Below are 115,343 nucleotides of genomic sequence, written 5' to 3' on the forward strand. Positions count from 1 at the left end.
TGGCTTTTTAGTATTTCCGCCGGGAACCATCAGGTGTCCAACAGAATAGTAAGTAGGTTGTCGATCCAGCACTTTCAGTTCTTTGATATTCCATTTTACCACTTCTGACGAAACAAAGAAAGAAGTATATGCATTGCCATTCGCATCAAATTCAGTATGTAAGGGCCCCAAACCGGGTTTTTCTACTTCTCCGTATAAAGCCGATTCATACTTAATAACCGGTATACCTGCATATCCCTCCTGTTCAAAAGATTTATCAGCAATCGCTTTCTGAATTTTATCATAGCTGAATACCGGTAGTAAAGCCGCCAGCTTGCCACTACCTACAATATATTCACCGCTGGGATCAACATCACAACCATGGGGCGACTTAGGGCAGGGAATAAAATATACGATATCCGGGAACTCTGTTATATCTAATACGATCACTTCTTTCTTCATTTCCGAGGTTGCCGTATGTGTCTCTTCATTATATTTATTATGCGCATAATTCACCGGCTGCTTCTTACCCTTGCCTGCCTTAACATACTCCTCGGCTTTCTTCCAGTTAACAGCCATTATAAAGTCTTTATCTTTTTGTGATGCATTTACTTCCAGTAAGGTGTTCGCCTGCTCAGAGTTATAGCAACTGAAGAAGAACCATCCGGCTGATTTTCCTTTACCAGCACGCGCCAGGTCGAAATTAATACCCGGTGTTTTCAATTGAAAAGCCAGGTTCATGTCACCGCTCGTTTTGTCAATGCTGACGAAACTGATATGTCCTTTAAAATTGTCTTTATAAGTATCAATAGGCACATCGCTATTGCTACCATCTTCCGGAACGCTGAAACGTGTACCGGCCACTATGTATTCTGAATTTTCGGTTCCGAAGGGAGAACTATGATTACCCGCACTATTAGGCAATTCGATTATCTCTGCGGTACGGAATGTTTTCAGGTCAATGCGTGCCAGTCTCGGAGTATTATTGCCGTTTACGAATACCCACTTTCCATCTGCCACCCCATCTGACATTGACATTTCCACATGATGTAAATCATCCCAGGGTACAAAACCATGAGAAGTATTCAACATAGGTTTTGTTTCCTCGCTATAGCCCCAGCCCTTTTCAGGATCGACGGAAAAAACCGGTATTACACGAAGCAGTCGTCCGCTGGGCAGTCCGTACACACTTAACTGCCCGCTAAAACCACCCGACACAAAATTATAGAACTCGTCGTATTTACCCGGAGCAACGTATGTTTTGACTGCGGCATCTCCACTCACCGCGTTACTGGTTCCTTTTGGTTTGCAGGAGGCGGCATATAGCGAAACCAATGCCAACAACGCAACCGATACTTTTTTGTAAAGCATAAACTATTAGTTAATTGTAATTAATTATGATCTCTTCAGTTGTTTCTTAAGCGAACACGAGCCGTCAGAGAGTCCGCTAACTGTTATTTGGCCCCATCGTTCTGACGCATATATTCCACAATTGCCCTTGCCTCTTCTTCTGCCAGGTTTTGATTAGGCATGCGAACCAGGCATAACTCCAGCTGTGCCTGCACTTCGGGATCTTTATCGATCATCGGATCCGGATTTGTAATAAAATTCATGATCCAATGGGGAGTTCTTCTTTCTGTTACACCCTTCCAACCCGGGCCTACCAATTTTTCGTTTGTAACTTTGTGACAGGAAAAGCATTTGGTTTCTGCAATAGTTTTTCCATTTGCAGCTTTAGCGGTATCCAAAGCGCCTACCGTTACATTGGTTTCGTCAAACTTACCCTCCCCCCGTTTAGGGTCGTACGATGCTGATTCTGTTGTGCCTGCCTGCTGCTCCGGAGCCGCTGTTGAAGGGGCTGATTGGTTACCATCGCCTCCACAGGAAGCAATAAACAAGGCCAACACCAGGCTACACATTGCTATAGTTTTCTTTTTCATTTTGTGATTTTGATTAACCAAAAGTACCTGGCTATTCTGCATCGCATTATGACTGGAATCATATCCCCTTTAAAATTCCAGGAATACCTTACGGCCTAAAATCAGGTAACATGCAAAGACATAGCAGTATAATTCCCCTTTCACGAGACCATCATACAGGTTTGCTTTGTTGCTGGAAATTAAGACAGGGCATCAGGAAAAGCATTAAAGCTGAACGGATGGCAGCCTACCTGCTTTATTTTTGGAACACGCACCTTGTAAAACATTTCAAGGAAGAGGAATCATTATTGTTTAATACCACAGATGACCCCTTATGTACTCAGGCTGTTCTCCAACATGAAGAATTTCAAACACTGGTCGGCAAGATTCAATCAACTGCGATCACTGAAGAGATAGCACAATTTGCCGACTTATTGGAACATCATATCCGGTTTGAAGAAAGAGTGGTATTTCCACACCTGGAAAAATCTTTTAACCAGGAAAAGCTAGCTAGTTTAGGTAAGCGAATAGAGGATTTACATGCCCAGCCAGTTCCCGACGATTTCCCGGATGAATTCTGGAAGTAGCTTATAAAAAGAGAGATCAACATTTGGATAACTGACCGGAGTTTATCCAAATGCTGAAACAATAAAAAAGACGCCGCGGAAGGATTCGAACCTCCGTAACAGGTTTTGCAGACCTTTGCCTACACCACTCGGCCACGCGGCTTTATAAAAGAAAGATCAGTATTGCGTAGCGACTTCCTGATGTACAGATGCCTCAGCCTTCCTGGGCTTGTATATATTTGCCGCGACTTTCTCTATCCATATTTTAGGTACGAACCGGGTTATATAGGCATTAACCTTATTCGAAAATCCCGGAACGATCTCCGACTTGCGCTTAAACAAACCCTTAACAGCAATAGCAGCTACTGCCTGTGGTGTCATATTAAACCGGTCGGCTGTTTTTAGTGTATGAGCCGCCATGCCCGCTCTGGTTACAAATGCTGTATCTGTGGCTCCGGGAATAAGGCAGCTTACCGAAACCGGTGTATCTTTTAACTCAAACCTGAGGCTCCTGGTGAATGACACTACAAAAGCTTTAGATGCTGCATATACCGATAAATAAGGTACCGACTGGTAACAGGTAGTGCTGCCTACATTCAACAGATACGATTGGGAAAATCTTTTCAGCACCGGTATAAACGCATGCGCTATTCTCAACTGCGCTTTGATATTAACATCAATAATGTTGAGCTGATCGTCTATCTTCAGTTCGATAAAAGGGGCATTCAATCCATAGCCTGCGTTATTGACTATAACGTTCAGGTAATTGTGATACCAACGAGTACGATCAAAGATAGTTTGGGCTGCTTCCGGTGTGCTCAGGTCCTGTACAATCGTAACAACATCTACATAGTAATTATCCCTGATGTACTGCGCAGCGTCCAGCAACTGCCGTTCATCTATATCTATGAGTATTAATCCTCTTTTCTGTTTCGCCAGTTCAACTGCAATAGCATTGCCTATACCTTTTGCAGCGCCGGTTATTAAAACATACGACATAATTAATTCTAATTTTTTCGCTTGATATAGCTTTTGATTAAAGTAAATAGTAAAAGGGGGATCATATGGTGGGTGTTAATTCGGGCGTAAAAGCAGGTGTAGCTTGCTTTTTGGGTTTAGCTAAAGCCAGCTTCGCCAGTTTGTGATAGAAAGGAGTGCCGCTCAACTCATGCTTGGGTTGGTAAGCACCGGTTACTACCGGGATGTACATTACGCGGCGGCGGCTTTGCGCTCCAATGAAAGGAGACTGCTGTACGCGGTGCCAGAGACGCCCGTCATGAACCGTCAGATCTCCCGCTTCAATATCAAGACCCACTTCTTTATCATCTGGTTTATGATCGATAAAATATCTTTTCCTGAAGAATAAGGTCAGCAAGCCCTTACTATGGGTGCCAGCCAATACTCTTAACCCGCCATTGCTTTGAGGGCAATCATCCAAATGCAACCCTACATTTAACATCGGTTTAATACGTGAACCTAAAAACAGATCGCGCGGGCTGTCGGTGTGCCAACCTAACCTTGTAAAACCACTGTGCTCGGTATTCAGATAATGATTTACCACCAGGCCATCTTTCTCGGTCTCACCAATACGACCATCGAATGGCGCTAACAGGTTTACCAACTGCTGTACCTTATGGCTTTTTAAAAACTCCTTCAGCACTTTACTATATTGCGACGCAAATGCGATGCGCTGTATCAACGGAGCGCCGTTAACGTCTGAACCAAATTTTAAGGGAATGCCGTTAACCGCAGTTGCTCCTTTATTCAATAAAAAGGTCTCAACCGATTTTACTTCAAATAGTAATTGCTTCACGGTGTGTGCCGAAACAAACTGTTTGAAATGCAAAATACCATGTGTTTTTAAATGTTGTGTGTGCAGGGAAGTTATTCCATCGTAATAGTGAAACTGCTGTGTAGCCTTACTCATAATAATAAAGCATTAAAGTGTTAAAGAAGAAGAAGAGAATAATAAAACCGGGTGATGCTACCCGTTAAATCAATTAGCAACAACAACAGCCGCAAAGTGTGGAAGCCAACATGCGTTCCCTGCGGTTATAAAAGCTATATGTTGCAGACAGTAACATTTATTATCAGATGAGAAAACAAATATAAGAAGAAAATATTAGTCTACCAAAAAAGTAGACTAATATTTTATAACTATTTTTCCCTTTTTGTTTTTATACTATCCCAGATAGTGACCGTTAAATTTTGTATTTTTCTGTTCTGATACCGAATGTGCGAAGGCCTGCTCCAGGTCATTGATCAGATCACCGGTTTCCTCCAAACCCACTGACAGCCTGATCAGGCTATCGCTTACTCCGGCTGCTCTTCGTTTCTCTACGGGAATACTTTTATGCGTCATAGCGGCAGGATGACATAAAAGACTTTTCACTCCACCCAGGCTTTCGGCCAACCTGAAATATGTTGTAGCAGTAACAAACTTTGTAGCGGCGTCTTCTGTATCTTCTTTCAAAGTGAATGAAACCACTCCCCCAAAACCGCTCGCCTGTTGCCTTGCTATAGCATAATTAGCATGCTGCTCCAGTCCCGGGTAAAAAACTTTTTCTACAGCCGGATGCTGTTCCAGGTACCTGGCAACCTCAAGCGCGTTGATACAATGCTGCTTAACCCTGAGATGTAATGTTTCAACTCCTCTTATGATCAGCCAGCATTCAAATGGTCCTAATACAGCGCCACTGGCATTTTGTATAAACTTTATTTTAGCGCCCAGTTCTTCTGTTTTTGTTACTACCACTCCTGCTATTAAATCGCAATGCCCACCCAGGTATTTGGTAGCAGAATGCACTACTATATCGGCGCCCAGTAATAAAGGTTGTTGCAATGCCGGAGAAGCAAAAGTATTATCAACACAAAGCAGGCAGTTGTTGGCTTTAGCGATCCTGGCAATGGTAGCTATGTCAGATATTTTCAGGGTAGGATTGGTAGGCGTTTCAATCCAGATCAGCTTGGTTTGAGGAGTAATAGCTTCAAAAACATTATTCGTATTCGTACTATCCACATATTTTACTTTGATGCCGAACTGCTCATATACATGAGTGAAAAGCCGGAAGGCCCCTCCGTAAATATCATCTACCGCTACAATCTCATCACCACTTTGCAGCAGCTTTACTACGGCGTCAATAGCAGCCAGCCCACTGGCAAAAGCAGCGCCGGTGTGGCCGCCTTCAAGGCCTGCTAGGATCTTCTCCAAAGTAGCTCTTGTTGGGTTATTCGTTCGTGAATAATCATAGCCGAGGTTTACACCAGGAGCCTCCTGCACAAAAGTGGAAGTTTGATAAATGGGAACAGCAATTGAACCTGTAAGCGGATCTACGGGTATACTGTGAATGGTTTGTGTTGCGTTGTTGCTCATGACTGATTTGTTTTTTTAAGATGAATAATTATATGATCATCAAACCTTATCAGGAAAAACATTCGGTAGCGGCTTATTGTAAAACAAAAAAGCTCACCCCGTAAATCAGGATGAGCTTTACTATTTTACTAAAAATAACATTTGTAAGCTGAACGCTGACTTATCTGCCCCCGGTATACCGGAGATGGATTTGGCACCTTTTTCACAGCAATGCTGTGAAGAGGTTGTCAAGGCTTCATTGGGCCATTACCCTCTGCCTTTCTTGATAAGAGATTGAAAAGAACTATTGCAAAAGTAAAGCTTATGATTTTTAAATTCCAAAACTTTACTGCAGTATTTTTTATAACAGTTTGATTAAGATCCTGGCACTCCACACAATCACCAGTACACCCAAGAGAATGAAAGCCGTTCTCCGAGGCAATCTTCCGGCCAGTTTCGCTGCAAATGGTGCTGCAATCAAACCACCGATAATAAGGCCAACAATAGTTTGCCAGTGGCTCACTCCCAACAAAATGAAAAAGGTAAAGGCGCTGGACAAGGTCACAAAAAATTCAGTGAGACTTACAGATCCGATCACATATTTAGGCGTACGTCCTTTTGTAATGAGCGTTGTAGTAACCAAGGGCCCCCATCCCCCGCCCCCGAAGGAATCTAAAAAGCCTCCGGCTCCTGCTAAAGCGCCATATCTTCGAAACTTTTTCCTTACTACTTTTTTCTTAAACGCATTGGACAATATTTTGACTCCCAGGAAAAGTGTATACACTGCCAGTATAGGTCTCACCCAATCACTGAACTTTTCTCCGAGATATACCAATAAAACAGCCCCGGCTATTGCGCCGACAACGCCCGGTAACAACAAGGTCTTGAACAATTTCTTATTAACGTTACCAAACTTATAATGGCTATATCCTGATGCACCACTGGCGAACATTTCTGCGGTATGTATACTGCCGCTAATGGCGGCCGGACTTACTCCTGCAGATAACAATATCGTGGTGCTGGCTACGCCATAACCCATACCCAGTGCACCATCAACCAGCTGTGCAACAAAGCCCGCGGCCAGCATAATCAAAAATGCCCGATCCAATGAACTATACAGGTTAACTGCATGTATCCTGATTTCCTGGAAAGGCCAATAAGAAAAGATCATATGTCCAATCAGCATAAAGCCAAACGCAGCCAATGCATAGGTGGCAATTCTCTTATTAGACAGTCCTTTTAAACCGCCCTTTGCAGTTGATAAGGCATTGCCATCCACATTTTCAGTATGCAGAGCAGATTGTCCTATACGTACGTTGGCCAAACCGTATTCAGCTGCGTCACTATTGATCTGGTTGATTAATGCAAAATCGCCGGTCGCTATAATGACTGCATCTGCATGTTGTATATCAAATGGATCGTAGGGCCGGTCTTCTACAACAACTTTTCCATGTGTATCAGCCCATCCTTTCAAATCTTCACTTAACTGTTCTGCTATAATACGCACTTCTGCTCCCGGTGCACTATTATCAATTTCTTTAAGATGCCGGATAGCCATGTTATCGCCGCCAATAACAAGCACCCGCAAGCCTTCCATGCGCAAAAGAAAAGGAAAAGAAGCTCCTGCTTCGTTTGCTTTCTTAATAACAGCTGCCTCATCATTCATAACCTGATACTCAATTTTCCCCGACTCCTGCTCAACACCTTAACAGGTGAAAACACATTAGTCTATAATTTTAGTGGACAAAAATAGGTGATTTTTTTATGTTTCCGATAAAAAAAAATTTCTTATTAATCAGGCACTGAAATTTTAGTTTTTTACAACATCCTATATTGAACAAAACAATACCTTTGAATAGTCTATATAAAAAGTAGACTAAAATCAGTCATCATGCATTTAAATTTCTTAGCGTTTGCTATTCCGCTGTTTCTTTTTTTTATAGCCTGCGAGTACCTGTATTCTAAAAGAAGCGGGAAGAATTTTTTCCAGTATGCAGAGTCGGTAGCGAATATCAATGTGGGTATAGCCGAACGCTTACTGGATCTTTTTACGACAGGTTTGTTCTTTTACTTCTTCACCTATGTATACAAAAATTTCGCCCTGTTCGATATTAAAGAAAACTTCCTGGTATGGGTCCTTCTCTTCCTGGTTACCGATTTTATCTGGTACTGGTACCACCGGTTGGCGCATGAGATCAATGCTTTTTGGGCAGCACATGTGGTGCACCATCAAAGCGAAGACTTCAATTATACGGTTTCCGCAAGGATTACTGTATTTCAGGCGGTCATACGCAGTTTATTCTGGGCCGTATTGCCCTTGTTAGGTTTTCCCCCGTTGATGATATCTATCTTACTACTGGTACATGGTATCTACCCATTTTTTATCCATACACAGGCGCTGGGCAAATGGGGATGGTTTGAGAAAATACTGGTAACGCCTACACATCATGGTATCCACCATGCATCCAATCCTGAATATCTTGATAAAAACTATGGAGATGTATTGATCATCTGGGACAAGCTTTTTGGCACTTTCGTTGAAGAAAATAAAAATATTAAAATAACATATGGCCTGACCAAACCATTGGAAAGCCATAGCTTTCTGTGGCAACACTTTCACTTTGTACTGGAAATATTGCTCAACTTTTACCATGCAAAAGGTTTCAAACAAAAATGGCGTACGCTGTTTGGAAAGCCAGATGACCTGGATTCGCGGTACCGGGACATCCTCGAAAGGAAGTTCTTACGCCATCGGCGTACAAAAGAAACACCCACAAAAGCTATGCGCTACTACGTAAGTATACAAACTGGCATATCATTGCTGGTGCTTTTTATTGTCTTATTATTCGAGCAGTATTTTTCGGCAAAGTCGCTCACCCTGTTCTCGCTTTTTATCATCATCAGCCTGATCAATTGCGGCGCTATACTTGATCAGCGCCGATGGATATCTTACCTGGAAATAGCCAGGGTATGCCTGGTGTTATTCATACTATACTATTATCAGCCTTCCAGCTATACCGCTACCTTATTTGTATCAACTATTATGATCGGCATTATATACTTCAGCGATATTCAACGATTTTATACGCGTATTTTATACAGCAGATCAGAAAGCTGACCGAAGGTTCAGTCTTTAGTTGTTCGACTTGAATGATACGACTGCGGTAACAATACCGCTCTGTTCCGGATGCATTCCTTCCTGAAATTTTATATCTTCAATGATCACTTCAGGATAGTCGCTGATACGCTGTTCTACCTGCACTTTTAAAGACCGGAATATGGGCAGATCAATCATTTTCTGATCTTTCTCCATAGCACTTAAATCTTTCTTTAAATCGGCTTTATTTAAGTCGATTGAAATAGGTTCGAGCATAGCTTTTATAATTGAGGGCTTCAAAATGGTTGGTCAACCTTATGGCTGCCAGGCTTACCAAAAATAAACAATCCTTACAGTATAGTTGCCAGAAGTTTTCAGAGACATATAGCTGCATTATGATTTTTTTTACATTTCTTTTGGTATTTCAAACATGAATATGCAACTTTGTTGCAGTTTTGAAACAATTGGCTACACATATCAGGCATCTGTTGAAGCAAGCCGGGGCACTGGGATGCTTCCTCCTGCTTTCCTTTGTGCTTTATATACAGGCCTTCCATCATCACCACGACTGCGCCGAAACAACCCATACCACACAGATAAAAAAGCTTACTGGCGGAAAGGAGCAGTGCTCTATCTGCGATCATATTACGACGCGTAATATCAGTGGAGCTCCGGAACAATTGAGCTATTCTTTAGATCCGCCACAACCCCTGTCTTACAATCCATATAGCTATTATATCACAATCGCCCGCGAGCTTTTTATACATGCCTATACCAATAAGGGCCCACCCTCTTCTAACCTATTTGTTGTCTAATCAACCTTAAAGGTTTCTTTCACTTTTTGCTATTAACTATAATGGCAACTCTTTATTGTTCTGTTTATAGCGCAATAACGGGTTCTATTACTATTGCAGTATTTATACTGTGGGGCTTTATCAGGGCTTACCCACTTGCATAAATACCGGTTTCAGTCGTCTTAATTATGAAGTTTTTCCTGATGCTTTGCTGTGTAGTAGTATGCATTACCGCCCACACGCAATCCCGTCGAATTATTGTAACAGTCTCTGATGATAACCATTTGCCCGTTACAGGCGCTTCTATTGAGCTTAAAAACGCTGCTGCAGGAGTCAGTGATTCGACAGGCCGATATATCTTCCGACAGGTAAGCCCCGGCCCTTACGAAGCAAAGGTTTCTATGCAGGGATATAAAACCGTTATCAAAACGGGCGTTCTAAAAAACACAGATGTATCGCTGATCATACGCCTGCATCCGGAAAGTCACACACTACAGGAGGTAGTGGTACAAAACAATTCCATCACTACAAGAAAAAAGGAAGCTATGCTCAACATGGACATTGTAAAAGCCGGTTTTATTCAACAACACCTGGGAGGCAGCCTGATGCAGAGCCTGCAGCGATTGCCAGGAGTAAAAACCATTGGAATTGGCTCAGGGCAGTCTAAGCCCTTGATCAGGGGGCTGGGTTTTAACCGGGTTGTAGTACTGGACAGGGGTATTAAACATGAGGGGCAACAATGGGGCGCCGACCATGGTTTGGAAATTGACCAGTTTGCCGTGCAGGAAGTAGAAATACTTAAAGGTCCCGCATCCTTTGCTTATGGATCGGATGCTATTGCCGGCGCCGTGAATATCAGGCGGCCGCCTTTACCTGCCCCACATAGCTTTGGGGGTGACGTTAATCTCATAGGAAAAACTAATAATGACCTGCTGGGCACTTCCGTTAACATGTATTACCGAACCAAAAAATGGATGACAGCCGCCCGCTTTACCATACAGGATTATGGAGATTATAAAGTGCCTGCGGACCGGCTGTATATCTATGATTTTGCTGTTGATCTTTACCAAAACTACCTGCGTAATACGGCCGGGAGAGAAACAGGTATACATTTCAGTACAGGATATACCGGCAACCGGTTGAAGTCGATCTTTTATTTAAGCAATATTTATTCTAAAACAGGCTTTTTTGCTAATGCACACGGGTTAGAGCCCAGGCAGGTTGATGCCCCGATGCATGATGCCGGCAGCAGGGATATACTTAGTCCTTACCAGCGGGTAAATCACCTTAAAATACTTAATCATACGACTTATACTTTAAATGATCATCAGCTGGAACTGGAAACGGGGTTTCAAAATAACCTCAGGCAGGAATATAACCATTATGTGAACCATGGCTATATGCCGGCCATCTATCCCGATTCTTTGAATATTCCCCGTAATCTCGAAAGGGCTTTCGATAAAAATGTTTACTCGCTAAACCTGCGCGACCACATTAAGATAGGTAACCACCAGCTGGAAACGGGCATCAACGGAGAGATCCAGAACAATACCATCAACGGCTGGAGCTTCCTGGTTCCTGCTTTTAACCAGCAAAACCTGGGCGCTTATGTGTATGACAAATGGAGGGTAAGTGAAAAGTTGCTTTTACATGGAGCGATGAGATATGACCATGTACATCTTGCGATGAAAAAATATACCGACTGGTTTCCATCTGCGAGCACCGTCAACGGAACCGCAGAAAAGGAATACCTGGTCAGGGCCGACAATATTAACCGCAGCTTCAATAGTGTCACCGGTTCACTCGGTATTAATTATAATACGAATCGCTGGGAGCTGAAAGGCAATATCGGCAAAAGTTTCAGGGTGCCCATCGCCAAAGAGCTGGGAGCTAATGGCGTCAACTATCACTATTTCAGTTACGAAAAGGGATATGCTCAACTGAAGCCTGAAGAGTCCTACCAGCTGGACCTGGGTACCGCTTACGACAATTCCATTGTACGTGTGCAGTTCAATCCCTTCTTTAACTATTTTCCCAATTATATTTATTTGAATCCTACTGCCGGCCACGATTATTTCTACGGTGCGGGTAACCAGATTTTTGAGTATGCTCAAGCGCGGGTTATGAGATATGGTGGCGAATTACAGGTTAAATATCAACCCTGGGAAAACCTGAGCGCAGAAGTATTAGGGGAATACATCTATGCAAAACAGCTATCGGGAGATAAAAAAGGTTATACGCTACCGTTTTCTCCTCCTGCTTCGGTGCTATTTAACGTCACTTACCAGCCAGTACATACCGGCATTCTTACCAACACCTACTTATCAGTTGACTATAGGATAACCGCCGCCCAAAATAACATAGTGCCCCCGGAAAAGAAAACGGAAGGATACAACCTGTTAAATATACAGGCAGGTACCAGCTTTCCGCTGCAGGGGCAAAAAATAGAGGTAAGTCTCCAGTTACAAAACGTGCTGGATGCGAAATACCTCAGTCATACCAGCTTTTACCGGTTGATTGGCCTACCCGAGCAGGGAAGAAACCTGGTGTTATCGTTAAGAATACCCTTCAGTTTTAAACCAGCTGTACATCCGTAATTATTAAATCTCCATAGCTATGAAACAAAAGCAATTATTTACCAGTTTATTAAGCTTCTTAATACTGCTCTCAGCCTGTTCAAAAAAAGACCAGGATTCCATTGACACTACTTATCCTGAAATTGATGTACTTACGGCCAATGCTTTTCCAAAGCAATGCAGCGAGGTGCAGCGCGGACAGTCCTTTACGGCTAAGATACATGTAAGTGATAATAAAGAGCTGGGATCCGTAAGCATCGATATCCATCACAATTTTGATCACCACTCGCATAGCACCGAAGTAACAGGTTGCGATATGGAAGCTATAAAAACACCGGTAAAACCCATGGTGCTGATACAAACGATTCCTGTACCAGCCGGGCAAACCAGCTATACAGCGGAACAGACCATTAATATCCCGGCGGACGTGGACCCGGGCGACTATCATTTCCTGATACGTGTAACTGATAAGGAAGGATGGCAAACGATAAAAGGGCTCAGTATCAAAATTAAATAGGCGGCCGGTTGAAGCCACAAAGCTGCACTGCGTGCGTCCATCCCTCATTTTAAAAAAAACAAATCATAATTATCATTCTTAAAAACTAAAAAAACAGTATGAAAAAATTTCTCAGTAGCTTAGGTGTTTTGTTGTTGCTTGTTGCGGCAGTAACCAGTTGTAACAAGAACGACGATGTTGTCGCCAAGCCCATAGTAACCGGCCTGGAAGTAGGTTCGGGTAATAATAAGACAGCTTATGCAGGATCGGATTTGCATATTGAAGCTGAAGTAAGCGCAACAGCAACCATCGAAAATGTTGTAATAGAGATCCATCCTGAAGCCGGATCCGGCTGGGAATTCAGCCAGGCTTTTACCGACGGATATACCGGCAATAAAAATGCGACCTTACATGAGCATATCGAAATACCAGCCAGCGCTGCAGCCGGAAATTATCATTTGCACATTAAAGTAGCCGACAGATCGGGTAATGTTACCGTAGCGGAATCGGACTTGAAGATAGAACGTAAAAACCCCAGCGCTGCACTTATTTTCACTGCTGTTACCGGCAACGGCGTAGAAGGCCATGGAGATCACTTTCATGGCCTGGGTGCAGCAGTAGAAGGTGCATCAGACACGATCCTGTTCGACGAAAAGGGGGCAGCCATATCTAACGGGCACTTGCATTTAGAGCCGGAAAGTATTTATAAAATAGCGTTGAAAACTTACGATGCAGGCGGGGCTGAAACACAAAATCAATACATAGCTAATGCCACAGCGGCAGCAAATTATAAAGCCTTTTTGATCGGGGGCAGCTTTGTTCTAAATCCCAATTCTCCGGCAGGCGAGGGCGCTATATTTCAAACTAGGGAACTACAGTATGCCGATGGGACTACGGTATCGGGGGCAACCAATACCACCGGTGTGACCTCGTACTTTATAGTAGGCCATGCCAACCAGGGAGAAAAAGACGTAACATTTGTAATGCGTAAATTGAATGCCGGTATAAAACCTGCCATTACCCGCGTGGACTGGAACCGAACCGACTATACTACCGCTTTTGCCGGTACCAATGAGCTGGAACTAGAGTTCGAAATTCATGCAGAAGACGGACATGACCATTAAAATACTATTGCATCTGTTGCAGTAAGTTCATATTTGCCTGACCCAGGCCTCATTATTTTAGTCTGGCTTTTTTAATCGGAGGTTTAAACAGAGAATCCGCGAAAGCAATTTCGTGGATTTCTCTTTGTATTAATGCCATTTCGTATCGCACCCCTCAGACCATTTCGCTCCTTCACAGTCCTTACAAATAGCCACAGGTCCCTGCTTTTTGTGTTCGGTATAGCCGCAGCAAACACAGGAGTACAAACCATCTGCCGGATAATGATCGGTATAAAACTTCTTCATTTTATCGGGTAAAATATGCAGGCCTGGTTTAACCTCTTCAGGGCCCTTTTTAAAAACGCTCACATCGCCGTTTACCTCAAGTATCGCATACTTTACCTGTCCCAGGTGTTCTATACCTGAGAGGCGCAGTTCCATAAAAAACTCGTCGAAGGAGATATTTTCGTTTTTCACTACCTCTTCCGTGTAACGTCCATCCCGGATAATAGTAACGGGTTGTCCTTCAATCAATCTTTCAAACTTATCTGATTTAATCAGCAGCCAGGTAACTAATTTGTAAAAAAGGATAATGCTGATGATGGTAAGAACCGCAGGCAGTACGCCCACGTCTTTATAGAATCCCATATCACCTGCGGCTGAGCCCAGCGTAAGAATAATAACCAGTTCAAAAACGGTAAGCTGCCTCACCCCTTTCTTGCCGGTTAACCGCAACGCGAATAAGACGATCACGAAGGATATAAAGCATCGTACAACGACCTCAAACAAAAAGACCCATTCATCCTGCCCCAGGAAGAATTCCCGGGCATTAATAACATTCAGGCTGCTTATGTTCATAACTATATTTTGTTAGTTATGAACTATATGCAAAAACGATGCTAATGCTATTTGCCTGCCTTTGCCCAGCTATCTTTTAAGGTAACGGTACGGTTAAACACTAAAAGATCTTTAGGACTTTCTTTATCCAATACAAAGTATCCCTTCCGTAAAAACTGGAACCGGTCTGAGACAAGCGCTTCTTTTAATGCAGGCTCTGCCAGTGCACCATTTAGTACCGTCAAGGAATTAGCATTGATATAAGACTGGAATTCACCTTCTTCATTTGCCGGATTTTCTACGGTAAACAGGCGATCGTATTCATTGATCCGGATCGCTATATGATCTTTAGCGTTTACCCAATGTAAAGTTCCTTTCACGTGGATACCGGAAGTATCAGCGCCGCTTTTACTTTCGGGGATATAAGTACAATTCAGTTGCATTACAGCACCTGCCTCATCTTTTACTACCTCATCGCATTGAATAATATAGGCGTGTTTTAAACGAACTTTCTGACCAGGCGCCAGGCGGAAATATTTTTTAGGAGGGTTTTCCATAAAGTCTTCCCGCTCAATATACAATTCATTACTGAAGCTTATTTCACGGTTGCCGGTGCTGGTATCCTCGGGATTATTTTCTGCCACTAAGAGTTCGCTCCCCTTCTCATAATTGGTGATCACCACTTTTACCGGGTCGAACACCACCATTCTTCGTAATGCGATCTTATTTAAATGTTCGCGTGCACAAAACTCCAGCAATCCAAGGTCAACCATATTGTCCCGTTTACCTACCCCTATACGATCACAAAAATCACGGATGCTTTCAGGCGTATAACCGCGACGGCGATAGCCGGCAATGGTTGGCATACGAGGATCGTCCCAACCCGATACATATTTTTCATTCACCAGTTGCAGCAGCTTTCTTTTACTGGTTACGGTATGGCTCAGATTTCTTCTTGCAAACTCATATTGTTTCGAAGGGAATATGGCCAGCTTTTCAATCAACCAGTCATATACTTCCCGGTGCGGCACAAACTCCATGGTACAGATCGAATGCGTGATATGCTCTATAGAATCGCTTTGTCCATGTGCAAAATCGTACATCGGGTAAATACACCAGGCATCTCCGGTACGGTGATGATGTGCATGCTTAATACGGTATAAAATAGGATCGCGCATCAACATATTCGGGGACTCCATGTCTATTTTAGCCCTCAACACCTTTTCACCATCTTTATACTTACCCGCACGCATATCTGCAAACAACTGCAGATTTTCTTCAACCGGTCTTCCGGCATATTGATTGCGATGTCCCGGCTGCGTAGGCGTGCCCTTTTGCTGCGCAATTTCTTCACTGGTGCTATCATCCACATAAGCCAGCCCATTATTGATCAACTTTATCGCATATTCGTATAAGGTCTCAAAATAATCTGAAGCATACAATTCATGCTTCCATTCAAAACCCAGCCACTTAATATCCTCCTTAATACTTTCCACATATTCCGTGTCCTCTGTAACGGGATTGGTATCGTCAAAACGAAGATTGGTACCGCCGCCGAACTTTTGTGTTAATCCAAAATTCAGGCAAATACTACTGGCATGGCCAATATGTAAATAGCCATTGGGCTCTGGCGGGAAACGGGTCATTATCGATTGATATTTCCCTGCCGACAGATCATTCTCCACTATTTCTTCCAAAAAATTGAGGCTTTTTTCCTCTTCTACATGCTTATCTGCGCTCATACTTGTTTTACTGGTGTGACGGCAAATTTAACTTTTTAAGCGGATTTTGCGATCATTCTTTATTTGGATTTTTTTAATACGAATTGTTGCGCTTCCGCTTGATTACCCGTTATATAGGTCATGAAACGATTATACCCGCCGGCCCTGTTTGCCGCTATCCTGTTTTTGTTCTCCTGTAAAAAAGACAGAATTGAAAACCCCGTAGTTGAAATACCGGTTAAAACCGTAGCCTTTGCTATAAAAGATATTGACCTGAAAGAAAGACAGGACTGGATATTGACAGGAGGTGGCCTTCCTTATTCCTTTAGCATATCAGCCGATACGTTGCGCGCAACTCCAACAGGAGCCCCTTATTTGCTCCGGTATGAGTCCTCGTCCTTTTCTTTCAATTATATAGGATTTGAACTTATTTCGCCTGATTATTATACATATCTTCAGGCATCTGCTAAAAGAGACGTTTATGCTACTTCTCCTATTACAGTAAGATTTCCCAACATTACAGACCAAAGCAATGAACTAAAATTTAAAGACGCCGATGCATTGACGGCGATAAATTTTGAAACACCATCCGGTAATATTACCGATGGACGGTTCATTCATCGCAATACACTGATAGATTTTGAAACGGTAAATGTTCCCAACGATGCTGTTATTACGGTACTGCAAAGCGCGGAAACCAAACCCTGGCATTACAAGCCTGGCTCTTATAAAGCCATAGTAGTAGCCGTGCCGGCGATATCGGTAAAAATAGGAACCGAAGTTTTTAAAGCACCGGTTATCGATCCCAAAGGCATGTCCGGCAATGCACATTATACTTTTAAAGTGGTATATGATGCTGGTAAAAAAACGATATCGATAACCGACCTGGCGTCAAAGAGCTGGTCGGTTATTCACTAATATCTATCCGGGAAATTTTTAGAGAAAGATTTGCCTGCTTAATTAGTTTTGCAGGTATGAAAATTTTGCGCCCGTTACATAATCTTTTATTGATTGTGTCGGCTTTGTTTTTCCTGGCCGCCTTTCTTACGTTGAAAAGAACGCTGGATATAAATTGGTATGATACCGTATATGTAGTTCCTTTCAGCCGGATCTTTATGATTTGTGCCGTTTTCCTATCCTTGCTTTGGTTATTGTATACTTTTACCTATCACCGTCTTTTTTCTAAGAAACTCTATAAAATCCATGTTATAGGTTCTGCCGTTTTGTTTCTCTTCATCATTGCGGGAAGCCTATGGAGCAATCAGTTAATTGAACTTTATACCGGGAGCAATCAGCTGAAAAAGATTCAACTGGCTACTGAAACAGGCAATGGTATTGCTATAGCATCCATATTATTAACATCCATTCAATTACTTTATCCATTAAATTTGGTCATTGGATTATTAAAAACTAAAAAACCTTAGACGATGTCATTACTCAATCAAAATAATAAGAAAGGAAAAAAAGACAACAAAAGCAAGGATAATAATAAGCAGGGTAACAACTCTAAGTTTATTCAAAAGCCTCAATCCGGCGCCTTTGTAAGTAAACAACAGAACACCGGTAGCCAAAGAGGCAGTTAAGCCAGGTATTACAGATGACAGTAATTAGTTGACAGTTGCAGAAAACACACTGTCAACTATCATCTTTCATCAGTAAACTAAATTTAATCAAATTTTTCCAGTATTCTGAAATGATGTTTGGCGGCACGAAGATATTTTTTTCCCCGCCGGTAAGACCAATAGGCATGTCCCTGACGGGCATTGTACCGGCTTATTTCGTACAATACTTTCCAATGCTGTAAAATTGTTTGATAAGCCTTGCCCAAACTCATACCACAATCATAAATATGATTGGGTTCTGCCCCAGCCCCGTTATACTCTAAAACGATAAATTGCTTCCCGTTTTTGAGATCTTCAATAGAATTGGTTTTAATATCATAACGACCATAATAAAACAGGGCATCTTTACTTAGTTTGTCGAACACCGCTACCAGCCCTGGATTAATTTCATGTTGCAAGTTGGTAAAACGCGCTCCCCGGTTGTGATTGCCTGCGAAAGAAAGATAAAAAACCTCCCCTGCTCCCAAAACTCTTTCAAAATCATGTCCATGCCTCAATTCCATTTCTTCGACCCGGTGTTTGGCTCTTTCATGCTGGTTGATCAGCTGTTTCAGACTACTGTTTCCGTCACCTGTAACCTGTAACAACTCTTTATAAATAAACCCCGAAACAACACCAGTCGACTGCCAGGGGTAGCGGTAGTAAAATACACTCACCTCTACCGGGTAGTCAATTTTCTCCTGTACAATATATTTAAAAGGAATATGCGCGTGATACTTTTGTAACTGGTCATCGTTTTCAATAACCCTGAAAAGAATGCCCTTCATACCCACATCGGGCTTAACCACAAAAGGATACCGGATGCCCGCAGCATTTACCCTGTTCTTTAATTCTGTGAAAGGGATGCCCGGTTTTACATATATGGTTTTCGGGGTTATTTCGGCAGGTAGTAACCGGTACATTTCCTTTTTGCCTTCTCCTTCAAAACCTCCAAACGTGATATTAGGGTTAGAAGGTGTAAAAAACCAGAGCGAGCGACTTTTAATACAATACCACAGCCAAACAGGTGCAATTGGTGCATATAAAATGTGAAAATTCCACAGTTCCCAGTTAAAAAGCCTTTCAAAAAATTTTCGTACGCGCATGAATTATCAGCAAATATACCAGCCGGTGAACTAAAATGAATTAATTTTATAAAGTACAACCGGGCAAGCTTTATTGCTATTTGTATGCCAAAAAATTTAACGATCTATGCACGTACCTACAGCAGCAGAAATTTTTGCCAATGGAGAAACTCCAGAGATACTTTTTTGGGTAGGCTGCGCCGGTAGCTTTGACCAACGCGCGCAAAAAATAACCAGAGCTTTTACCCAGATACTGGATGCCACTCAAATCAAATATGCCATACTGGGTAAGGAAGAAATGTGCACCGGCGACCCCGTAAGGCGTGCCGGTAACGAGTTTATGTTCCAAATGATGGCCTACCAAAACATACAGATACTGAACAATTATGGTATCAAAAAAATAGTGACGGCCTGCCCGCATTGTTTTAATACCATTAAAAATGAGTACCCTGAATTAGGGGGCAACTATGAGGTGATACACCACACTACTTTTTTGCAGCAGCTGATCAACGAGGGTAAAATAAAAATTAAAGAAGGGGGCGATTTTAAAGGCAGGAAAATCACCTACCATGACAGCTGTTACCTGGGCAGGGCCAATGATATTTACGAAGCTCCCAGGAAGGTTTTGGAAATGCTGGATGCAGAACTGGTGGAGATGAAACGCTGCCGCAGCAAGGGGCTTTGTTGCGGCGCCGGAGGTGCACAGATGTTTAAGGAAGAAGAAAAGGGAACGCAACGCATCAATATTGAGCGCACACAGGAGGCCCTTGAAACGAACCCGGCTTATATTGCGGCAGCATGTCCTTTTTGCAATACGATGCTTACTGATGGCGTGAAGAACGCTGAAAAAGAGGGCGATACAAAAGTTTTAGATATAGCTGAAATAGTAGCGGCGAGCATGGAGGTGAAGGGTAATTGATTGGTTGAAAAGTAAACTGGTTGGTAAGTTAATAAAGAATGAACTATTACGCCACAAGATTGTTATTAGCTTTGCGAATCTTTTTTCGATCCCGGATATTTTATAAAAATGAACTTAAACTATAAAGAATTATTACCTGCCGATTTTAATCCGGCATCACGCGTTTGGGTATACCAGACCAGCCGGTTATTAACGATGTCCGAAGCGCTGGATGCAGAAGAGCGGTTGAATAGTTTTGCTGAACAATGGCAGAGCCATGGCGCTGATGTAAAAGCCGCCGGTTTGTTATTCTTCGGTCAGTTTGTAATATTGATAGCAGATGAAACCTATGCCGGTGTAAGTGGCTGCAGCACCGATAGTTCTGTTCGTTTTATTAAGTCACTGGAAATCGCTTACGGCATTACCCTGTTTGATCGCACATCACTTGCATTTGTTATTAAAGACAAAATACAGGTATTACCTTACGCGCAGCTACAATATGCGCTGGATAATGGTTTTATAACGCCAGACACTTTATATTTCAACAACCTGGTAGCCAATAAAGCGGAGCTGGAAAATAAATGGATCGTTCCGCTGAAAGACAGCTGGCTAAAAGACAGATTACAGCTGCTTCAATCATAGTGCCTTACTTCTGAAAATCTATTTCATAAACAGATGGCCAGAATTTACCGGTGACCGCTACCCTGCCCGTAGTTGAATCGTAGGCGATTCCATTCATCTCCAATGAACCTGGTTTGCGCGCGGCAACTGCATTAACGATTGAAGTTAAATTGAGTTTAGCTACAACTTCGCCGCTACCTATATCAATTTTTACTATTTCGGGACGGTACCAGATATTCGCATAAAGAAACCCATTGATATACTCCAGTTCGTTTAAACTGTCCCTGATCATTCCATTTTCGGTTACTTTCAGGATTCTGGCAGGTTTATAGGTATCGGGATCAAGAAAGGTGAGATGCTCAGTCCCGTCGCTCATGATAACGCTATTCCCGTCCGTAGTCATCCCCCAACCTTCGGTATTGGCGTAGGTAAATTCGCCGATCTTTTTAAATGTTGTAGCGTCATACACAAACCCTTTCCGATTTTTGTAGGTAAGTTGATACAATTTATTATTGAGAAAGACGATCCCTTCACCAAAATATTTTGACCGGTCTATTTCAATTTCAGGTGTGAAACTGCCGGTAGCCAAATCACTTACACCGATTACCGAACGGGTGAAAGGGTGCTCAGGAGGTGCTCCCCCGCTTTCGTACAGCAAGCCATTGTGAAAAACCAGTCCCTCGGTAAAAAGGGTGGTATCGTGCGGATAAATTGCTGTTGTAATGTATGGGATCACCGGCACCACACTTTCAGGCGGTTGCCCATCACCCTGTTGCCTGTTTTTACAGCCTGCAAGCAGCATAAAAATACTCCATAACCCACTAACACAAATTACAACAGGAAGCCTTTCAAAGCTTCTGCATTTCATCCATTGAAACAATTTAGCAATGTGTGCTGTTATAATTAGCATAATTTAACTACCGGCAAAAGTACAAAAGGATCCTAAGGCAGGCAACCCCAACAACAACCGGCAGTTGATATGTAACGAACAGTTCCAAATTATTTAACTTTGCGAAAATTTTTATAGATGCTCGATTCAATTGAAAGTGCGATTGAAGCTATTAAACAGGGAAAACTGATCATAGCAGTGGATGATGAAGACCGTGAAAATGAAGGTGATTTTATTGCCGCCGCCGGCGCGATTACCCCTGAAATGGTGAATTTTATGGCAACACACGGGCGTGGCCTGATCTGCACACCCCTGCCGGAGGAACGTTGCGACGAACTGGGTTTGGAACTCATGGTAACCAACAATACGGCATTGCATGAAACCGCTTTTACAGTTTCGGTAGACCTCCTGGGGCATGGTTGCACTACAGGTATCTCTGCACACGACCGGTCCAAAACAATTGAAGCATTAAATAATCCTTTCACTAATCCGGCTGACCTTGGCCGCCCGGGGCATGTTTTTCCATTACGTTCTAAAAAAGGAGGTGTTTTACGTCGAGTAGGGCATACCGAAGCGGCTACAGACCTGGCACGGCTGGCGGGATTTCCTTACCCTTACGGAAGCGTATTGGTAGAGGTAATGAATGAGGATGGCAGTATGGCCCGTCTTCCGGATCTTTTAAAAGTGGCCGAGAAATTCGACCTTAGGATCATCTCTATAAAAGACCTGATCGAATATCGCTTAAAAAGCGACTCCCTCATTGAAGAGGTGGTTCGTGTCAACATGCCTACGCAATATGGCGATTTTAAACTGGTAGCTTTTAAAGATAAGAACAGCAACAGCGAACACCTGGCGCTGATCAAGGGTGAATGGGAAAAGGATGAGCCGGTTTTAACCCGTGTGCACTCCTCCTGCTTTACAGGGGACATTTTAGGCAGCCTGCGCTGCGATTGTGGCGATCAGCTTCACACTGCCATGCAAATGGTACAACAGGAAGGCAAGGGAATTATTTTGTACATGAACCAGGAAGGACGTGGCATTGGCCTGATGAATAAGCTAAAAGCCTATAAGCTGCAGGAAGAAGGCATGGACACCGTAGAGGCCAACCTGCACCTGGGCTTCCAGATGGATGAGCGTGACTATGGTGTAGGCGCGCAGATATTACGTCACCTCAATGCTACTAAACTTCGCCTGATGAGCAACAATCCACGTAAACGTGTCGGACTGGTGGGTTACGGGTTGGAAATAGTAGACAATGTACCTATCATTATTTCGCCGAACGAGCATAATGAAAGATACTTAAGTACTAAACGCGAGAAACTGGGGCACGATTTTTAAGTCGACAGCTGTATATATAATTTAAAGAACTCCCGGGATCAACAACCGGGAGTTTTTATTTAATGCAGACAGGGTAAATCCGTTACACTGCAAGATATGTTAACCGCCAAGAAAAGAGGACGCGAAGGATACGCAGAGGTATATATACACAATAATGTGAACTCAAACATAGCGTATGTCTCCAAACTACGCTGCGTTATCTCCGCCTTCCGCGATTAACTCCACCGGGAATATGGTAGCGTCGACTTATTCTTTACAGTAAAACTTGCCATAGGACAGGCCCCGGTTTGAACAATTATTGTACATTCGAAATACTAATCACCCCATTAACGGTAACTATGAGCAAGCCTGCAACAATCGAAGAATATTTAGCAACTATTCCTGCTGAAGCTATTGAAGCGGTCAATAAAATAAGACAGGTTATTCAGAAAGCGGCTCCCAACGCGGAGGAAGGATTGAGTTATGGCATTGGAGGCTTTAAACAGAATGGCAGGTATTTTATTTACTATTCAGGATATAAAAAACACACCAGCATTTACCCCGCACCACGCGGACATGAAGATTTCGAAGAAGAGTTGAGCAATTATAAAGGAGGTAAAGGCACTGTGCAGTTTCCCCTTGATAAATCCTTACCGACTGCGCTGATCAAACGTATCATTTTATTTCGCCTCAGGGAAAACGAAGAAAAAGCAGGTCTGATAAAAAAGAAAAAATCATAAACCGGCATTAGCACCCATAATCTTCTTACGGTGCGTATTGCCCCAGTCGGCCAGGTTAGAGATAACTGCTTTCAGTTTATGCCCGTATTCCGTTAATTCATACTCCACTGTAACGGGTTTAGTGTCCACAACCTCCCGCTTTACCAGTTGATTGGTTTCCATATCTTTCAGCTCGCGGCTCAGCATTTTACCTGATATGCCGGTTACATCCTTTAATATCTCGGAGTAACGTTTCTTCCCAAATCCGAGGGACGCAACAATTGATATCTTCCATTTTCCGCCCAGCACGTCCATGGCATCATGCACCGCCAGGATCGTCTTTTTACAGGCTTCGGGATCGTGTTGTATTTCCATTGTAAGTTACCTTGTTACCTCTTTGTTACCATTACTTTTTGTCACGTGGTGACAAAAGTAAACCAAATAATCTGAACTTTGCTTTTTCAAAAAAGAAATCAATTTATATGGAACTTATAAAACATTTGAACTGGCGGTATGCCACCAAAAAGTACAGTAACAGGAAAGTCCCTGACGCGCAGGTACACCAGATCATAGAAGCGATTAGTTTGTCGGCCTCTTCTGCAGGCCTGCAACCTTACCGCATCTTTTCGGTTTCCAATGAAGCACTCAAAAAACAATTAGGCGAAGGATCTTTTAATACGCAAATAGCAGAATCTTCGCACTTGCTGGTTTTTGCGGCCTACACCTCCATCACCCGGGAACAGATAGCAGCTTATATTAGCTATATGGCCAGAGAAAGAGGTATCCCTGAAGGTGGGATGGCTGACTTTCAAAAATCACTGGAGGGCTTTTTACTGAGCCGTCCGGATGAGGAAAACTTTACCTGGGCAGCAAGGCAGGCCTACATAGCATTGGGGACGGGCATTATCGCAGCTGCGGAATTAAAAGTAGACGCCACTCCAATGGAAGGCTTTGACGGTGCAAAAGTAGATGAGCTTTTAGGCCTGAAAGAGAAAGGATTAAAAAGCGTAGTATTATTATCGCTGGGCTACCGGGACGAAGAAAAAGACTTCCTGGTAAATCTTAAAAAGATACGGATACCGAAAGAAGAATTTGCATCGATCATCGATTAATGTTATCAGCCTCCTTCCCCGGAGGCTTTTTTATACCCTGCTGTTAACTATAAGATTATATAACACACCGGCTTTAGTGCTTATTTGTTTGTTATCTTCGGCTTCTATATTTAAAATATTAACCACCCTTTCAGACAAACGCTTTGTTATGTTGAATAAAAAAAACAGGATTCGCCAGGTGCTGGTGTTGACAGCGCTGCTATTGTGCCTGATAGTTAACGCGCAAACCTTTAAAGTAGCTTCCTACAATTTACGCTTCGACAATAAAAATGATATCGGTAATCTCTGGGAGGACCGTTTACCTTTTGTAGCTAACCTGATCCGTTATCATGATTTTGATGTATTGGGTACCCAGGAAGCTTTGCCCCATCAGTTGGAAGATGTAGTAAAAGCGTTGCCGCAATATGCACGCTATGGAAAAGGCAGGGACGACGGAAGTGACAAGGGGGAGCATTCGGCTATTTTTTATAAAAAAGATAAATTCCGGTTGTTGCAGTCGGGCGACTTCTGGTTATCGGAAACTCCGGATCAACCAGGGTTAGGCTGGGATGCTACCTGTTGCAATCGTATTTGCTCATGGGTATACCTGCAGGATAAAAAATCGAAAAAGAAATTCTACTTCTTCAATGTTCATTTTGATCACGAAGGCAAGGTGGCGCGGCTCGAAAGCAGCAAGCTTATTCTTCAAAAAATTAAAACCATTGCTAAAGGGGCGCCGGTCATCTTAACGGGGGATTTTAACGCGGACAGGACAACGGAACCCTACCAGATCATTGCCAGTTCTGCTATTGTAAGAGATGCTCACAAAGAGGTAAAATACCCCTATGAAAATAACAGCTCGTTCAACGGGTTTAAAAAAGACTTTAAAAGCACGGGAATTATTGACCATGTTTTTATCAGTCAGCAATGGAAGGCCAACAAATGGGGCGTTCTTACCGATACCTATTTCGGAAAATTCCCTTCAGATCATTTCCCGGTAGAAGTAGTTTTAACATTGAAGTAATTACTCTTCCTTTTCGGGTACCGTTTTAGGTACTAAAGGCTCATCTTTTCGCTCTACCGTTACAGGCTGTACTGATTTGCTGGAATCAACCGGCGGTGGCACGCGGTTGGCTTCTCTCTCTGCGCGCTTACGTGCATTGATGAATAGCTCAGGTAGTGTATTGAATTCTTTTTTAAAAGAAATGCCGCCTCCCGTTCTTTTCAATTTAGCGGCACCGGTACTTGAAGTGGTAAGATAATCCAGGTTTTCCCGGTAGAATAAATTCAAACGCAGGCTGCCACTGGCATTCAGCAGCCACTCGGCTGTAACATCCGGTAAAAACTGAACGGTTTGCTGCAGGGTGCTGGATTGCAGGGGCACTTCGAGCGAACTACCCAGCGAAATCACAAAACGGTCTTTAAATAAAGGAACTAACAGGGCCCCGCTTACATTAGCCTGGTTGATATTGAAGTTAGCATTACTGGCTCCTAACACATTCCGGTTATAAACTGAACCACTGAAGTTGAAGCTTACATTTTGTCCTAACAACGATGAAAGCGCACTGTTCAGCTTTTTATTGATCTCGTTAAAAAACAGTCCCGACAAACTTGATATAGTATTGTAGGTAAACTCCATGGCAGCACCGCCTATGCCTATATTGGACACACCTGTTTGCGGCGGTGCAAAGCTGTTGAATACAATCAGGTAAGTTACCTGCCGCGTTACTTCAGTCTGGCTTCTTTCTATTTGTTGCAACGCGTTGGTTACGTTGAAGTCATTATTAAAACGGCTATTGGGATCCAGCTCCAGCTCAAACTTAAATTCAGGTTGAAACAATTGACCCGTTAATACCGCATAGATATATACGTTTTCCCGTGTGTTCGAATAGCTTTGTCCGGGATCGATCATACTGGCCAAGGGTGCGAAGCTTACCCTTTCTGCTTTATACCTTGCCTGTATATTAATATTGGCTTTTAAAGGATCACCCGTCCAGGATATATAGTTTTCCGTTCCTTTAATGATCTCGAAAGGTTTAGGGAAAAAAGATTTGAAGGTATAGTTATAAGTTCCCTCCTGTATATCAAAACGCCCGTTAATCTTTAATTCTTCGTTTGTGCCTGATTGTATATTCAGCGTACCCGCCCCCCTTCCAAATATCTGGTCGCCTGTGAGGTCATCCATCACAAACTTCATCAATACTTTCGGATTAGCGGTCACATCGAGCTCATATTTCATATTGGACTCAGTAGCAGCGTTTGCCAGGCTATCCGACACTTCAACGCCAAACTTTCGCTCTACAAGCCAATCCGGCATTTTTCCTGCCTGGCTGTTGGCCGAGGCAATCGTAAAATTACTCTCTTCCCTGTCTGAAGCAATGGCATCAATCTTCATAAAGCTGTTATCCTCTGAACCTACCAATACAAATGAGCCGGTAGCTTTTACATTGCCATAAAACAATTTGTTATCAGCAACGGTAGTACTCAAAACCTGCACCGGCCGGTTATTACGCGCATCACGGGTTCCTGGCTTACGGGTAGATACTGTAATGTCATAAAACATATCGTCAAATGCGTTGTGCGTAATACCTCCTCTCAAATAAACCGGGTTGCCGGTCACCGTATCTTCCAATACAATACCATTGAGGTTAATTTCATTTTCGCTCAATTCAATGTCCCGGTCTTCAATCTTATAATAACATTGGGTGAATTTCACCTTTAACCCTGCATTTCGTAAACGGCCTTTGCCAACTACTGCCAACTCGTTCAACGGACCTTTTATCTCGAACTTTCCCGTAACATCGCCTGAAATATCTGTAAATAAGGTATTGAGGAAGCGGTCGATATATTTCAGGTCAAAATGCGTGGGTGTTAAGGTGATACTATTTTTTTGCTGCGACTCCTGATCTTTGAGGTGTAAATGAATATCATAGGCCAGGCTTTTATCGTCCGCCCCCAAAGTCTTTCCATCCACCAGTAACTCCTGCGTGGCCATGTCAAAAATTACATTAGCACCCAGGTTGCCAATAGAGTCATTATCGAGCCTGATAGCCTGGCCAACGAAATCCCTGGAACTGATCTTCATGTTCTTTCCGGGATTTTCAATCAGCACGTGCGCATTTACCAACCCCTCGAGCCGGTTACGGGGCAGCAGGTAGGGACCTATATCACCCAGGTTGATTCCTTTTAAAGTGATCGCTGCGTCGTTCCAGCTACCAACATCAGAAGGCATAGTTTCAATCCTTATTTCCTGAGTACTTTCTTTTAGCACCAGTAATCCGTGTGCAGGTGCATTTTTCCTGAATTCCAGCTCTCCCTTGTCTTCTATAGTCCAGGTTTTACTATTGAGCATAAACGAAGAAGGATTGAACCTGATACCCACTCCATTGTTATAGGTATTCACGACAGCATTGAGCCGCGCCTGATCGAGGGCTTTGCTGTTACCGGTGCCAGTAAATATGCTCACTTCGGATACATCGTTATGCGCCTTAATATTGAAGGTTGCCAGTTGAACTTTCAGGCTGTCGGTTATGCCAATATTGGACACACTACCATATAATGTGAGGCTATCATAAGTACCCGAAGCATCAATATCGACATTGGAAAAGTCGAACTGTCTGAATTTAAAGTAGGGCACATTCACATCCAGAAAAAGATTATTAGCTGCAGTATTAATACCTCCGGTAATGCGGCTGTTATCAAATCCCTGTAGGCTACTGTCGATGATGGAGGCAAACTGATTGAAATTGCTGGTTTTAATATCAAAATTGAAAGATTGTTGTGGTACAGCAGCCTGAGGCGCTTTGATATATGCCGGGTAGTAACGGCTTAAAAAGGCGGTAACCGAGTTCGGCAAATCACGTATCTTAAAAACACCATCCACATCTACACTAAACTCATTCGACGCGATGCGTAAATGTTTCGTACTGTCGTTAGTAGTGGAGCTTATTGAAAGCGAATCGAAAGAAAGGGGAAATCCGTTGCGGGTTAAAGAAGCATTTGAAATGTTGGCGTCGCCAAGGAAGTCATCTATGGTATTGCCCGAAAATTCTGCATTCACGCGGCCGGAAAAAGCGATATCTTCTTTAAACAATTGGGTATTATAAAGATTCAGCGTATCAATATTCGCCATGAAATTAAACTCCGGAACTTTCTGACTAAAATCCACCAAACCGTTAAGATTGAGCAAAGCATTGGGGTCATTGGCAATAACCGACCCATCAAAAATTTTTTTATTGAGCTCACCGTCGAGCGTTATATTCTGATACCGGTACTTCCTGAAATCTATATACTTAATACGGGCGTCCAGGGCAATGGCGCCGCTATTAGGCTTAAAGCCCGCCCCTTTTAAAGTAGCATTCAGGCTAACATAACCCAGGTCTTCACTTTTTAATAATGGTCCCAGGTTTAGGCTTTCGGTTGACACCGTACCCGAATAAACAGGATAGGCAGGATTCTGCAATTTTAAATTAAGATCGGCCTTTACCGTTCCTAAACCGGTTTGTATTGTTCCATAAGTTACAAAGTCGTTAATAAAACCGGCAAAGTTGCCGGTAAACATTACAAAACCCAACTTGCTTAAATCGGGATTAGCAATTCTTTTTAAAGGAGGTATAAAGGCCGTAGCATCGGCGTACACCGTTCTAAACTCATTGGCCTTTATATCCAGGTAGGTACTGTTAATTTCCGGCAAACCCGTGATAGAAGCATCGCCCAGAAAATAGGTATTAGCGCCGGCCCTGATATCCAGGTTTTTACCGATCAGAGATGATACGGGTCCTTTTACATTGCCGCTTAGCCTGATCCGTTTCTTCCAGGTTTTCAGATCGGGCGCAAAATACGCAATATCATCGCTGTTGATCTCTGAATGATCAAAACGCCCCTCCATCCTAACCTTCTCTACAAAATCGCTCATATCTCCAAAACGGTCGAATCGCATACTGAAATAATTGCTCAAATGACTATCATTAGTTCTGATATCCAGGTTTTCAAATGTCATTTCCTGTGGGGTAAATTTAGCGTCAGCAATCAGGTGCTTTACTTCAAAGCCACTTCTTTCCCGGGTTTGCAATTTTATGGATGCAGTTATGGTATCCATTTCCCATTTCACATTGCGGAAATCTCCATATATTTTGGAGAACTCAATATGCTTGCCATCGAAAGCAATAGGATCGAGCGGTCTTGACTCGTTATCGCTTTTGAATGTACCGTTTCGAAGACTCAATTCGCTTACCAGTATTTTCCATTTGTTGTCATTCACATCTATGGTACTGGTATCCGTAACTATCGGTTTAGGAACATTCTCTATTTTTCGCGGAGGCCGTTTCCCGTCATAGTCCCTGAGCGCAAAATAAGGCTGATTAATATTCAGTGAGTTGATCTCTATGAGCTTCTTTTTGAAGTCTACATTACGGGAAACCGTATTGAGCGAAGCCAGGGAAAGTGTCATATCCTGGCCGATCCATCCATCCTCCTGTTTTACCCGTATATTTTTAAGATCGACCTCCCTGAGTGCGAGGCTAATTCCATCCTTTTTCTTTTTAGGCGAGGCGGGGGTGGAAAAATAATCCAGCAAAAACTGGTGATCCCATACAGAGTCCTGACGCTGCAAGTGTATATAAGCATCCCGTAAGCCTATATACTGCAGTTCGACGTCCTTCTTAAAGAAAAACCAATCTGTGATGTTGACAGTGATTTCACCAGCGCTTAAAATAGTATCCTTTTGCTGGTCCTGTACCAATACCTGTTGCAGGTTTAGCTTGTTAAATAGAGAAAGATCTATGCGGCCAATTTCTATTTTAGCTTGCAAATCTTTTGACAAACGGGAGGTTACTTTATCGATAAGCCAGTTTTGTACGGGCGGCATTTGTATCAGCACCCATACGGTCGTCAACAGCAAAATAATTGACGCCAGCACGATCAGTAATATTTTTCGAAATTTCTTCAGGAAAGGCTATTCTAAAAATTATTTGTAAAAGTAATTTATTAGGGTGCTACCTGCAAATTTCATGCGTATCTAAGTGTTAATTTTATAATTTTAGCTAATTGTTTTTAATATGATCTTCACTTACCCTATTTCCGGCAACTGTATATGAGCAGGTTTTTTATCTTAATTCCGTTAATCATTGTGGCGCTCCTTCAAAGTAATTTAGCTGATGCCCAGCAATTTGGCGGTAACCCTGCCCGCATGCGATGGCGACAAATAAATACCGATACTGCGCGGGTTATATTTCCGGAAGGATTTGACTCTGTTGCCCGGCGGGTGGCGGCTTTTATTAGCCAGGTATCCCTGAAAGATCAGTTGAGCCTGGGTAAAAAGCTGGAAAAGATAGATATCGTATTACAAAACCAGCCGGTCATCACCAATGGCTACGTGTCGATGGGGCCTTTCCGCAGCGAGTTTTATACTACCCCTTCGCCAGACAACTATGACCCCAGTAGTCTTTCCTGGCTTGCCCAGCTTACAGTACACGAGTACCGGCATGTGCAGCAGTATAACAATTTTAATAATGGCCTGAGCGCGGTTATGAAAAAGCTGTTCGGGCAGGAAGGTTATGCGCTGGCCGTTAATGCCGCTGTACCCAACTGGTTTTTTGAAGGCGATGCTGTATATAGTGAAAGCCTGCTGGCCCCCCATGGCCGGGGTACCCTGCCCTTTTTCCTAAAAGCCTTTCCCGCTTTGTGGCAATCGGGCAAAGATTATAGCTGGATGAAGATCAGGAACGGCTCTTTAAAAGACTATGTGCCCAACCATTATGACCTGGGATACCTGCTCGTAAATTACGGTTCCCGGCAACATGGTTATGATTTCTGGCGCAAGATAACCCGGGATGCCAGCGCATACAAAGGCTTGTTCTACCCGCTGCAAAAGTCAGTTCAGCGGCATTCGGGCATTTCTTACAAAGATTTCAGGCAAAATGCCTTTAATCATTATAAAGCACAGTACCAATTAGAAAATCCCGGAATGTTGGTGGACAGTCTTAATGTATTCGCCAGCAATACAAAAACATTCACCCAATATACATTCCCTTTCCAGCTCTCAGAAACCAGCCTGTTATATCAAAAATCCTCTAATAACCACAGAACCGGCTTTTATATAAAAGGTCCTGAAGGTGAGCGTTTACTCCGTTTGCGTGATATTAGTATTGAAGACCAATATAGCTATCGCAACGGGAAAATTGTTTATGCAGCTTACGAATCGCACCCCCGCTGGCGCTGGGTCAGCTATAACGTTATCAAAGTACTGGATGTAGCAACCGGGCAGCAGCGAACGATCACGCACCAATCGAGGTATTTCTCTCCCGACATTTCGGACGATGGAAAAACGATAGTGACGAATAGTGTTGCCCTGGACGGAAGGTCTGCACTAACTTTCTTAAATGCGGCCAATGGAAGCGTTCTCAGAGCCCTCATTAATGACAGCGTTAATTACTTTTCCAATCCTAAGTTCTTAAATGACAGTACCGTCGTTGCTGTATTACGCAACAAGGATGCTACAACTGCAATAGCGGCCGTAGATGTTTTTAGTGGCAGCATTAAAAATATCACACCACCTTCATCTACTGTAATCGGTAATATTGCTATCAATAACGGTAAGATATATTTCACCGCTTCTAAGCATTTAAAGGATGAATTATTTTATTACGATCTGGCGCAGCAACAACTCTTTCAATTACCAACTCCTGGTGTTGGCAGCTATTTTGCCAGCAGCGATTTCAACAAGCTGAACTGGAGCATGTTCACAGCCGATGGTTTCCAGCTACAACAAACCGACGAAATCCGGGCTAAATGGCAACCACTTTCTATGGATGCCTTTGTCAATAATCAAACCGGTCTGGTAACCGATAGCATTCATGCCTCTGATCAGTTAATGACAGCATCTCCACCCCATGCTGTTCCCCAGTCCTACCGGAAGCTAACGCATCCCTTTAATTTTCATAGCTGGCGTCCCAACTATTCAGACCCTGAATTCAGTTTTACGATTTATGGCAATAATATTTTAAATACTACCGAAACACAATTATATTATGTGTATAACGAAAATGACAGAACGCATACTGCGGGCGGAGCTATTACCTATGGAGGTCTTTTCCCCTATATAAGCCTGGGCTCGAATTATACTTTTGATCGCCGTGCTTTTGCGTCGAACAAGTTAAGGCAGTGGAATGAATGGAATAATTATATTGGTGTAAGTGTTCCGTTAAACTGGACCAGCAACCGCACCTATAAAACGCTTAATATCGGAAGCAACTATTACTATCGTACTGATTTTAATAAAGGTCCCACCAAAAATCAATTTAAAGAATTACAGTTCAGTTACCTTGCCCATGGCATTAGCTGGACACAGCAGGTGCAAACTACGGTTCAGGATATTTACCCGAGGTGGGGATATAGTATCAATACCCAGTTCAGACATGCATTAAATCTTTACGACAGCTGGCAGGGCTATGGGGGTGCTATATTATATTTGCCTGGCCTTTTACGGGCGCATAGCCTGGTGCTAAACGGAGCTGTTCAATATGCAGGATCTGAGCAAAGGGTATTCGGCAACCGCACTGCCTTTGCCAGAGGATATTCCGGCAGAGATTCTGCGGGAATTTACACAGCCAGGGCGAATTATCATTTTCCCGTGTTCTATCCTGATTGTGGATTTGCTAATATTTTTTACCTGCAACGAGTAAGGGCCAATATCTTCTACGATTATACACGGGCTTTCAATAAAAAAGATACACACCAGTCTACACTCCAAAGCACTGGCGCAGAAATTTATTTGGATACCAAATGGTGGAATCAACACCCGTTAACTTTTGGGTTTAGGGCTGGTTCTTTATTGAGCGCTATACCCGGGCAGGATAGAAAGCCTTTTTTTGAGTTTATACTACCAACAAGCTTAATACCGAGGTAAATGAAGTCTGACAGGCTTCAATTAACTGTTTGAGTCCATACAATTTCGTAACTTCAGAAGTGAACACCTATCAAGAACACCTGGTTCCGGGATGCTATTATCATATTTATAACCGAGGAAACAACAGAGAAGCAATTTTTGAAGTGATCAACTGGTTGGGAAGCAAAACTGCGTTTGCTGAATATATTCGGGATTATGAAGCGGGTTTGCAAACCTGACAGGTCAGGCTCGGATTACATACATTTATCCGCTAATCACCCACAATCACACCACTCACATTCCAGGCGCTAAAGCTGCTGCCTTCCCGGGCGCCTTGCGGTATCCGCACCTGTATAGTATGCTTTCCGGCTGACAAATTTCCCAGCTGTACTACAAAAGGATTGGTTACAGTACCAGGGCACCAGTTGGAGCGGCTCAGATCGGAAGAAGACAAACCTGTTGCAAAATTTCCAGATGCCGGATTGAATAACCGGTAAGATCCGCAATCTTCTCTCCAGGGAACCATTTTAAAAATGGTCTTTTCATCAAATAAGATCGTATTTTCTTTGGGCACAAACTCATCACCGTTGCCCCAGCCCCCATGCCCGGTAGTGGTATATCGGAGAACCGCACTACTGATAGCTTCGTTCAATTCAAACTGAACCGTTAATCCCTCTGGCTTATCAAACATAGTAGCATATTCCTGCCCGGCCATTTCCATAATGTTAAGGGTATTAAACAGTGACACCACTTTTTTGGGCGGCTCGTCTCCTCCCCTGTGAACGGTAATAGCGGCGTTTATTTTATGCCCTCCTTTATCATAGTTGCCGATGAATACACCTATATAAACTTCCTTGCCGTCCAGCAGAGAGGCATAAGCTGTTATATCCTGCCTGTAGGGAACCACCTGGTGCCAGTCTTTACCTTTTAACTGAATATGATTATACTGTTTAATTCCGAACGGCGTAAAAAAACGCATTAATTCAATCGCAGGACTATAATCTACCGTGGCTGCTACACCCTGGTATTTTTTGCCGTTTCCATTTTCAAAAACGGGCAAGGTTGATACCCCGTTTTTCAGGCCATCCAGAAAGGATTGTTTTTTATCAACCGGGATTAAGAATACCGTACCCGTTCGATCATAGGCGTCTCCGTTAGACTGCTCCTGTAAGTCTAAAAAAACCGTCTTTGCATCGGCCAGGGAAGGAAACTTGACTTTCTTCACCACAATCGTTCCATTGGCAAATCGCATTACATCCGGCTTGACGGTCGCAGTGTCAGAGAAGTTGATCAGCTGGTCTTTAAACAATTCTATAGTGGTAAAACGATTACGCCAGATTTCGTCGCGATAGCTTAAAAGATCAAACAGCCTTGGCTTGATAGAAGCAAACCGGGATGGATTTGTATAGGCAGTTTTCTTTACCTCGTCAGCGCTCATTACAAAATTGCCGTTGCGAATCATTTCCAATACCAGTCCCAGGTTTTGGCCTAATACAGTTGGCGCGCCCTTTACAGGCAAATCGCTTGTGTACCAAAACTCGATGGTATTGGAATTGACAACCGTTTTTGCTTTTTTACAGTTGTAACCCAATATTTTTTTGTTTCCTTCCTGTAATTCAATTTGCTGATTTTTTATGGCAGTAGAATCGATAGTGGCGATACAATTTGCATGATCGAGTAGAGTATATAATTGCTGTGAAAGATTAGTTCTGTTAACCAATGAAACCTCCAACGGGTATTTACCTTCTCCCTTAAAATCCTTTTCATTGGTAATGAGCGTCTGCCGCGCATTTGTAAATACTACAATCCTGTTCTGGTTAGGCGATGTCTTTCCATTGACTGAAGAAGTATAAGTGATCCGATAAGTATTATTATCAGACTGAAAGGGAATTTGCCCTACAGCTAATGATGTATATAATGTAAAGGTGACGATACCAATTATTAAGCGTAGCGGCTTCATACTTTTTTAATCAAATGTAGTGTACCGGCAGCGAATTTCTGCCGGAGGACTTTTTAAAATAATGAGCGGGAAAGTGAAACTTCCGGTACCGCGCGTGAGGACACGCGCATGGCTGCTTAACAAAATGCAGCACAGAAATAATATAGCCATTATTCAGAGCTCTGAGCTTCGACATCCCTACTAAAACCCAGCGTGTGACGAAACGCGACTAGACCATAGGGCGACCCGCACTGTGGCTACTTTTGCTATTTGAAGTTATCCGTTAAAATAATAATCCCGGCAGACCAATAACTACCGGGATTAATTTATCTATAAATTTATATAACTACAACGACGCCAGCGCTTCTCTCAAGGCAATGATCTTCTCTTCCGCATCGGCCTTCTTCTTTCTCTCTATATCCACTACTTCAGGTTTGGCATTCTGCACAAAACGTTCGTTACCCAGCTTTTTCTCAACTGATGCCAGGAATCCCTCCAGGTAAACGATATCTTTCTCTAATTGCTCCTTTTGAGCGGTTGTATCTAATTCGGTTTGGGTCTCAATAAACAGCTTGTCTTTTTGAACCAGGACGTTGATACATTTTTCGACAGCGGCATCTGTGAAAGCTATTCCTTCCGCATTTACCTGTTTTTCTAAAATACTAAATAATGCTTCGTAATCGCCGCGGTTCTCAGCCTGGATATATAGCTTAATGGACTCTTTGTTTTTAATGCTGTTCTTCACCCGCGCATCTCTTACAGCACTGATCACATTTTTCAATATTTCTCCCTGTGCAATGATTTTGCTATCAACAGTCCCTGCGACATCAAACTGTTTCACGGACAAGTCATCTCTTTGCTGCCTTAACTGATGATAAATTTCTTCAGTAATAAACGGCATATAAGGATGCAACAACTGCAAGAGTTCTTCGAAAAATCCAATAGTAGCCTGTAATTTACTGTTGAGCGTTGCGCCCCCAAACTCAGGCTTTTGCCATTCCAGGTACCAGCTGCAGAAATCGTCCCATATCAGCGAATAAATTGTTTTCAGCGCTTCACTTAATTTGAACTCTTTTAACAAGCGCTCAACCTCTATCCTTGCTTCGTTGATACGATTGCGCATCCATTGGGCCGCAAAGTCATCATTTGTATTTTTATCATCCTGCGTCACGCCGTTCGGATTTTCCTCCCACATCTTTACCAGCTTCAGCGCGTTCCATATCTTATTATTAAAATTGCGCCCCTGCTCCAATGAAGCTTCATCAAACAGCAGGTCATTCCCTGCCGGGGCGGCAATCATAATACCAAAGCGTACCGCATCTGCTCCATATTTATCAATCAGCTCCAGCAGATCTGGCGAATTACCTAAAGACTTAGACATTTTACGACCCAACTTGTCGCGCACCATACCTGTGAAGTATACATCCTTGAACGGAATTTCTTTTTCATATTCCAAACCAGCCATTACCATTCTTGCTACCCAGAAGAAAATAATATCCTGCCCGGTTACAAGTACCGAAGTCGGGTAGTAGTATTTCAGTTCCTCGTTGCCTGGCTCCGTAACACCCTTAAACACCTGCGATGGCCATAACCAGGAGGAGAACCAGGTATCCAGTACATCACTGTCCTGACGAAGATCATCGATAGTCCATTGACTACCCGACAAACTGCTAAATGCTTCATCTTTGGTTGCGCCTACAACGCAGGCGCCATCTGGCGTGTACCAGGCAGGTATTTGCTGCCCCCACCATAACTGGCGGCTGATACACCAATCCTTAACATTTTCCAGCCAGTGTTTGTACGTCGCTAAGAAGCGGTCACCCGGATGAATTTTGATATCGCCTTCTACCACTGCTTTAAGCGCCGGCTCAGCCAGCTCTGCCATTTTCAAAAACCACTGGGTAGAGATTTTTGGTTCAACTACCGCATTGCTTCTTTGTGAGAAACCATTCTTATTATTGATATCCTCTGTTTTCACCAGGTTACCCGATGCTTCCAGATCAGTTGCGATCTTTTTGCGAACGTCAAACCGGTCTTCTCCAATATAAAGCTGCGCAGCATCGCTTAAAGTACCGTCATCGTTTAAAGTATCAATAACTTCCAGATTATGCTTTAACCCAAGGTTATAGTCATTGATATCATGTGCAGGTGTGATCTTTAATGCACCTGTACCAAATTCCATGTCTACATACTCATCAAAAATCAACGGGATGCGACGATTAATCAACGGCACAAAGGCATAAGCACCCTTCAAATGCTGGTATCGCTCATCATTAGGGTTTACACAAATAGCAGTATCGCCCAAAATAGTTTCCGGGCGCGTAGTGGCGATAGTGATGTAGTCATTTACCGGTTCCTCATTACCCGCAAAAATGGCAAAATCAATAACTTTTGGTAACTTTGTATTAACAGGAGTCGTTTCGGACGTGTGAGAGAAGGATTCCGCTTCGACGGAAGGCATAGCTCGCCTGTTTGTAAGGGAAGATTCTAAACCAGTCTTCCCTTTCATTTTACGCATCGTTACAAGGCTTAGCTCTTTGCGCCCGGTTCTTATTTCTTCCAGGTAGATGATAGTACCATCATTCAATTGCTTTGAATAAGTAATCGTTTCTTTTCCCTGATGAGTAACACCGGAAGCCATTATTTCATCGGGCTGGTTTAACACATCAATGATTAATTCAAAATCGCTTTCTGTTATTGCCAATTGGCCCCTGCTCTCTTCAATACTTTCGTTCCCGTGGTTATTAATTACATGATTAAAGCTGCTTCTATCAATAGTGTGTGTATATTCTGCCGTAATTTCTACACCTGTAAGTTGCGTCAAAAACAATGCACCTTCTTCTGTTACATTACCAATAATGGTTTTTTCTATTGAGTTGGATTTGTCAGTTTTTATTTTATTCAGAAAATTCTTAACCGTAGATTTTGCTTTGTTCAATAAATCTGTCAAGGTCCAGTACTTTGTTGCCGGCTCGCCCAAAGCGTCAAAAGATTGCTGATCCAGCTTATAGCGTACATAATACAGCTTGCTCTGCACCTCACGATACTCCACTTCTTCATCGCTTAAAGCAGTTTTAGCAACCGGGTCCCAGTTGATCATACGGGCGCCGCGGTATATCATTCCTTTTTTATACAGGTCTACGAATACTTTTATTACGGCGTCATAATAATGATCGTCCATTGTGAAAGTCACGCGGCTCCAGTCTACGCTACAGCCCAGGCGTTCAATCTGGTTATAAATAATACCACCATATTTATCCTTCCATTCAAATGCATATTTGAGGAATTCGTCCCTGGTTAACGTATTCTTATCGATGCCTTTTTCACGCAGCATCTGCACCACTTTAGCTTCAGTAGCAATTGAGGCATGGTCGCTGCCCGGTACCCAGCAGGCATTAAAGCCGGTCATTCTGGCCCTACGCACCAAAATATCCTGGACAGTTTCATTCAATGTGTGCCCCATGTGTAAAACACCGGTTACATTGGGAGGTGGAATGACCACTGTAAAAGCAGGCCTGCCATCCGGCTTACTTTCAAAATATTTTTGTTCTTTCCAACGATTGGTCCAAAGCTGCTCAACCTGTGCAGGTTCAAAATTTTTCGATAATTGCATAAGGGTGCAAATTTACTGCTTTTATACTTGTTGGGAAACTAGAAAACAGGGTTTATGAGCGTTAAAGCTGGCTAAAAATCTACTCTGTATAAGCGGGTACCGTAATATTAGTATCGAATGTTTACACCGCCATTTAAGCTTCAAAGCGCAGCCCGGAGGGAAAGGATTCGTTGCCCAAAAAACTCGTAAAAGTAAAACGAGGTGTTTTAAAAAAAAGTGTATACAAAAACCTGCTATCGAAAAAAAATAAAAATACGGCTCGTAACACCAACGAAAAACCTCCTGTAGCTAACAGGAGGTTCGATTGCAAAGATATTTAATAAAAACATCAGCCTTTAACATCCGCTGCTAATCCTGCAGCGGTAAAGTCCCTGTTTAAACGCGCGATATTTGTGATCTCAATTTCTTTTGGACAAACGGCTTCGCAGGCACCTGTATTAGTACAGCTACCAAAACCTTCTTTATCCATTTGAGCCACCATTGCCAGCGATCGTTTATTTCTTTCTGTCTGTCCCTGCGGTAATAAAGCCAGGTGAGAAGTTTTTGCCGAAAGGAATAATAAGGCTGAAGAGTTTTTACAAGCGGCTACACAAGCGCCACAGCCAATACAGGCCGCTGCTGCAAACGCTTTATCTGCATTATCCTTGTTAATAGGAATAGCATTACCATCCACAGTTACACCAGTATTTACAGAGACATAGCCACCTGCCTGAATAATGCGATCAAAAGAAGAACGGTCTACCACCAGGTCTTTTACAACCGGGAAGGCATTGGCTCTCCATGGCTCCACCACAATAGTATCGCCATCTTTAAATGCACGCATGTGCAGCTGGCAGGTAGTGGTACCTTGCCATGGACCATGCGGACGACCATTAATATACATAGAGCACATACCACAAATACCTTCGCGACAATCATGGTCAAATGCGATAGGCTCTTTTCCTTCGTGTATCAATTGCTCATTTAAGACGTCAAACATTTCCAAAAAAGACATTTCAGAGGAAATATTCTTTACCTGGTAAGTTTCAAAACCACCTTTACTTTTCCCGTCTTTTTGTTTCCACACTTTTAAAGTGAGGTTCATATTGTAATGTTCCATATATGTAACTATCTTAACGTTGTTCAAAAATATCTATCTCAATATCCAGTTGGACGTTTGTCCTGTGTAATAAAAATACTTATCCAGAACTAACAGGTTGATGATGCGCTCCTGCTTCGTATTTTGAAACTGTCGCACATACTCGTTGGCATTTTTAATAATTGCCATCGCCTGTTGAGGATGATTGATATAATAGTCCAGTTTCTCTTCCAGATCAGAGTAATCGTCTTTTATACAAATATAGTGCTGATCCGGGATCAGCCGGCCTTCCATAAACCAGGTTTCATATTTAGCGCGGGGCATTACCGCAATACTTGATGACGACATTACCCACTTTAAATTGGTAGCCACATCAAACCCTTCCAGACTAAGCACAAATTTGTATTGAAGCTGTTCGGGTATCGACATGTAGGGTTTTACCCATTCATCATACCCGCCCCTGGGACACACATGCCCTAAATCACACAGCGGATGTTCAAAATACATCTTATAAAAAGCGGCCCGGTGGGGTTGTTCCACTGCTCCCCTGCTGATTAGTATATTTTTTTTATTCCCGAAAGGAATTTCATCTTCCACAAACCTGTAATGCCGGGTCCTGTCCAGTTTTAATACGACAGAGTTCTCGTTCGCCTTAACCGGCCTGCTTTTGATGATCGAAGGGGAATCCGGTACATAAGTGATATCGCCAAATACGTAATTCAACCTCAACTCCGGCTTATAATAAATCAGGTATTCTAAACTATCATGATGATAAGTTGAAAATTTATCGGGCTTCTCCAGCCTCTTAAATGTTTCTATCGCAGGAGCGTCATTGCCTATTGGCGTTATAGTTTCTAATTTGTTGTAATAGTTAACCCGGTCTTTCAAATATTCAATATCGAACTGCGAAATATCTTTTAATACCGCATTAATATTCTTTCTGCCCCCCAATAACAACCTGGTGTGATTGGAATAGGCATTGAAATAATAAACCGGCTTAAAAGTTTTTTTTATTCGCATGAACAGGCTATTACTTATAGTTTCTCTGAGACGGCTTGATCACCTCGTAATCAAGCGGCTCTTTCACCAGCTCCCAGTTACTTTCGCCGTTGTATTTCCACGCAGCCACGTGCATGAATGCTTCGTCATTACGCAATGCTTCTCCATCTTCTGTCTGGCTCTCTTCGCGGAAGTGACCACCACAACTTTCTTTACGCTCTAATGCATCTTTGCACATTAATTCTCCCAATTCAATAAAATCGGCTACACGATTGGCCTTATCGAGTTCAGGATTCATTTCGTGGATGCCACCAGGTATGCGCACATTGCTCCAGAATTCTTTCTTAAGCGCCTGTATCTCTGCAATAGCTTCCGTTAATCCCTGCTCGTTACGCGCCATTCCACATTTCTCCCACATGATCTTACCCAAACGTTTGTGGAAACTTTCAACAGACTGCGTCCCTTTGATATTCATCAGCTGGGTGATGCGTGCATTCACCGCGGCCTCCGCTTCAACAAAAGCCTTATCTGTAGTAGGTATGGGCTTCACCGCAATTTCATCAGCCAGGTAATTTCCAATTGTATAAGGCAGAACGAAGTAACCGTCGGCCAGTCCCTGCATCAGTGCAGAAGCGCCTAAACGGTTGGCGCCGTGATCACTGAAGTTGGCCTCACCCAGGCAATACAAACCTTTTACCGAAGTCATCAGTTCATAATCTACCCAAACACCTCCCATAGTATAGTGCACCGCCGGGTAAATACGCATTGGGACTTCGTAGGGGTTTTCACCGGTAATTTTTTCGTACATATCGAAAAGGTTACCATACTCTTCCTTCACCACTTCTTTACCTAATCGTACCAGGGTTTCCTGGTCGGGATTTTGGATACCCTGTTTATTGGCTTCTGTTCTTCCGTATTTATTGACCAGGTTATACTTAAAATCAAGGTAAACCGCCTGTTTAGTAGTACCTACACCATAACCCGCATCACATCTTTCTTTAGCCGCACGCGAAGCCACATCACGAGGTACCAGGTTACCGAAGGCCGGGTATCTCCGCTCCAGGAAATAATCTCTTTCTTCTTCAGGTATATCGTTGGCTTTGCGGTTATCATTTTGCTTTTTAGGCACCCAGATACGACCATCATTTCTCAGTGACTCTGACATCAGTGTCAGCTTACTTTGGTGATCGCCCGAAACAGGGATACAGGTGGGATGAATTTGTGTAAAGCAAGGGTTCGCAAAATGCGCACCTTTTTTATGGGCTTTCCATGCTGCGGTTACGTTACTACCCATTGCGTTGGTAGAAAGATAAAAAACGTTCCCGTATCCACCGGAAGCCAGTATTACTGCATGTCCGAAATACCTTTCCAACTGACCTGTGATCAGGTTGCGAACAATGATACCACGGGCTTTACCGTCAATCATTACGATATCCAGCATTTCGTGGCGGGTATACTGCTGCACATTACCTAAAGCCACTTGCCTTTCCAAAGCCTGGTAAGCGCCTATCAATAATTGCTGACCGGTTTGACCGGCAGCATAAAAAGTTCGTTTTACCTGTGTACCGCCAAAAGAGCGGTTATTTAACAAACCACCATACTCACGGGCAAAAGGTACACCCTGCGCCACACACTGGTCAATAATGTTTACACTCACTTCGGCCAGGCGATGAACATTAGCCTCACGCGCGCGGTAATCACCGCCTTTGATGGTATCATAAAATAAACGGAAAACAGAATCCCCGTCGTTCTGATAGTTTTTAGCCGCATTGATACCACCCTGCGCAGCAATAGAGTGCGCCCTGCGCGGAGAGTCCTGGAAACAGAAAGCCTTTACCCTGTAGCCCAACTCACCTAAAGAAGCGGCTGCAGATGCCCCGGCCAAACCGGTTCCCACCACGATGATCTCTAACTTTCTTTTGTTAGCAGGGTTTACCAGCTTACAATGACCTTTATAATCATTCCATTTGTCTTCCAACTTACCCTCGGGTATTCTTGAATCAAGCATAATTCAATTTATGATTTGAGTTTTATAATTTGAGTTTTACCTCAAATACCACTTTCTTTTTTCAGAACTGTAATACTACCAGGCCTTATATTAACTGATCCAGCCGGCCAGGAAGCTGATAGGCATTAAAATAAACGCACCACAAACGATGATAGCAAAGCTCCAGCCTACCACGGTCAATATATTGATGTATTTGTGATTAGTTACTCCAAACGTACGAAATGCGCTCTGGATACCATGCACCAGGTGCCAGAACAAAGCAATAACACCTAAAATGTATACAACAGAAATCCAGGGGTAACTGGTAAACTTGTATAACATTTCTCCATACAAATCATGAAATTCTTTAGCGCCCGGAGTGCCCGCGTCAACGATCTGGTGGGTTGACATATCAATATACATCTGCCCCAAACCGCCGAAACGTGATGGAATCCAGAAATCGATCAGGTGTATTACCAGAAAAATAAGGATGATAGAACCTAAAATACCCATGGCGCGGCTATACCATTTGCTTCCCCGGTTACCCATCGGAATAGCATATCCAACCTTACGTTTGCTGCGATTTTGTATCTCTAACGCCAAACCCTGGATAATATGCAATAAGAAAAACACAAACAAACCGATCTCTAATACCCGGGGCACTACATTGGCACCCATGAAATGTGCTGCTACATTAAACATTACACCTCCGTCGTTTGCCCAGATACAAGCATTCAAACCGGCATGAACCAGTAAAAAAGCTACCAGGAAAAGACCGGAGAGCGCCATCGTTATTTTCTTTCCTACACTCGACGTAAATAGTTGAGACCAGTTCATATAAGCTAAATCTAATTAGTGAATGGCGCAAAAGTAACGCAGAATTATCAATTCCATGACAAAAAAATGACGGAAACGATTGCGCTGTGGAATTTCGATGGTAATGGACACTCCTTCTATTTCACATGCGGAGATGAGGTTATAGTATGCATCCCTGCTATTGAGCAGCACTGCGTTACAATAATCTTTTACTGATTTGCTCATCTATTTTCTTAAACAGATGATAAGGCTTGTAAGTTCGCCAATTATCCAGGTTCATCAATTCAATAAACTGGTTGAGCCTGGCGTGTTTAAAATCATACTGGGTTTGCTCCGGCATATTCAGGCATACAATCCATCCATCTTCATCTGAAAGCTCCTCATGCAGCTCTTCGTAATATTCTTTATCGCTGCTGTGAAAGTTGAGCACATTTTCTGCAATTAATATGAGCTTATGTATACCCTCATGCATGAACACTTCCAGGACATCCCTTTTAAAGGTCATGATATCATTTTCTACGGCATCATTCCACTCTCCTATCAATTCAATAACGGCATAGCCCTCTTCATAATCAGCCATCAACACTTTTAAGTAAAGTGTACGGCTGCCAAAATATTCCCATTGGGGATGGATATAATAATTGTAGATGGTATCTGTATACTCAAACTGGGAGTGCTCTGCACCAAAAAAAGGAGAACGTTCATCCTCCTCACTTACGTAAATATGTTGCCAGTTGTAAAAAGGTTCCAGCTCATGCATGTCTTGCGATTTTAGCTCCTGATATATTCTATATACAAAGGGTTTGTATACATTGTTTAAATCAGTTGCCCGAAAGGTAAAATGATTTACCTGAATCGCAAAGACAGGTCAGCAATCTGCAGGTTTTTAGCCCGCTGTTAACAGTCTGCATTAATTCATACCTACTCTTTCAGAGACAAAATACCCGTCGCCCTTTCTTTTTTCAACAATACCTTCACGCCTCAGGTCGCGGTAAGCCCGCTCTACCGTTGCCAGGGAAACCACATTGGTTTTACCAATTTCACGGGCGGAGGGGAGGCGTATGCCCTTTTCTATTTGTCCGCTGACAATAGCTTGTTTGATTACCTGTTTTACCTGCAAATACAGGAATAGTTTGGATGAGGTGTCGACGTCAATATCCAATTGAACATCAAATGTCATTCTTCCGTTTTTAAAAATCGTATTCATATATGCATCGCTTTAATTAAGTACTGATTTAATTACCGTCAGGTTTGGTAGCATCTCTTCCCGGACTTTCAGGCCAGTAGAAGCTGTCATAAGCATCCGGTTGGGTAGGATCGAATAATGGCTCGGTGGCTTTAATTTCTTCGGCCAGATCCAGTTTGGCGTCTCTGACACCTTTCAGGATCAATTTGGCTACTTCATAGGCTCCAAAAGGTCTGAAATGTGTGTTGTCGGCTATGGCTTCGGCCCTGCCGGGAAAGGCTCCGGCCGGAAAATGGGCAAAGGCTAGTAAAGAAGGCTGCTCTCCCATCGATTCGAAAAGTATTTTACTCATCGCATTCAGATCGATCAGCGGAACATTTTGTTCCAGAGCCGTTTGCCTTACAGCGGCAGGATAATCACCCAGGGTTTCTACAATCCTTCCCTGTTCAAATCGCCGGCGTTGTACAGAAGTCACCAAAACCGGGTGACCGCCTTTCTTTTTAACTTCACTTATAAAATATTCCAGATCTTTTTTATAGGTAGTAAATGCTCCTACTCCTGCTCCTTTTTGTTTTTGATCGTTATGCCCAAATTCCACCAATGCATAGTCTCCAGGCTTCATCAGGCTCAACATTTTGGCAAACCGGCGTGCCGCAATAAAACCGCTCAGGGTTTCCCCCGACTCTGCGAGATTGACGATCGCCACTTTGCCGGGTTTAAAAAAGTAAGGGAACATCTGCCCCCAGGCCGAAAAAGGCTCGCCGGCTCCATCTACTACCGTTGAATTACCAGCCAGGAAAACAGACACTGCTTTTTTATTGGGCGTAATTTCTATGGCGTTGATCCTGGGTTGCGTGCTGTTAAATTCCAGCGTAAGCTTATTGTCCCAATGCAGGTACCCATATTCTCTTGATTTCAGGCGTACTTTATTCCTGCTGCCGGCAATCAGGCTATCGCGGATATTTACAGTAAATTCTACCAGCTGGTGTTTTCCTTTTCCGGTTTGCAGGCGATTGACAAACATGCGCCTGTTTTCGGCGCGAATCGCCACATCAGAAACACCCTGGTCGTCTCCAACCCATACTTTCACATTGTAGTTACCTTCGGGTAGCTTTACAGAGAAATAAAACGGCTGATTGCTGGTGAGAAATCCGTCGGTAAGCGCTGCTTTTCCAACGGATTGATTGGCCACTACTTTTGTCCCCAAATCGATCCCGTATCCCAATTCCTGGCTGAACACAGTTTCAGGCAGCACTTTTAAAAAACCCTTTTCAGCTTTTCCTTTTCCAAAATCAAACCTGAGGCTTTGGGCATGGCTAACAAACAGGCCCGCCCATATCAACATCGTTATTACAATCGTTCGTTTCATATTTTCTGACTTCCGGCAAACCCTCTCACCTGGTATGGTTCTTTTTGATGGAAAAAGTCACTCGGATTTACAAGCAATTTTTATTGATTATTTCCTTACCGAAGCTAGTTTACAAAACAGTTTTGGGGCACTTGTATCGTACCAAAAAATCGGCATTTTGATACAACCGATACTTGAATCGTATTGATAATCAATAAATAATACAAAAACAGTAAAAAGTAAGGGAACGACCTGAAATAAGAGATCTGGAACTTGCCCCGGAGAATAACAGGTAAGAATTAATCCGTTTTAGAGCTTTGGCTGTACTTTTTTGGGGTGGTACCGTATTGCTTTTGGAACATCCGGGTAAAACTGGTAGCATCAGCATATCCTACCGTATAAGCAATTTCCGTCACCGAATGCTGCCCCTGCAACAGCATTTCGGCGGCTTTACTCAAGCGAATGCCGGTGACAAACTCGTGTACCGACTGATTGGTAACTGCCTTTATTTTGCGGTATAGCTGGGTACGGCTCATGAACAGTTGGCCCCCCAGCCATTCTACGTTCACCTCGGCTTCGGACATATGCTCTTCCACCAGCCGTGTGGCTTTGGCCAGGAATGACTTATCAGCAGCAGTTAGCCCTACCGGGTTAGCATATGACTCGGGAGATTGGGCAAATAATTGTCGCAATTGCGCGCGGCTGGCGATCAGGTTTCGTACCCGCACCTGTAGCAGCGGCATACTGAATGGTTTTACGATATAGGCATCGGCTCCTGTTTCATAACCTTCAGCCTCATATTGGTCAGATTGCCGGGCAGTTAGCAATATTACCGGGATATGGCTTGTTTTTTCGTCAGATTTTAACTGCCTACACATTTCCAAACCATTCATGCCCGGCATCATAATATCACTGATAACCAGGTCAGGAATATCAGATATTGCTTTGCCTAAACCTTCAATGCCATTCGATGCTTCCAAAATCGTGTACTCACCTGCCAGATTTTGCCGGATATAATTGCGGATATCGTCATTATCTTCAACTACCAGTACGATAGAACGCTCTGCAGCTGTTGCCGGCTCAGCAATAGGTTGCTCTTCTAAGGGGCTCAATTCTTCATGAAAAGGAGTGTTAGAAAGAGTCGACACATTTGCATCTGTCTCCAGGTTAGTTAACAGCAAGGTAAAAATTGTTCCGGTGCCGGTAGTACTGCTCACGCTGATCGTTCCTTTATGCAAGGCTACCAGTTCCCTGGTAAGAGACAACCCCACCCCGGTTCCGGCATGTTGCTGCGCACTCTCCACCTGAAAAAAAGGATCGAATATCTTATCCAGTTTATCTGCCGGAATACCCAGGCCGGTATCGGTCACTGTTATTTCAACCAATTCCGGTGCCTCGCTGTTGGCTGCCACATTCACAGAAATAGTTCCACCGGCCGGGGTGAATTTAAACGCGTTAGATATCAGGTTATAAAGGATCTTGCCGGTAACATCCTGATCAAACCCTAGTTGAATAACCGAAGGTTCTGCAATCACTTCAAACTGTATATTTTGGTCCTCAGCCTTAAAACTAAATGCAGCCGCAGTGTTTTTTACAAATGCGACCAGATCCTGTCGCACCGGTTGCAGTCTCATTTTTCCCGACTCTATTTTACGAAAATCGAGGAACTGGTTGATCAAAGCCAACAAACGCTGCGCATTACGATACATTACATTATAATGTGCCATTTCCTTTTCAGACGCATCCTGGCGGGTTAACAAAGATCTAAGCGGGTCAACGATCAACGTAAGAGGAGTGCGAAACTCATGTGATACATTGGTAAAAAAACTTGACTTCAGCTGGTCCAGCTCCTCCGCCTTTTCTGCTTTTAAACGCTCGGTAAGGATTTGCCGATGGTACTGCTGCCTCACCTGTACAATCCGGACAATGATGTAGATGCCCAACAACGATAACAATGTGTAAATGCTATAGGCCCACCCCGTTTTCCACCAGGGAGGCAGCACGATGATCTCCAGCGTAGCAGGCACCCGGTTCCAGACCCCATCGCTGTTGGAGGCCATTACTTTTAGCAGGTATTTGCCTGCTGACAGGTTTGAATAGCCAGCCACCCTTCGGGACGCATCAATGTACACCCAGTCTTTATCCTGGCCTTCAAGCATATAGGCGTATTGATTCCTCGCAGGGTTGGAAAAATGTAAGGCCGAAAATTCAACCGAAAAGCTTTTATCCTCGTGGGTGAGCGTAATTGTTTTGGCCAAATGTAAAGGGGTGGAAAGAATTACCCGGCCGTTAATGGTATCACCCACCTTTACCGTTTTATTCAGCACCTGTAAATTAGTAAAGGTGGTGACGGGCAAAAAAGGGTTATCTATAATTTCATCCGGATCGAAATGAACAAATCCCTGTGTAGTGCCATAGTACATTTGCCCTGACTCAAGATCGAAAAATCCCGAGCCGTCCATGAACTCATATTCCTGCCCGGGTTTCTTGACCGCATAGTTTTGTATATGGCCGGTTTTTATATTAAACTTAGACAGGCCATTCTTATGCGCAAACCACACAAACCCTGGGTCCTGGGCCATTACCTGTGTTATATAGTGATCGACCAACCCGTCTTTGATCGTGTAGGTTTTTGATGCCCTAGTGTGGGGATTAATGCGGGTCAGCCCATTAGCAGCGCCCACCCAGATCGTACCTTCGGAGTCTTCTGTTATCGCGTATACCCTTTCATCCGGCGAACGGGAATCGGAAGCCATCGTGGTATACAAAACCGTATCGACCCAGGTATTACCAGAAGCATTTCTCTTTATCTGAATTACTCCTGAATATTCTGTGCCAATCCAGAGATTATTTTTTGAGTCGAAAAAAAGGCAACCGGCTCCCGAACGGCCATATGCAGCAAGTGGCTGCTCTTTTAAAGCCTTTGTCCGGTAATCATATTTAATAACACCATGATAGTAAGAGAACAATAAATCATGGGTAATCGGATCTTCAGCGATAGCATAAAAGCGACTCTTGCTTTGCTCTACAGAAGATTTGAAATAAGAGGTAACTTGTTTTGTTTTGGGATCGTACTTATCCAAACCACTTCTTTTGCCAATCCAGATATGTCCGTTGTTGTCTTTAAGCAGCGCCTTGATGTTTTCATTGGCAAGTTGAGGAGATACATACTGATAAGCTCCCGTTAGCTTATCCATATAAATAAGGCCGTTGTAATCAGACCCCAGCCAGACGCCCTCTTTATCCACCCACATAGAGCGGATGGCCGTACCCACATTAGCCCGCCCCGGTTCATGGATAATTTCACTTTCGAACTTATTGGCATTCAGGTCTGCCTTATTAACACCACCAGCCCGGGTTCCTACCCAAAGTATCCCCTCGTTATCCCGGTAAACGGAATTGACATTATTATCGTTCAGGCTCCCATGCCCGTCAACGGGTGTTTCGAAATAAATACTCTCTTTACTCTCAGAAAGATGGAAAGGACCAATAACATTCCGGATAAAGTCTTTAGAGTGGGTGAATATATCGAGGCTTCTCAATCGGTTGACCGAATCCCTGAAGGGCATGGGGAGCGAAGAAAGTTTGAAACGGGTGAAATTGTCTGTGGCATAGTTATACCGGCATACTACCTGATTGAAAACCGACACCCATATATCGCCGTTCTCATCTTTATATAAATAGTGAATCCGGCTGCTGGAGAGGGAAGTTGTATCGCCGGGTATCGTACGATAGATTTTAAGTGAATAGCCATCATAACGACAAAGACCATTCCAGGTACCAAACCACATAAAACCGTACTTGTCTTTCACAATCCCCAGCACAGTACTTTGCGGCAGACCATTCTTCGCGGTGATATATTCAAAAGTTACGGGCTGGCTTTTAGCGGTGGTGATGCAAAACACCATCAAAAGTCCTGTTAATATGCCCCGATAAACAGCCATGGGCGATGAATATACGAACATCCTGTTACCGAACCTTGGTTCTAAGCGGCCCGGGGATTTATTCTCCCTGCAAAAACGATTTTAATGCATCAAAGGAAGCATTAATTTCTATAGACACTTTGTTTTGCGTCATCATTTCTTCCAAAACGGCTGGTACGGCTACCTTTTCTCCAGTGGCAGCTTCTACCGCTTCCGGGAATTTTACGGGGTGTGCCGTTTCCAATATGAAGCCCCTTTCACCAGGATGCTGATCCAGGTATTTTTCCAGCGCAAGGTAAGCGACTGCGCCATGCGGATCTAAAGTGTAACCCGATTCATTATATACTTTCGTAATGGTTGCAACGGTATCGGCATCGCTAATGGTATCTGCAGATAAACTGGTTTTAAGATCGGGAAATTGCTGACGAAACAATTCGATGATCCTTACAAAGTTGCTGGGATTACCTACGTCCATTGCATTGGATAAAGTAGCTGTAGCTTCTTTGGGCTTTAGTTCCTGTGTTTGTAAATAATGTGATACGATATCGTTCACATTACAAGCAGCTATAAAATGCCCGAGCGGCAGGCCCGTTACTTTTGCCAGCAATCCTGCGCAGATATTTCCAAAGTTGCCGCTGGGTACGCATACTACCGGATTTTGTTCTTTTTGTTTCCATTGTTTGTAAGCCAGAAAATAATAGACCTGTTGCGGTAACCACCGTGCCACATTAATGGAATTGGCTGAAGTAAGGAATTTCTGTTGATTGATATCCGCATCCGCAAATGCTTGTTTTACCATTTTCTGGCAATCGTCAAATGTGCCGTCCACCTCCAACGCTGTAATATTTTTTCCTAAAGTGGTCAGTTGTTTTTCCTGTACCGGACTTACTCTGCCCTTGGGGTACAGGATCACAACGTTTACATTTTTTACGCCATAAAAGCCATTCGCCACAGCGCCACCGGTATCGCCCGATGTGGCAACCAGCACCGTTACTTCTCTGTCTTCATTCTTTAAAAAATGCCCCAGGCAACGACTCATAAAACGAGCCCCTACGTCTTTAAACGCCAGTGTAGGGCCATGAAACAATTCAAGTGAAGAGATACTCCCCGCAACAGGTTGTAATGGTATCGGGAAATTAACGGTTTCTTCTACGATGCTATATAGTTCTTCGTCATTTAAAGAACCGGCAACGTATGGTTTCAGCACTTCAAAAGCAATATCAATATCTGTCATAGACTCTATACCATCTAGTAATTGACGGTCGACTACAGGCAAATATTCGGGATAATACAAGCCTTTGTCCGGTGCCTGTCCTAATATAGTGGCTTCCTTGAAAGATACTTTTGGAGATTGATGATTAAGACTATAGTAATTCATGATGCTGGATAATAGATATTGGATGTTTTGATGCTAGATGCCTGATACTGGATGCTTGTTTTTTGATATTGGATTTGATGCAGGATAATTCATCTTCCCTACTTCCTATGTCATGTCCTGAAAAAAGTGGACATTTTTCTTGTTAATAATATTGTTTCAAATTTCATTATTTAATAAAAGTTAACCTTAGAATTACACCGCCCGCGCGGCGAGCGCATCTTCCTGGTTTGACATACTATGCTGCATTGTGTAACTGTATAGGTATTCTTAAATTTAAAGACCAATGGGGACGGCGGTAATTATAAGTATATATGGCCTCTTTCACTGCTTTAAATGCTTCCTGCTTATCGGCAAATACACTATCTAAAAGAAATTCCTGTTTCAATATCCCATTTACCCTTTCTGCCTGTGCATTCTCGTAACAATGATTTTCTTCAGTCATGCTAATTTCCATTCCGGCCTCCTGTAGTGCTGACACATAAGCATCACAACAATACTGGATGCCCCGATCGGAATGGTGGATCGTTCCCAGCGTCGAAGGATACTGCCGGATACTCATCTCAAGAGCTTTTAGTGCTCCAGCAATACCCAAACTCTCACTCAAATGCCAGCCGGTGATCTTTCGAGACCAGGCATCTGTTTGCAAAAACAGGTATACAAACCCGCTCGACGTCCTCAAATAAGTAATATCACTTACAATTACCTGGCCGGGTCCTGTAAGTAATTGATCTTTAACCTTATTGTTATACTTGCGAAAGCGATGATAAGAATCCGTTGTAGTAACATACCTCCTTCTTCTTTTTATCAGCAACTTCTGCTTGCGTAGTATATCAAAGAACTTATCGCGACCAACTCTACTGCCCGGTTTTGCCAAATCAGCTTTTAATAACGAATACAGTTTTTTACCTCCTATCATCGGCTGATAACGCCGAACCGAACCTACTAAATCTACCACTACAGCCTCTGTTAAATCCGATTGAATAATTGTTCTCAGCGATTTATAATAACCCGAACGGCTGTAACCAAAGTACAAACACAGCCGATTTACTTTTTGCCCTTTCTCCCCACACATGCGGATGACTGCTGTGCGAAATTTTTTTTTACATCTGTATCATAATGCTCATCCACTATGTCGATTAGTGTCTCCAAAGCTTGCTTCTCCAACATGCTGTCTGCCAAGGCCAGCTTCAGCTTTTTTACTTCAGCTTCCAATTCTTTTAAACGGTCTTTTTCTTCAAGCGTCTCCACTCTTAACACTTTACTTAATAAATGATGTTTACCAAATTGTCTGATCCAATTTTGAATAGTACTGCCCCCGCCGATATTATACCGCCTGCGAACAGACTCTACTGATAACCCTTTCTCCACTTCTCTGACAACTTTTTGCTTAAAGCTAATACTATACCGAACCTGTTCTCTAATGGATATCTTCGTCATCTGTCAGTTTTTTAATATAAAAACTGTCAACCTATACCAGGACAAGACACTATTCACTATTCCTTATTCACTATTCACTCACCCGCTCTACCCCGTTCTTGGCAATAGTAGTAACATATACGTAGTTTTCAATACCGATACTGTCGTATACCTTTTTCATAATGTCGCCGACCATCTGAGCCGTAGCTTCATTTTCACTCAACATAAAAATAGAAGGACCCGAACCGGAGATCCCTCCACCGAGCGCACCCGCTTCTTTGCATTTGGCTTTTACTTCATCGAAAGCAGGAATCAGAATACTCCGAACGGGCTCTATAATTACATCCTCCAGGGAACGCCCGATTAGTCCCCGGTCATTGGTCATAAAACCCGCCACCAGGCCGGCAATATTTCCCCACTGTTTAATGGCATCTTTTAAATATACCTGCTTGCGTAATATTTGTCTTGCATCAGCCGTGCGCACTTCTATCTGCGGATGCACTACTGTTACAAATAAATCAGGACTTGCAATAGGTACTATATCCAGGGGATGTATGGAACGGATTAATGTAATGCCTCCTAATATGCAAGGGGTAATATTATCTGCGTGTTTTACACCGGTTGCCAGTTTTTCCCCGATCATCGCAAGTTGTACCAGGTCGTCGGTCGAAAAAATGTCGCCTAACAAAATGTTAGCGCCAACTGCAGCACCCGCCGCACTTGCCGCGCTAGACCCCAGACCACTACCGGGTTTGATATGCTTTTCAATAGTAACCCTGATCCCCTTGTTAAAACCGGCCTTTTCTATTGCTGCCAATAACACTACACCCGCTACGTTCTTTTCTGGTTCGGTGGGCAGGTTAAAGGCATCACGGTTTTCTATTACTACACCCGGTTGATCTATTATTTCAAACTCCATGATATCATAAGGTGCTTTTAAAGCAAGACCCAATATATCAAAACCACATACCAGGTTGGCAACGGTTCCCGGAGATTTTATTTTTACTTTCATAATATACGCTTGATCTTTTAAATGCTGGCAGCTCTTACAATATCGGCAAACACGCCGCTGGCGGTTACATCAGCACCCGCTCCGGCCCCCTTTACTACCAGTGGTTGTGAAGGATAACGTAGTGTATAGAACAATACTACATTATCTTTCCCGTACAAATGATAAAGGTCGTTTTCAGGAGCGATATGTTGCAGTCCTACAGAAGCCTTACCCTCGTTAAAAGTAGCTACAAATTTTAATTTACAGTTTTGAGCATCGGCTTTGTCCAGCAGCTGCTTAAAATGAGCTTCATGCCGGTGCATACAGGCATAAAAGGCTTCTACATCCCCTTCCATGCATTCTTGGGGTAAAAATCCGTTATTACCGATATCTTCCATCTGCATTTCATGACCGGCTTCACGCGCAAGAATCAATATCTTTCTCATTACGTCGGTACCGCTTAAATCCAGCCTGGGATCCGGCTCGGTATATCCCTCTTCCTGCGCCTGCCTGACCACATCCGAAAACGGCCGGCTTCCATCGTAATTATTGAATACGAAATTCAATGTCCCGCTTAATACAGCTTCCAGCTTCAGCACCTCATCGCCGCTGTACACCAGGTCATTTAAAGTGCCTATAACCGGCAATCCGGCGCCCACATTGGTTTCAAATAAAAACTTGCAGTTAAACTCACGGGCCAGGTCTTTTAATCGCTTATAGTTCGCGTAATCAGAAGACGCTGCAATTTTATTACAAGCCACGACCGATATGCTTTTTTGTAATAAACGGTCGTAGATAGCGGCCACATCCGGGTTAGCCGTGATATCTACAAAAACGGAATTCCGTAAGTTTTTATTAATAACATGCTCAACAAATAAAGGCAGGGACGCTTTTTCCCCCTGTTTTAGTTCCCCTTCCCAATTGTCCAGCGCAATTCCTTTTTCATTCAACACCATGGTACGGCTGTTGCTGATACCTATTACGTTGATCTTAATTTTCAGGTGCTGTTGCAAGGAAACCAGCTGCTTTTCTATTTGTTGCAGCAATTTGGAACCAACATTACCTACTCCGGCAATAAATAAGTGCACCTGTTTAAAAGTAGTTTCGAAAAAGTCTTCGTGTAAAACATTAATTGCCTTGCGCACATCTATGGTAGAAATAACGGCGCTGATATTTTTTTCTGAAGATCCCTGCGCAATAGCGCGTACATTGATACCATTGCGGCCCAATGCACTAAACATCTTACCGCTTACACCCGGGTGACTTCTCATCTGCTCCCCTACCAGGGCTACAATTGAAAGATCGGTTTCAACTTTTAAAGGCTCCACTTTCTGTAATGCCAGTTCATTGGCAAAAGCCTCGTCTATAGCTTGCTTTGCGGCATCTGCTTTTCCCGCATCAATAGCCACGCATATGGAATGCTCTGAAGAGCTTTGTGTAATCAAAATAACGTTGATCTGCTCATTACTTAAGGCTTCAAATAATCTCTTGGAAAATCCCGGAATACCTATCATACCGCTTCCCTCCAGGCTTAATAAAGCCAGGCTATTGATGCTGGAAATACCACGGATAATATTGCCGTCTGATTGAGCCGCAGAGCGCTCATTATTGAGTACCAGCGTGCCGGCATCCTCCGGGGCAAAAGTATTTTTAATCCATACAGGTATATTCCTGGTCATCACCGGTTGCAAAGTTGGAGGATAAATCACTTTGGCGCCGAAATGCGATAATTCCATTGCCTCGCCATAAGATATCTTCTCAATCACCTTGGCATTAGCCGCCAGGCGTGGGTCCGCAGTCATCATACCGCTTACATCTGTCCAGATCTCCAAAATCTCTGCATTTAATGCAGCTGCAATAATCGCAGCAGTATAATCAGATCCGCCACGACCAATTGTAGTCGTAATACCGTCTGCATTGCTGGCAATAAAACCCGGTACAATACAAAGTGATTGTTGCAGGCTGTTAAAATAATCAACAATGTTAGCCTGTGTTGCTTCAAAATTTACCTGGGCCTGCGTATAATTGCTATTGGTAGTAATCAACTGACGGGCATCCTTCCATTGTACATCTACCTGGTCAAAGCGAAGCTTCTCTGCAATAATTTGCGAAGACAACCACTCTCCATAACTCGCCAAACGGTCTTTGGTACGCGGTGTTATTTCGCTTAAAAGAAAAATACCATTACAGATATCTTCTATTTCGTTAATGGATGTTTTAACGAGGCTTAATAACTGGCTTTGATGCGCTACCGGTATGAGACTTTTTACCGCATCAAAATGACGTTTCTCTATTTCAGTAATAGCCTGCTTGTAATCTTCGCTTCCCCTGGCTGCGTTATTCGCGGCCTGCAATAACATATCTGTTACGCCACCAAGCGCCGATACCACCACAACCGTTTTGTTTTTACTTACTGCCTTTTTTACGATCGCAGCTACTTTGTTTATATTCTCAGCATTGGCTACAGAAGTACCGCCAAATTTTAAAACCTGCATGGTTTATAACAATTAAAATATTAAGGATGATTTATCAGGAACGGCCTCATTGGCCCAGGTGGTGATATGACGAAGTACAACCCTTAACGGGTTGTGGTAATAGTTGTAGAGGTAGCAGTTGCTACAACGTAAACCTGACTGATATGTGTATAGTTGTTATACATGAACCTGCACAAGATAAGACAGGATTAAAATACAAACAAATATTTTTTGGTAAAGGCTTATTCCCGTTTAATATTTCCGGGTGCTGATCACGTTATCCGGAAGGCTGAGGTGGTTCCAGTCTTTATGAAGAGCCATTGCCGCCCCCATGGCTGTAGCCTGTGACACGGACGCTGCAAAAACTTCTGTTCGCGGATAAGCTTCAGCCAATAGCTGCATATAGGTTTCATTTTTTGCGAAGCCGCCATCAACAAATATCTTTTTCACTTTGTCATTATATACAAGATCGGTGGAGCGTTTTTGTGCAATGATCACCTGCCTGATGAAATTAATATATGCAGCTTCGTAACTCACATAATTGGCAACATCAAAATCATTGAGATCGTTTAAAGCCGGTTCATCTTTCAACAGGCTTTTATCATAAGCTATCTTCTCAAAGTAATTAGGAACTTCAACAAAATATTCCGATAATTTTTTAATGATCTGCTCATGGGCATACCCTGCAAACAGACGCGAAGATTTCACTGTATTTCCTTCGTAAGTCATATAACAAAGGCAATCTTTTTCCAATTCCTGTTTCGTAAGCGGTGTATCATTAAAAGCATTCATACTGATACACCAGGTCCCGGTAGAGATTAACAAAAATGGCTCATTTACATTTTGAATGTAAGGAATAAATGCTGCAGAGCTATCGTGAAGGCCAATGCCACATTTAAGCGCTTTCCCGTTGTAAATGATATCTATCGCTTTAGCTGAAGAAAATACCGGGGCCAGCTTTTTATCAATACCCTCTTTTACTACCCAATCATGATAGCCATGTTTACGGTAATCCCATAGGGCAGTATGACAACCGATGCTGGTGATATCAGAGTACTTCTCACCACTAATTAAATAGCTCAGGTATTGCGGAAAATGCAGGGAAGTCAGAGTTTTATCAAACAGCTTTGTCTTATCGTATTTTAAGGAGTAAAGCTGCAAGCCTGAGTTCAGATTCCCCAAAGCAGGCGATGCGGTAGCAATAGCCACATCTTCTTTGGTTCCATAAGTAGCGTAAAACTGCTCTTCCGTCTTAGCGGGGTAAGGCTTAAGATAATTATATAAAGGTGTTACAGGTACATCCCTTTCATCGAGGTGGACAAAACTGGCGCCGTACGACGAAAAGTTAATGGCCCTTATATCATAAGTATTGCTATCAATATACTTGTTTAATGTATCGAGCACCCATCTGCGCAAGGCTCTTATGTCCTCACAGGCAAATCCATCCTCATCTTCAATCTCTGCAAAGTTTACAGATACTTCTTCTACAATTTTATAGTCTTCGTTAAACAGGAAAAACTTTTTGTTAGTTTTTCCAATATCGAATATTGCAATAACAGGAATCAAAACAATGTACAATTTAAGATTGAAGCATATCTGAACGAACCACTCAATCAAATTTTTAAAGCTAAACAACAAATAAAACGATATTCCCCCTTTGCAGGGAAAATATCGTTTGTACAATTTATAATCCGGTTGCTACCGTTTTTTCACCTCTTTTGCCAATCAGTTGTTGCCTGATTTTCTGTTCTCTGAACAGTCCTAACGGACTTAAGGCCGCTCCTTCCCTCAGTCTGGCTTCAGCCAGTACCGGGCGCAGGTCAGTGCGATAAGCATCCTGTAAGATTTCCTGGGCTCCTGCTACATCATTATTCAACTGGGCTTCATTTAATGCTTTGCTATCTACCAACAGAGCTTGAGCATAGGCCAGGTTAATGGCTTCCACACTTTGCAGAAGATCTTCCAGCGGATCTTTGATATTGTGACTGGCGTCGATCATCCATCCCAGGTCAGTAGCATGGTTCAATCCACGGGCATCCATACCTTCTACCAGTTCTTTAAATATTAAGAACAATTGGTATGGCTTAATGCTTCCCACTGTCAGGTCATCATCGCCATATTTACTATCATTAAAATGGAATCCGCCGAGCTTTCTCTCATTCAGTAATAAAGAAACAATTTGCTCTATGTTTGCGTTGGGCAAATGGTGCCCCAGGTCTACAAGCGTATACGCTTTTTCACCCAGCTTATTAGCATATAATAATGATTGTCCCCAATCACCTACTGTTGTTGAATAAAAATTCGGTTCGAATGCTTTGTATTCAACAAATATTTTCCAATCGTCGGGCAAAGCGCTGTATATACTTTGCAAACTCTCTAATGTATTATTAAATGCGTTTCTGAAATTCAGTTGTCCGGGAAAGCTGGAACCATCCGCTAACCAAACGGTTAAAGAATTTGATCCCAATTCCTGGCCATATTTGATCACCTCAATATTATGGTCAACAGCCTGCTGTCGCACTCCTTTATCTACATGCTGCATTGAGCCAAATTTATAACTCAGTTTCTGGTCTTTCTGATCCTGGAAGGTGTTGGAGTTCATCGCATCAAATTTCAGGTCGAAATCAGCTGCCAGACTTTTAATAGCTTTGGCATCAGTAGGAATATCCCAGGGAATATGCAAAGAAACCGCTCCACTGCTGCGGTTGAGCTGATGCAGCAATCCGATATCTTCCATTTTTTCTTCCAGGGTAGAAGGCTCGCCTCCTCCGCTGAAACGGCCAAATCTGGTGCCCCCGCTTCCCAGTGCCCATGATGGAATAGCTACCTGAAAATCTGTTAGCTTCTTAATAATGCCTTCCGCATCAGGAATGATTCCGGATACATAATCAAAGCCTTTTTTATGCTTTGCCAACCCTTTCTCGTTATGTGCATCTATCTGCGATTTATTAAGCATCTTGAATCAAAATATTTTTTGATGATTATGTAATGTTTTTTATAACAACCATTGCGCCTGTTGGGTTGTATTACCTGAGGTATTTTTACCTTTCTAGGTCCCGAATCTTATAAAGCATTAAAAAAAACGGGTCAGCCGACTGGAAAATCACCAACCCTTGTTGCTTTGCTATATGAAGATTCTTAATTCCTTTATTTTATCTTACGAATGCCTGTGCCACACCACCATCTACATTCAGGATATTACCTGTTGATTTGTTCAGCAATCCGCTTACAAATACAAAACATGCATTAGCAATATCATCTGGAAGAATGATCTCGTTCATTAATGTACGCTTTGCATAATAAGCAGGCAGTTCTGCCACTGTAATACCATAGGCTTTGGCCCGACCTTCGGCCCAACCGCCTGCCCAGATATTGGAGTCGGAGATTACCGCATCAGGGTTCACAGTGTTTACGCGGATCTTATCACCACCCAGTTCGGCGGACAATAGGCGGGAAAGATGTGCCTGTGCTGCTTTTGCAGAACCATAGCCGGCATTATTAGGACCCGCTACTATTGAATTTTTAGAAACGATATTGATAATGTCGCCACCAATATCCTGCTTACGCATGATCTTAACGGCTTCTTTCGATACCATGAACTGGCCTTTCACTAAAATATCATACAAACGATCCCACTCTTCGATGGAATGTTCAGTAATGCTTTTAGAAATACTGATACCTGCGTTGTTCACGATAATATCTACACCACCAAAAGCCAATGCCGTATTGGCCAGTGCCGCTTCGATAGATGGCGCATCGGTCACATTTAATGTTACAGCTGCTGTAGAGTCTTTACCAAAAGCTTCCTGGAACTCTTCAGTGGTCGCCTCTATTCTTTCCTGGTTAATATCGTTGATAATTACACAAGCACCTTCCGCTGCAAATTTCTTGGCAATTGCTTTACCAATACCGCCACCGCTACCGGTGATCAGCGCAATACGGCCGCTCAAAGGCTTTGGTTTTGGCATACGTTGCAGCTTCGCTTCTTCCAGCAACCAGTATTCGATGTTAAACGCTTCCTGTCTTGGTAAAGAAGTGTATTCGGAAATAGCTTCGGCACCACGCATCACATTAATTGCATTCGTGTAAAATTCCGCAGCTACCCTTGCTGTTTGTTTATCTTTTGCAAAAGCAAACATACCTACACCAGGATAGATGATGATCACCGGATTGGCATCGCGGATAGCCGGACTATTCGGATGTTTACAAGTGCTATAGTACTCCTCGTACATTTTACGGTAATCCGCAAATAAAGGAGCGATCTTTTCTTTTACTGCAGCTACATCATCCAGGTTCTCATCCGTTCCCAGGTTCAATACCAACGGGCTGATTTTTGTACGCAGGAAGTGATCTGGACAGGAAGTTCCCAAAGGAGCTAATCTTTCCAGGTCGTTAGAGTTGATATATTGTAACACACGATCATCATCAGTAAAATGACCGATCATTTTTACATTAGACGAGCAGAAACCACGAAGCACAGGGGCTAAAGATGCGGCTTTGCTCAAACGCTCCTCCTTAGGAAGCGACTGGATTTTCTCGCCACCGAAAACAGGCCCCTTTTTACCAAGGTTTTGTTCAATATATTCTGCACATTTTTCAATCACCTCCAATGTATTGAGATAGCTTTCATAAGCCGTATCACCCCAGGTAAATAGGCCATGCGAACCTAACATAATGCCACGGATACCAGGATTTTCATCCAGGCACTGTTTCAGCATCAGTCCGAGTTCGAAGCCTGGTTTTTGCCAGGGCACCCAACCAATAGTACCTCCAAATAATTCTTCCGTTATTTTTTTACCATCTTTTGCAGCAGCAATTGCAATAGCAGCATCCGGATGTAAATGATCGATATGTTTGAAAGGCAAAAACCCGTGTAAAGGTGTATCGATAGATGGCGCTTTGGAGTTCAGATCATAAATACAATGATTGAATAACTCTACCATTTCATCTTCATGTTCCAAACCACGGTATACATTCTTAAGGCTACGTAATTTGTCTACATATAAAGCAGCCAGCCCACTTCTTTTCAAAGTACCCAGGTCGCCCCCGCTTCCTTTTACCCACATTACTTCTGTATCCTCGCCCGTAAGCGGATCCTTCGCTGTTGCTTTGCAGGATGTATTACCTCCGCCATAGTTGGTAAGACGCAGATCTGCACCTAATAAATTGGAACGATAAATCAGCAAGGCCACCTCGTCGCCTGCCAGCTCAGCAGCTTTTGCTTCATCCCATAAATAACTTACATGTTTGAAAGTTGTTGTGTCTGTTGCCATAACGATCTTGTTTGTTTGCTCTTTTAAGAGACTATATTTTTTATCCTTTTTACTTAATTACCTCATTGAATTGCCCCATCCTACCAATAGTACGGAAAGAAGAATAACTATAATACCCAGAATTATGGTACTTAAGGTTTTCTTACCAACGCCTTTCCATTCTTTCAGAATCAATCCCCATACATTGGCTATTAAAATAATAAACGCCATGTGGAGTATCCAGGAGCTGGGGCCATTACCCATTTTGCTTTCGCCCATACCATAGAAGAAGAACTGTAAAAACCAGGTAGTACCGGCCAGCGCACAAAAAATGATATTTTTAAGAATGGGCACTTTCTTATTGGTATAATCACTGAAAGTTTTGTTACGCGCATTCAGCAATAAGCACCAGATTAAATTGGTGCTGAGCCCACCCCAAAGGATAACGATATAAGAAACGTTATTCTGGTACAAAAATTCTCCCTGGCCGGGGTTAGCAGCTTTCCATAATTCATTCGCAGTATCAGCCATTGGTTTGGCAGCCTCTATACCGAAATTAAAGCAGGCACTCAACACACCCGAAATGATAGCCACGGTTATACCAAGGCCGAACTTGTATTCATCTTTTCCCGAAAGATGGGCTTCTGTATCAGCACTACCAACAGCATGAGGGTCTGCTGCTTTTACATTGCTTCCTGCCAGCTCCTTCTCCTTCATAGTACCGGCCTTACCACATATAATAATACCAATAATACACACCAGTAAACCAGCCAAAACGGTAATTCCCCAGTTGGTACCGGTTAACAATCCAATAGTATCTTTCCCTTCAGTAGGTGTAAACTGATAATAAATAGCCGGAAGTAAGGCTCCTAAAACCATCGATAACCCCAATATAATACTGCTTCCCAGTGATACCCCCAGGTACCTGACACCCAAACCATAAGTAAGACCACCAATACCCCAAAGTAAACCGAAGAAATATGCATACCCCAGTGTACTGCCGTTAGCAGTAGTAATAATTTCCCAGAAGTTGGGAATAGTCAGCCAGGCCGCCAATGGTGGAACAATCAGCCACGAAAAAAGGCCGCCAACGATCCAGTACGATTCCCAGGCCCAGCCTTTCACCTTTTTATAGGGAATATAAAAACTTCCTGAAGCAAAGCCACCTATGAAATGAAAAATAACACCAAGTAAAGCGTTCATGAATAATAATATTTTCTATGCAGTAAGCAAAATCATTAGAAGCCGAAAGTAAATCAATCAAAAAGGTCAACTGTCATGCACTGTCATGAATTATTGTAGTTTTTACAAAAATTAAGAAAATAAAAACCTTTATGGTTATTTTGATATATTGCCATTATAACTCATTATGCATTGCTTTACCGGTTTCTAAAAATATATGTACGTCTGACTATCCGCTTGTTCTGCCATTCTATTGAGGTTGACAAAAGCTCATTGCTTCACACAAAGGGCCCCTTGTTAATTGCAAGCAATCACCCTAATTCATTCCTGGACGCAATTATTTTTGATATCCTTTTTGACACCCCCATTACCTCCCTGGCGCGGGGCGATGCCTTCAAGAACAAACGAATTTTCAGGATCTTACGGTTGCTGAAAATGCTACCGGTTTACCGGATCAGGGAAGGTGCTGAAAACCTGAACACCAACTACGATACATTTGACTCCTGTATAGAGCTTTTCAGGCAAAATGAAGGCGTATTGATATTCAGCGAAGGGCTTTGCGTGAATGAGTGGTTTTTACGCCCGCTTAAAAAGGGCACAGCTAGGTTAGCTTTCCGGGCCTGGCATACAGCAATTCCGTTAAAAGTGCTTCCGGCGGGCATCAATTACAGCTCTTTTCGCAAATATGGAAAAAAGGTGATCATACATTTGGGAGACGTTTTAGAAGCGGACAATTTTGAAGGTATTTTCACAGACGGCGAAAGAAATGTAAAGTTTAATAAAATATTAAAGGAAAAATTACAGCCGCTTGTTTACGAAATTGAGCCGGGTGATAAAAAGGAGCTGAATAAAAAGTTTGGTTCCACTCCTCCAATAAAAAAGTATCTCTTAGCAATACCAGCATTGGTGGGTGCGCTGCTACATATGCCCATTTACTGGTTCGCCAAAGCGATCTTTCATCTGTTTTTTAGCGATACAGATCATCACGACTCGGTGATGTTAGGAATTTTGCTTCTTACCTACCCTTTTTATGTCCTGCTCCTTTCCTGCCTGTGTTATGGGGTTTATATGCCATGGGGCATATTGGCATTGATCCTGCTTCCCTTTTCAGCATGGGCTTATGTAAATTATGAAGTAAGAAAAGGATAAGCACGGTCCCTCCATATTTCATTTATAGTTAAAAAGTTAAGCCAGCTCCGATCTGGAGTATGATACCTGGAATCCTCGGAGCAAATAGCTCACCTGTTTAGTAATTTTTTAAGCGACGAAAAAGGAAACATCCTTCTTTTCATTGAATGTCTCTTTCTAAACCAATTCACCACTAAGGGTAAAGTATTATTTTTGCCAAATGCAAGAAAGTTACTATTCTTCAAAAGTCCCCACAAGCAGGAATGAACTTTTCGCGTGTGGTCACTAAAAATCAAATGCTTATTAAAAAAACGCTTATGTCAAATTTCCTGTCTGCTGACAGGCGGGATTTATTCAAACAGGATAATGAAATTTACTATTCATGATAAGTACCACTCGGCTAAAATTAATAAAGCATCTATAAATGAAAACATTACTTTTTCCTGTTTGGTGCATAGTATGTCTGTCCAGTAATGTAAGTTTGAAGGGGCAAGATTTACTCCCAGATAATTTTACAATTGGCGACTTTGCCGAAATATATGCGGGAGACAGCATTAAACTTTTTTTTAACTGTTTTGGCGGTATTGTCAATAAAAGGTGCGCCGATTATTACAGAATCGGGAAAATGGATACTGAATTTGTTAATGTAAAGGGTCCGTTTCGCGACTACTACCTTAATGGAAAGTTGTATCTGGAAGCTTCTATCACCAATGGAAATCTCGAAGGAAGTGCTGTTTATTATTACCGCAATGGCCGGGTAAGAGAAAAAGGACAGTATAAAAATCATCGAAGAGACGGGCAATGGAGTTTTTATTATCCAAACGGTCAACTGCAAAAAGTATATCAATATGAAAACGACTTTCCATTAGTACAGGAGGCCTTCACTTTAACTGGTAAACAAACGGTAGCAAATGGCAACGGATATTTAAAAACTGAATTCAGTGAAATGAATGAATGTTCAAAATTTGAAGTTTCCGGAACCATTCTCAATGGTAAAAAATATGGAACATGGACCTTGTCAAATATAAACGCCCTTCAGCCTCTCTCAAAAGAAGTATACGATTCTACCGGAAACTATATTAGATCAGAAGATGACAACGGAACATATCTAAGCAAATCACGCTCCGGTCTTTCTGTTTTTTATGGCAACGAAAACCTCCTTCTAACGGCCAGTTCAAACATCTGTCCTGGTGATCGTGGCAGTAGTAGCAAAATACCTTTTACACTCGAATCATCTTCTTTTATCACTGACCTCCAGAAGCAATTAGACACATTATCTTCATCGTTTAAAAATCAGTGGTTGATTACGGGAATTACCATTGGCAAAAAAAACGACCTGATCAATTTAAATATAGCTTCTTCCATCAACGATACAGCTTTGGAACGCTACATTTACGACCGTATCAGAGACACAAAAAAATGGGAAACCTCTTATTTAAATGACAAAAAAGTCGTCTCAAGCTTTCTTTTCACCATTCTTGTCGACGATAATAAAATATTAATTCCTACACACTTTCATTTCCTTTCGTTTAAACAAGATTTCTTTTTGAAATAACAATTACGTGTTGCGCCTACTGGTTCACAAAAGTTATCGAAAAAAAAGCGTCCAGACTAACAAAAACCCCGGCTCATCGCCGGGGTCTAACTATTATCAGGAAACTACCTATTCACTCCCGAACCATCGGGACCCTACTCACGACTCACTAATTAAGCAGTTACTTTACCTTTTGATTTTGAAATCACTTCTTCAGCGATGTTATTAGGCGCCGGAGAATAGTGAGAGAACTCCATGGTAGAAGAGGCACGACCAGAGCTTAAAGAACGCAACTGAGTTACATAACCAAACATTTCGCTCAACGGAACTTTTGCTTTGATTACCTGCACACCGGCACGGGTATCCATACCTTCCATCATACCACGACGGCGGTTCAAGTCACCTGTTACATCACCCATGTATTGTTCAGGCGTTAATACCTCAACTTTCATGATAGGCTCTAAAAGGATTGGTTTTGCTTTTCTGCCAGCCTCACGGAAACCTTGTTTAGCACAAAGTTCGAAAGACATTGCATCAGAATCCACCGCATGGAAGCTACCATCAAATACACGGATCTTCAGGTTATCTACCGGGTAGTTAGCTAAAACGCCGCTTGTCATTGAAGTTTCAAAGCCTTTCTGAATAGCAGGGATAAATTCACGGGGAATTGATCCACCAAAAATATCGTTTACAAACTGGAAATTCTTATCCGGGTTTTCTTTTTGCCATTCTTCATCAACAGGACCCAGGCTAAACTGAATATCGGCAAATTTACCACGACCACCGGTTTGTTTTTTCAACGTTTCACGGTGTTCAACAGTTGTATTGAATGCTTCTTTATAAGCCACCTGAGGAGCACCCTGGTTCACTTCTACTTTAAACTCACGACGCATACGGTCGATGATGATCTCTAAGTGAAGCTCACCCATACCGCTAAGGATGGTTTGGCCGGTATCTTCGTCAGTTTTTACACGTAATGTAGGATCTTCTTCTACCAGTTTAGCGATAGCCATACCCATTTTATCAACGTCAGCCTGAGTTTTAGGCTCAACGGCTACAGAGATTACGGGCTCAGGAATGAACATGTTCTCTAATGTAATCGGATGGTTTTCGTCGCAAAGGGTATCACCGGTTTTGATCTCTTTAAAACCTACTGCTGCACCAATATCACCAGCTTCGATAAAATCGATCGGGTTTTGCTTATTGGCGAACATTTTCATGATACGGCTGATACGCTCTTTCTTACCACTTCTTACGTTTAATACATAAGAACCTGCATCTAAGTGACCGCTATAACAACGGAAGAACGCCAGACGACCAACAAACGGGTCAGTCATGATTTTGAAAGCCAATGCTGCAAAAGGTTCTTTTGCATCAGGTTTACGAACCAGTTTCTTTTCCGGATCGTTAGGGTCTGTACCTTCAATCGCCTCGATATCAACAGGAGAAGGCAGGTAACGGCAAACAGCATCTAAAGCGGTTTGCACACCTTTATTTTTGAAAGAAGAACCGCACATCATAGGAACGATGCTCAGGTCGATAGTAGCTTTACGGATCGCTTCGTGAATTTCATCTTCAGAGATAGAATTAGGATCTTCGAAGAATTTCTCCATCAAAGTGTCGTCATATTCAGCAACTGCTTCAACCAGTGCAGCACGCCATTCTTCAGCTTCAGTAACCATATCAGCAGGAATATCGACCTCGTCAAAGGTCATTCCTTCTGTTTCCACGTGCCAGATAATACCTTTCATACGGATCAGATCCACCACACCCTGGAAATTATCTTCAGCACCAATTGGTAACTGTAAAGGGACTGCCTTAGAGCCTAACATTTCACGAACCTGTTTTACCACGTTCAAAAAGTCAGCACCCTGGCGGTCCATTTTATTTACGAAACCGATACGTGGAACCCTGTAACGGTTAGCCTGGCGCCATACAGTTTCAGATTGAGGTTCTACACCATCAACCGCAGAAAATAAAGCGATCAGACCATCCAGTACACGCATAGAACGCTCTACCTCTACAGTAAAGTCAACGTGACCCGGAGTATCAATAATATTAAAAGAAAAATCTTTAGTAGTACCGGCAATAGCTTTTCCTTTATCAGTAGGGAATTGCCATTTACAGCTTACCGCAGCAGATGTAATAGTAATACCGCGCTCTTTTTCCTGCTCCATCCAGTCGGTAGTAGCACCACCATCGTGTACTTCACCAATACGGTGAATCATACCTGTGTAACGTAAAATACGTTCAGTTGTAGTGGTTTTACCGGCGTCAATGTGGGCGGCAATACCAAAGTTCCTTTGAAATTTTAAATCTGCCATGATTATTCTTAATTGAATTATAAACTTTCTTATTTCTTAAATAACTCATTTTCAATAAGGTAAAAAATAATTACCCTAAGTAAGAAATTTAAGGCTGCAAAGGTAAGGAAAATACGAGATTTCAGATTCCAAATTTAAGTTTACCTATATTGATAATAAATTTTTAACGGTGCAGGCGCTGGTATCGGGACTCACACCTGTTAAGCTCCCTTATTTACAGAACTCACTCTCTTTTCAAGAGTATAAACAAACGCATCAGCAGGTGGTAAAATGGTATGCTAAGGAGTATTCCCCAACGGACTACTTTCTTTAATAATTCCGGCAGGGAAACGATAACTTTTCGAATAAGACGGCTATAGCCTCCGAATAACAACAGTTCCTTAATCAACAAAAAATATTTAGTATCTATATTTACGCAAAATATTATTATGCAATTCACCTACTTTGGCCAGTCCTCTTTTCTGGTAACTATAAGCGGTAAAAAACTATTATTCGATCCCTTTATAAGTGGCAATCCTCTGGCACAACATATTGATATTGGAAAAATTGAGGCGGATTTTATCTTAGTTTCACATGGCCATGGAGATCATATTGCCGATGTAGTACCAATTGCTAAAAGAACCGGCGCCAAAATAATAACGTCCCCTGAAGTAGCCGGCTGGTTGGGTAAGCAAGGGCTTGAGAATATACACGAGCTCAATCACGGAGGCCCTGTAACTTTTGAGTTCGGGAAAGTGCGAGCTGTGAATGCCATACATTCATCAGGTTTGCCGGATGGCTCCTACGGCGGCAATCCATTGGGATTTGTTATTACTTCGGAAGAGATCAATTTTTACTTTGCAGGAGATACGGCATTAACGATGGATATGCAATTGATACCTATGTTTACTCATTTGAACTTTGCAGTACTACCTATTGGCGGGAACTATACAATGGACGCGGCTGATGCCATTATAGCTTCTGACTTTATTAAATGCGACGAGATCATCGGCGTGCATTACAACACCTTTGACCTTATAAAGATTGACACAAACGCAGCAGTAGCCGCTTTCACTGAAGCAGGTAAGAATTTATTATTACCCCAGGTTGGTGAAACGATAGAATTTTAAAAAGAAAGATAGTCAGGAAGGATCATAATATTTCTGTTGCCAACAACAGCAATACGTTATCCTTGTCAAATAATTTCAAACTGTTACCGACAACCTGGTATTTGTTAACCAGCGGTAACAGTTTGGAAAAAACTGATTCATTAGCAGCTGCATCCTTACAATACATTTCGGTTGTGGCAGCGTCACCCAAAGCCATATGATAGGTATGGTCAGCAGTTACTTTAAAAGAAAACCTGTTACACCCTACTCCGGCCTGAGCTCTGGCCAGATCGGTAAGGTCTAAAAAACTTTTACCTTTTGTCAGTTGCTCATTATTGGCATTGATCATTTCCTGTATCAACCATTTTCTGCTTATAGAATTCCCCTCATCGTCTGACGCCCTTTCTGCAGAGAAAACAATATGTCCATCTTTAGCCAGCAAGCGAAGTAGTTTGTCGGTTACAGAAAATGAGTATACAGACTCCAGGCTCAATTTTAATGTCTGATCTGCCAGATTATCCGTGCAGGATAATAAATGTGTACTGATATTGGCAATCTGCATTCTGTTGTTATGGCCGAACTTAGGTGTGAACGAAAAATACCGGCAACCGGCTGTTGCTCCGGAATGACGTATATCCCTTAGATCAATATATACATCTCCACCCGCTGGCATACCATCAGCACTCTTCACTTTCCATTTATGATGCAGTCCTTCCGTTTGCATCGAACTAACCAGGGGCGCTCCTTTTCTGCTACAGGCAACAATTGATAATCCAACCAAAATAATATATAGTAACCTGTAAGAACGATTCATAACCATAAGTTTTTTCCTCTTTGCTAATGTACAGAGTTTTGCGCCCAATTCAATATCTCACTTTTCACCTATTTCAATAATAAGGCCAGTTATTTATGAAAAACAGGTAGCTGCTGCATCTAAGAAGAAACAGATTCTATGAGATTTCTTGTCTTGTTAATTTCTACAATAGTTTGCACCTATGGCTACGCTCAAATGCCAACATTAAAGGTGAATGGGGAAAAAGATAATCCGGTTATCCTGGAGCAAATGGATATCAATGTAGTCATTACCGGTAATATTGCTACCACCACCATGCAGCTGAGTTTTAAAAACAATGGTAGCCGGGTTTTGGAAGGCGAACTCACCTTTCAGTAAGCAGGTATGGGAAAATGAGCGAAGCCGTGCCAGTGTCAAGAGCGCGGGCTAACCGCCAGGTCCATAGTGTTGAAGACGCGGGTGTACTTGCTATTTCAGATTGTATGGAGTGTAGGCGATAGTAAATATGTAAAGCTCACCAACTAATCTCATATTTTTCATATTATTTAAACAGCTATAAGACCGAAATCTTATAGCTGTTTTGCTTTAAGCAAACATTTACTCCGTTTAATAGCCACTATTGATAGGTCTAAACGTGGTTATCTCTTTTTAGTGACTTATTGACCCCACAAAGCGACAATTTTGATATTATACTCAAGTTATCCCTGTTTTTTTTCTTTTTGAGCATAGAAAACGCTATTTTCCGCAGGTTTTAAAACTAATTATAAATATGACATTAATTGTTTATGAGAAAAAAGGCAGTTTGCTGCCCTTTTTACGAAGCATGTCGAAAACAGGAGCAATCGCTTGTTTTTCACTGCTTCTTGTATTTCAGGCGAAAGCTGAAATAAATTTGAAGAATGACTTTGATTTAAAGACAAACATCTCTTACACAAAAAAGGCTTTTAAGACGGTTACCGGTCAGGTTATTAATGCAGACGGCAGTCCTGTTGAGAGTGCGGTGGTAAGCGTCAAAGGCCGTAACACTGTCACTACGACCGCTAATGATGGTAGTTTTTCTATAGAAGCCAATGAAGGAGACGAACTGATCATCTCTCATGCTTCCTATATTACACAAACCATTATAGTGGGGTCAACCAGTGCTATTACTGTCACCCTCCGGCAGAACATAGGTAATTTAGACCAGATTGTAGTGACTGGTTATACCGAATACGCGAAACGCAACAGCCCCAGTGCTTCCACCCAGGTAAGCGCTGCAGATATCAATAAGGTTCCGATGAGCACCCTTGACCAGATACTGCAGGGAAGGGTACCGGGTATGAGCGTTATATCAAGCTCGGGGCAACCAGGTCAGAGTGCTTCTGTAGTAATCAGGGGTATGGGATCTATAACCGGCACCACTACTCCTTTATATATTATGGATGGTATTCCTATAGAAAGTGGGTACTTCCAAACCATTAACCCGGAGGACATCGAATCAGTTACCGTATTGAAAGACGCCTCCGCCAAAGCATTGTATGGCTCCAGAGGCTCCAACGGTGTAATTGTGGTTACCACCAAAAAAGGCAAGAAAGGCAGGCTGAATATAGGCTACAGTTCGCAATATGGTTTCTCAACATTGACACAGCCGGGTTTTGAAATGATGGACACCCGTGAGCGCCTGCGATTTGAAGAAGAAGTAGGACTGGAAACCGGCCGTGATATTGGTCCGGGCTGGACGCTATCTTCTAAAAACCCGGATTATGCTACGCTGTCTCCTATTGAGCAACAACAAAGAAATAGTATCCTGGATAGCCTGGGACGGATCAATACCGATTGGAGGGATCTTTTCTTTCAGAACGCCAGCTTTATGCAGCAGCAACTGAGCCTGAGCGGTGGCAACGAAAATGTTCAGACCTACAACGCAATAGGCCTGTGGCGAGAGCAGGGTATTGTAAAGGAAACCGGGCTGGACAGGTTTTCACTGCGCAGCAATACCAATATGAACTATGGCAAGTTTACCGCCGGCTTCAATATCAACCTCGGTTACTCCAGCTCCCGGTTCACTTATAATGAAGGAGGAACCAGCGTAGGGTCACCTATGGCATCAGTATATTATGCACTACCTTACGAATACCCTTACACTCCCGACGGTGTATTTCATGCTACTGATGATGGGTTAGGCTTTTATGATACCCGCGAGGGAAGCAGGGGTATCGACGTCTTATACGGTGCTTCGGACAAGACGGAACAATTTAAAACCATCCTTGGAGTTAACCTTGCTTATGAAATCATCAAAGGATTAAAAATCAGTACCCGTAATGGCATTGACTATAGGAATTCAGTAGACCAGGTATTTATCAACCCCTTGTCTTATATTGGCAGCAGGCAGCCGGGCGAAAAGGGCGCTTTTGGAGAAGGATTCAGAAGATATTTTAACCTCGTATCGACCTCCGGTATTACTTATAAGAAAAGAGCCGGCATACACGATTTTGAAGCATCCGGATTCGTGGAATATGTGTACAACAATACCAGATCTTTTAGTTACCGAGGGTATGGCGTGGATGACCGGTTACCCGAAACGCCTGCCGGCATCACGGTTAGTACCGATTTCCTGCCAGATATATCTGGCACCCGTAGAAACAGTGCATTGTTTTCCTATATGGGCTTGGGCCGGTATACATTGAACAATAAATATACTTTAACCGCCAGCTACCGATACGATGGCGCTTCTGTGTCGTCGGTACCACTTAAAAACCGCTGGCACGGCTTTTACTCTTTCGGCGCTAACTGGGATGTTAAGCAGGAAGATTTCTTAGCCACAACTGATATCATTACAGCCCTGAACTTAAGAGCCAGCTACGGCCAAACTGCCAGTTCTTTTGATAAATATTTTGAATACCTGCCGCTCTATGGCGTAGGAACTACCTATGGCGGCCAACAGGCCATTGTTCCCACTTTTATCGGGAACCCCGACTATGACTGGGAATACGTAGATGAACTCAATATAGGATTTGACATTTCACTTTTTAAAACACAAAGAGTAAAATTAACCGCTGACTGGTATAATAAGATCACCAGGAACATGTTTATAGATCTGAGACCTTCCGCCACTGCAGGAGCGGGGACCGATGGAGATATACCTTTAAGTTCGGCAAGAATGGCTAATAAGGGAATTGAATGGAGCCTGAGTGGCGATGTGATCCAAAAGCCAGATTTTAACTGGAACATAGGCGTAAATGGAGCTTATAATAAAAACGAAATTTTACGGGTAAGTGATGTTACGGATTTTATACAGGAAGGCGATACCCGATGGATTGAAGTAGGGCGTCCTTATGGCACTTACTATGCACCCAGGTGGGCCGGGGTAGACCCTGCAAATGGTGATGCGCTTTATTACAATCGGGATGGCTCTGTTACCAACGTGTATAGCGCGGAAGCACAATCAGTACCACTTTCTGCCAATATGTTCCCCAAATTAACCGGCGGTATTACTACTGCAGTGCGTTGGAAAAGTATAACAGTGAGTGCCTTGCTCGCGTTTGTATCAGACGTACAGCGCTGGAACAATATCGACTTTTACAATGAAAACGAGACCTACATGGGCAGCAACCAAAGCAGAAGAATGTTATATGATCGCTGGAAAAAACCAGGCGATAATACCACTCTGCAACGCATAGATGTACCAAGAAATTTTACTTCGAAAGATATACAGGACGCCTCCTTTATGCGTTTAAGAAACCTGCAACTCAATTACAGCATTCCCGCTACCCTGTTGCAATCTACCAGGATTTTAAAATCTGTAGATGTTTTCGTACAAGGGCAAAACCTGTTTACCTGGACCAACTGGCGCGGACTGGATCCTGAAAACAACCGCCAGTACGGCCGGTTTGAGTATCCGAATGCCCGGAAATACACCGCAGGTATAAATGTTAATTTTTAATCTGATCATCATGAACACAAGAAAAATAGTTGCTTTTGCATTATTGACAGGACTTACATTCCAGTCCTGCTCCAAACTGGATTCGCCGCCCACCGATTTTATTGATCCCACCAAAGCCTTTCGAAATTTAGATGATCTGAATATGGGGGTGTTAGGTACTTATGCTGTGCTAACTTCTACGCTTATTGAGGCTAGTGCCATAGTGTCGGACGAAGTAATGTACCCTACAGAAAATACCGTATCCAATAACACGGCGCACAGGTGGTTATATAATTCCACATCAGGATCTGTCACATCGGCCTTTTACGAATACTATGAAGTTATTGATCGCGCTAACCGGGTACTGGAGGCTATTTCCGTGATTAAAGTGGGGGCCGCCGGTCAAAGCCGCCTGGATCAATACCACGCTGAAATGCTCGCCGTTAAAGCTTATTCTCATTTCGAACTGCTAAAGGCCTACGCTTCTTCCTATGAGCCTGATGGAATGGGCGTGCCTTATATGAAAGAGCGCAAAGTAGGTTACCCGGCAAGAGAATCAGTGAAATCAAATTTCGACAATATCAATGCAGATCTCAAAGCCGCCAAAGAACTGATGTCTCCAGGTTTTAACGACAATACACGTATTACCAGATCCGGTATAGCTGCTATACAGGCAAGAGTTGCTTTATACGAAAAAAAATGGAGCGACGCTGTTACCTATGCGTCCGAAGTGATCGCTGCAGAGCCTTTGGCTCCGAAAAGCGATTTCAGCAAAATATGGGATGACAATAGCCAGTCAGAAGTGATCTGGAAACTGGCCAGAGTGATCGGGGATTCACGCCTGGGAGCTGCATTTTTTCGCGAAACGGGCGAAATTGTGCTGTATGCCCCTTCGTTCAAATTGATCGATCAGTTTGGTACGGTAGCTCAACGAGCAGACGATGTTCGCTTCGACAGTTATATTCAATATGCTCCTGCCCGGCCAGCTGGTAAATCGCAATACCTGGTTAATAAATATGTCGGTGGTGATGCTGCTTATCGCGGGCTTACTGCCGTTAAGCTGTTTCGCGCTGGAGAAATGTATTTAATAAAAGCAGAAGCTGAATTGGAAAATACAAATGGTACAGCAGCCATTGCTGCGGCAGCCAAAGATCTGAATGATTTGAGAAGAGCCCGGATCTACAATTATATTGACCAGAATTTTACTGATAAGCAAAGTCTCTTAAATGCTATCTACAACGAACGTTTTAAAGAGCTGGCGTTTGAAGGCCACCGCTTTTTTGATCTGAAACGCAGGAATCTACCGGTAGAGCGTACCACACAGGATGCCATCAATACATCAGGAGCGGTGAGGTTAGATCCAACAGCGGCTCAATATTGTTTCCCCATTGCAGCAAATGAAATGTCTGTTAATAAAAATATGATCCAAAACCCGAATTATTAACCCCTGAGATTATTAGTAATGAAAAAATTATATATCCTATTGGTTGCGGCAGTGTTGCTGACGAGCTGCGAAAAAAAGTGGGACCCCAATGATCCTTTCAGACCTGATGCTCCCCAACCTGCTGAGCCGGAGATCCGGTCAGCTTCTATTGGTATCGTTGGTGATGTAGCCGATGTACAAACCACCACCAAAAGTGGAATTGTGATCATGGGCGGAGGCGCGGACGTATCAGCAGCCTTTCAATGGATGATAGCCCGGAGCGGTGGTGGCGATGTGGTGATCATCAGGGCAACAGGCACCGATGCTTATAACCCTTATATAAAAGGATTAGGAACCGTAAATTCGGTTGAAACATTGAAGATTGACTCCCGTAAGCTGGCAGATGATGAGGGCGTAGCTAAAATCATCCGCGATGCAGAAATGCTGTTTATTGCCGGGGGTGATCAATCTGATTATACCGGGTATTGGAAAGGCACTAAGGTAATGGCTGCGATCAATTATTTACTGACTGAGAAAAAAGTACCTGTAGGCGGTACCAGCGCCGGTGCAGCCATTCTTAGCAATTATTATTTTAGTGGAGAAAGAGGTACTTTGGAGTCTGCCGAAGCATTGGCTAATCCATACGCTCAAAAAGTAACCCTTGGCCGGGAGGATTTCCTGAAAGCACCATTCCTTCAAAATGTAATAACCGACCAGCATTTTAGTCAACGTAACCGCCAGGGGCGTTCTATCACATTCCTGGGCAGGATCATGAAAGACTGGAGTAAAACGCCTAATGGCATTGCCGTTGATGAAGCCACGGCAGTGTGTATCGATGAAACCGGTATAGCACAGGTAGTAGGTTCAAACAAAGCTTATTTTCTAAAAACAAATGCCGCCAAAGCTCCCGAAACCTTCACTTCGGGAAGCCCGGTTACCTGGAACAACAGTGGCCAGGCGATACAGGTATCAACTATTTCAGCAGCCGCAACCGCCAATAAATTTAATATGACCAGTTTTGAACCGGAAACCACAGCCGGCCTGGAAAAGTTCTGGTGGTCGGTGATAGGTGGAAATTGGGTTCAGTCCCCTCGTCCTTAATGACTCACAGAAAAATAAAATACATTTAAAAATGAGCACTATTCTAAAAACTTTTTTTTCAGTTCTGGCTTGTAGCATCATCATGCTATCCTGCAGCGATAAACCAGCAAACACTGATAACTCCAGATATGTGATGGTTATTCATGGCGGTGCAGGTACCATTGAAAAAAAATTCATGACGCCGGAAAAAGAAAAGTCCTACACGGCTGCGCTTACAGAAGCATTGCAGCATGGATATAACTTATTGAAGGAAGGGAAAACCTCGGTAGAAGCAGTGCAGGCAGCTATTAATGTAATGGAAAACTCTCCGTTGTTTAATGCAGGGAAAGGTGCCGTATTCACAAATGATGGCAAAAATGAACTGGATGCTTCCATCATGGATGGGCAAACCCTGAAAGCCGGCGCGGTAGCGGGTGTCACCAATATCAAAAATCCCATAAATGCGGCGATAGCCGTAATGAACCAATCAGAGCATGTAATGATGGTAGGCAGGGGTGCCGAGCAGTTTGCTGCGGCCAACGGCTGTGATACCGTCCCCCCTTCTTACTTTTTTACACAAGAGCGTTGGGATCAGTTGCAAAGAACCATAAAGGAAGAAGAACAGGGTCGCGCAGCATATAACGATATTGATCCCCGAAAAAGTGAGATCTATGGCATTTCTGATAAAGACAAAAAATTTGGAACGGTTGGAGCCGTGGCATTAGATAATAAAGGCAACCTGGCTGCCGGCACTTCTACTGGAGGAATGACTAATAAAAGATACGGTCGTGTAGGCGACTCCCCTATCATTGGTGCAGGTACTTATTGCAATAATGCCACTGCCGGTATTTCCTGTACGGGTTGGGGCGAATACTATATACGGGAAGTTGCGGCTAACCGTATGTCGGCGCTTATAGAACTGAAGAAGCTTCCTGTTAACGAAGCGGCCAAACAGGTTATTGAGGAGATCGGAAAAATGGGCGGCGACGGTGGTATCATTGGCCTCGATAAAGAAGGAAAAATCGCCATGGAATTTAATACATCAGGCATGTACCGCGGTACAGTTGATAAAAATGGTAAAATATCAGTATACATCTACAAATAATGAAAACATATTTGAATAAAAAGAGCGCATTGCTCACCGCATTGTTATTTGCTACAATGTTTTCCTTCGCCCAGAATAAAGGAACCCTGTTTATTATTGGCGGTGGAGACAGGTCTCCTGCATTTGTAAAACAAATGGTGGAAACAGCCAAAATGAAACCCAGCGACTACATTGTTGTATTACCCATGGCTACCAGCATTCCTGAAGAGTCGGTGGCTTATATCAGCGGTCAGTTATCAGTTGCATGTAATAATAAAATCACCAGCTTTAATTTCACCAAAGCCCAGGCCGACAACCAACAGAGCTGGATTGATTCGGTTAAAAATGCACGCTTTATTTTCATCACCGGCGGTGATCAGAATAAATTTATGGCGGTAGTGCGAGGCACCAAACTATACGAAGCGCTTCACCAGGCCTTTCGCAATGGCTCCACTATTGCTGGCACCAGCGCTGGCGCCGCAGTAATGTCCCAGATCATGATCACCGGTGAAGAAAAAGGAAAGAGTGACAGAGACAGCTTCAGGGAAATTAAAAGCAACAGTGTTATTACCTCTTCCGGGATGGGCTTTTTAACCGCTGCGATCATTGATCAGCATTTCATCATCCGCAGCAGGTATAACCGGCTTTTAAGCACTTTGGCAGACCACCCCGATAAAATGCTGATCGGGATTGATGAAGCTACAGCCATTATCGTTACAGGGAAGAAAGCTACCGTAGCCGGAGAAAGCCAGGTAGTGGTGGTTTCAAAACCTAAAAGGGTAAAAACAACACAAGGCAAAGCCACTTTTAAAAATGCAACCATTTCTCTTTTTTCCGCCGGAGAAAGTTTTGAACTAAAATAATATCTAAGCCAGTCCTAGGGAAATATAAAACCGGGGCGGGGCCGACAAAACTTAAATACGTTAACATGACGATCTTACTAAAAAAACTGTTTCCCGCTTTTTTGCTGATAGCAATAGTAGCGTTGGCGGGCTGTAAAAAGACCACCTACAATTTTGATGATTTACCGCCTACGGTGAAAAGCTTCTTTTCAATCGGTAATACCGAATTGAAGATGAACGAACCTATTCAATTCAAAAATGAATCTGAAAATGCTGAATCTTACAGCTGGGACTTTGGCGATGAGACAAAATCCACAGAAAGTAATCCCACCAAGACTTATACCCAACCAGGTATTTACACCGTTAAGCTAAAAGTAGTGGGCGCCGGTGGTACAGGTAATTACACCAGGGATCTCACCATCATCGATCCTGATGCCAATACAGGAAGCGATAAAGAGCTTTTCTTTATTGAATACGGTACCAAGCTGATACGTAAAATTTCGCTCGTTCCTGGCTCTGCGGCTGAGACAGTGATAAATATGACAGGCAAAGAAGCGCATGGAATGGCTTATGACTCTATCAATAAAAAAATATACTATTGCGACTTTCAAACTTCCAATTCTGGTAAGATATTAAGGATGGATGCTGATGGTACTAATATTGTAGAACTGCTTTCAGGCCTCGCAGCGCCATACGGAGTGGCTATTAACCTGGCTGAAGGCAAAATGTACATAGCAGATGGCCCCAATGTATCAAGAGCCAATTTGGATGGAAGCGGGTATGAGAAAACTTTCATTACGGTAACTGATGGCGCCATGAGAGCAGTAGGGTTTAACCGTAAAACTAATATCATTTATTACTATGAAGTCAACGATGAGAATATGCACGCTGCAAAATCTGACGGAACAGGAGCAGGAATAGTTATTGAGGGAGCTTATGGCTATGGCTTGTTGATAGATGAAGTACACAATAAAATTTATTATGACGATCGCAACAAAACGGGACTTATGCAGGCGAACCTGGATGGTACCGGCATTATTAAACTGGCTAATTTTACAGGTAGCAGGGGTAGTTCGGGCATAACCATTGATTATAGCGCCAATAAACTTTATTGGGCTGAAACAAATAACAACCTTATCAAACGCGCCAACCTGGACGGAACAGCAGCCGAAACTTTTGTATCAGGCGTTAATAACCCCAGAGGCATGTTTATCAAATAAGATTATAAACAAATTTCAATAAAAAAGCAGGAAGAGCTCTATTCCTGCTTTTTTCATGCCTGTCATTGGGGTGCAATTCAAATTTTCGCCTATGCTATATTTCCTTTTGTAGATCCTTTTGAGCCTGTCGGGAAATCTCCAGGGCGATCGCATCAATTCCTCTTTGTTTGAAACAGAATATCACTGCTACGCAGCTCAGATAACTAACGAATTATTATGGCAGCTATTAATACGATGCCGCTATGCGGCAGTGATCACAATAATAAAAGCAGCATAGCTGCGATATATTAATAAAGAACAATCACAAAGGAGGTAGAGCTGCATCGCAGCGATATATTAATGATTCATGCATCCGCCCGGGGAGATCTCTACTATTTCCGAGACGCCTCCCCGTCCCTGCCCGTCTGGTCAGGCGGGCGTACCGGCACGGGCGGGCACTTCGGACGGCATGACTTAGCGAAAATTTGAAATACACCCCGTCATTGTCACGTATATCCACTACACAAAAAAGCTGCGATCTTGACGGACCGCAGCTTATATATGAATTCATTAAAACCCTACCTCAAATACCCCAGTATCTTCAGCATGCTTTGTGCCGACTGCTCTTTGGCATATACCCACTCTTCCAGTTCGCCATTCTTATCATACTCAATAATAACGTGTTTGGGAGAAGGGATCAGGCAATGTTTAATACCTCCGTAACCGCTGATCTGGTCCTGATAAGCGCCCGTATGGAAAAAACCTACATATAAAGGTTCATCATCACTTTCCTGGCTTTGCTTCTTCTCCAGGTCTACTGCATCTACTGGTCGCACCCGGGAGTTGCCTACACCATTATCATTCTTTATCTTAGGCAGGAACACCTCGTTGATATGCTCTTCACTGTCATAATAATCATGACCATCACAGGTAATACCGCCTAATACTACCCGTTGGTATTCGTTATCCCATTTGTTAATAGGTAACATCAGGAATTTCTCCCCGATGCCCCAGGTATCAGGTAAGGTAGTGATAAAAGAAGAGTCGATCATATACCAGGTTTCCCGGTCGTTCTGACGCTTCTCTCCTATTACACTGTAAATATGCGCCATGCTCTCACCCACTGTGTAGCTGCCAAATTCAGTATAAATATTCGGAACAGGTACTTTGGCCTTCTTACAGGCAGATTTAATATTGCTGATGATCTCGTTGATCATAAACTGGTAATCATACTCAAACGCCAGGCTATGCTTAATAGGAAAACCGCCACCGATATTCAATGAATCCAGCTCGGGACAAATCTTTTTTAACTGGCAATAAAGGTTAATGCTTTTACGCAATTCACTCCAGTAATAGATATCGTCTTTAATACCTTTATTCAGGAAGATATGCAGCATTTTTAACTGGAATTTATCCTCGTTACCTTCTATTTCATCTACATAAAATTCCAATACATCTTTAGAGCGAATACCTAGTCTTGATGTATAAAAGGGAAAAGAAGGTTCTTCTTCAGCGGCCACACGTATACCAATCTTAAAAGGCTCTTTACTTTTTACACTGCGTTTATACATATTGAGCTCCTCTTTGTTATCCAAAACAGGAATCACATTTTTGAAGCCGCTATTAATAAGCTTGGCAATACGGGAAGTATAATTTCTTTGCTTGAATCCGTTGCAAACAATATTGATGTCCTTATTGATCTTACGGCGCTTATACAACTGGTTGATAATATCAATATCATAAGCAAAAGAAGTCTCCAGGTGTATATTGTGCTTAAGAGCTTCTCCTACCACGAATGAGAAGTGAGAGCTTTTGGTGCAATAAGTATAAAAGTATTTTCCTTCATACTTATACTTCTTCATAGCGTTGGCAAAATACTGCTTGGCCTTGTTGATATTAATACCAATTTTGGGCAGGTAGCTTACCTTTAATGGCGTACCATACTTTTCAACTAACCTCTTATAATCAATGCCGTTAAAAATAAGGTCGCCCTTTTTAACTTCAATATTTTCCTGCGGAAAATTAAAGGTCTGTTCAACCAGGCCTAAGTATGAATTGTTCATTTGCCATAACGCCGGCTGCACCGGCACTTATTGGTTTAAAAATTGAGCGCTAAATTAGGAAAAATACAAATGTGCAGACATTAAATTGTCTGACTGGAATTCTGCTAATAAAAAAGGCGATGCATAATGCATCACCTTTAAATTTTTTTGCTATAAGCAATTACTTCACAGAAGCTACCAAAGCTTTGAAAGACTCGGGATTGTTCATAGCTAAGTCAGCTAATACTTTCCTGTCCAACTCAATACCTTTTGTTTGTAATTTATTGATGAATTGAGAGTAAGTCAACCCTTCTTCACGAACTGCAGCGTTAATACGAGCGATCCATAAAGTACGATATTCTCTTTTCTTTAATTTACGACCTACATACATGTAAGTCATACCTTTTTCTACAACGTTCTTAGCAACGGTGTATACGTTTTTACGTTTACCGTAAAAACCTTTGGCTTGTTTTAATATTTTTTTCCTGCGGGCTTTAGAAGCAACTGCATTTACTGAACGTGGCATATCTTAATATTTTAGATTTCAGATATAAAATTTAAAAAAATCTTTCCCTGAAATATTTTTAAAATGTTTACTAATTATTTTAATCTCAACAAACGTTTTACGAAATGTACATGAGATGGTGCTACTGTACCATCGATGCGCATACCGCGCTTACGCTTAGTAGATTTTTTAGTTAAGATGTGACGTTTGAAACTCTTTTGGTGAGTGATCTTGCCAGTAGCTGTTACTTTAAAACGCTTTTTTGCGCTTGAATTTGTTTTTACCTTAGGCATGGTAAATTTTAAATTTAATTGTTAACCTTTGAGGCGTCTCCACACCGGTGGAGCCCTTTACGGGCCTCTTCAGGAAATATCCACTTTTCTCAAAATGGAGTGCAAAGGTACAACAAAATTGCAATTGATAGTTTCTTATCCGCTATTTATTATTTTATAGCTAATAATCAATAAGTTGCGCACAAAGCTCTCTTCTTTTTTCCTCTACGTAAGCAATAATCTCAAAAAAATATTATATTTCGCCCAAAGCCAAACATTTTAATTGACTATTTACTTTGCTGAAGATACATATTGTGAAGCGGAGCTGTGTGCATTGAGTAATGGCCTCAACGCATCAGGATGACGGGAGTATACCGGGAACAGCCGGTACGGACACAATTATAAATTTATGAATCATTTACCACATTTGATAACAGATCTGGCGCTGATACTGGGCGTAGCCGCTGTTATCACCCTTATTTTCAAAAGACTGCAACTTCCTTTAATATTAGGCTACCTGGTATCAGGCATTTTAATCAGCCCCAATTTTAAAATATTCCCTCCCAAAGTTTACGAAATAACCGATGTGCAAACTTGGGGCGAGATTGGCGTTATATTTCTATTATTTAGTCTGGGACTCGAATTTAGTTTTAAAAAGCTGGCTAAAATGGGCGGATCGGCCACTACAGCAGCCGGTTTTGAGGCCATTGGTATGGCTGTAATTGGATTCGGTCTTGGAAAATTGTTGCATTGGTCCTTTATGGATTGTATTTTTCTGGGGGCCTGCCTTACCATTTCATCTTCCTCCGTGATCGTAAAAAGCTTTGCCGACCTCGGATTGAAGCAACGGAACTTTGCTCAACTGGTATATGGCATATTGGTAGTTGAGGATTTGATAGCCGTGGTGCTCCTGGTGTTGTTAGGCACATTTGTAGCCAGCCATAGTTTTGATGCCGGGCAAATTAGTATGTCCATTTTAAAATTAGGTTTCTTTCTTATTGTATGGTTTGTGGGAGGAATTCTTTTCATTCCCTCCCTGCTAAAAAGAGCCAAAAATTTTTTAACTGATGAAATACTATTAATTGTAGCCGTTGCCATGTGCTTCCTGATGGTATATCTTTCTTCGCAGGCCGGCTTTTCCGCAGCATTGGGAGCCTTTATTATGGGGTCTCTTTTAGCGGAAACTACCAAGGCCGAAAGAATAGAACACCTGGTTATCCCGGTACGGGATCTGTTTGGTGCCATATTTTTCGTTTCTGTAGGTATGTTGATCGACCTGAATGTAATTAAAGACCATTGGTTGCCGATTTTATTGATCACAGCAGCTGTAATCATAGGTAAAAGCATTGTGATCACCTTAGGGGCATTTATTTCGGGAAACAGCCTCCGGACATCCATCCAAACCGGCATGAGCCTCGCGTTGATTGGTGAGTTCTCATTCATCATTGCTTCAATGGGCGTAAAGCAAAAAGTGGTGAGCCAGGAGCTCTATCCTATTATTATTACCGTTTCTGCCTTAACTATTTTTATAGCGCCTTCCTTAACGCTTTCCAGCACCCGCATTTATAATTGGATTGCGAACAAGCTTTCTCCCAAATGGGAAGCACGTTTAAACAGGTATAGCTCTGAAGCCACTGCCTTAAGAGCCGTAAGCGACTGGAACCATGTATTGAAATTTTTCCTGATCAATACCATTGTCTTTTCAGCAATCGTAATTGCATTGATCATTTTGAACGACAGTTTTGTTTTACCCTGGCTACGGGAAGTGGCAAGGGGATTCGGACGCGCCACATCTGCAGTGCTGGCGTTATTGGCCATGGCCCCTTTCTTATGGGCATTGATTGTAAGAAACGAAAAAACAGAGCCTTTTGCCAGGATCTATACCCAACAGAAATATCATGGCCCTATCTGGATCATGCGCATCATCAAAGTGTCCCTGGCCCTCCTGTTTATTATCGGGCTTTTAAGAAGTATCTATTCGCTCGATTTTGCACTGATGGTAGGTATTGCATTATTGGTGCTATTATTAATTTTCAGGAAAAGACTGCAACGCACTTACGACAACATCGAGGACCGCTTTGTAAAAAATCTCAATAACCGGGAAATTGAAGAACAGCGCCTTTTGGCCGAACAGGCAGCAGAGAAAAAGAATCAGAACCTGGCTCCCTGGGATGCCCACCTTACTACTTTTGAAGTAGCGCCGGAGGCCGTAAATATTATTGGTAAAACACTGATGGAATTACAATGGCGGGAACGGGTAGGTGTAAATGTGGCTATGATCAAACGGGGAGCCACCTCTATTATTCCACCCGACCGCGATGAAAAAATCTACCCCTTTGACAAGCTTTTTATTATTTGTACCGATAGCCAGGAGAGAAGAATGAATGCCATTTTACGACCTGATAAAAAAATCATAGAAAGCGCCCGCGAGGTGGAAATGAAACTGGATCAGTTAACCATTGACGCTGACTCCCCATTGATTCATAAATCTATCAGGGAGAGTGATATTAAAAATCTGGCCCACGGATTGGTAGTAGGCATTGAGCGAAATGGCGAACGCCATTTGAACCCCGAATCTACCTGGGTTTTTGAAGAGGGAGATCTTTTATGGATTGTGGGCGAGAAGAAACTGATCAATACAATAGCAGAGTAACGGACAACATTCTTTAGTTTATTAACGCAACTTGTAAGTTTCTCCGGGTTGGGAGCTCTCTACTTTTTGCTGGTTACCACTAGCTGATGTATTACATCCTTTCTGACTAAAGAACCAGGCAGCAGCTATTAACGCAATACCCAGTACCACCCACATTAAAGTAGTACCACTACGTCTTTTTTCATCCGGAAGCAATAACTGTTCACGCATTTCTGCAGTAGTGGTCTCCTTATCTCCTACCAAAGTCTGATGACTGGTATTTTCCCTTGATATTTTTTTGGCTGTAACATCAGTAAACGGAGATATTTGAGCTGCCGTTGGCTGAAATACTACCTGTCCGTCCCTTTGTTCTAATATGCCCAGTCCAGGCCAGTTAACAGTTTCCCCGTTACTCAGCCGGGATTGCAAATCGGTAATAAACTGCTCCAGATGCCTCCCTGCCTCATCCATAGATATATTTCTGTTACCCGCCAACCAGCTTACCAGTCTGCTTTTTTCATCCATATTAACATCTGGGCTATAAGGCCTGAAACCAACTATCCAGGTTGGAGCTGCAATCGTAGAATCGGCAAGATTAGCATTAGCAACTTTATTCTCTAATTCAAATCCTCCAATTGTTGGCAACGATAATCTTTTAAATTCAAACAGATATTGTAGAAGAATATCAAACATGGTGACCTAATTTTAAACGAATATAGCAAATATGGCCATTGCGATCACAGCAGCGAGACTGCCGGAACCAGATTTTGTTCTGCTCCTTAACTCTGCCTGCTCTTCACCGTCTCACTATTAATTATTTCGCTATGTTTGTTGAATATAAAAACAAATGATCTGATATGAAATTGATGACCTCAAAATATGCCGAACCATCCGTTAGTATTGCACTGTTGCTACTACGTGTAGTTGCGGGTTCTTCGATGTTGATGAATCACGGACTTAAGAAACTCAGCAACTTCAATGCTATATTATCCAAGGGCTTTGCCGATCCATTTCACATAGGCACCAAAGCTTCCCTTTCATTGACCATTTTCGCAGAGGTATTTTGCGCAGGCTTGCTAATTATTGGCTTACTAACCAGGCTCGCATCTTTACCTCTTATTATTGCTATGGTAGTTGCTTTGTTTTTTGCACATGGCGGACAACTCTTTGGCGAAGGTGAAAGCGCAGGCCTGTTCCTTACTATGTTCATTGTCATATTTTTAATGGGACCGGGCAAATTCAGCCTGGACAAAAAAATAGGTAAGTAACCATGTATGTGGCTGAAACAAATATAAGAGTGCGCTATGCAGAGACCGATCAAATGGGTGTAGTATACCATAGCCATTATTTTCAATATTTTGAAGTAGCCAGGGCCGAATGCATCAGGCACCTGGGCTTCACTTATGCAGACATGGAAAAAACCGGCGTCATCATGCCGGTAGTGGAAGTTAATTGTAAATATTTGAGGCCGGCCTTATACGACGATTTGCTCACTATTAAAACAATATTAAAGCAGCTTCCGGAAGACCATAAAATCCTGTTTCACCAGGAAGTGTATAATGAAAAAAAAGATCTATTGGCAACCGGAAATGTACTGCTCTTTTTTATGAATGCAGCCACGCGTCAAAGGACTAAGATGCCCGATACACTCTATCAGAAAATCAAACCTTCTTTTGATGCAGGTGGAGACTAATAATATTGCAGGCTCCGGCAATACAGCTAACCCGATGCTACCGAAGTATCCTTTATCCGAACCGGTTGCATCTAACGCTTTGACCAATGCTTTGAAAAGCCTGGTTTTATATGTAGGCTTTGGCTACCTGTTACTTCGACGCTGGGATTTATTGCTGGTAATATTTGGTATCTTACTACTACATGAAGCGGGCCATTTTATTGCGATGAAGTATTACCGTTATGCTGATGTACAAGTGCTTTTTCTACCCTTTATAGGCGCATTGGTAAAAGGTTCTAAAAACGAAGTCAGCCAGCATCAAAGCATTTTCATTTTGCTGGCTGGTCCGGTACCGGGTGTATTACTGGGAGTAGCTGCATATTTTATTGACATAGGTTACGGTGGAATAAATATTGGAGATATCCCACTTCAATTGATTGCGCAGCTGCTCATTTGGGCGAACCTGCTAAATCTGCTACCCGTTTATCCCTTGGATGGGGGTCAATTGCTGAATCGCGTTTACTTCGAGGACGAAGGCGTCCTCAGCGATATTTATTTCTATTTGTCAATGGCTGTGATAGCCCTTACCATCTTCTTCTTAAAATTCTACATCCTGCTGGTGGTACCTGCGCTCCTGATTTACCGGCATATTAAAAGTCGCCGCCTCACCAAATTGGATAAGGAATTAGAACATGCAGGTATTGACGTATATACCAGCTATGATGAGTTGTCCGACGAAGATTATTGGAGGATAAGAAGGATTGTACTTCAACAAATACCAGCTTTCAAAAATATCGATCCCGGTCCACCCTACAAGTATCACACTTATGAAGATAAAATTGCCAGTGAAGTAGATGCGGTACTATCACCCAGGCTATTGTTATTGGATGTATCCCGAACAACAAAAATAATACTCGCTTTGTGCTGGTGCCTGATGATAGGATTACCCTGGATATTAAAAATCGATTTTTCATTGTTCCAATATCTGGCCCGATAATACTATCTTACAGTCTTTAGATCTGTAACAATAAAAATACGTACGATGAAAATACCTAACGGACATCAACCTTTAATGCCTTACCTGATCCTTAAAAATGCAGAAGGTTTTATAGCGTTCACCAAAACAGTATTTGGAGCCAGAGAGATTTTCAAAAGCTATCGCGACAATGATAACAAGATCATTATGCATGCCGAAGTACAAATAAACGGATGCAATATCATGTTTGCTGATATGAACGAATTTTATGGCGTGGCTAATTCCAATTTATTCATTTATGTAGAAAATGCGGATCATACTGTGGCGCTCGCTGTAGAAAATGGTGCTGTCATCGTTAACGAACTCGCCGACCAGGACTATGGACGCAGCGGTGGCATCGAAGATCCTTTCGGGAATGTTTGGTGGGTTACGAGTATAAAATGATCAACGTTTCCGCCCATTGTTTGGATACTCATTGATCCAGGTAAACTTTGTTTTCAGAAGCCTGTAATCTTCTTTCCCTTTTCTTGTGGTTTTTATATGTACCAGGTTGTCATTAATTTTTCCGGAAAAAACAATGGTGTCTTTGGCCTGTTGATACTTCGTTTCAATAAAAACCTTATGATCAGCATTGTAAAGCGTCATCCCGGTACTTTGCCACCCAATACCGGTATTCAAAGCTATTAAATCATCATTTTTAAATCTTACGGTTGCTTCCCCAACGTGTTCAATATATATATTGCTCCAGGAAGCCGAGTCAGGAAGGTTGTTAAGTAATGTAGAATCAGGGGATCGAACTTCAAAAGAGTGAACAACATAAGCACCTTCCAACGGCACACGAGGCTTATCAAGTGTTGCCCATAATGGCGGTATCGCCGAATAAAATATGAGCCCGATCACTACAAATTTAGCGGCTCGCAATACATAATACATCCACTTTTTTCGCAGCCAAAAATGACTAAACGCGAGTGCTGTGGTCTTATGGAGAATGAAGAAATCGAACAAAGCTCTCCACTCATAGGTTAAGATGAATACGCAAAACAATACGATGTGGGTTGAAAACAACTTTACCGGAACATCATACATATAATTGAGTAGTACCACATTGATCATTACCGTCATGCTAAATAATGCGCCAAAAGTTTTCGTCCTCCGAAATAAAAGTAGCAGGCCTCCTATCAATTCCAATAAGCCGGAAACAAAGGTATAAGGTCTGGAAACCCCCATCATTGTCCATACGATACCCATGGGGGTAATATCCCCAATCCTTGTATCCAGTCGCTGATAACTGTTTGCTGGAAACTGTCCGTCAAAAACTTTAGCGAGCCCATATACGATCAATGCATAACCGACAAAATATCTTGCGAGCACAATGGTAAAAAGATAAAACTGGCGATAATTCCTCCGCCTTTGGTCGATGAACAGTGTTATTGCCCCTGCTCCGTAAGAAAACAAAACACAAACGAATACTAATACGTAATGATAAGTAGTATCTCCGCTACCGGTAAGTTTTATTTTCTGTAGATGTTGAATGTGCAAAAACTTTGTCCCAAACCAAATAACAAATTCTTCGAGCCATACTGCAGAACGCCCAAATTGAGATGTTGCAACGTACACATATACATAAAAAATTATCCAAAGGCTGAAGAATTTCCGGAGTTGAGAATGTTGTGCTTCGGTGGTTGGCAGATGGGGTAACTTCATAGTACGCAGTTTTATATCAGGATAAAAATTGATCTCGTAAACCAGGGTCAGGGATCATACATGCTTCCCGCTTACCAAACAGCCGATACCGGTTCCTGGCAATCAGCTCATAGACTGCATCTCTTATGAATTTTGGCAATACGATAAATGCATACAGCCATTTTACCGCCCCCTTCAACTGCCGGGCAACTTTTAGGGCGGCATCTGACCTGGTATATATAGCATTATTGTTTATATACACAAAGGACTTTAGATGATCTTTCGGCAAACCGCTTTTGGCAAGCAGCTTTTGCCCCAGGTCTGACTGTAGCGACGCGAATTTAAACTGTCTCTTCCTATCCCTTTTAATAACGTACTGTACTGCGCCGTTGCATAGATTACAAACGCCGTCAAACAGAATAATATGACCATTACTGGTTTCCATATTTTATTTCGAGGGTTCTAAACTGATATATGCACGTTGTATCGGCTTCTCCAGCGTTTTGGTCGGATCTGGTGTAATACTATCCAGCCTGAAAAGATATTTCTGATCTTCTAACGACAAAGTGTAAGCAGCATTAAGCGATCTCCTTTCACAATCGGGCCCTGTACAAAGCTGTACATTTCTTTCCGTTTTACCATCCACCACAACGTTTAAAACAGCTACAGCCTCTCCCGCTCTTATGCACCGGGCATTCATCGGGCAGCGGCTCTCGTTAATTTCCTTCAGCGTGATTACTACATTTTGATAAGTCGCTTTTTCATTTACCTGCAGCGATATAGCGTGTGGCGGTGTTACAACAGATTTAGAACCTGTGCAGGCATTTAAAAATAATGCAATAACAAAGAGTACAAAATAAGGTTTCATATCGTACAAAGTTACACAATTGGCAACTTCCAGCCATTATGGTATACAGGCTTTACCAATCGGGTTGCCTTCTCCACATTAAATTTACTCTTTGCTTCATCCCAGTAGATCTTCTCTCCTGCTCTCAACGCTACATTGCCAAAATGACTGGCAATGGCCACTTTTGCGCCCGCCTCAAACGGACAATTTAGATCATTCATCTTACGGGATTTTACCACATCTATAAAATTAGCAGCATGTTTATCCAGGCCGCTGTCTACAGATTTTGACCAGGGCAGGGCCTCCAGCTTATCTTTTTCAGGCTTCACCTCCCATCCCTGCCGGTTTAATAATAATGTGCCGTTTTCACCAATAAAAGCAATCCCGTGCTGCATCCCATATAACCCCACTCCTGTGGCCATATTATGCTCCCAGGTCATTTGAAAATTGCCGAAATCATATAAAGCAGTTTGAATATCCGGCGTTTCCCTGGCATCTGACGGGAACACATATTTACCACCTGTAGCCATTACTGATTTAGGTGTTCCAGCCTTCATACCCATCAATACCATATCGATCAGGTGTACCCCCCAGTCGGTCATTAACCCGCCTGCATAATCCCAAAACCAACGAAACTCGTAATGAAAGCGGTTCTTATTGAAAGGGTGTTTTTTTGCGGGTCCCAGCCACATATCATAATTAACACCAACAGGCACCGGCGTGTTAGAGACTACAGGTAATGCTTTAGAGCCACCACGATACATCCAGGCCTTGGTAGAAGACACTTTGCCCAGTTTGCCAGAATGTACGAAAGCGATAGCATCCCGGAAATGTTGCTGGCTGCGCTGCCATTGCGCTACCTGTACCACTTTACCATAGCGCTCTACAGCCTTGTTCATTAGCTGTGCTTCATATATAGAATTGGCTACAGGTTTTTCACAAAACACATCTTTCTCCGCAGCACAGGCATCTATCAATTGCAGGCAATGCCAATGATCAGGAGTAGCCACCACCACAATATCTACATTCTTATCCGCAAGCAACCTGCGATAATCACCGTATAATTTGGGCTTAATATTGAGTTTAACCAGGTCAGCCTTACGTTGGTTGAGTATATTTTCATCTATATCACAAAGCGCCACGCACTCTACTTCAGGCACTTTTAAAAGGGCTGTCAGGTTTGCCATCCCTGGCCTTTACAACCAATCACACCAAGGCCTATTTTATCGTTAGCAGAAACACCGGAGCGAATGGCTGCCAAAAGATCGGCTGAAAGTAAAGTACCGGTGCTTAGCGCCGCAGCAGTTTTCAAAAAATGACGTCGATTATTCATATGGCAATAGAAGACGGGTCCGTCTATTTGAGATTAGATATTTAATTTAACCTTTTAAAAATATCTAAAATCGGGCAAAGCCCGGCTATAAAAAATAGTACAACGTTTGAATAAAATGATGATATACACAAACGGGGTGCCGGTTGTTTTAACATTTCTTTTCCAATGTAGATTTTTCAGGTATCTCATTGTTGCCTCGCGCCAGAGGTACAGGTAACATGAATGTACCGCCACCTAAGTAAAATAGACCTGAACAAGTTCGCTGGTTACAATACTGCTTATCATTTGTGGAGCTGTTCAGCATCTAAACAAAAAGCCCGGCAGCATGCCAGGCTTTTGAATATACATAAATACATAGCAGATCAATTGCCATTAAACCTACCCCATACTTCGTAAATTGGATCACCCTTAGAACTCTTACCGGAATGGACCCAATTGTCATCTTCAAGTTTACCATCAAAACTCAGGGACATGCCCACACGCGAGCTATCTCTTGAAAAGAATTCAATATATTCCGTATATTTCCCATCCTTAAAAGTATAGTTGCCACCACCTGTTCCGGAGAACTCCCCGGTTTCAACATTAATAGCCGCCCATTGAAAACGGGTTGCAGTTAACAGTTTCAATGTCCTCCTGGGCCTTAACGGGATATCGGCCATTTCTTCCCCCTGTTTTCTTTTAATGATGCGCCAGTTACCAGCAAGGTTCTTCCCCCCCGGATCCACGCGTTTCCATTTAAGTTCGAAGCCATCCAACGTAGTTGTCAACTCGTTCCCAGACAACTTATAACCATACTCCTGAATTTTACCCACTGCCGATTTATCTGCACTATTAAACTCTGTTTTGATCCTGATCTTATTATTCTCAATAACAAAAGGACCACCCGCAGTAAGCCCGAATTTCTTTTCTTTCAAATTGTACTGAGTAAACATGCAATACCCATCTTCAAAAAGAATCGAAAAGTCCTGTCCGCCATAACTCAGACTCCATGCACCTTCCAGAGAATCTGCCTGGGCGATCTGCTGCTTTTGATTCATGGCCAGAAAGCCGATGGAACATATTAAAAGAATTGCCGGCAACCATTTCCTGATAATCATATCATACATTTAGAGGTTAAAAATTTACGACTTAAGAATACCTTCTATTCCATTCAGCTCGATTTTATCAAAACTAGTATTGTTCAAGCATTTCAGAGAATCCAGCAACTGCGCTGCACTACTGGCGCCAACCAATACAGAGGTCACTCTTTTATCTTTCAGCAACCATGCCAGGGCCATCTGGGCAAGACTCTGCCCCCTGTCACTTGCAATTTCGTTCAATTTTTTTAATTGGTCAACACGTTCTTCTGTAATCGCTTCTTTTTGTAAGAACCCATGAGATTTGGCGGCTCTCGAATTACGCGGAATTCCTTTTAGATACTTGTTAGTCAACAAACCCTGCGCCAATGGCGAAAAAGGTATACAGCCTACCCCTTCTTTTCCAAGCAGATCCAGCAAGCCGTCTTCTACCCAGCGCTCATACATAGAATACTTGGGTTGGTGAATAAGGCATGGCGTACCCATTTTCTTCAGCATATGAATGGCTTTCTTTGCTTCAGGTGCTTTATAATTAGAAATACCTACATACAGGGCTTTACCTTGCCGCACAATCAGATCTAATGCCGACATCGTTTCTTCCAGCGGCGTACCCGGATCGGGGCGGTGATGGTAAAAAATATCGACATAATCCAGCTTCATTCGCTTCAGGCTTTGGTCCAGGCTGCTCACCAGGTATTTTTTGCTGCCCCAATCTCCGTAAGGCCCATCCCACATAGTGTAGCCGGCTTTGGATGAAATGATCAGCTCATCCCGATGATCTTTAAAATCGGTATGTAATATTTTGCCGAAATTTGTTTCAGCGCTTCCCGGAGGAGGCCCGTAATTGTTAGCCAGATCGAAATGCGTAATGCCATTATCAAAGGCCGTATGCAATGTTTTACGATATACTTTAGGGTCATCCACATCCCCAAAGTTGTGCCATAAGCCTAACGATATTGCAGGCAATAAAATACCCGATTCGCCACAACGGCGATATTGCATTTGGGTATACCGGTCAGAAGAAAATTTCATTTTATATTCTGTTTGATTATGATAGGATTTATTTTTATAACGAGGTCAGGGCTTAAGCTCCGGCAATGTCCACCACACCGCCTGATTAGGTTTTCTGCGAAGATCGGCTACAGCTCCGTTCAATATAGCTGAAATCATAACACCGGGAGACGCCCAGTTTTTAGGGGAAATATTCCTGGTTGCCAGCAAGCCAAACCGTTCCCGGTACTTTTTATTGGTGAGCACCCAACGCAACAATCCATTGGCCAGTTTCGGTGAAGGACACGTAAACATTTCTCTTTTTAGGCGATCAAGTGTAGACCTGAACATAGGATGCAGCGCATCATATACTTCACGGTTGTAAGCCTGCATGGCTGCGCCCCAGTCTTTTTTACCTTCCTTCCAATCTATAAGCTGCAATGCCAGTATTTTAGCACCCAGTAAAGCATCATAGATACCCTGAGCATCGTAAGAGTCTTTTTGATGATAGGCATCACCAACCAATGTCCAACCATTGCCAGCGGCCTGCCGGAAAAGATTGCTGACATTTTTCATACCACTTAATGGAGTTACCTGATGGGCATTTTTCAATCTCTGTGCTACTCTTGGGAAAGACGCGATGGTGCTATGATACCATTCATCTGCGCCGGCAGGTGCGTTGAAATAATCATGTCTGCATTGGGCCAGAACGCCTGTAAGTCCCCTGCTCGCCGGTATTACTACTGCACTAAAGCCATTACACCCCGAATGTATTTGTATCCATTCTTTGTCCTGCGCCTTGTAAGGCGCAACACCCTCCCAGTAAGCATAATATACGGCTGTATTATACTGCTTTACTTCTTCAGTGATGGAGGCATTAGCCTTTCTGGCAACCACACTATGTCTGCCATCTGCACCAATTACCGCCCCAGCCGAAAAAGTTTTAGATTCACCTCCTTTGTACATGCCTGTAACACCAGAGACCTTTCCATCTTCGTCAACCAATAATTCCCTTACCGAAAAGTTTTCCAGTTGAGTTACAGAAGGAAAACGTTCCAGGTTTCTCCATATTGCTTCATCCAGAATCTGCCGGTCTATTCCATATAAGAAATGACGACCATGCACATCCGGTATTTCTACAAAAGTCCTGAAGTACTCGCTCATTTCTAATGCTACGCCTGCAAAACGGGTATTATCGGGTGCATATAAAGATTCGTCAATGCCGATTTCATCCAGCAGCTGCATACCGCTGCTTAACAGCAACGGACAGGACACCACTGTACGGCCGGGCATCATATCTTTTTCCAATATCAACACTTTTAATCCGGCAGCACCCAGCCTTGCAGCCAGGGAGGCTCCTGCTATCCGGCCACCAACGATAATCACATCATATAATTCGTCATTCATAAGGAAATTTTTGACATAGCTGCTATTTTAATTGATCCAAAACCTGATACATTTTCCTGATTAAAGAAAGCTGGCTGCCGTTGTAATTATTAACAATCATAGAAAAAATATACTCTTTGCCCACCTTCGACTTGTGATAGCCCGTAAAACCTTTCACGCGATTAATCGTTCCGCTTTTCATTTTCATGTCATTGTAAAGAGGTATACCATCATAAAAGTCGGGGTACCAGGACTGCGCTTTTGCATACTTTAAAACAGCTACCTCTGCGTGTGGTGTAATCCTGTTTTGAGGAGACAATCCTGATCCGTCATACAAATGCATTTCCTCAGGGTCTATACCCCTGGTTTTCCAATACTCCTGTACCGCCTCTACTCCTTTTTCAGTAGTGGCTTCCCCTTTCGTCTTTAGTGCTATTGTTCTTATTAGCGCTTCGCCATAAAGATTTACACTTTTTCGTAAGAACCAGTAAACTATTTTAGCCATTGTTGGCGAAGTATGTGTATAAAGCCAATCTATATTATCATAACGCTTACCCGTTAACTGTATATTTTCTTTAACTACAACAATACCCTTCAACTCGTTAATGATGGTTTTGGCAAATTGCCGGGAAGGGTCATATATAGAACCGGCTATTACAAAATCGTTTTTACCGGCAGGTATCGTGCCTTTTAACACACTATAGGCGTTTCCTTTGGATGGATAATACAAACTGGACTCATCTCCGGTCTCTTTGCCTGCAGCTCTTGCTTCGGATATAATTTTGTAGTTATAAAGAAATGGTTTCGTTCTTAAAACAGTTACCGGATCTCCAATATTAGCGCCCGACTTTACGATCAGGTCGAATTGATTCTCGCGCCAGTTCAATCCCTGCGAACCTGCTCCATAATATTGCCCGATATCTTCCCAGGTCCAGCGCGAAGGCAGGCCATCATCAGCGATCCAATCTTTGCTGCTGACGATAATGGACTCCAACTGTTTAACGCCTTTTTCTTTTACCGCATTTTTTATGGCCGCCAATATCACTTCTTCTTTCGTGCTATCCCAACGCCAGCTCCCCAAAGTGGGATCTCCAGACGCCTGTATATAAAGGCTTTTGCCCTTACCAGTATTAACAATACCAAACCTGGTTTCATAAGTAAAATCTTTTCCCAGAACATCCAGGGCGGTAGCCGCGGTAACTATTTTTTCTGTGGAAGCAGGTGCCAGGCCCGTGTAAGCATTTTGTTCCAAAACCGGCTCGCCTGTTTGTTCATTAATTACATATAAACCTGCCAGCGCAAACTTTAATTGGGGATCATCATTAAACTCATCCATAGCTTGCTTTAAACCCTGATGGTCCTGCGCGTAAACACATAAAACGTTCACACAGAATACAAATAGAAAAGCCATTTTTTTCATTGGGTTAAAGTAATCATTTTACTGCAAAAAGCCTCAAAATCATTGATATTTTGGCGATAGTAACCAACGGAAGTTTAACGAATGATTAGGCTGTAAAAAAACAGATAAATGTGGATGTTTATTTTACTTTACTACAACTTCAATATTTATGAGAAACATACTGGCTGGCACTATTATCGTTTTTTTATCGATCGCAGGCTGTCAAGCATCCCAGCAGGCCACCCAATATGAGAAAAGAATTGGCGATATAGATTTCGATCCCAAAAGCGATGACAAGAACTTTGAGCTGTGTTATCCCAATACCATCCAACAATACTTTGCATTTACATCAGATAAGTGTTTCACTGATTACAAGCCGTATATTGATTCTGTATTTTTTGCTTCGTATCGTTCTATACCACTAAAAGAATCCGGATTAATCAGGATCAGATTCGTCGTAAACTGTAAAGGACAAACTGATCGGTTCCGATTACTGGCTATGAATATGCGATACGAACCGATGCGCTTTAACAAGCGCATAACCAGCCAACTTTTATCTATAATAAAAAGCATTAAGGTTTGGCAGGTACAAATGGTAAATGGACAACCGGTCGACTATTATCAGTACCTGATCTTCAAAATCAGAAATGGACAACTAATTGAAATACTTCCATGAAAAAGACACTTATAATCCTCTTGTTACTTGCAGGAAAACTTTCCGCACAGCCTGTTTGCAATGCATTTCTTTATATGAACGATACATTGCAGTACAAGGCGTGTAAGTTGGTAGAAGATATCGATGAAAAGTATTACCAGTTCTCTAAAGAATTTCAAATGCTTTATGATTCTGCCTTGGTGATATGCCCGTATTTTTCGTGGGGATACAGGGAAAAAAGCGTCGCTTACCTGAAGAGCGGCGATTTCATTACCTGGAAAAAACTAATCGACAAAGCCGTGCTATACGACACGCTGCTAAACCTGGGTTACAGGGCCTGGTGCCGGTATGAGTTCTTCAGAGACTATGAGGGAGCTATTGCAGACATTGACCTGTTGGAAACTAAAACGCCGGAAATTGGCTGGGGAATAAATGGCAATTATCATCTCACAGTAACGAAAGCCATCTGCTACAGTGAACTGGGGCAGGGCGCAAAAGCCATTGACATTTTAAGCACCTACCTTCAGAAGGCACACCCTGTTGGTTTATACGATTACTATCAGTTAGGCGCTATTTATTTCAAAAACAAGGACTATACACGGTCGGCGAGTGCCTTTCGAAAGCAAATAGAGCACCATGAGCTGGCGGAGGCGCACTCCTACTTAAGCCTTATCTATAAAAAATTCCATACGGATAGTCTGGCCAACCAGGAACTGCAACAGGCCAGGCAGCTGAAGGCCGAAGGTAAAAAGTTACGCATGGTTTACACGCATCACTCTAATACGATATTTTTTTAACTAACAGGTACTCCTCAACCCGCCCTAAATACTATTTTAGTATTCGCACTTTGTACAGCTTTATATCCGGAATACTGATGACCTGGCTGGGATTAATGCTGTAAATATTAAAAGTCCACCAGCTTTGCTCAGCTTGCGTATATACCAGCCTTTGAGTAGCTTTATTATAATTAGCGGACTTAATATCGTGCTTGCCGGCAAGAGGTTCAAAAACGGCAAATTGTTGCTTTTTAATATCAAATTTAAAAACATTACGATGCGTACTTACGATCATTTCATTGTCATTTACAGTAGAAAGATCATGGCCCCCTTCATCAGGTAGCTTCCAACTCCTCTCTAATACCAGTAATGGTTTTACACTATTCCAGTCCGCCAGCCGATACGATCGCAACTCATCAAAACCCAGGGCAAAAAGCCTTTGCAGCTTTCCATTCCAAACTACACCGTGGCCGGAGTAAAGAGAATCTCTGAATAATCGCTGCGCGCTTTTCTTACTATCATACAGTTCTAGGCTGTTACCCATAGCATGAGTTGATAAAGCCACTGCTATCTTCCCGCCGGGTAGCATTTCGGTCGAGTGCGCCATTGGTGCGTTGGCATAAAACAGCACCTTTTTCGAGGCAACATCTAACAATGCCACCCCGCCACCTGAAGAGGTAATCAACAATTGTTTCCCTCCCTTTACAGGTTTGCACTCATCCAGCGGCACCATTATTTTCCGATACTCCCCTGGAAGGTCCACTGCATCTCCTACTTTCCAGGTCCAGGTAATATGCGCTTTACCCGGTGTTGACTTCCGGCTATCGATCATCACTACTTGATCGCCGCCACAGGCCACCAGGTCCGCCTGCGCTCTGATAGTAACTGCTATCAGCGAGGCAATAAGCAACACAAAAGCTATTTTAAAATTCTTCTTCATATAGGAGCCTATAAATTACTTTTATTGTAAGCTTATTTCAAAGATATTTGTTTTTAAATACAAGTTGAATGAGTGAGATCAATGCCTCTGTCATCACCATTGGAGATGAATTACTAATAGGACAGACTATAGACACCAATAGCGCTTTTATTGGGCAGGAATTAAACAAAGCCGGAATATGGGTAAAACGGCGTGTAGCTGTGGGCGACGTATACAGCGATATATGGAATGCATTAGACGAAGAGAAAAAGTACTCCCGGCTGATCATTATAACCGGGGGACTGGGACCAACGGCAGACGATATTACCAAACCTTTACTTTGCGACTATTTTAACACCAGACTGGTTCGCAATGAAACGGTATTAGCACATATACACCACCTGTTTGTGAATGTTTACAAAAGAAAAGTAGCGCTGTCGGAAGCCAATATACGCCAGGCTGACCTGCCGGAAAGCTGTACCGTGTTGCATAACGAGCATGGGTCTGCTGCAGGGATGTGGTTTGAAACTGAAAACAGAAATGGAGAAAAAGTAATCGTCATTTCAATGCCGGGTGTTCCTTATGAGATGAAAAAAATACTGGTAAACGAAGCGCTACCAAGAATCACTGCTTATTTTGGTGGCGATATCGTAATTCACAAAGTATTATCAACTTTCGGAATGGGTGAATCGATGGTGGCTGAAAAACTAGCTACTCTTGAAAGCCAGCTGCCGTCTTATATCAAACTTGCCTATCTCCCTGGCTATGGTATGGTCAAACTAAGATTAACCGGGAGAGGTAATGACCGCATTCAGCTGGAAGAAGAAATGAGCCGGTTCTACCAGCAACTGAAAGCTCCTTTAAAGCATATTACCATCGCTGAAAATGACGATACACTGGAGATGATCATCGGCCAGCTGTTGCAGAAACAACAAAAAAAAATGGCTACAGCGGAAAGCTGCACAGGCGGTTACATTGCGCATCTGATCACCAGCCTGCCTAAATCTTCATCCCATTTTAACGGATCGGCAGTCACCTATAATAACAAGGCCAAAGAAAACATACTGGGCGTCAACCACGAAACCCTGGAAACACAGGGGGCGGTAAGTGAAGAAACGGCCATTCAAATGGTAGCAGGAGCTCTTGAAAGGTTTGATGCCGATTATGCCCTGGCCACCACCGGCATTATGGGACCTGCCTCCGACAACGATGAAAAGCCCGTGGGAACGGTATGGATAGCTGCGGGAAACCGGCAACACATAGTAACCAAACAACTAAACCTGGGTTACGACCGGCAACGCAACATCCAAAGTACCGCCCTTCAGGCTTTGAACCTGTTGAGGAAATTTGTTATTGACCAGGGAGGTAAAGAATAACACTTAAAAATCAAGCGGTTAATATTGAGTACAACAGCATAAAGGGCCTTCAACTAAAAACCAGCCCTAAAATATAAAGGTATACAGTACCCCGGGATCAAGGTTAGAAACTCAACCTGACATTTACTGCCGTTTCCCTACTTTTGTGAGGCAACATGAAGCAGAAAATGCAGTTGTACGGGTAGAGGCAGCAAGGTTATAAGAATTATTTAAACTGATATCACGATGGCAATAGTTGATCTGGTAATGCCTAAACTAGGCGAAAGCATAATGGAAGCAACCATTTTAAAATGGGTTAAAAATGTGGGCGATATCGTAAAAATGGATGAAACCATTTTAGAGATTGCCACGGATAAAGTGGACAGCGAAGTGCCCAGTACTGCCGAAGGCGTAATAACAGAGTTATTGTTTAAAGAAAATGACGTTGTTCCCATAGATGCTGTGATAGCCAGGATAGAGACCTCTGGCCGCGAATCGGCAGCAACTCCTGTTATTATAGAAGCAGCTCAACCGCTGACAGAAAATGTCATTACTGAAGAAATAAAAGAAACACCTGCAGAAATAGTAGCTACCCAAATAAAAAAAGAGGTAAAATCCCATACAGGAAAGTTTTACTCACCATTAGTACTAAACATAGCAGCACAGGAAAGCATTCCTCTCAGTGAACTGGAGCGAATAGAAGGTACCGGTAACGATGGTCGTGTTACTAAAAATGATTTACTGGATTATATAGCCAGTCGCAGTAAAAAAGAGGTTTCACTGCCTGTGAAAGCAGTAAGCAATGAAACAACTGCAGGTGCTTCGTCCTCTTACAGCAGCCCGGCTACCCAATCAAGCGGAAATCTAGAGATAATCGAAATGGACCGTATGCGCAAGCTTATAGCCGAGCATATGGTACGCAGCGTACAAACCAGCCCGCATGTTACCAGCTTCAGCGAAGCAGATGTTACCAATATTGTATTGTGGCGCGACTCTGTAAAAAGTAGTTTCCAGCAAAGGGAAGGCACCAAGATCACTTTTATGCCTTTGTTCATTGAAGCAATTGTAAGATGTATCAAAAAATTTCCGTTAATCAACAGTTCGGTGGATGGAGATAAGATCATTATCAAGAAAGATATCAATATAGGCATGGCAGCAGCGCTGCCTAACGGTAACCTGATTGTACCCGTTATTAAAAATGCAGACCAGCTAAACCTTGTAGGGTTAACCAAACAGGTAAATCACCTGGCAGATGCTGCCCGAAACAGTAAACTCAAGCCTGACGATACACAAGGTGCTACTTTCACGCTAACTAATGTAGGCACCTTTGGCAGCCTGATGGGTACGCCTATTATCAATCAGCCACAGGTAGCCATTATGGCCGTGGGCGCCATTAAAAAGCGCCCTGTAGTAATAGAAACCCCTCATGGAGATAGTATTGCTATTCGTCATATGATGTATATCAGCATGAGTTACGATCACAGGATTATAGATGGGAGCCTTGGCGCTACTTTTGTTACCGCAGTAGCGAAAGAGCTGGAAAACTTCCAACCTCCGGCATTATAACTTTTTAGCCACAATCTTGATTTTGCTCGGCTACAGCCTTACATGCTACACGCATGATAGGTAAAGCCTGCTATGTCTGGCATACAGCTATTTTTTTATGAAATTTATATTTCGCCAAAACTTCCTTTTTTTACTAATTTTGGCGGAATATATTTTTTCATAATGTCTAAATTCATCGGTAGAAAATACGAGCTGAATATACTTCAGGAATCGCTGGGCAACAGAAATTCTGAGTTAATCGCTATTTACGGCAGAAGACGTGTTGGGAAAACTTTCCTGGTCAGATAGTTTTTTAAAAAGCATATGGTGTTTGAAATTAGTGGCTTATATAACGGCAATATGAACGACCAGATCAGGAACTTCACCCATGAAATTCATAGAAGAGACCGGGGCCTTAAATCAGAAAGTCCCTTAGACTGGCTGGCAGCTTTTTCTTTACTGGAAACATACCTGAATAAACTTAAGAAGCCCGGCAAAAAGGTAATTTTTATCGATGAGTTCCCCTGGATAGCAACCGCAAGGTCAAAGTTCCTGATGGCATTTGAAAACTTCTGGAACCATTATTGCACCAAACGAAAAGACCTGATAGTCGTTATCTGTGGTTCAGCAGCGTCTTATATGATACAAAAAATCATAAAAAATAAGGGAGGCTTACATAACAGAATAACACGACAGATCAGGTTGCTGCCTTTCACGCTGGGAGAAACACAGCAATTTTTAAAAAGCCGGGGTATTGACTATACGTTGTATGATATTACCCAGATTTATATGGCAATGGGCGGTGTTCCTCACTACCTCGAAAAACTTAGCAAAGGAGCCAGTGTGGCACAGAATATAGATCGCCTTTGCTTTGAAAAGGATGGAACTTTAAGAACCGAATTTAATCAATTGTATGCCTCCCTTTTTGACGATTCAGAGAAACATCTTACTATAATTAAAACCCTTGCCAACTCCAACAAAGGTATAACAAGGCTGCAACTGGCCGGGCAAAGTGGTATTGCCAGCGGCGGCGATCTTTCTTTAAAACTTGAAGAACTGATAGAATCGGGGTTTATAAGCGAATACCCTTACTATGGCAATAAAAAGCAGCTTACTCTTTACCGGCTATCCGATGAGTATTCAAAATTTTATCTGAAGTTTATACAAAACAACCGGAATAGCGGTTCCGGAACCTGGCAGAAATTGTACAAAAGTTCTTCCTTTGTTTCATGGGCCGGTTTCAGCTTTGAAACGCTTTGCCTGAAACATATCAGCCAGATAAAAAAAGCATTAAGAATTGACGCCATTTTCTCTACCAACAGCAGCTGGTTTAATGATGTAGCACAAATAGACCTTTTAATCAACAGGGATGATAATATTATGAACCAGTGTGAGATAAAATTCTACAACACTCCTTTTACCATTGACAAACGATACTACCTGAACCTGAAGCATAAGACCGCGGCCCTGCAACAGGCTACCCAAACCCGGAAAAACATTTTCATTACGATGATTACCACATTCGGACTAAACACAAATAAGTATAGTAATGAATTAGTACAAAATAACATTAAGCTGGAAGACCTCTTTGCAGACTAAATTTATAACTCGCCAAAACTACCTTTTTTTTGCAGTTTTGGCGAGTTATGATTTTTACAATGTACCGGTATCCGATACAGGCAAACTATTCCCCGTTTCATACGCTATGCAGGCGCTGCCATTCTTTTATTATTTCTTCGCAACAGTATCATATGTAATACCAGTGTGCACATGATTATGGCAGTACCAAAATAAAATCCTTTATTCAGAACCTGGTTTTCTTTAAACAACAAAAAGGCCATAAGAATACCGTATACAGGCTCTACACTATAGGAAAGATTTACTGTAAATGCAGATAACTTTTTTAATGCATTCATTGAAAACTGAAACGCAATAACAGAGCAAACCCAGGCCAATACCAATAACCACAAAAAATCACTCAATGATGGGAGCAGGCTTTCCACCGGGAAGGCCTGAAGATAAAACGGCATCACCAGGGAAAGTGTTAGAAAGCCGCCTGTCATTTGCCAGGTAAGCACTGTCTGCATATTGATCCGGCCTAGTTTTAGCTTTAATAAAATAGGAAAAAGTGCTCCAAAAAATGCGGCCACTAAACCCAGGGCAATCCCTAATTTGTAGGTGGTATCAAAATGAAAGATCAACCAAATCCCTAATACATTCATCAACCCGAACAGTAATTCTGTCCGGTTGATTCGAACCCTGTTAATCAAAGGTTCTAAAATAGAAGAAAAAAAGCTGATCACCGAAAAACAAACCAGGGCTATAGAAACATTTCCATATTTTATAGAAGCATAAAAAAACACCCAATGCAAGGCGCTTATAAAACCAGCTCCGGTTAAATACCAGATATCTTTCAATGGTATTTTCTGAATGCGTTTAGTGGCATAAAAAAGCATCCACAAGGTAATGGCTGTAATAAGCAGACGATACCAAACAATAAGTCCTTCATTAAGTGTAATTAAACGTCCTAAAACTCCTGTAAATCCTGCCAGTAACACAGCTATATGTAATTGAAAAAAAGATTTTCTCATGGGGCCGCAAAGCTAGCTATTTTAAAAATAAGACGAAATAATGACTTTTTAAAGGTTAGCAGTATTAGCGGCCCTTTGCGTATTTTTGGGGGAAGCGATCAAACTCATTTGATCGTCCCACCGTTATGCAGGAACAAAAAATAAATGTCAGCTCTGAAACAGGCACATTAAAAAGACTTTTAGTACACAGTCCGGATAGTGGATTAGGCAAGGTTGTCCCGTCCAAAGCGCAGGACTGGCTTTTTGAGGATATAGTACACCTGGACACGATCAGGCGCAAAGAGTACGACTACTACACCAAGCTATTACTTTACTTTCTCGATCCCGAAAAAATAAAAGGCAGGCTGGCTGAAATAGATGATAAAAAGAATGACTTCAATTTTTTCAAGCCATCCAGCAGCCATTTTTACCAATCGACCCATGTAATAGAAATCGAGTGGCTATTGGCGCAAATACTTGAAGACCGCGACATCCGTTCGAAACTGGTTGCTTCAGTTTGTGCCATCGAAAACTGTTCTTATAAAGTACAGGATGAATTAATGAATTTAGAGGCGCATGACCTGGCCAATGTTTTTATTACCGGCACCTATAAGAATACCGAGATGTTGTTCCCGCCGGTTCCCAATTTTATTTTTACGCGGGATATAGGGATTGTCATCAACAACCATATCCTTTTAAATAAACCGGCCAAGCAGGCCCGTACCAGGGAAGCATTGCTGATGAGATACATATTTTTCAACCATTCGCTCTTTAAAAGTTACCGGGACAATATTATTGAATTACCCGAAAGCCCTCAGCAATTCTTACTTCCGGCAGATTCGGAAGATAAGCTGGTAACCCTGGAGGGCGGCGATATAATGGTAGTAAGCCCCGAACATGTATTGATAGGCGTTAGTGAACGAACATCCATGGAGGCCGCCCATATTGCTATTAAAACATTATTTGAAAAGAATGTTGTAAAGAAAATATCTGTTGTAAAGATTCCTAAAAAAAGGGACTACATGCACATAGATACCATTTTTACACAGGTGAAAAAAAATATGTGGGTAATGCTGGGAAAATTCTCAAGGAAACATGTAAAGAAAGAAGATGCAGATGATATACAGAAAGCGCTGGATACAAGAAAGAAAGACGAGAGCATTAGCATCATTCAGTTTAAAAAGAAAGACATTGGCAATCCTGTTTACTTCGAAACACTTGAGGATCTTTTGATCGACATTAGCAAGAATGATTTACAGTGTGAGGATAAAGTAAAATTCATATACTCAGGCAATAACGAATTTCCTTTCGATGTACGTGAGCAATGGACAGATAGCTGCAATTTACTGGCGCTGAAAGAAGGTGTCGTAGTAGGTTATGACCGCAACGACAAAACGCTCCAGGCTTTTGTCAAGGCCGGTTTTAAAACTATTCGGGTGAAAGACCTGTTGCAGCAATTTGAATCAGACGCAATAACTCCCAAAGACATTAAAAATACTTTTATTGTTATGCCATCTGCAGAGTTGTCGCGGGCCCGTGGAGGCTTCCATTGTATGAGTATGCCCTTACTGAGAGAAGAAGTATAATTGCGAAACCGCTACATAAAAAACATGTTCTAACCAATCGACTATCTAATAATATCTGCCAATAAAAAAAATGACCACTTCCACATTGTTAATGATTCGTCCTGCCGCATTTGCTTTTAATCCGCAAACGGCAGTTAATAATAGTTTTCAAAAAATAACGGAACAACTTGATGTGCATGAAAAAGCCCTGCTTGAATTCGACAACTTTGTGCATATACTAAGCGTTTATGGCATCAAGGTTACTGTCATACAGGATACGTTGGAACCACACACACCGGATTCTGTATTTCCCAATAACTGGATTTCTTTTCATGAAGATGGAACTGTAGTACTTTACCCAATGTTTGCCAACAACCGCAAACTAGAGCGTAATAAAAATGTGGTAGAGAAACTGAAGGAAACATTCTTTATTCGGTCCACTATCGATTTAACAACGTATGAACAGCAAAATGCCTACCTGGAAGGCACGGGCAGTATGGTATTAGACAGAGATCATGAAGTAGCGTATGCCTGCCTTTCTCCCAGAACCAATGCTTCTGTCTTATATGACTTTTGCGACTCCATAGGTTACAGCCCCGTATTATTTAATGCGGTAGATGAAAATGAAAAGGAAATTTATCATACCAATGTGATGATGTGCATGGCTGACACTTATGTTGTTATTTGCCTGGAGAGTATCAAAGATCAATTACAACAGCGAATGCTGGCTGATAAGTTTAAAGAAACCGGCAAGGAAGTCATTGAGATCGACCTGCAACAAATGAATCATTTTGCAGGTAATATGCTGCAGGTAGAAAATATCGCCGGCAACCAGTTTCTTATCATGTCTACGCAAGCCTACAATAGCTTAACAGCAGAACAAATTACTGTTTTGGAATCATTTAATCCTATTATTCATTCGTCGCTTAATACCATTGAACAAAATGGCGGAGGAAGCGCCCGATGTATGATGGCTGAGATATTCCTGCCACTTCAATCCGATCATTCTTAAAATCACAATAATGTATATGCGCTTTCTTTTTATTTTTTTATTGATCAACTTTAATGTTAAAGCGCAGCAGTCTTATAAAGATAGCATCCAGGCATTTGTTGATGACTATAAGTCGAATCACGGCGTGGTAAAAAACCGGGACAGGCAATACCTGCAGTTTTTCCCGATAGATGAAAAAGCCCGAATAAAAGCTCATTTTGAACCAGTGAAAAACGCGGAATGGTTTAACCTGCCTACGTCCAGTGGTAGGACTAAAATGTACAGGCAATACGGAAAGCTTAGTTTTCTTTACGAGGGCTCGATGCAGGTTTTATATGTTTATCAATCACAGTCGTTACTACAGGATCCCAAACATATGAATGATCTTTTTTTACCCTTCACCGATCTTACTACGGGGAAAGAGTCTTACGAAACGGGAAGATATATTGACCTCACTGTTTCCGATATAAAAGGCAGCCAGATAACAGTTGACTTTAACAAGTCTTACAACCCATATTGCGCCTATGTTTCGGGCATTTATAGCTGTCCTATCCCACCCAAAGAAAACAGGCTTAGGGTAGCTATCAGGGCAGGAGAGAAAAAATATTTGAAGGAACATTAGTGGATTGCGAAAGCACAGGCTTTCATCTATCTGATGCAAATCTGTGCTTTCCCCATACATTCTGCATCTTATAGACTAACGCAAAGTCGCCCTTAATCCTTCGTCAAAACTTACCGGCTCGTATTTCAGGTCGCTGATAGCTTTATTAATATCTAATCCGCCTTTTAGAGGCCGCTGCGCCAGCTCTTTAAGCTCATCCTTTGTAACCGGCCTTATCAGGTGATCGGAAATACCTAAAGACTCAGCAACACGCTGAGCCATCTCGAAGGGGGTTAATATATTTTTGCCTGCAATATTAAATACACCTCCCGTCCTTTGTTTTACAATAGCCGCAATGCCATTAGCAAGATCGCTTACATACGTGGGTGTTCTCAACTGATCGTTCACCACATTAAAGGGTTGCTTTGTTCTGATCTTATCAGCAATCATCGTAATAAAATTGCCCCGGCCGTATAAGGGTTTACCATACACGAAAGAGGTACGTACTATAGCCCAGCCATGCCGGTACTCCATTACAGCTTCTTCAGCATCCATCTTGGTTTTGCCATAATAGCTTACCGGCGCGGGTTTGTCCTCTTCTTTATACATTCCTTTTTCGCCGTCAAAAATAAAATCAGTTGAGAGGAAGATAAAGAAGGACTTATAAGCTTCAGCATTTAATAGTAGCTGCACCGTTCCAAACACATTGGTATCAAAAGCATCCGATTGCTTTATTTCGCAATCATCAGGCCTGCTCATAGCACCGCTATGCACCACTATATCAGGCTGTACAAACTCAAAGGCATCATGCAGAGAAAAGGGATCAGAAAAATCAACCTGGATAAAGCGATAGTTTTTATTTGTGTTGAATGACGACAGGTCCCCTGTGCGGGAAGAAGCAAATACTTCATGCCCATCGGCCAACAACTGGGCCACTATATAACTACCAACAAAGCCATTGGCTCCGGTTACAAATACTTTCATATCAATTTGTTAAAGCGTAAATAGTAAATTCTTTTTAACAGATATTATATCGCTAAAATAGAATTCCTTTCGTTTCATTGTACAAATTTTTAAAACCCATACAAATAGAGGTGAAAATAAAACTTCGCCCCAGCCTTAGCCCCGGTTTATTAAAAGAAATTGAGGGTCAGGCTTTAAATCTTTTTTTAACCTACCATTAATACCCTTACACAAAAAACTCCGGCAAATGCCGGAGCTTTTAATATCTGTATACATACACGGCTAAGAAACTTAGCCCAGGTAAGACTTCAAAGCACTGCTATACCTTGCTTTTTGCAGGCGCTTAATCGCACGCTCCTTGATCTGGCGGATACGTTCTTTAGTCAAATCATATTTCTGACCAATTTGTTCAATAGTAACGCCATTCTCACCATCTAAACCGAAATAAGCATTTACTATTTCAGCTTCACGGGGAGAAAGTGATTTCAATACGCGACGGATCTCATTACGTAAAGAATCTTTCATTACATCATCATCTGTATCCGACCCGCCCTCAAGCAGATCTCCCATAGCCACATCTTCTGCCTCATGCACGGGTGCATCAAGAGAGGTATGACGGGTATTGCTCTGGAAAATATTATTGATCTCTGTTTCACTCATCTCCAGCAATTCTGAAAGCTCTTCGGTAGAAGGCTCCCTTTCATGCTCCTGTTCAAAAGCCATATAAGCTTTATTGGCTTTATTATAAGTACCGATTTTATTTTGAGGTAAACGAACTAAACGTCCTTGTTCAGCCAAAGCCTGTAAGATACTTTGGCGAATCCACCATACGGCATAAGAAATGAACTTAAAACCTTTTGTTTCATCGAAACGCTGGGCAGCTTTGATCAAACCTAAGTTGCCTTCGTTGATCAGATCACTCAGAGATAAACCCTGGTGCTGGTACTGTTTCGCAACCGAAACTACGAAACGGAGGTTGGCCTGAACGAGCTTATCTAAAGCGCGCTGGTCGCCCATTTTTATTTTTTGAGCAAGAGTAGTCTCTTCCTCTGGTGTGATCATAGAAATTTTAGAGATCTCCTGCAGGTATTTTTCAACCGCCTGTGAATCCCTGTTGGTAATCTGAGTAGCAATTTTGAGCTGACGCATATTTTAATTGAATCTCCTTTTGGTAACTTTAGTGTAGGATTGTACCTAAATATAAATAATAACTTGCAAAAATACGCAGAAATCTGAAGAAAATCAACAGGTATTAGCTAACATATTCTAAAATCTGCCGATAATCCTATAAATTCTTCGCCTTACTATATTATAACGTATTAAACAGTGGTTGGTTGGCTCTTTTTATAATTTGTTCGGGCGAAAATAATCATGGCAATACCGCCCAATATAATCGCAAAGGATATTAATTGAGCCTGAGTCATTTCAATTCCAAGGAAATGCATTTTTACATTCACACGAATACGCTCAATCATAAAGCGCTCCAGCCCGTTAAATACGAGGTAAATGCCAAATAATAGTCCCGGTACTTTAATTTTCTTGCGAAGCATCCACAATATGCCGAATAAAATAAGACACATGATAATTTCATACAAGGAAGTAGGAAACACAGGAACCGGCAAATGATTACAATACTGAAGATCAGCGCAATTAGCCAGTCTAACACCGGTTTCGTTAACATTATGAGGGAAGTCATAAGCAAAAAACCAGTCGGGAAGAAAGCTCAGGAAGCCTGGTTTTGAAAAGAACGTGTGATGGGTGTCATGGCGGGCAAAGAATTCGGCATTCGCGTTGACAGCTGCTTCAAAGTCACCCTGCGCGGCAGGCAAAATGCCGCCGTTGGGTGTTGTTTTAAAGGCTGCATTGTAAATACCCCAGTCTCCGTCTCCCGAAACCTGGCAGCCTATTCTGCCCAGGCCATAGGCCAGCATCATTACCGGCCCCATCACATCCACAAAATGGATAAAAGGAATTTTATGCTTGCGGGTGAACCACCACAAAGCGATACCCGCCAAAATAAGTCCGCCGTAAAAAGTCAGTCCCGATGCAGAAAATATAGAAGAAGGATCCTTTATAAAAGAATCCCAGTTTTCGAACGTATCAAATATTTTAGCACCTACCAGTCCGAATATCAGGGCGATCATGGTAATTTCTCCCACCCTGTCATGAGGCCACACACGAATCGTTCTTGTTTCCGGTTTAGCTAATTTTTGCTTGTTTTTCTCGCGCCACTTCATCGCAGCAAAAACAGCCCCTAACGCGAGTCCGGCCAGCCAGTTACCCTGCGATGAAAAAATATAATCCTGGGGATTTACAGTTAATGAATTCTTTAAAAATGCCAGTCCTAAAATCTTATATCCCAATAAAAAACCTAATAAAAAATTAGTGGCCAGCTCACTTATTGATGCAGGATGCCCTACTGTAATCGTTTCTTCAGTTGGCTGAAAAATGCCTTCTTTACTTTTTCGCCTTAGTTCTTTAGCGAGCACAACAGAGCATACGATAAAACCTATTGCTACAAAAAAACCAAAAGAATTTACAAAATGTAAAAACTTCCATTCTACACCAAACCAGTCCCGGAAAACATAATATAAATTAGGATACATTCAGCAGGTAATTTAATTTATTTGCGGCAATATTACGATAAATTGAGGGTAAAAGCTGATAACTTAAATGCCTGCCTGACAGAAGTCAGGGTTGACGATAGTTTAACACCATACTCATTCAAGAAAAAAGGATGCACTTTTTAATAAAGCACATCCCTTTTAAACTATTATACTTACTAACCAACTAATTTTTAACTGCAATATTCGTCGAAAGCTGCAAGCAAATTCTGAGCGATCATTTGCGCCGATCGACCTTCAATCATATGCCTTTCGATAAAATGTACCAGTTTACCATCCTTGAACAATGCAATAGATGGAGACGATGGAGGATAAGGCAACAAATGCTCACGCACTTGTTTCACCGCGTCGAGGTCGAAACCTGCAAAGCTTGTAGTTAAATGGTCAGGTTTTTTCTCTGCATTGGCTACCGCCATTAATACACCAGGTCTTGCGGTACCTGCCGAACAACCACATACAGAGTTGATCACTAAGAGATTAGTACCACCTTCGGCGAGACTCGCATTTACTTCTTCGGGAGTTTGCAACTCCACAAACCCATTATCTGTTAATTCCTCTTTCATAGGAACTACTATTTCTGCAGGATACATATCGCTGTTTTAAATTTTGATTAATTATTGAATTATTTAACACAAAAGTAGATAAAAAGTTTTGCGCTGCCTTAACAACCAGTACACTTCTACCGATTATGCAGGGTTATCAAAATATTATGTGCCAGCTATTCCCGTTAAAAAATATTAAATTTATGACATTCAATATTTATTACCTCATCATCTTAAACACTTTAAACATGAAAATTTCTGGCAGTTCTAAGTTTATCGCTGAGATAATCGGCACTATGGTGCTCGTATTAATGGGATGTGGCAGTGCAGTAATTGCCGGCGCCGATGGCACAACCGGCGTTGGCTTACTAGGTATTTCTTTTGCTTTCGGATTAAGTGTGGTAGCTATGGCATATGCTATAGGGCATATTTCGGGGTGCCATATTAATCCTGCTATTTCCATTGCAATGGTTATAGCAGGGCGTATGAAAGCATCCGAAGCAGCTTCTTACATCGCGGCTCAGATTATAGGAGCGCTTTTGGGAGCTGGCCTGCTTTATCTGATTGCAAGCGGTAAGGCAGAGTACGCTGGTGGCCTAGGACAAAACGGGTATGGAGATTTCTCTCCTCAAAAGTATAACCTCACCAGCGGTTTTGTAGCAGAGGTAATTTTTACTTTCATTTTCCTGTTAGTGATTTTAGGATCAACTTCCAGTAAAAATATTAACGGCGGGTTTGCGGGGCTAAGTATCGGACTAAGCCTGGTGTTGATCCATATTGTGGGTATCCCCATCACAGGAGTATCTGTAAACCCGGCGCGTAGCATTGGTCCGGCAGTTTTTGTAGGTGGAGGCGCCCTCGAACAAGTATGGCTGTTTATAGCAGCTCCTGTAGCCGGAGCAATACTGGCAGCTCTTGTATGGAATACACTGATAGAAAAGCGCGAAAAATCATGAACTAAGACACTATGTCATTAAGGACTTAAATCAACTGCAAAAATGTCGCAAAAATTTCGTTGGTCTGTATTTTGAACATTGCGTTATCGTAACAAAAATCATTTTAAAAATTTAAATCGAATACAATGACAAACGTAAAATTCAACGGTGTTCCTTTTGAAAGAACTTTTACCAGCTTAGTAGATGACTTCTTTACAGAAATTCCGGGTTTATTAAAAACCGAGGTTGCAAAGCCTAACATTAAAGGACATGCGCCTGTAAATATTACTGAGCACGAAAACGAATACCAGATTGAGGTAATAGCTCCTGGATATGATAAAAGCGACTTTAAAATTAAGGTGGAGAATAATATTTTGACCATTTCTGCAGAAAAGAACGCGGAAGAGCAAAAAGAGAATGGTAAATCCATCCGCAAAGAATTTCAGTTACGTTCTTTCAAAAGAACTTTCACTATTGATAATAAAATAGATAGTGAAAAGATTAACGCGCGTTTTGTTAATGGAATCTTAATAGTAACATTACAGCGCAAGGAAGAAGCTAAAGCAGCGTCAAAAGATATAGAAGTACAATAACAAGTTTTTCTCATAAGCAGTTAGTTTTGGTTTAAACCCTTCGTTTCCACGAAGGGTTTTTTTTTTATCAATCTAAAGCGGAACCAATACCCGCTTTTCGCCGTCTTATGCGTAAATTTGCGTTTATTGAAAATTCAAGTTTCCCAAATGCGTTATCCTATTCTTATTTTATTACTATTATTTTTTTCGGTCACCAGGGCCCAGGTGAAGCCGGATAGTATAGTATTGAAGCCGATACATGAGATACCACATATTTTCAATCCTGATACTGCGCTCAGGATTACCAATTTCAGCCCATTTTTTTCGCTACATGTGGATTCCAGTTTAAATTACCGGTTTCTAATTAATAAAGATCAGAAGAAGTACCACTGGTTTATTAAAGATGCGCCTCCCGGGTTTAAAATAGATAAGGACAACGGTACACTAAGCTTTCGTACTACCAAGTCGCTTTTTCTATCAGGCCGTTTAAAATACGACAGGGAGTATCCCGTTAAATTTGGTATACAAAGCTTTTCGAATCCTGCAGACAGGCTGGATACTACCTTGAACGTAATTTTTTATAGTACCGATGTTGTCTATCCCAAAATAAAACCTTCAGTTGTAAGCCCGGTTACTATCAACGAAGGGGACAGGCTAAGTTTTAATGTACTTTGCGAAAACGGAAATTTCCCGATTGAAAAAATATTGATGTCCAGTGATATTTCAATTGGCAACTTTAAACTGCCCAAAACCTGTGATGATAATTTTGAATGGATTCCTGGTTATGATTTTGTTACGGAGAAAGATGCCAAAGGAGAAAGAATCGTAAATCTTGAGTTCATTGGCACCACTAATTTTAACTTTGCTGATACTGCACGGGTAAAAGTGGTAGTGAAGGACGGCTTGAACTACGATATTGCAACCAAAGAGTATAATGACGCTTTAAGCCTGATGAAGATATGGATACTCCGTTATAAATATACGTTTTATCAACTGGATAAGAAGATCAAAAAAACAAAGGGATGGCGCTCAGGATTTGACATCACCACTGCATCTACTACTTTAACAGGTACCGTTTTGGCCACTACAGCCGACAAAGAAGATACCAAGAAACAAAATACAGGCAAGATACTTCCAAGCATAGGTGTGGTAGCGATGCCTGTAAAAGAAGCAGCCGCTCCGCAGAAAACAACCGAACAAAACCAGGCAACCTTATTGCGTGTTAATATTAAGCGACTGGATTATATGATGACAGAAACCCAATTGCTGGGCGACAGGGATCCGTTGATCAGGGAAAAGACAGAAACGCTTAAGAAAGAATTACGGCAGAGCCAGGACCAGTTGCGGGAGGTTCCTACCGAGATGTCTGAACGTTTTTCGGAAAAACAGTTAAACGAATATTTTGATAATCCCAGGGTGCAAAAGAAATACCGTTTTCGATAATTGATAACAGTTGACTAAAATAACAAAGAGGCTTTCGTATCTGAAAGCCTCTTTTATTTGGAGCTGGAACTATTGACTTACTTTTAGTTTTCTTTGGCCCGTTACACGAAACCAGGCGGGGCTTTTACCGGGCCAGGCATTTTTTGGCAGCGCCTTCCATTATTATTTTAATATCGTTGGGCGCTATTTTGCCTGCATCTTTATACGCATGTTGCTCTTCAATCATCTCCCCGCTGAATTGACACATGCAGGTAATAACAGCAGAATCAGGTTGCTGTCCCCGCTCCTCGTAGGTTTTCTTTGCTGACGAGATACAGTTGCGCATAAATTCTTTTCTTTCGCTCTGCGCCCAGTTGCCTTTTGCGCTTTTTTTGTCCTTTGTGCCACAAGCATTCAAAAGAATGACGCACACAGATAAAAGCAGGATTATTTTTTTCATTAGAGTAGTATTTTGAAATGTGAAAAAACTAAAAAAATCGCAGCCAGCCATTACCATTTACAATCCGATCATTTGTCGTTATGATTCGCAACTAAAACCGACATATTTTATCGCAAATACCTGGCATAAAAAACCGCCTCAATTATTGAGACGGTTCTTTATTACAAATATTTGACTCCATTACAGGTCGGTAATGGGTGCATATTTAGGAACAAGAGATTTCATTACTATCCATCCTATCAAATAAGCTACAGCGCAGAAACAAAATATAATGAAGTAGCCTGCCGGTTTACCTTCAAATCCTAAAAACTCCAGATTATTCTCACCCGCATAAACAAAAAGTTTACCGGCTGTTTTTTGAAGAAACATAGAACCCAATCCGCCGGCCATTCCACCTATACCCGTAATAGTCGCAATCGCCTTTTTAGGAAACATATCTCCAACGGTTGAAAATATATTGGCAGACCACGACTGGTGCGCAGCTCCGCCTAAGCCAATCATAATAACAGGAA

At 42.3% G+C, this 115,343-nt stretch carries 98 protein-coding genes, 1 tRNA gene and 1 riboswitch (2 of these 100 cut by a window edge); of the genes, 43 read left to right on the forward strand and 56 right to left on the reverse strand.

The features are described from left to right. Positions 1-1,350 carry the 5' portion of a Sec-dependent nitrous-oxide reductase gene (gene nosZ / locus U0035_RS08825; protein WP_114789628.1) on the reverse strand. It extends 624 nt beyond the left edge of the window, so only the first 1,350 of its 1,974 coding nucleotides appear in the window; the start codon lies at positions 1,348-1,350; its stop codon lies beyond the left edge, outside the window. An 83-nt stretch (positions 1,351-1,433) separates the two neighbouring features. Further along, positions 1,434-1,919: a c-type cytochrome gene (locus U0035_RS08830; RefSeq protein WP_114789734.1), complete on the reverse strand. Its 486-nt coding sequence runs from the start codon at positions 1,917-1,919 to the stop codon at positions 1,434-1,436. A 110-nt stretch (positions 1,920-2,029) separates the two neighbouring features. Between U0035_RS08830 and U0035_RS08835 the strand changes: the two genes are divergently transcribed. After that, complete coding sequence (locus U0035_RS08835; protein ID WP_162817768.1) at positions 2,030-2,485, forward strand: hemerythrin domain-containing protein; 456 nt, start codon at positions 2,030-2,032, stop codon at positions 2,483-2,485. A 70-nt stretch (positions 2,486-2,555) separates the two neighbouring features. Here the strand turns inward: U0035_RS08835 and U0035_RS08840 are convergent. From U0035_RS08840 to U0035_RS08860, 5 genes are all read right to left on the reverse strand, one after another. After that, positions 2,556-2,627, reverse strand: a tRNA-Cys gene (locus U0035_RS08840). A 14-nt stretch (positions 2,628-2,641) separates the two neighbouring features. Beyond that, complete coding sequence (locus U0035_RS08845) at positions 2,642-3,463, reverse strand: SDR family NAD(P)-dependent oxidoreductase (protein ID WP_114789630.1); 822 nt, start codon at positions 3,461-3,463, stop codon at positions 2,642-2,644. 61 nt (positions 3,464-3,524) lie between these two features. Continuing rightward, the gene (locus tag U0035_RS08850; protein WP_114789631.1) at positions 3,525-4,391 is read right to left on the reverse strand and encodes a phytanoyl-CoA dioxygenase family protein; all 867 of its coding nucleotides are present in this window, start codon (positions 4,389-4,391) and stop codon (positions 3,525-3,527) included. 255 nt (positions 4,392-4,646) lie between these two features. Beyond that, on the reverse strand, positions 4,647-5,837 hold the full coding sequence (locus U0035_RS08855) for a trans-sulfuration enzyme family protein (protein WP_114789632.1): 1,191 nt from the start codon (positions 5,835-5,837) through the stop codon (positions 4,647-4,649). Between the two features lie 157 nt (positions 5,838-5,994). Next, a riboswitch (SAM riboswitch) is annotated at positions 5,995-6,109 on the reverse strand. A 68-nt stretch (positions 6,110-6,177) separates the two neighbouring features. Next, a complete protein-coding gene (locus U0035_RS08860; RefSeq protein WP_114789633.1) occupies positions 6,178-7,482 on the reverse strand; it encodes a TSUP family transporter in 1,305 nt (434 codons plus the stop codon). 225 nt (positions 7,483-7,707) lie between these two features. On the opposite strand from U0035_RS08860, the gene U0035_RS08865 reads away from it, so the two are divergent. After that, entirely contained in the window at positions 7,708-8,934 is a 1,227-nt protein-coding gene (locus U0035_RS08865; RefSeq protein WP_114789634.1) for a sterol desaturase family protein, read from the forward strand. A gap of 15 nt (positions 8,935-8,949) precedes the next feature. Here U0035_RS08865 and U0035_RS08870 read toward each other — a convergent pair whose 3' ends face one another. Next, entirely contained in the window at positions 8,950-9,189 is a 240-nt protein-coding gene (locus tag U0035_RS08870; protein ID WP_114789635.1) for a hypothetical protein, read from the reverse strand. 179 nt (positions 9,190-9,368) lie between these two features. Between U0035_RS08870 and U0035_RS08875 the strand changes: the two genes are divergently transcribed. From U0035_RS08875 to U0035_RS08890, 4 genes are all read left to right on the forward strand, one after another. Beyond that, on the forward strand, positions 9,369-9,728 hold the full coding sequence (locus U0035_RS08875) for a hypothetical protein (protein ID WP_162817769.1): 360 nt from the start codon (positions 9,369-9,371) through the stop codon (positions 9,726-9,728). Between the two features lie 167 nt (positions 9,729-9,895). Further along, positions 9,896-12,304 carry a TonB-dependent receptor gene (locus U0035_RS08880; RefSeq protein WP_114789637.1) on the forward strand — a complete coding sequence of 803 codons (2,409 nt, stop codon included), beginning with the start codon at positions 9,896-9,898 and terminating at the stop codon, positions 12,302-12,304. Positions 12,305-12,323: 19 nt separating this feature from the next. After that, entirely contained in the window at positions 12,324-12,800 is a 477-nt protein-coding gene (locus U0035_RS08885; RefSeq protein WP_114789638.1) for a DUF4625 domain-containing protein, read from the forward strand. Between the two features lie 98 nt (positions 12,801-12,898). After that, on the forward strand, positions 12,899-13,903 hold the full coding sequence (locus U0035_RS08890; protein WP_114789639.1) for a DUF4625 domain-containing protein: 1,005 nt from the start codon (positions 12,899-12,901) through the stop codon (positions 13,901-13,903). Positions 13,904-14,032: 129 nt separating this feature from the next. Here U0035_RS08890 and U0035_RS08895 read toward each other — a convergent pair whose 3' ends face one another. Next, entirely contained in the window at positions 14,033-14,740 is a 708-nt protein-coding gene (locus U0035_RS08895) for a DUF421 domain-containing protein (protein ID WP_114789640.1), read from the reverse strand. Positions 14,741-14,787: 47 nt separating this feature from the next. Then, positions 14,788-16,461, reverse strand: a complete 1,674-nt coding sequence (locus U0035_RS08900; protein WP_114789641.1) for a glutamine--tRNA ligase/YqeY domain fusion protein — start codon at positions 16,459-16,461, stop codon at positions 14,788-14,790. 120 nt (positions 16,462-16,581) lie between these two features. Here U0035_RS08900 and U0035_RS08905 point away from each other — a divergent pair, with 120 nt between their 5' ends. Genes U0035_RS08905 through U0035_RS08915 form a run of 3 tightly spaced genes read left to right on the forward strand, consistent with a single transcriptional unit; the run spans position 16,582 to position 18,023 of the window. Next, positions 16,582-17,358, forward strand: a complete 777-nt coding sequence (locus U0035_RS08905) for a hypothetical protein (RefSeq protein ID WP_114789642.1) — start codon at positions 16,582-16,584, stop codon at positions 17,356-17,358. Positions 17,359-17,414: 56 nt separating this feature from the next. Then, positions 17,415-17,864 (forward strand): hypothetical protein, encoded by a 450-nt coding sequence (locus U0035_RS08910; RefSeq protein WP_114789643.1) that lies wholly within the window; start codon positions 17,415-17,417, stop codon positions 17,862-17,864. Between the two features lie 3 nt (positions 17,865-17,867). Then, positions 17,868-18,023, forward strand: a complete 156-nt coding sequence (locus U0035_RS08915) for a hypothetical protein (RefSeq protein WP_170138296.1) — start codon at positions 17,868-17,870, stop codon at positions 18,021-18,023. 83 nt (positions 18,024-18,106) lie between these two features. Here the strand turns inward: U0035_RS08915 and U0035_RS08920 are convergent, their stop codons facing one another. After that, positions 18,107-19,147: an ATP-grasp domain-containing protein gene (locus U0035_RS08920; RefSeq protein WP_114789644.1), complete on the reverse strand. Its 1,041-nt coding sequence runs from the start codon at positions 19,145-19,147 to the stop codon at positions 18,107-18,109. Between the two features lie 106 nt (positions 19,148-19,253). On the opposite strand from U0035_RS08920, the gene U0035_RS08925 reads away from it, so the two are divergent. Beyond that, the gene (locus U0035_RS08925; RefSeq protein ID WP_114789645.1) at positions 19,254-20,045 is read left to right on the forward strand and encodes a (Fe-S)-binding protein; all 792 of its coding nucleotides are present in this window, start codon (positions 19,254-19,256) and stop codon (positions 20,043-20,045) included. Positions 20,046-20,153: 108 nt separating this feature from the next. Then, complete coding sequence (locus tag U0035_RS08930) at positions 20,154-20,666, forward strand: hypothetical protein (RefSeq protein WP_114789646.1); 513 nt, start codon at positions 20,154-20,156, stop codon at positions 20,664-20,666. A gap of 4 nt (positions 20,667-20,670) precedes the next feature. Here the strand turns inward: U0035_RS08930 and U0035_RS08935 are convergent, their stop codons facing one another. After that, positions 20,671-21,555 carry a glutaminyl-peptide cyclotransferase gene (locus tag U0035_RS08935; protein ID WP_114789647.1) on the reverse strand — a complete coding sequence of 295 codons (885 nt, stop codon included), beginning with the start codon at positions 21,553-21,555 and terminating at the stop codon, positions 20,671-20,673. Between the two features lie 117 nt (positions 21,556-21,672). Between U0035_RS08935 and U0035_RS08940 the strand changes: the two genes are divergently transcribed. Further along, complete coding sequence (locus U0035_RS08940; RefSeq protein WP_114789648.1) at positions 21,673-22,872, forward strand: bifunctional 3,4-dihydroxy-2-butanone-4-phosphate synthase/GTP cyclohydrolase II; 1,200 nt, start codon at positions 21,673-21,675, stop codon at positions 22,870-22,872. Between the two features lie 338 nt (positions 22,873-23,210). Then, on the forward strand, positions 23,211-23,591 hold the full coding sequence (locus U0035_RS08945) for an iron chaperone (protein WP_114789649.1): 381 nt from the start codon (positions 23,211-23,213) through the stop codon (positions 23,589-23,591). Here the strand turns inward: U0035_RS08945 and U0035_RS08950 are convergent. Further along, positions 23,586-23,945: a winged helix-turn-helix transcriptional regulator gene (locus U0035_RS08950; RefSeq protein ID WP_114789650.1), complete on the reverse strand. Its 360-nt coding sequence runs from the start codon at positions 23,943-23,945 to the stop codon at positions 23,586-23,588. The two genes, U0035_RS08945 and U0035_RS08950, sit on opposite strands and share 6 nt — an antisense overlap. 107 nt (positions 23,946-24,052) lie before the next feature. On the opposite strand from U0035_RS08950, the gene U0035_RS08955 reads away from it, so the two are divergent. Next, positions 24,053-24,682 (forward strand): NAD(P)H-dependent oxidoreductase, encoded by a 630-nt coding sequence (locus U0035_RS08955; RefSeq protein WP_114789651.1) that lies wholly within the window; start codon positions 24,053-24,055, stop codon positions 24,680-24,682. A 148-nt stretch (positions 24,683-24,830) separates the two neighbouring features. Beyond that, positions 24,831-25,685, forward strand: a complete 855-nt coding sequence (locus U0035_RS08960) for an endonuclease/exonuclease/phosphatase family protein (protein WP_114789652.1) — start codon at positions 24,831-24,833, stop codon at positions 25,683-25,685. On the opposite strand, the gene U0035_RS08965 is transcribed toward U0035_RS08960, so the two are convergent. Then, entirely contained in the window at positions 25,686-30,578 is a 4,893-nt protein-coding gene (locus U0035_RS08965) for a translocation/assembly module TamB domain-containing protein (protein WP_245957619.1), read from the reverse strand. A gap of 174 nt (positions 30,579-30,752) precedes the next feature. Between U0035_RS08965 and U0035_RS08970 the strand changes: the two genes are divergently transcribed. Beyond that, positions 30,753-33,566: a hypothetical protein gene (locus U0035_RS08970; protein WP_114789654.1), complete on the forward strand. Its 2,814-nt coding sequence runs from the start codon at positions 30,753-30,755 to the stop codon at positions 33,564-33,566. Between the two features lie 250 nt (positions 33,567-33,816). On the opposite strand, the gene U0035_RS08975 is transcribed toward U0035_RS08970, so the two are convergent. The 19 genes from U0035_RS08975 to rhaT all read right to left on the reverse strand — a co-directional run bounded on the left by U0035_RS08975 (position 33,817) and on the right by rhaT (position 63,148). Next, positions 33,817-35,505, reverse strand: a complete 1,689-nt coding sequence (locus U0035_RS08975; protein WP_114789655.1) for a PNGase F N-terminal domain-containing protein — start codon at positions 35,503-35,505, stop codon at positions 33,817-33,819. Between the two features lie 325 nt (positions 35,506-35,830). Then, complete coding sequence (locus U0035_RS08980; RefSeq protein WP_114789656.1) at positions 35,831-39,097, reverse strand: valine--tRNA ligase; 3,267 nt, start codon at positions 39,095-39,097, stop codon at positions 35,831-35,833. Between the two features lie 328 nt (positions 39,098-39,425). Then, a complete protein-coding gene (locus tag U0035_RS08985; RefSeq protein WP_114789657.1) occupies positions 39,426-40,196 on the reverse strand; it encodes a succinate dehydrogenase/fumarate reductase iron-sulfur subunit in 771 nt (256 codons plus the stop codon). 33 nt (positions 40,197-40,229) lie between these two features. Beyond that, complete coding sequence (locus tag U0035_RS08990; protein ID WP_114789658.1) at positions 40,230-41,195, reverse strand: glycosyl transferase family 90; 966 nt, start codon at positions 41,193-41,195, stop codon at positions 40,230-40,232. A gap of 10 nt (positions 41,196-41,205) precedes the next feature. Then, positions 41,206-43,182, reverse strand: a complete 1,977-nt coding sequence (locus U0035_RS08995; RefSeq protein ID WP_114789659.1) for a fumarate reductase/succinate dehydrogenase flavoprotein subunit — start codon at positions 43,180-43,182, stop codon at positions 41,206-41,208. A gap of 90 nt (positions 43,183-43,272) precedes the next feature. After that, positions 43,273-43,998 carry a succinate dehydrogenase cytochrome b subunit gene (locus U0035_RS09000; protein ID WP_114789660.1) on the reverse strand — a complete coding sequence of 242 codons (726 nt, stop codon included), beginning with the start codon at positions 43,996-43,998 and terminating at the stop codon, positions 43,273-43,275. A 175-nt stretch (positions 43,999-44,173) separates the two neighbouring features. After that, positions 44,174-44,737 (reverse strand): hypothetical protein, encoded by a 564-nt coding sequence (locus U0035_RS09005; RefSeq protein ID WP_114789661.1) that lies wholly within the window; start codon positions 44,735-44,737, stop codon positions 44,174-44,176. Positions 44,738-44,887: 150 nt separating this feature from the next. Then, on the reverse strand, positions 44,888-45,184 hold the full coding sequence (locus U0035_RS09010; RefSeq protein WP_114789662.1) for a GntR family transcriptional regulator: 297 nt from the start codon (positions 45,182-45,184) through the stop codon (positions 44,888-44,890). Positions 45,185-45,212: 28 nt separating this feature from the next. Then, complete coding sequence (locus tag U0035_RS09015) at positions 45,213-46,532, reverse strand: rhamnogalacturonan acetylesterase (RefSeq protein WP_114789663.1); 1,320 nt, start codon at positions 46,530-46,532, stop codon at positions 45,213-45,215. Between the two features lie 278 nt (positions 46,533-46,810). Beyond that, the gene (locus tag U0035_RS09020) at positions 46,811-50,455 is read right to left on the reverse strand and encodes a hybrid sensor histidine kinase/response regulator transcription factor (RefSeq protein WP_162817770.1); all 3,645 of its coding nucleotides are present in this window, start codon (positions 50,453-50,455) and stop codon (positions 46,811-46,813) included. A gap of 58 nt (positions 50,456-50,513) precedes the next feature. Then, on the reverse strand, positions 50,514-51,812 hold the full coding sequence (gene thrC, locus U0035_RS09025; protein WP_114789665.1) for a threonine synthase: 1,299 nt from the start codon (positions 51,810-51,812) through the stop codon (positions 50,514-50,516). A 235-nt stretch (positions 51,813-52,047) separates the two neighbouring features. Further along, positions 52,048-52,845 carry an IS3 family transposase gene (locus tag U0035_RS09030; protein WP_162818026.1) on the reverse strand — a complete coding sequence of 266 codons (798 nt, stop codon included), beginning with the start codon at positions 52,843-52,845 and terminating at the stop codon, positions 52,048-52,050. 11 nt (positions 52,846-52,856) lie between these two features. Then, a complete protein-coding gene (locus U0035_RS09035) occupies positions 52,857-53,249 on the reverse strand; it encodes a transposase (RefSeq protein ID WP_114793349.1) in 393 nt (130 codons plus the stop codon). Positions 53,250-53,319: 70 nt separating this feature from the next. Next, entirely contained in the window at positions 53,320-54,240 is a 921-nt protein-coding gene (locus U0035_RS09040; protein WP_245957776.1) for a homoserine kinase, read from the reverse strand. A 17-nt stretch (positions 54,241-54,257) separates the two neighbouring features. Continuing rightward, the gene (gene thrA, locus U0035_RS09045; protein WP_114791995.1) at positions 54,258-56,714 is read right to left on the reverse strand and encodes a bifunctional aspartate kinase/homoserine dehydrogenase I; all 2,457 of its coding nucleotides are present in this window, start codon (positions 56,712-56,714) and stop codon (positions 54,258-54,260) included. Positions 56,715-56,945: 231 nt separating this feature from the next. After that, positions 56,946-58,259 (reverse strand): FGGY-family carbohydrate kinase, encoded by a 1,314-nt coding sequence (locus U0035_RS09050; protein ID WP_245957777.1) that lies wholly within the window; start codon positions 58,257-58,259, stop codon positions 56,946-56,948. Positions 58,260-58,377: 118 nt separating this feature from the next. Next, a complete protein-coding gene (locus U0035_RS09055; protein ID WP_114791996.1) occupies positions 58,378-59,649 on the reverse strand; it encodes a sugar isomerase in 1,272 nt (423 codons plus the stop codon). 196 nt (positions 59,650-59,845) lie between these two features. Continuing rightward, positions 59,846-61,966, reverse strand: a complete 2,121-nt coding sequence (locus U0035_RS09060) for a bifunctional aldolase/short-chain dehydrogenase (protein ID WP_114791997.1) — start codon at positions 61,964-61,966, stop codon at positions 59,846-59,848. A gap of 57 nt (positions 61,967-62,023) precedes the next feature. Continuing rightward, positions 62,024-63,148, reverse strand: coding sequence for an L-rhamnose/proton symporter RhaT (gene rhaT / locus U0035_RS09065; protein WP_114791998.1), 1,125 nt, complete (start codon positions 63,146-63,148; stop codon positions 62,024-62,026). Between the two features lie 216 nt (positions 63,149-63,364). On the opposite strand from rhaT, the gene U0035_RS09070 reads away from it, so the two are divergent. Next, on the forward strand, positions 63,365-64,276 hold the full coding sequence (locus U0035_RS09070; RefSeq protein ID WP_262510938.1) for a 1-acyl-sn-glycerol-3-phosphate acyltransferase: 912 nt from the start codon (positions 63,365-63,367) through the stop codon (positions 64,274-64,276). 403 nt (positions 64,277-64,679) lie between these two features. Next, a complete protein-coding gene (locus U0035_RS09075; RefSeq protein WP_114792000.1) occupies positions 64,680-65,810 on the forward strand; it encodes a toxin-antitoxin system YwqK family antitoxin in 1,131 nt (376 codons plus the stop codon). Between the two features lie 152 nt (positions 65,811-65,962). Here the strand turns inward: U0035_RS09075 and fusA are convergent, their stop codons facing one another. Next, complete coding sequence (gene fusA / locus U0035_RS09080; protein WP_211316491.1) at positions 65,963-68,113, reverse strand: elongation factor G; 2,151 nt, start codon at positions 68,111-68,113, stop codon at positions 65,963-65,965. Positions 68,114-68,541: 428 nt separating this feature from the next. Between fusA and U0035_RS09085 the strand changes: the two genes are divergently transcribed. Beyond that, positions 68,542-69,222: a metal-dependent hydrolase gene (locus tag U0035_RS09085; protein ID WP_114792002.1), complete on the forward strand. Its 681-nt coding sequence runs from the start codon at positions 68,542-68,544 to the stop codon at positions 69,220-69,222. A 22-nt stretch (positions 69,223-69,244) separates the two neighbouring features. On the opposite strand, the gene U0035_RS09090 is transcribed toward U0035_RS09085, so the two are convergent. Further along, a complete protein-coding gene (locus U0035_RS09090) occupies positions 69,245-70,015 on the reverse strand; it encodes an META domain-containing protein (RefSeq protein WP_162817946.1) in 771 nt (256 codons plus the stop codon). A 138-nt stretch (positions 70,016-70,153) separates the two neighbouring features. Between U0035_RS09090 and U0035_RS09095 the strand changes: the two genes are divergently transcribed. From U0035_RS09095 to U0035_RS09125, 7 genes are all read left to right on the forward strand, one after another. After that, positions 70,154-70,372 carry a hypothetical protein gene (locus tag U0035_RS09095; RefSeq protein ID WP_162817947.1) on the forward strand — a complete coding sequence of 73 codons (219 nt, stop codon included), beginning with the start codon at positions 70,154-70,156 and terminating at the stop codon, positions 70,370-70,372. Positions 70,373-70,763: 391 nt separating this feature from the next. Beyond that, on the forward strand, positions 70,764-73,916 hold the full coding sequence (locus tag U0035_RS09100; RefSeq protein ID WP_114792004.1) for a SusC/RagA family TonB-linked outer membrane protein: 3,153 nt from the start codon (positions 70,764-70,766) through the stop codon (positions 73,914-73,916). A 10-nt stretch (positions 73,917-73,926) separates the two neighbouring features. After that, complete coding sequence (locus U0035_RS09105; protein ID WP_211316492.1) at positions 73,927-75,339, forward strand: RagB/SusD family nutrient uptake outer membrane protein; 1,413 nt, start codon at positions 73,927-73,929, stop codon at positions 75,337-75,339. Positions 75,340-75,357: 18 nt separating this feature from the next. Then, complete coding sequence (locus tag U0035_RS09110) at positions 75,358-76,419, forward strand: cyanophycinase (RefSeq protein ID WP_114792006.1); 1,062 nt, start codon at positions 75,358-75,360, stop codon at positions 76,417-76,419. A 31-nt stretch (positions 76,420-76,450) separates the two neighbouring features. Next, complete coding sequence (locus tag U0035_RS09115; protein ID WP_114792007.1) at positions 76,451-77,503, forward strand: isoaspartyl peptidase/L-asparaginase family protein; 1,053 nt, start codon at positions 76,451-76,453, stop codon at positions 77,501-77,503. After that, positions 77,503-78,345: a cyanophycinase gene (locus U0035_RS09120; RefSeq protein ID WP_114792008.1), complete on the forward strand. Its 843-nt coding sequence runs from the start codon at positions 77,503-77,505 to the stop codon at positions 78,343-78,345. Before U0035_RS09115 ends, U0035_RS09120 begins: the two co-directional genes overlap by 1 nt. Before the next feature lie 65 nt (positions 78,346-78,410). Beyond that, entirely contained in the window at positions 78,411-79,544 is a 1,134-nt protein-coding gene (locus U0035_RS09125) for a PKD domain-containing protein (RefSeq protein WP_114792009.1), read from the forward strand. A 557-nt stretch (positions 79,545-80,101) separates the two neighbouring features. On the opposite strand, the gene U0035_RS09130 is transcribed toward U0035_RS09125, so the two are convergent. From U0035_RS09130 to rpmI, 3 genes are all read right to left on the reverse strand, one after another. Beyond that, complete coding sequence (locus U0035_RS09130; RefSeq protein ID WP_114792240.1) at positions 80,102-81,586, reverse strand: type III PLP-dependent enzyme domain-containing protein; 1,485 nt, start codon at positions 81,584-81,586, stop codon at positions 80,102-80,104. A gap of 160 nt (positions 81,587-81,746) precedes the next feature. Beyond that, positions 81,747-82,091, reverse strand: a complete 345-nt coding sequence (gene rplT, locus U0035_RS09135; protein WP_114792010.1) for a 50S ribosomal protein L20 — start codon at positions 82,089-82,091, stop codon at positions 81,747-81,749. A gap of 74 nt (positions 82,092-82,165) precedes the next feature. After that, the gene (gene rpmI, locus U0035_RS09140; RefSeq protein ID WP_114792011.1) at positions 82,166-82,363 is read right to left on the reverse strand and encodes a 50S ribosomal protein L35; all 198 of its coding nucleotides are present in this window, start codon (positions 82,361-82,363) and stop codon (positions 82,166-82,168) included. 388 nt (positions 82,364-82,751) lie between these two features. On the opposite strand from rpmI, the gene U0035_RS09145 reads away from it, so the two are divergent. Beyond that, positions 82,752-84,995, forward strand: a complete 2,244-nt coding sequence (locus tag U0035_RS09145; protein WP_114792012.1) for a cation:proton antiporter domain-containing protein — start codon at positions 82,752-82,754, stop codon at positions 84,993-84,995. 21 nt (positions 84,996-85,016) lie between these two features. On the opposite strand, the gene U0035_RS09150 is transcribed toward U0035_RS09145, so the two are convergent. Continuing rightward, the gene (locus tag U0035_RS09150) at positions 85,017-85,667 is read right to left on the reverse strand and encodes an HU family DNA-binding protein (protein ID WP_114792013.1); all 651 of its coding nucleotides are present in this window, start codon (positions 85,665-85,667) and stop codon (positions 85,017-85,019) included. Positions 85,668-85,831: 164 nt separating this feature from the next. Here U0035_RS09150 and U0035_RS09155 point away from each other — a divergent pair, with 164 nt between their 5' ends. From U0035_RS09155 to U0035_RS09170, 4 genes are read left to right on the forward strand one after another with little or no spacing between them, the layout of a single operon-like run. Further along, positions 85,832-86,242, forward strand: a complete 411-nt coding sequence (locus U0035_RS09155; protein WP_114792014.1) for a DoxX family protein — start codon at positions 85,832-85,834, stop codon at positions 86,240-86,242. A gap of 2 nt (positions 86,243-86,244) precedes the next feature. Then, a complete protein-coding gene (locus U0035_RS09160) occupies positions 86,245-86,667 on the forward strand; it encodes an acyl-CoA thioesterase (RefSeq protein WP_114792015.1) in 423 nt (140 codons plus the stop codon). Next, positions 86,651-87,643, forward strand: a complete 993-nt coding sequence (locus tag U0035_RS09165) for a site-2 protease family protein (protein WP_114792016.1) — start codon at positions 86,651-86,653, stop codon at positions 87,641-87,643. Before U0035_RS09160 ends, U0035_RS09165 begins: the two co-directional genes overlap by 17 nt. A gap of 45 nt (positions 87,644-87,688) precedes the next feature. Next, on the forward strand, positions 87,689-88,066 hold the full coding sequence (locus U0035_RS09170; protein ID WP_114792017.1) for a VOC family protein: 378 nt from the start codon (positions 87,689-87,691) through the stop codon (positions 88,064-88,066). On the opposite strand, the gene U0035_RS09175 is transcribed toward U0035_RS09170, so the two are convergent. From U0035_RS09175 to dacB, 9 genes are all read right to left on the reverse strand, one after another. Beyond that, the gene (locus tag U0035_RS09175; RefSeq protein ID WP_114792018.1) at positions 88,067-89,326 is read right to left on the reverse strand and encodes a DoxX family membrane protein; all 1,260 of its coding nucleotides are present in this window, start codon (positions 89,324-89,326) and stop codon (positions 88,067-88,069) included. Between the two features lie 16 nt (positions 89,327-89,342). Further along, positions 89,343-89,750: a thiol-disulfide oxidoreductase DCC family protein gene (locus U0035_RS09180; protein ID WP_114792019.1), complete on the reverse strand. Its 408-nt coding sequence runs from the start codon at positions 89,748-89,750 to the stop codon at positions 89,343-89,345. 3 nt (positions 89,751-89,753) lie between these two features. After that, positions 89,754-90,173 (reverse strand): hypothetical protein, encoded by a 420-nt coding sequence (locus U0035_RS09185; RefSeq protein ID WP_114792020.1) that lies wholly within the window; start codon positions 90,171-90,173, stop codon positions 89,754-89,756. Positions 90,174-90,184: 11 nt separating this feature from the next. Continuing rightward, positions 90,185-91,339, reverse strand: a complete 1,155-nt coding sequence (locus U0035_RS09190) for a Gfo/Idh/MocA family protein (protein ID WP_245957779.1) — start codon at positions 91,337-91,339, stop codon at positions 90,185-90,187. After that, entirely contained in the window at positions 91,327-91,485 is a 159-nt protein-coding gene (locus U0035_RS09195) for a twin-arginine translocation signal domain-containing protein (RefSeq protein ID WP_327138741.1), read from the reverse strand. Before U0035_RS09195 ends, U0035_RS09190 begins: the two co-directional genes overlap by 13 nt. Positions 91,486-91,847: 362 nt before the next feature. Further along, positions 91,848-92,582, reverse strand: coding sequence for a DUF4488 domain-containing protein (locus U0035_RS09200; RefSeq protein ID WP_114792021.1), 735 nt, complete (start codon positions 92,580-92,582; stop codon positions 91,848-91,850). Positions 92,583-92,606: 24 nt separating this feature from the next. Continuing rightward, complete coding sequence (locus U0035_RS09205) at positions 92,607-93,593, reverse strand: aldo/keto reductase (protein ID WP_114792022.1); 987 nt, start codon at positions 93,591-93,593, stop codon at positions 92,607-92,609. 45 nt (positions 93,594-93,638) lie between these two features. Further along, positions 93,639-94,958, reverse strand: coding sequence for an NAD(P)/FAD-dependent oxidoreductase (locus U0035_RS09210; protein WP_114792023.1), 1,320 nt, complete (start codon positions 94,956-94,958; stop codon positions 93,639-93,641). Between the two features lie 22 nt (positions 94,959-94,980). Further along, positions 94,981-96,348, reverse strand: coding sequence for a D-alanyl-D-alanine carboxypeptidase/D-alanyl-D-alanine endopeptidase (dacB, locus tag U0035_RS09215; protein ID WP_245957781.1), 1,368 nt, complete (start codon positions 96,346-96,348; stop codon positions 94,981-94,983). Between the two features lie 157 nt (positions 96,349-96,505). Between dacB and U0035_RS09220 the strand changes: the two genes are divergently transcribed. Further along, positions 96,506-97,012 carry a hypothetical protein gene (locus U0035_RS09220; RefSeq protein WP_114792024.1) on the forward strand — a complete coding sequence of 169 codons (507 nt, stop codon included), beginning with the start codon at positions 96,506-96,508 and terminating at the stop codon, positions 97,010-97,012. After that, positions 97,009-97,788 (forward strand): tetratricopeptide repeat protein, encoded by a 780-nt coding sequence (locus tag U0035_RS09225; RefSeq protein WP_114792025.1) that lies wholly within the window; start codon positions 97,009-97,011, stop codon positions 97,786-97,788. The genes U0035_RS09220 and U0035_RS09225 overlap by 4 nt, the downstream gene beginning before the upstream one ends. Positions 97,789-97,819: 31 nt before the next feature. Here the strand turns inward: U0035_RS09225 and U0035_RS09230 are convergent, their stop codons facing one another. After that, the gene (locus tag U0035_RS09230; protein WP_114792026.1) at positions 97,820-98,707 is read right to left on the reverse strand and encodes a DUF6528 family protein; all 888 of its coding nucleotides are present in this window, start codon (positions 98,705-98,707) and stop codon (positions 97,820-97,822) included. A 68-nt stretch (positions 98,708-98,775) separates the two neighbouring features. Here U0035_RS09230 and U0035_RS09235 point away from each other — a divergent pair, with 68 nt between their 5' ends. From U0035_RS09235 to U0035_RS09250, 4 genes are all read left to right on the forward strand, one after another. Further along, the gene (locus tag U0035_RS09235; RefSeq protein WP_114792027.1) at positions 98,776-100,062 is read left to right on the forward strand and encodes a CinA family nicotinamide mononucleotide deamidase-related protein; all 1,287 of its coding nucleotides are present in this window, start codon (positions 98,776-98,778) and stop codon (positions 100,060-100,062) included. 225 nt (positions 100,063-100,287) lie between these two features. After that, entirely contained in the window at positions 100,288-101,607 is a 1,320-nt protein-coding gene (locus tag U0035_RS09240; protein WP_114792028.1) for a dihydrolipoamide acetyltransferase family protein, read from the forward strand. A 162-nt stretch (positions 101,608-101,769) separates the two neighbouring features. Then, positions 101,770-101,895: an ATP-binding protein gene (locus U0035_RS09245; protein WP_162817948.1), complete on the forward strand. Its 126-nt coding sequence runs from the start codon at positions 101,770-101,772 to the stop codon at positions 101,893-101,895. Between the two features lie 15 nt (positions 101,896-101,910). Continuing rightward, entirely contained in the window at positions 101,911-103,185 is a 1,275-nt protein-coding gene (locus tag U0035_RS09250; RefSeq protein ID WP_114792030.1) for an AAA family ATPase, read from the forward strand. Positions 103,186-103,289: 104 nt separating this feature from the next. Here the strand turns inward: U0035_RS09250 and U0035_RS09255 are convergent, their stop codons facing one another. Further along, the gene (locus tag U0035_RS09255; RefSeq protein WP_114792031.1) at positions 103,290-104,177 is read right to left on the reverse strand and encodes a DMT family transporter; all 888 of its coding nucleotides are present in this window, start codon (positions 104,175-104,177) and stop codon (positions 103,290-103,292) included. A 125-nt stretch (positions 104,178-104,302) separates the two neighbouring features. On the opposite strand from U0035_RS09255, the gene U0035_RS09260 reads away from it, so the two are divergent. The 3 genes from U0035_RS09260 to U0035_RS09270 all read left to right on the forward strand — a co-directional run bounded on the left by U0035_RS09260 (position 104,303) and on the right by U0035_RS09270 (position 107,334). Then, positions 104,303-105,742 carry an arginine deiminase family protein gene (locus tag U0035_RS09260; RefSeq protein ID WP_114792032.1) on the forward strand — a complete coding sequence of 480 codons (1,440 nt, stop codon included), beginning with the start codon at positions 104,303-104,305 and terminating at the stop codon, positions 105,740-105,742. Between the two features lie 70 nt (positions 105,743-105,812). After that, complete coding sequence (ctlX, locus tag U0035_RS09265; protein WP_245957782.1) at positions 105,813-106,733, forward strand: citrulline utilization hydrolase CtlX; 921 nt, start codon at positions 105,813-105,815, stop codon at positions 106,731-106,733. A 16-nt stretch (positions 106,734-106,749) separates the two neighbouring features. Continuing rightward, a complete protein-coding gene (locus tag U0035_RS09270) occupies positions 106,750-107,334 on the forward strand; it encodes a DUF1684 domain-containing protein (protein WP_114792242.1) in 585 nt (194 codons plus the stop codon). Between the two features lie 75 nt (positions 107,335-107,409). Here the strand turns inward: U0035_RS09270 and U0035_RS09275 are convergent, their stop codons facing one another. From U0035_RS09275 to U0035_RS09290, 4 genes are all read right to left on the reverse strand, one after another. Next, on the reverse strand, positions 107,410-108,297 hold the full coding sequence (locus U0035_RS09275) for an SDR family oxidoreductase (RefSeq protein ID WP_114792034.1): 888 nt from the start codon (positions 108,295-108,297) through the stop codon (positions 107,410-107,412). Between the two features lie 270 nt (positions 108,298-108,567). Then, the gene (locus U0035_RS09280; protein ID WP_008585204.1) at positions 108,568-109,425 is read right to left on the reverse strand and encodes a sigma-70 family RNA polymerase sigma factor; all 858 of its coding nucleotides are present in this window, start codon (positions 109,423-109,425) and stop codon (positions 108,568-108,570) included. A gap of 170 nt (positions 109,426-109,595) precedes the next feature. Further along, complete coding sequence (locus U0035_RS09285; protein ID WP_114792035.1) at positions 109,596-110,882, reverse strand: prolipoprotein diacylglyceryl transferase; 1,287 nt, start codon at positions 110,880-110,882, stop codon at positions 109,596-109,598. Between the two features lie 191 nt (positions 110,883-111,073). Then, the gene (locus U0035_RS09290) at positions 111,074-111,490 is read right to left on the reverse strand and encodes a BrxA/BrxB family bacilliredoxin (RefSeq protein ID WP_114792036.1); all 417 of its coding nucleotides are present in this window, start codon (positions 111,488-111,490) and stop codon (positions 111,074-111,076) included. 200 nt (positions 111,491-111,690) lie between these two features. Between U0035_RS09290 and aqpZ the strand changes: the two genes are divergently transcribed. The 3 genes from aqpZ to U0035_RS09305 all read left to right on the forward strand — a co-directional run bounded on the left by aqpZ (position 111,691) and on the right by U0035_RS09305 (position 114,392). Beyond that, entirely contained in the window at positions 111,691-112,398 is a 708-nt protein-coding gene (aqpZ, locus tag U0035_RS09295) for an aquaporin Z (RefSeq protein WP_114792243.1), read from the forward strand. A 125-nt stretch (positions 112,399-112,523) separates the two neighbouring features. Next, a complete protein-coding gene (locus tag U0035_RS09300; protein ID WP_114792037.1) occupies positions 112,524-112,970 on the forward strand; it encodes an Hsp20/alpha crystallin family protein in 447 nt (148 codons plus the stop codon). Between the two features lie 126 nt (positions 112,971-113,096). Further along, positions 113,097-114,392, forward strand: a complete 1,296-nt coding sequence (locus U0035_RS09305; RefSeq protein WP_162817949.1) for a hypothetical protein — start codon at positions 113,097-113,099, stop codon at positions 114,390-114,392. 124 nt (positions 114,393-114,516) lie between these two features. Here U0035_RS09305 and U0035_RS09310 read toward each other — a convergent pair whose 3' ends face one another. Together U0035_RS09310 and U0035_RS09315 are read right to left on the reverse strand one after the other, a co-directional pair. Continuing rightward, complete coding sequence (locus tag U0035_RS09310) at positions 114,517-114,831, reverse strand: hypothetical protein (protein ID WP_114792039.1); 315 nt, start codon at positions 114,829-114,831, stop codon at positions 114,517-114,519. Between the two features lie 180 nt (positions 114,832-115,011). Continuing rightward, positions 115,012-115,343 carry the 3' end of an MFS transporter gene (locus U0035_RS09315; protein WP_114792040.1) on the reverse strand. 1,114 nt of this gene lie beyond the right edge of the window, so the window shows 332 of its 1,446 coding nt (coding positions 1,115-1,446); the start codon falls outside the window, past its right edge; its stop codon occupies positions 115,012-115,014.

Source organism: Niabella yanshanensis (assembly GCF_034424215.1).
GTDB lineage: Bacteria > Bacteroidota > Bacteroidia > Chitinophagales > Chitinophagaceae > Niabella > Niabella yanshanensis.

Bases quoted from the DNA above. Each gene is read 5' to 3' on its own strand.
- U0035_RS08945 (WP_114789649.1), top strand. From the start codon at position 23,211: ATGAGCAAGCCTGCAACAATCGAAGAATATTTAGCAACTATTCCTGCT.
- U0035_RS09015 (WP_114789663.1), bottom strand. From the start codon at position 46,532: ATGAAACGAACGATTGTAATAACGATGTTGATATGGGCGGGCCTGTTT.
- U0035_RS09210 (WP_114792023.1), bottom strand. From the start codon at position 94,958: ATGAATGACGAATTATATGATGTGATTATCGTTGGTGGCCGGATAGCA.
- U0035_RS09120 (WP_114792008.1), top strand. From the start codon at position 77,503: ATGAAAACATATTTGAATAAAAAGAGCGCATTGCTCACCGCATTGTTA.
- U0035_RS09250 (WP_114792030.1), top strand. From the start codon at position 101,911: ATGGTGTTTGAAATTAGTGGCTTATATAACGGCAATATGAACGACCAG.
- U0035_RS09200 (WP_114792021.1), bottom strand. From the start codon at position 92,582: ATGATTATCAGGAAATGGTTGCCGGCAATTCTTTTAATATGTTCCATC.
- U0035_RS09125 (WP_114792009.1), top strand. From the start codon at position 78,411: ATGACGATCTTACTAAAAAAACTGTTTCCCGCTTTTTTGCTGATAGCA.
- aqpZ (WP_114792243.1), top strand. From the start codon at position 111,691: ATGAAAATTTCTGGCAGTTCTAAGTTTATCGCTGAGATAATCGGCACT.
- U0035_RS08990 (WP_114789658.1), bottom strand. From the start codon at position 41,195: ATGCGAATAAAAAAAACTTTTAAGCCGGTTTATTATTTCAATGCCTAT.
- U0035_RS08870 (WP_114789635.1), bottom strand. From the start codon at position 9,189: ATGCTCGAACCTATTTCAATCGACTTAAATAAAGCCGATTTAAAGAAA.
- ctlX (WP_245957782.1), top strand. From the start codon at position 105,813: ATGACCACTTCCACATTGTTAATGATTCGTCCTGCCGCATTTGCTTTT.
- U0035_RS09090 (WP_162817946.1), bottom strand. From the start codon at position 70,015: ATGAATCGTTCTTACAGGTTACTATATATTATTTTGGTTGGATTATCA.
- U0035_RS08850 (WP_114789631.1), bottom strand. From the start codon at position 4,391: ATGAGTAAGGCTACACAGCAGTTTCACTATTACGATGGAATAACTTCC.
- U0035_RS09230 (WP_114792026.1), bottom strand. From the start codon at position 98,707: ATGAAGAAGAATTTTAAAATAGCTTTTGTGTTGCTTATTGCCTCGCTG.
- U0035_RS08985 (WP_114789657.1), bottom strand. From the start codon at position 40,196: ATGGAACATTACAATATGAACCTCACTTTAAAAGTGTGGAAACAAAAA.
- U0035_RS09190 (WP_245957779.1), bottom strand. From the start codon at position 91,339: ATGGCAAACCTGACAGCCCTTTTAAAAGTGCCTGAAGTAGAGTGCGTG.
- U0035_RS08925 (WP_114789645.1), top strand. From the start codon at position 19,254: ATGCACGTACCTACAGCAGCAGAAATTTTTGCCAATGGAGAAACTCCA.
- rhaT (WP_114791998.1), bottom strand. From the start codon at position 63,148: ATGAACGCTTTACTTGGTGTTATTTTTCATTTCATAGGTGGCTTTGCT.
- U0035_RS09110 (WP_114792006.1), top strand. From the start codon at position 75,358: ATGAAAAAATTATATATCCTATTGGTTGCGGCAGTGTTGCTGACGAGC.
- U0035_RS09185 (WP_114792020.1), bottom strand. From the start codon at position 90,173: ATGAAACCTTATTTTGTACTCTTTGTTATTGCATTATTTTTAAATGCC.
- U0035_RS08975 (WP_114789655.1), bottom strand. From the start codon at position 35,505: ATGAAGCCGCTACGCTTAATAATTGGTATCGTCACCTTTACATTATAT.
- U0035_RS09205 (WP_114792022.1), bottom strand. From the start codon at position 93,593: ATGAAATTTTCTTCTGACCGGTATACCCAAATGCAATATCGCCGTTGT.
- U0035_RS09010 (WP_114789662.1), bottom strand. From the start codon at position 45,184: ATGAATACGATTTTTAAAAACGGAAGAATGACATTTGATGTTCAATTG.
- U0035_RS09105 (WP_211316492.1), top strand. From the start codon at position 73,927: ATGAACACAAGAAAAATAGTTGCTTTTGCATTATTGACAGGACTTACA.
- U0035_RS08895 (WP_114789640.1), bottom strand. From the start codon at position 14,740: ATGAACATAAGCAGCCTGAATGTTATTAATGCCCGGGAATTCTTCCTG.
- U0035_RS08940 (WP_114789648.1), top strand. From the start codon at position 21,673: ATGCTCGATTCAATTGAAAGTGCGATTGAAGCTATTAAACAGGGAAAA.
- U0035_RS09060 (WP_114791997.1), bottom strand. From the start codon at position 61,966: ATGGCAACAGACACAACAACTTTCAAACATGTAAGTTATTTATGGGAT.
- U0035_RS08950 (WP_114789650.1), bottom strand. From the start codon at position 23,945: ATGGAAATACAACACGATCCCGAAGCCTGTAAAAAGACGATCCTGGCG.
- U0035_RS08890 (WP_114789639.1), top strand. From the start codon at position 12,899: ATGAAAAAATTTCTCAGTAGCTTAGGTGTTTTGTTGTTGCTTGTTGCG.
- U0035_RS08995 (WP_114789659.1), bottom strand. From the start codon at position 43,182: ATGCTTGATTCAAGAATACCCGAGGGTAAGTTGGAAGACAAATGGAAT.
- U0035_RS09270 (WP_114792242.1), top strand. From the start codon at position 106,750: ATGCGCTTTCTTTTTATTTTTTTATTGATCAACTTTAATGTTAAAGCG.
- U0035_RS09220 (WP_114792024.1), top strand. From the start codon at position 96,506: ATGAGAAACATACTGGCTGGCACTATTATCGTTTTTTTATCGATCGCA.
- U0035_RS09175 (WP_114792018.1), bottom strand. From the start codon at position 89,326: ATGAAGTTACCCCATCTGCCAACCACCGAAGCACAACATTCTCAACTC.
- U0035_RS08830 (WP_114789734.1), bottom strand. From the start codon at position 1,919: ATGAAAAAGAAAACTATAGCAATGTGTAGCCTGGTGTTGGCCTTGTTT.
- U0035_RS09235 (WP_114792027.1), top strand. From the start codon at position 98,776: ATGAGTGAGATCAATGCCTCTGTCATCACCATTGGAGATGAATTACTA.
- U0035_RS09150 (WP_114792013.1), bottom strand. From the start codon at position 85,667: ATGTTTGATATTCTTCTACAATATCTGTTTGAATTTAAAAGATTATCG.
- U0035_RS09130 (WP_114792240.1), bottom strand. From the start codon at position 81,586: ATGAACAATTCATACTTAGGCCTGGTTGAACAGACCTTTAATTTTCCG.
- U0035_RS09040 (WP_245957776.1), bottom strand. From the start codon at position 54,240: ATGAAAGTAAAAATAAAATCTCCGGGAACCGTTGCCAACCTGGTATGT.
- U0035_RS09005 (WP_114789661.1), bottom strand. From the start codon at position 44,737: ATGCATGAGCTGGAACCTTTTTACAACTGGCAACATATTTACGTAAGT.
- U0035_RS08905 (WP_114789642.1), top strand. From the start codon at position 16,582: ATGAAACGATTATACCCGCCGGCCCTGTTTGCCGCTATCCTGTTTTTG.
- U0035_RS08880 (WP_114789637.1), top strand. From the start codon at position 9,896: ATGAAGTTTTTCCTGATGCTTTGCTGTGTAGTAGTATGCATTACCGCC.
- U0035_RS09055 (WP_114791996.1), bottom strand. From the start codon at position 59,649: ATGCTTAATAAATCGCAGATAGATGCACATAACGAGAAAGGGTTGGCA.
- rplT (WP_114792010.1), bottom strand. From the start codon at position 82,091: ATGCCACGTTCAGTAAATGCAGTTGCTTCTAAAGCCCGCAGGAAAAAA.
- U0035_RS09180 (WP_114792019.1), bottom strand. From the start codon at position 89,750: ATGGAAACCAGTAATGGTCATATTATTCTGTTTGACGGCGTTTGTAAT.
- U0035_RS08855 (WP_114789632.1), bottom strand. From the start codon at position 5,837: ATGAGCAACAACGCAACACAAACCATTCACAGTATACCCGTAGATCCG.
- U0035_RS09020 (WP_162817770.1), bottom strand. From the start codon at position 50,455: ATGGCTGTTTATCGGGGCATATTAACAGGACTTTTGATGGTGTTTTGC.
- U0035_RS09275 (WP_114792034.1), bottom strand. From the start codon at position 108,297: ATGAAAGTATTTGTAACCGGAGCCAATGGCTTTGTTGGTAGTTATATA.
- U0035_RS09155 (WP_114792014.1), top strand. From the start codon at position 85,832: ATGAAATTGATGACCTCAAAATATGCCGAACCATCCGTTAGTATTGCA.
- thrC (WP_114789665.1), bottom strand. From the start codon at position 51,812: ATGAATTACTATAGTCTTAATCATCAATCTCCAAAAGTATCTTTCAAG.
- U0035_RS09075 (WP_114792000.1), top strand. From the start codon at position 64,680: ATGAAAACATTACTTTTTCCTGTTTGGTGCATAGTATGTCTGTCCAGT.
- U0035_RS09310 (WP_114792039.1), bottom strand. From the start codon at position 114,831: ATGAAAAAAATAATCCTGCTTTTATCTGTGTGCGTCATTCTTTTGAAT.
- dacB (WP_245957781.1), bottom strand. From the start codon at position 96,348: ATGGCTTTTCTATTTGTATTCTGTGTGAACGTTTTATGTGTTTACGCG.
- U0035_RS08970 (WP_114789654.1), top strand. From the start codon at position 30,753: ATGAGCAGGTTTTTTATCTTAATTCCGTTAATCATTGTGGCGCTCCTT.
- U0035_RS08885 (WP_114789638.1), top strand. From the start codon at position 12,324: ATGAAACAAAAGCAATTATTTACCAGTTTATTAAGCTTCTTAATACTG.
- U0035_RS09000 (WP_114789660.1), bottom strand. From the start codon at position 43,998: ATGAACTGGTCTCAACTATTTACGTCGAGTGTAGGAAAGAAAATAACG.
- U0035_RS08835 (WP_162817768.1), top strand. From the start codon at position 2,030: ATGCAAAGACATAGCAGTATAATTCCCCTTTCACGAGACCATCATACA.
- fusA (WP_211316491.1), bottom strand. From the start codon at position 68,113: ATGGCAGATTTAAAATTTCAAAGGAACTTTGGTATTGCCGCCCACATT.
- U0035_RS09095 (WP_162817947.1), top strand. From the start codon at position 70,154: ATGAGATTTCTTGTCTTGTTAATTTCTACAATAGTTTGCACCTATGGC.
- U0035_RS08920 (WP_114789644.1), bottom strand. From the start codon at position 19,147: ATGCGCGTACGAAAATTTTTTGAAAGGCTTTTTAACTGGGAACTGTGG.
- U0035_RS09115 (WP_114792007.1), top strand. From the start codon at position 76,451: ATGAGCACTATTCTAAAAACTTTTTTTTCAGTTCTGGCTTGTAGCATC.
- U0035_RS09145 (WP_114792012.1), top strand. From the start codon at position 82,752: ATGAATCATTTACCACATTTGATAACAGATCTGGCGCTGATACTGGGC.
- U0035_RS09290 (WP_114792036.1), bottom strand. From the start codon at position 111,490: ATGTATCCTGCAGAAATAGTAGTTCCTATGAAAGAGGAATTAACAGAT.
- U0035_RS09170 (WP_114792017.1), top strand. From the start codon at position 87,689: ATGAAAATACCTAACGGACATCAACCTTTAATGCCTTACCTGATCCTT.
- U0035_RS09195 (WP_327138741.1), bottom strand. From the start codon at position 91,485: ATGAATAATCGACGTCATTTTTTGAAAACTGCTGCGGCGCTAAGCACC.
- U0035_RS09225 (WP_114792025.1), top strand. From the start codon at position 97,009: ATGAAAAAGACACTTATAATCCTCTTGTTACTTGCAGGAAAACTTTCC.
- thrA (WP_114791995.1), bottom strand. From the start codon at position 56,714: ATGCAGGTTTTAAAATTTGGCGGTACTTCTGTAGCCAATGCTGAGAAT.
- U0035_RS08915 (WP_170138296.1), top strand. From the start codon at position 17,868: ATGTCATTACTCAATCAAAATAATAAGAAAGGAAAAAAAGACAACAAA.
- U0035_RS09085 (WP_114792002.1), top strand. From the start codon at position 68,542: ATGCAATTCACCTACTTTGGCCAGTCCTCTTTTCTGGTAACTATAAGC.
- U0035_RS09285 (WP_114792035.1), bottom strand. From the start codon at position 110,882: ATGTATCCTAATTTATATTATGTTTTCCGGGACTGGTTTGGTGTAGAA.
- U0035_RS09160 (WP_114792015.1), top strand. From the start codon at position 86,245: ATGTATGTGGCTGAAACAAATATAAGAGTGCGCTATGCAGAGACCGAT.
- U0035_RS09165 (WP_114792016.1), top strand. From the start codon at position 86,651: ATGCAGGTGGAGACTAATAATATTGCAGGCTCCGGCAATACAGCTAAC.
- U0035_RS08900 (WP_114789641.1), bottom strand. From the start codon at position 16,461: ATGAGCGCAGATAAGCATGTAGAAGAGGAAAAAAGCCTCAATTTTTTG.
- U0035_RS09245 (WP_162817948.1), top strand. From the start codon at position 101,770: ATGTCTAAATTCATCGGTAGAAAATACGAGCTGAATATACTTCAGGAA.
- U0035_RS09035 (WP_114793349.1), bottom strand. From the start codon at position 53,249: ATGACGAAGATATCCATTAGAGAACAGGTTCGGTATAGTATTAGCTTT.
- U0035_RS08960 (WP_114789652.1), top strand. From the start codon at position 24,831: ATGTTGAATAAAAAAAACAGGATTCGCCAGGTGCTGGTGTTGACAGCG.
- U0035_RS08930 (WP_114789646.1), top strand. From the start codon at position 20,154: ATGAACTTAAACTATAAAGAATTATTACCTGCCGATTTTAATCCGGCA.
- U0035_RS09300 (WP_114792037.1), top strand. From the start codon at position 112,524: ATGACAAACGTAAAATTCAACGGTGTTCCTTTTGAAAGAACTTTTACC.
- U0035_RS09240 (WP_114792028.1), top strand. From the start codon at position 100,288: ATGGCAATAGTTGATCTGGTAATGCCTAAACTAGGCGAAAGCATAATG.
- U0035_RS08860 (WP_114789633.1), bottom strand. From the start codon at position 7,482: ATGAATGATGAGGCAGCTGTTATTAAGAAAGCAAACGAAGCAGGAGCT.
- U0035_RS09280 (WP_008585204.1), bottom strand. From the start codon at position 109,425: ATGCGTCAGCTCAAAATTGCTACTCAGATTACCAACAGGGATTCACAG.
- U0035_RS08935 (WP_114789647.1), bottom strand. From the start codon at position 21,555: ATGCTAATTATAACAGCACACATTGCTAAATTGTTTCAATGGATGAAA.
- U0035_RS09100 (WP_114792004.1), top strand. From the start codon at position 70,764: ATGACATTAATTGTTTATGAGAAAAAAGGCAGTTTGCTGCCCTTTTTA.
- U0035_RS08910 (WP_114789643.1), top strand. From the start codon at position 17,415: ATGAAAATTTTGCGCCCGTTACATAATCTTTTATTGATTGTGTCGGCT.
- U0035_RS08845 (WP_114789630.1), bottom strand. From the start codon at position 3,463: ATGTCGTATGTTTTAATAACCGGCGCTGCAAAAGGTATAGGCAATGCT.
- U0035_RS08980 (WP_114789656.1), bottom strand. From the start codon at position 39,097: ATGCAATTATCGAAAAATTTTGAACCTGCACAGGTTGAGCAGCTTTGG.
- U0035_RS09255 (WP_114792031.1), bottom strand. From the start codon at position 104,177: ATGAGAAAATCTTTTTTTCAATTACATATAGCTGTGTTACTGGCAGGA.
- U0035_RS09260 (WP_114792032.1), top strand. From the start codon at position 104,303: ATGCAGGAACAAAAAATAAATGTCAGCTCTGAAACAGGCACATTAAAA.
- U0035_RS08955 (WP_114789651.1), top strand. From the start codon at position 24,053: ATGGAACTTATAAAACATTTGAACTGGCGGTATGCCACCAAAAAGTAC.
- rpmI (WP_114792011.1), bottom strand. From the start codon at position 82,363: ATGCCTAAGGTAAAAACAAATTCAAGCGCAAAAAAGCGTTTTAAAGTA.
- U0035_RS08865 (WP_114789634.1), top strand. From the start codon at position 7,708: ATGCATTTAAATTTCTTAGCGTTTGCTATTCCGCTGTTTCTTTTTTTT.